Here is an 88,388-nt window from a genome sequence, read left to right on the forward strand (position 1 = left end):
GCAGCGTCGGCGGCACCGGCGGCGTGGGCGGCACCGGCGGCGTCGGCGGCACCGGCAGCGCTGGGGGCGTCGGCGGGGCCGGGGGTATCGGTGGGACCGGGGACACTGCGGGTGTCGGCGATATCGGCGGCGTGGGCTTGACCGGAGGTGTCGGCGACACCGGCGGCGTGGGCTTGACCGGGGGCGTCGGCGGCTGCGGCGTTGTCGGCGGCTGCGGAGGTTCCGACTGCGGCATCGGGACGTGCCACGGTTCCACTTCGTTCAGGAACGGACCCGGCATCTCGGACTCGTAGTCTTTCGGCGGGTGCGGAATATGCGAGCGCAGCGCCCAGTCCGGCGGCATCCAACGGGGACGCGCCGGAGCCGAGCCCGACGGGCCTTCGGGCGGCTCCGAATCACCGTCGGGGGCACCGCCCGACGACTCCTCGTCACCGGCGCGATGTACGCGAGTTCCGCCGGTCGACGAATCCTCGCCACCGTCACGCTCCCGGCGCGACGGCTCACCGTCACCGCGGGCCGTCGGCGAACCGGACTCGCCCTCCTGGGGAGAACGATGCGTGAATTGTTCCGAACGGAACTGGCGCACAGCGTCTTCCGCCCGGGCGAGCTCGGCTTCGGCATCGAACACACGCCGGGCCGCACGCTCAAACTCCGCAACCCGGTCCTGCCACGGCCCCTGCTCATCCACCCGCAACGTACGACCACGCAGTCCATCGAGCGCGTCGTCCAACGCATCCCGCGTCAGATCCTCGTCGTTCACCGGCAGCCCTCGGCGCGCATCCGCGAGATCGGCCTGCGCGTCCGCCAACTCCCGCTCCGCCGCCGCACGTTGCGCGGAGAGAACTTCCACATCGGCACGGGCGGCGCGCTGTACGAGGTCGGTGAGGGCAGCGAGGTCGTCGGCGCGCGCGACGACCTCGGCGCGCAGTGCGGCCTGCACTTCGGCGAGCTGCGCGGGAGTGAGTCGCTCGTTCTGGTCGAGCTTTCCGTCGCGGTAGACCTCGTAGACCTCGGCCCACCGTTGCGGGCCCGCGTCGGTCAGGTCCACGCCGACCAAGCGCGCGAAGTCCCGGCTGGCCCCGCGGTCTGGGCCGGGTGGGATGCCGGTGTCACCGTCCAGCATGCCGAGCCGGCCGGGGGCCTCGGTGAGGTGAACGACGTCGCCGATGACCTCCAGCAGGTGGCGAACCGCCTTGTCGTGCACGGGGAACTCGACATCGGAGACGCGGGGATCGAGCGCTCGGTCGCCGTGGGCCCGCGGATCGAACACATCGACCGCCGCGAGCGCGTCGGCGTAGTCCGTGAGGGCGTCGACCAGGTCGGGGTGCAGGTTCGGCCGATGCGACAGGTTGGCGATCACCTCGCCCAACCGGCCGACACCGGTGATGCGGACCGTTCCCGGCAAAGCGTCGAGGCGCCGGACCAGCCGATCGTTGGCGGCATCGATCGCGGCCGAGTCCATGCCGCGCAACAGCTTCGCGTATTTCACCAGCGCCTCGGCCCGCTGCTGCCGCAGGGCATTGCGGATATCCGGGTCCGCCATGGCCTCGGCGAGGCGGTGCGGTGTCAGGTCCGCGGCGTCCAGGCCGAGCCGGTGCGCCAGCACATTCCGCGCGTCACCGACCTCGTGATAGGTGTCGATGTCCCAGGCGGTGCGCGCGTAGTCGATGATCGCCTCGATCTGGCCCGCGCGAATGGCGTTCTCGTCGCGCAGCACCGCGAGCCGCCGGGCCAGCAGGTCCGGGGAGCTCAGCTCCGTTTCGGTGATGCCGAGGCGCTCGGCAAGGTCGGCGATGGCGGCGCCGATCTCCGCTCGCGACAACGGTTCCGGCGTCTCGTCCGTGACGGGCGGCGCGTCGGTGCCAACAGGAGCATCCGGCACGACGCGCCAGCCGTCGCCGTCGTTCACCACGGTGACGTCCAAGGCACGCCCATCGACCGCACCGGTGAAGTGACGCACCTGCGTCGCCCCGCCGTCGGCGAGCGCGATCCGGTCCGGCTGAACGTCGGTGACCAGATAGTGGACCTCGACGATGCCCTCGTCGACCGCCTCGGCGAGCCTCGGGTGCGCCGCGAGCGCATCGGCGATGACCCGGTCGTGGTTCAGTCTGCCGTCCACGACCACCAACCGCATCGGCCCACCGGGTTCGCCGGGGACCAGGCCGAGCCCGGTGCCGTCCTCCAGCAGCGCACCACCCCGCGCGAGCACCCAGTCCCGCCCGGCCATGTCGCCGATCAAGCCGGTGAGCTCGTCGGCCGCGGCGTCGGCCCGCAAGAACTCGTCGGCGTCGGCGAGGAAGGCGGCCAGGCCGCGGGCGTGCTCGCGGATCCGGTCCATCTCCTCGGCGAGCGCGTTCGCGAGCTGATGCACGTCGAGCGCGTGCAGATCGGTGCCGAGCAGCTGCGCCCACACTGCCCGCTCGTCCTTGATCTGGTCGCGACGCAGCGCGTTCTCGAAGAACGCGCGCAGGCCCTGGTCCTGGCCCGGCTGATCGCTGTCGTAGAGGTCGCCCCACTCGCGGCTCGGCTCACCGCCGTTGTTCACGCCCTGCCAGTCCAGCAGGGTCGGGTTGCCGCCGAAGGCCCGCACGACCTCACCGAGGAAGCGGTTCATCGGGTTGGCGTCGAAGAAGCCGACCTCGTCGCTGTACGGGATCCGCTCGTGCTCGGCGTTGTACCGCCGGGACGCCTCGGCGAGACCGGTGAGCGCGCCGATCCGGCGGACCTGCTGATACCGCAGCAGATCGACGGCCCGGCGGACGTTCTCGGGGGTGGGCTCACCGAGATCGACGCCAAGGACATCCGCCGCGTCCGCCAAGGCGTCGGCAAGTTCGTGCCGCCGCACCGTCGCCTCGGACAACTCGTGCAGCCAGTCCGCGAGTTCACCGGTGCTCGCGGACAGCTCCTCCCCGGGTCGCATGGACGGTTCCGGCGTGACGTCGGGCGTCTCGCCGTCGGTGGGTTCCGGCGTGGTCTCCGCTGCGGCGAGCGCATAGGCGGCGTCCTCGGCCTGTCGCTTCAGCTCCTCGAGTTCCACCCCGAGTTCGCGGCGCACCAGTTCCGGATCGGCCTCCTCCAACCAGTACCGGTACTCCTCGCCGTCGCGGGCGATGGGTGTGCCGTACTCGGCGGCCGGGCTCGCTACCCGGGAGGTCAGGCGCTTCAGGAACGGAACGAGTTCCCGCTTGCGCCACATGGTGACGGCTTCCTTGAGGATGCGGACCGGACTGAACTTCGTCTGCATCACTTCGTATTCGTCGCCGGGCGCGGGAGTCGGATCGTAGTGCTTGGTGAGCGGCAGCCCGGCTTCGTGGGCGAGCAGTGACTGGCCCGCGCTGTCGATGCCGGAGCCCGACGGGTACTTCGGGCTCTCGCCGACATACCCCGCCGTCAGCGCCTCCCACAGGCGACGCAGCCGCGACTTCGGCCGCTCCGGGCGCCGCGGTGCGGGCACGGTGGTGTCCGCCGGTTCGGGTGCGTCGAGACGGTCGGCCGCTTCGACCCGCCAGCCGCCGTTGTCGTCGGCGACCAGCCGCGCGGGCACGCGCTCGCCATCGACCTCGAGGGTGTAGCGGCGGGTCTCCCCCGGTTCGGGTGGTTCGGCGCCGGTCTGCCTGCGCGCCGCTTGGACGGCGTCGGCGAGATCGGCGATGGCTTGCGCGTCGCGGCGCACCGCACCACGGGCCCGCTCCACCGTCCCGACCGGATCGCGATCCAGATCGGCGGGATCGATGCGCAGCCGCCGTGCCCACGCGTCGCGGGTCTCCCGCATCTGCGCGCGCAAGTCCGGATGCTGCGTGCCACGCGCCCGCTCGGTGGCGGCCGCCAGCGCCTCGACCGTGCCCGCTTGCAGCAGGTTTCGGTAGCGCAGGTCGGCCATGGTCGCGCCGAGGTGTTCCGGGGACAGATCGGCATCGTCGAGTCCGAAGCGACGCGCGAGCCGGTCGCGGGTCCGGTCGATCGGTTCGGGGCGCGGGACGCGAGCGGACGGCTCCTGAACCTGCGTGTCTTCGGCAGGCCGAGCTCGGCTCACATCCGAGTGCGGCTCGGCCGCCCGCGTGGCCCGCGCGAGGGCATCCTCTAGCCGAACGACTTCCGCTTCGGCGTCGAAGACGCGGCGGGCGGCGCGCTCCAACTCCGCGACCCGGTCCTGCCACGGCCGCTGCTCATCCACCCGCAAGGTGCGGCCACGCAGGGCATCCAGCGCATCATCCAACGCATCCCGGGATAGATCCGCGTCGTCCACCGGGAGGCCGCGCCGAGCGTCCGCGAGATCGGCGCGAGCGTCGGCCAGCTCACGCGCCGCCGCGTCACGCTGCGCGGACAGCTGCTCTGCATCGGCCGCAGAACGGATCGAGGCCGCAGGGTCGGCCTGACGCACCGCGTCTTCGGCCCGCGCCAGGTGGTCCTCGGCATCGAATACCCGTCGCGCCGCATCCTCGAGCCGCGCGACCCGGTCCTGCCACGGCTGCTGCTCATCCACCCGCAACGTGCGGCCACGCAGACCGTCGAGCGCATCGTCCAACGCATCCCGGGTCAGGTCCGCGTCGTTGACCGGCAGGCCATGCCGAGCGTCCGCGAGTTCCGCTCGTGCGTCGGCCAATTCGCGGGCTGCCGCGTCCCGTTGCGCGGACAGGCGTGCCGGGTCGGCGGCGGCCGGACGCCCGGGAGGCGAGGCATCCGGGTTCGTTGGAGCGGCGGGCAATCGCGGGGGCCGCGGTTGCTCGATCGGCAAGCCCGCGCTGCGCAGGTCGTCCTGGACGGCACGCAGGCCGTCGTCGGGCGCCTCGGCCAGCCAGTACTGCTCGTGACCGTAACGTTCCTCGCTGGTGAGCGGTTCGAAATCGTCCGGGTAACGCATGCGCGGACCGTCGGCATCGGCGAGGAAGCCTCGGGCCCGCGCCATTTCGGCGAGTTCGGCCAAGGCGGCCAGCGGATCGCGCAGCGCGGTGAACCTCTCGTCGAGACCGAGTGCCTCGGCGAGCAGGCGAACATGTTCGGTCTCGGCCTCGGTGAGCGGTTCGGCTTCGCGCTGGTTCGGCCAATCGCGCTGTTCGCGAAGGAATGCGAGCACATCGCGGACCGGGTTGCCGGTGTGGCGCGCGCCTTCCGGACGGCTGTCGGCCGGTGGCTCGGCATTCGTCGGCGGCCCGGATGGCGGCTCCCCACCGGCACCCTCGGCCTGCGGATCGGCCGGGGCTGGCGGCCCGGTGTCCGGCTGCGCGCGTTCCAGGTCGGCGTCCGAACGCACCGGTCCGTCGGCCTTCGCAGCGCCCACACGCCAAACCGGCTCTTCACCAGCATCTTTCGGCAGCGGCCGCGCGACCCGAGTGGCCTGCGCACGGGCATCCTCGGCCCGAGCCGATTCGTCCTCGGCGTCGAACACGCGCCGCGCGGCACGCTCCAACTCCGCAACCCGCTCCTGCCACGCCGCCTGCTCATCCACCCGCATCGTGCGCCTACGCAGGGCATCGAGCGCGTCGTCCAACGCATCCCGCGTCAGATCCGCATCATTCACCGGCAAACCACGACGAGCATCCGCGAGATCGGCCTGCGCATCCGCCAACTCCCGCTCCGCCGCGTCACGTTCAGCCGACCGGGCTGTCGGATCGCCCGGCGTGCGCGTCGATCCGGCGCTCGGGCGATCGGCTCCATGCGAAATCGGTGCTGCGGCATTCGGAGTCGCCGCGGTGGATGTGCTGGGCGGGGTATTCGGATCGACCGGGGCGGCGGCGAATTCATCGAGTTCGCGCTCGAGGTCCGCGAGGCGGTCCATGGCGCGGCGATGGATGTCGTCCAGTTCGGTCACCAGACGCGCGTGCAGCTCGTCCAGTGCCTGGGCCTCCGGCGACGGGTGCACCACGTCGACCGGTCCGGCGGCGAGTCGGTCCAGCCGGGCGACGGCGGCGTCGAAGTGCCGATCGAGGTCCGCCGCGATCGCGTCGAGTTGGGCGAAGGTGTCACGAAGCAGTTCGTCGAATCGTTCGTCGGTGCGGCGGGCCGCGTCATCGAACCCCGCGCGGATGCGCTCCAACGCCGCCTCGGCCGAGGCCTCCGCTCCAGGGCGGACCGTGGGCGATTCGAGCGGCGTGAGTTCGCCGTCGGCCGGGACGCCTTGGTCGGGCCGTTCGGCGACCTCGGCTTCGATTTCGGCCAAGCGGTCGAGAGCGCGTTGCTCGATCCGGTCCAGCTCCGCACCCGCTCGGCGCAGCAGGTCGTCGAGTTGCTGGTCGATTCGGCGCTCGAGTTCGTCCAGTTCGGCGAGCGCCTGGTGCGCGTCGTCCCGCGCGGTGGCGGGATCGGTCGGCTGACGAGGCTCCGCACCGGGGTGTTCCGGTGCGCTCGGATCGGCTTGCTCGTCCTCCTGAGGGGCGGCGTTTCGCGGGTCGTCCGACGCACTTCGACCGGGTTCGTCCGGACGGGCAGTGGGCGACGCCTTCGCCGCGTCCGGCTCGCCCTCGGAACGGTCGGTCGGCGGCACGCCCCGCTCGCCGTCGCCCGAGTCGTCGGGCTCGTCGGGCTCGTCCGGCCGTGCTGGAGCGGGTGGGTCCTCCGGTGGTTTCTGCGCGCCGCCGTCGACGTCCGGTGCGGGAGTGTCCTCTTCCCGCGGACGCGACGGCTCGTCCTCGGCGGACGGACGACGATCGCCGCCGCGAGGTCCTTCCGCGGGGCCGGGGCCATGGGGCCGCGCGGGCGTCGCGCCCGATGCGGGAGGCAGATAGCCCGGGTTCGGCGGAAGCGGAGCAGGAGCGTACGGGATGCCCGCGCGCCAATCGGTCAACGGCGGGCGATCGGCGTCCCAGTGGTAGCCGAGCGCGATCGCGTGCGCGTTGGCCTGCTGCCAGCTCGCGCCGGGATTGTCGTCCAGGAATCGCGCCTCGGCGAGCATGTCGTGGAGCAGCACGAAATCCTGTGGCAGCGCAGCGCCGTCGATCAGGCGGCGCCAGGCCTCCGCGACATCGGCCAAGCGATCCATCCGCGTGTGCACGTACCGGCCGTGCGGATCGCTGTGGTCGCGTACCCGATGCTCGTCGACCATCAGGTGGTTCTTGATGCGCGCCAGTTCCTCGCGGGTGAACGCGGGAACGTCGTCGCGCATGTGCTCGGCGAGCGCCGTCGCGATCTGTTCGGGATCGCCACCGCCCGCGAGCAGTTCGCGGATGTCCTCCACCGTGTCGCGAATCGCCTCGGGGTCGTCGACGGCGAACCGGTCCGCCAGATCGCCCGCCACCCGGTCGACGTCGTCGTGGATGCGCCGCAGCTGCGCCTCGACGTCACCGAGCGGGTCGATGCCCGGCTGCCGCTGGACCAGCCGCGCGACCACGTCGACCACCTCGCGCGCCCGGGTTCCCCGCTCGGCGCGCCGATGCCGGTCCAGGCCGTCGGCGATCCGGTCGAGGTCGGTGTCGTCGGCGAGGAACCGCTCGTATTCCGCGTCGGCCCAATCCTGGACCCGCTGCCAGGCGGCGATGTCGCGGTCCCACTCGCGCCGCAGGCCCTCCGGAATCTCGACCCGGTCGCCCGGCGGCACATGGTCGGCGGTATCCCACGGCCGGTGCATCGGCTGGATGTTGCGCTGCGGCGGGGCGAACCATTCGTAGTTGCGGAACACCGTGCCGAACGGCGGCACACGCCGCAGCCACGGCCGCGCCTGTACCCATTCGCCGATCTCCGGATGACGCTGGATCCAGGCCTTCACCGCCGGATGCTTCGGCACCTGCGCCGCCATCAGCAGCAGGCGCACCACGTTGTACGAATCGCCGCCCCAGTGCTGGGTGAATATGTCGTTCTCGTCGACGCCCGAGGTGTCGTACCGCGAAGGAGCCTGCGGCATGTGCAGCGGGAGGGTGCTCTCCGGGATCATGCCCGGCGGGACGTCGTCGGTCGGCAGGGTGATGTCGTTGACGACGTCTTCCATCGCCCACCCGCTGACGCCGTCCGGCAGTTCCTTCGGCGAGTACTTCTTCGGCAGTTCGCCACGGTCGCGCCCGAATTCCCAGTCCGGCCGGGTCGGATCGACGCGGTGCCAGACTCCGTCGGCGTCGCGCCACGAGGTGATGTCCAAGCGGCGGCCGCCGATCCACCCGGTACTCAACCGTTCGATCTCGGGTGGGTCCGCGTCGTGGGTCCCCACGTTGTCCTCGCGGTCGGCGAGCACGTGACGGTAGTCGACCGTGGTCTCCGGACGCACGATCGCCTGTGCCACTTCGGAACTGCGGCGCAGGGCATCGGTCAGAGCGGCGTCGTGATCGGCGCGCGGCGCGGCCGGATCGGGGCGAGGACCGAACACGAGGATGCGTGGCCGCTCGCCCTCGATGATGCCGACCCGGTCGGTCACCATCCGGCCGCCCATGCGCTCGACGATGTCCCGGTACGCGCCCGCCACCCTGGCCATGTCGTCCTGGATGCGGCCGATCGCGTTGTGCGCGTCGTTCACCTCGCACGCGACGGCGTCGAACGCGGCGATGTCCCGGCGGCGAGCGGCGGCCTCCTCGTCGGAGAGCGTGCCGTCGGCGAGCCCGTCCCGCACCGCCGCGCGCAGATCCGCCACGGTCCGGTCCAGCCGCTCCGGCTCACAGGCCGCCTGATCGACTCGTCCGTCCTGGTCCAGCAGGCCCAGACGGGCAGCCAGGTCGTCGCGCTCGTGCCGCAGCGGCTGCACCTCGTGCAGCGCGTCGGCCCGCTGCTGGGCCAGCCGCTCCAGCGCGTCGATCACGTCCTGCGGCCGGGACCGTTCCGTGCCGACGCCTGCCGCGCGCAATTGATCGAGCCGCTGGTCCACCTGCTGGATCCGCTCGTCGAGCTGGTTGACCCGCTCGGCGGCCGCGGCGAGCTTCTCGATCGTCCGCCTGCGATGCTCGAGTTCCAGCGGCTCGGGCGCGACCCGATCGGTGTGCGGCGCTTCGTCGGGACCGCCGATGTCGTCGATCGTCCGGACGTTCGCGGCCTCGTACAGCCGCAACACGGTGGTCTCCAGTTGATCACCGCGCAGTGCCGACTCGTCCAGCACGACGTTGTCGTTCCACGACTCGCAGCGCGCGGCCCGGCCATCACGTTTGGCCCGCCAGAACTCGCGTTCGCGGGTCAGCGCCTGGCGCTGCTGGACGAGCCGGTCGTATTCGCCCAGCGGGGTGGTGGACAGTTCCAGCTCCGCGAGTTCCGCTTCGAGGCGGGCGGTTTCCGCATCCGCGTCGGCGAAATCCCGTGCGATCTGTTCCAGCTCATCGATCCGGGCGAGACGTTCTGACATCTCGTCGACCCGCATGGTCCGCCCACGCAGGTCCTCCAGCGTCCGGTCCAGGCCGTCGGGTCCGGGGCGCAGGGCCGCCCAGTCGTGCGCATTATCGATCGGCAGTCGTCCGGCCAGCTCGTCGCGCCGCGAGCGCAGTTCGTCGCGCCGGGCAAGTGCCTGCTCCAGTTCTGCCGCGCGTCTGTCGTATTCCGCCCGGGTCTCCGGTGTCATCCGGGCGCGCGGATCGTCATCGGCTCCGCCGGGGTGCGTTCGATCCGCGCCGGGCGAAGGTGTGCCCGCCTCCGGAGTGGCGGCGGACGGTGACGCGGGGTGAGGGCGTACCGACGACCCCGTGTCCGGTGTGCCCGCCTCCGGGGTGGCGGCGGACGGTGACGCGGAGTGGGGCCGTGCCGACGACCCCGCGGCCGGTGTGCCCGCATCGGCGTGTTGTTCGGTCCCGATGGGCGTGTAGAGCCTGCGCAACCACTGCGCCCGGTCCTCCGCCATCCTGGCGTTCCATTCCGCCTGTTGCGCGTGGAGTTCCGCCCATGGATCGTCCGGGTCGGCGTCGGCGGCGCGCCGCAACCGGTCCGCTTCCAAGCCCGCGGTCCAAGTCTCGTTTTCCGCCTGCTCCAGGCGCAGCCAGGCCGCGCGGTCGGCGGCCATGCGGGCGTTCCATTCCGCCTGTTCGGCGCGCAAGCGCGCCCAGCGGTCGCCCGGATTCGCGTCGGTCAGCTCACGCAGCCAAGCGGCGTGGTCGGCGGCCATGTCCGCTTCCCAGTCGGCCTGCTCGATCCGCATCCGGAAGTACCAGTCCGATGGCGGGCCGGGCTCGTCACCGGGGTTGTCTGCGAACAGAGTTGCGGTGGGCGGCTTTTCGGCACCGCCATCGCCCGCCGAGGGCTGCGCGGTTTCGGCGTCGTCGCCAGGGCCCGGCTCCGCGCTGACGGCGTTGTCGCCGGGACCGGGCTTCGCGGTTCGGGCCTCGCCGGAGCCAGGTTTCACAGTTTCGGCGTCGCCCCTGCCGGAGCCGGGCTTCACGGTATCGGCGTCACCCTCGCCGGAGCCGGGCTTCACCGCATCGGCGTCACCGGGCCCGGCCGAGACATCGGACCGTCGCCCGGCCGCCGCGTGCTGCGGCTCCCCGTCTGCGGTCGCGGCCACGCGCGGCGCGATCGGCACAACCCGGATGGCGCCGTCCGGGTCGACTCGCAGTTCGCGCGGCCGCGCGCCTTGCGCGAGCGCGTCCGCCACCTCCGAATACCGTGCGGCGACCTCGCCGAGGGTACGAGCGGGGTCCGTCCCGCCGAGGTTCACCACCAGCACCATCGGCGGCTCGCCCGCGAGAATGCCGACCCGATCGGTGATCGGCCGGGCATCGGCGCGCAGCAGGGCGTCGCGTTCCAAGGCGGTCGCTATCGCGCGGTCCATGCGCTCGACGCGTTCCTCGGCCCTGGCGAGCCGCTCCGGATCGTCCGCCGCGCGGGCGGCATCGCGTTCGCGCACGGCGGCGTGGTTCTCCGCGGCCAGCCGGTCCAGCACGGCCTGCCGCCGGTCCGCCTCGGCGCGGCGGCCCTCGTCGGGGTCGGGGGTGCGGGCTCGGTCGAATTGCGGCGGATGGTGCTCGGTCTCGCCCGCATCGATCGCGCCCGTGGCGTCGTCGCGCGAGCCGAACGGCAGCCGATCGGCCATGCGCCGCAACGCCCCACGGGGTTCGCGCCGGACCAGATCGGACCCGCCGTCGTCGAGCAAACGGGTGATTCGCTTGGCCAGCTTCTTCACGGTGCTGTCGGACATGCCGCGGAAGAGCCTGCCGAAGGCGTCGTCCAAACCGCCGTCGCCGGTCGGGGCGGGCACGCGCCACCCGCCATTTCCGTCGGCCTCCAGCACGATGCCGAACGAGTAATCGGCGATCCGGATGCTTCCCATCGTGGTCCGCGGCCACGACACGCCCGGTCCGCTGCCCGGCTCGGGCAGCGGCACCTGCCTGGTGGCCAGCCGGTGGGCCACCACCGCCGGGTGGGGTTCGCCGACGTCCGGTTCCGTCCGGAAGTTCGTCATGGCGTCGCTGCGCAGCGAACCTTTGTTCTGGCGGCCCTCGTAGGCCTCGTGCGCGTCCGCCTCCCGTTGGTCCTGCTTCGTGTGGAACATCTCGGGACCGAGCTGACGCAGCCACGCTTCGAAGCCGAGACCGATTCGGCCTGCCTCGCGATAGCGCAGGTAATGGGCCAGGAACTGTTGCATCGTCTCGTAGCGGTCGGGCGCGCGATACGGTCCCTCCGCCACCGCCGCCGGCAGCCAGCGGGTGCCGCCGTCCTCCGGCGAGACCGCGAGGTAGTCGAGGCGATGCGTTCCGCTCCACAGCACGTCGGCGTAGGCCGAATTCCGTACAGCCAATTCGCGCAACGCGTCGACGTGCCCACCCGGCTGGGCCGCGATGACGAGCCGATGCACGCCTCGCTCGTCCGTGAACAGCGCGATGCGCTCGGTCAGCCGGACGCCGGCGGGATCCCGGTCGAGCAGTGCGTTGACCGCGCGCCGGGCAGCCGCCGAGTCGTCGGCCTCGACGAGCGTGTTCCGCGCGGGCGCCGCCGGGTCGTCGGCCATCGGCCACGGCTGGTAGCGGCCGTGGTTGTCCGCGGCGGAGCGGGCGACTTCCATACCGATCTCGGCCTCGGGCAGGCCCACCTTGTCGACGTACTTGCGCAGCGCCGTCAGCCCGGCGTCCATCGCGCGACGCTCGGGCGGCACGCCGTCGTCGGCGTGTGACGCCTTGCGGTAGGCCCGGTCATAGGCCTGGGTGTAGGCGGTCTCGGCCGGGCCGACGGGCACGAAGCGTCCCGATTCCCGCAGAACGCGCAGGGTTTCGATGTCGACAGCGAAGTCACCGGTGCGCATCCGTCGCAATTCGGGCGAGTCCGCCTTGTGCGGGTCGGCGGCGTGTTCGAGGTCGGCGGCGGTGAATCCGTTGGCCCGGTCCCATTCCGCGGCGTAATGCCTGGCGTAGTCGACGCCGTCGATCAACGGTCCGCGCTCGACCAGTGCGGCGCGCACCTCGCGTACCGCCGCCCGGAACGCCGCGGCGTCGAGCATCGACGGCCGCACGGAGGAGTTGCCGCGATACGCCCGCGCGGCGATCTTGCGCGCCTTCTTGCGCGCCTCGTCGAATACCTCGCGCAGCCGGTCGTCGTGTTCGGCGGTGCGCGGCTCGTCGGCGGTACGGTCCCGCTCGCTCTGGTATCGCCTGCGTTCCTCGCGAACCCGGGTGAACTCGAAGGCCCTGGCGTGCGCTTCGGCCTGGCGGTCGAGCATCGTGCTGATGTACTCGTCGCGCGACAGCGTGAGCCTTTCCAGCGGTCCGTCGCCCGCCCGCGCCTGCTCGGCCATGGCGGCGGCGTGCACCCACGCTTCGGCGAGCTCGAGCGCCGACGAATTCTGATGCAGCACGATGCTGTCGGCGGAGGGCACGTAGCCACTGTCGGACCGCAGCAGCTGCCTGCCGTCGCGGGCGGCCGGTGCGTCGTCGAAGGTGAACCGGATGTCGACGCCGAGCCGGTCGACGACGCTCATGGCCCACCGGCCGATGGAATTGCCGTCGCCGCGCACCCGCTCGCCGCGCATGTTCCGGTAGCTGCGCAGGTTGTCGCCGTCCAGTTCACGCATCACGCGGTCGAGCCGGTCGGCCAGGTGGTCGCCCGGTAGCGGTTCTCCGGACGCGGGCCGCTCCGGTCGAGCGACAGCGTGGGGCGGGCTCGAAGTCCGTTCGCGCATCCAGTGGCCGTCGTCCTCGGACCAGACCGCGGAAGGATCGGTCTGCTCGCGCCGCAACCGCACCGTGCCGGAGTCGTCGACGTCCACCCAAACCCGATCGGCGACAACATCCTCCACCACAAGGGTGTGGCGCAATGACGTGTCGGGCGCCTCGTCGCCGGTCACCCGGGTGAAGCGGTCACCGGTCTCCGCGACGAACACCTTCGGCGGCCGTCCGGGCAGCCACGCCACCCGGTCGGTGAGCCAGCTGCCACCGGCCTCGCGAACCTGCCGGTCCATCAGGTCGTGCCCGACCCTCGTCGCGAGCTCGACGGCGACCTCGTCCCGCGCCGCCACCGCGCGCCCGCGATCGACGGCGAGTTCGCTCAGGACGCGCACCTGAGCGTCGAACGTGGCCAGCTGATCGTCGCCGAGTTCGCGCCGGTTGCGGACGAGGTCGCGCAGGTGGGCCAGCACATCCGTCCGGTCCTGCGCCAGCGCCCTGCGGTCGAGGACGTTGTGCTCGGGATCGAATCCGTCGAGTTTGCGGACCACTTCATCCCACACCGCGTCGATGTGGCCGATCTCCCTGGTGTGGGCCGCGTGCCTGCGGACGAGTTCCTGCGTCTCGCGCGCGGCCGCCGCGGTCGCCGGGCGGTATTCACCCGCGGAGGGCTCGTGTTGCTGGGCGGCGTCCCAGTCCCGGCCGTGCGTGCTGCGCGCGCTGGCGCTCTCCTCCTCCGACCACGGCGGGTCGAACAGGTCTCCGGCGAGCAACGCGTCGACACCCGCCGCTCGTCCCAGTTCGCGCAGCTGCTCGGCATCGAGGGCCGGGTCGTTCGCCCTGGCCACAGCCGCGTCGTAGGCGTCGAGGTACTGCTCACGCACCGCGCGCTGATAGTTCACCTCCACCGGCGCCAGCGCGGTCGGCCGGCCGGGATACCCGGCGTTCTCCAGCTCACGCAGGAATTCCGCCTGCCTGCCGGTGGCCACGGCATCGGCGCGCAATTGCGCCGCGACGTACTCCGCGCGCGTCATGCCCCGGATCCGGGACGGCGTGACCTCGACCTCCCCTGCGCGAATCGCTTCGGTCAGCGCGGCCAAGCGCACGAGTTCGCTCGCCAGCTCCACCTGTCCGCGGTCATGGGTGTCGAGCAGGATGTCCATCGTGCGGCGGTCGAAGGCGTCGGCCGCTCCGATCTCGTCGCCGAGGTCGGCGAACCGCACCCGGGCGCCCTCCGCGCGCAGCAGTTCCGCCGCCTCCCGCCCGACGGCGGATTGTTCGAGCAGCTGCCACACTTCGGCGGATTCGGTGTCGATCCGGGTCAGCTGCCACAGGTCTTCGCCGCGGACCTCGGTGGGCTCCGTCTGGTCCGCCGCTGGTTGCTGCTCGTTGTCGTCGGTCCGCTCGTGCGCTCCGGTGTCGTCCGGCGGCGATTGGGTGTCCGGCCCGGCGAACTCCGGCTCGGTGAATCGCGCTGTCGGCGCGGGATCCCCTGGCTCGACGCGTATTTCGGTGAAGCCGTACTCGGCGGCCAGCTCGCCGAGGAGGGTGTCGCGCAGCGTTTCCTCGGGCGTTCGGTAGAGGTCCGGGTCGGCTCCAGGGCCACCTTCCCGGTGCCACTCGCCCCGGATCTCGGTCACCAAGTGGCCGAGTTCGGACATCGCGCTGCGGAAAAGGCCCGCGCCGTCGCGCGGCCTGGTGGCGGGCTGTATCCGGACGCGCAGCACGCCCTCGCCGTCGACGGTGGCGTGGATGCCGCCTTCGCCGTCGGGGTAGAGCCAGGTGTTGCGTCTGTCGTATTCGCGGACCGCGGTGTGGTCGTCGCCGAGCGGAGTGGCGGCGTCGGGCGGCGGACCGGGGACGATGTCACGCGCGTGCTCGCGTACCCGCGCCAGCCGTTCCAACGCCAGGTCGTGCCAGTCGGTGCGGCCGTAGCGCTCGAACTGGGGCCGCAGCGCGGCGACGCGTTCGATGAGGATGTCGACGGCCTCGCGGGTCAGCCCGTTGTCGCGATAGCGCACGCCGCCGTCGGCGTCGCGGGTGAGGAATCCTTCGGCGAACGGGCTCACCGCGTCGCGGGCCTCGGCGCTGTTCTCGAAGGCGCGGCTGTGGTCGAGGCCGGACGGCTGACGGTCCGGCCCGGCGAGCCAGCCGAAGCGATCCCGGTCCGGCGGCCGGACCATGGTGTCGAGCAGACCGAGGGCGCGTCCGGCAATCGAATCGGCGTACCCGAGTTGGTGCGGATCGGCGAAGTCGCGGTGCCGGTTCCCAGCCGGTTCACCCGCCATCACCTGCTGGTAGATGACGGTGGGCTCGTGCAGCACCGACTCGGGCACCGGTGCGTCGACGGCCCGGCCGAGCACCCCGGTCAGCACCTCGGCGACGGCGTGCCGCGGATTGACGACGATCTTGCGGATCAGTTCGGTGCCGTTGCCGAACCTGACCAGCTCGACGCTCCTTGCGCTGTGCGCCGAATCGCCCTCGCGCAGTAGGGTCGAGCCGATTTCGCCGGAAACCAGCGCCTCCGCGACGACTTGGTCGAACGAGCGCGCGCCGTGCGCGGCGTCCCAGGCTTCGCCGTAGAAATCGGCGTAGGTCTGATCCGGGCCGACGGGCTCCGCGTCCATCAGCGGGCGCAGCGCCTCGAACGCGGCCTCGCGGGCCTTGTCCTGAAGATCCTCGGGCCAGGCGTTCGGCTCCGCCGCCCTGGCGGCCGCGTGCGCGGTGTCGTACGCCTCGGTATACACCCGCTCGAGTTCGGTCTCGGGGATGTCGTGCCCCGCCGCGCGCAGTTCGCCGACGGCGGCGAATTCCATGATGCGGGCCGCGGTCTCCAGGTCGAGCATCGCGCCGACGTACGCGCGGCGCGACGACTGCGTCCGCATCCGGGCGGCGTCGGGCAGGTCCGGCGCATGGGCCAGGTCGGCGAGGGTGCCGCCGCGCACCAGCGCGAGCAGCTGCCGGGTGTCGGTCAGGCCGGGGTCGAGAACCAATCGCCGCTGCGCCGGGTAGTAGCGATCCGGCGCGCCCGATTCGTACTCCACCCGCACCTTGTGCTCGGTCAGTGCCCGATCGATCTGCCTGCCGATCTCGGTCCTGGCCAGCTCCGCGCGCAGGCGGGCGGTCCGCTCGGCCGCCGCGGTCCCGGCCAGATCACGCGGCGCGACCTCGGCGACGTGATCGCTCGGCGCGGCCGGACCGGGCTCGTCCACGGAACGAACCAGCACACGGCCGAAGTCATCGATCTCCACCTCGAGGAACCGGCGGGCGACGTCGTCGCGGCCGAGCAGCGCGGCGGCGAACGGATGGCGCTCGGCTTCCCGCATGACCCGCTCGTGGTCACCGGCTTCCGCGGCGATCACCAACCGGTCCGGCTCGCCGGGCACATGAGCGACGTGATCGGTCAGCACCCGGGCGGCGTGCTCGCCGCGAACGGCCGCGCCGAGCACGCCGCGCGCGGCCAGTGCCGCGAGACTGTGCCGCTGTCCCTCGAGTCGGAAACGGGCCTGATCGCGCCGATCCGCCGCGTCGCTGAGGACACGCAGATCGTGCTGTCTGCGCAACAGATCGGGGTCGTGTTCCGACCGGGTGGCCGCGTCCTGCGCCTCGCGCAGCGCCCGCTCGATCTGCGACCGGGAGACATCACGGGTGCCGAACACCGCCTCGGCCCGGCGGGCGAACTCGGCGTCCGCCTCCCGCGCCCGCAGCCTGGCGTCCTGGCGGGTCAGCGCGCCCTGCCACAGTTCGTCCGCGGTGGTCGGGGAGAACGCATGATGCCTGCCCGCCTCCGCCGCGCCGCCGCGGCCGACATTGGCCTCGTCCCAGATGTTTCCGTAGTACTCGGCGTAGTCGCGCCCGTTGTTCCACTCGGTCCGGCCGAGCGGCTCGCGCAGCGCCGCGACGCCGAGATCGTGGGCCTCGGCGCTGTTGTCCCAGCGGCTGCGAGCGAACTCTCGATCGAAGGCTTCGCGATAGTGCTGCTCGAGCGGATGCTCCGGGATCTCGTAGCCGAGCCCACGCAACTCCGCCGCGAACCGGAAGTGCCTGCCGCTCGCGGCGGCCTCCTCCTCGACCATCGCGTCGACGAATTCCTCCCGCGACATCGCGCGGATGCGCTCCGGTGTGTTCGCCGTCGTGCGCTGGAGATGGCGTTGCGCGTGCAGCGATTCGTGCGCCAGCGCCAGCGCCTGCCGCACGTGCGAATTGCCCGCGGTGAAGGCCAGCGCCGACAATTCGCGACGCCGGAACTCGCCGGTGCGCCCGTCCGGCGCGCTGTCCTCGTAGCCGGTGCGGATCGGGCCGTTGTCCAGGCTCGCCAGGATCTGCTTGCCGTAATCGGTCTGCCGCAGCAGGTCGCGGACCTGATCGTCGTGGGTGTCGAGGACCAGGCGATCGTTCGTCGGCGCGTCGGCGGTGTGGCCGATCTCGCCCGGCCGCTGCGCGTGGTGCAGCAGCAGATCGTGCAGCGCGCGTACCGGTTTACTCGCCGGACCCAGATCACCGAAATGGTCGCGCAGAACGACTTCGGCGAAAGCTTCTGCCACCGCCTCGTGATCGTCGAGCAGACCGTCCTCGTCGAGACTGTAGCCACTGAGCTCCCGCAGCCACTGGCCGAAATCGCCGTCGGGGTCCGCGGCGGCCAGCTCGAGCAGATGCCGTTCCGCAAGCCTCCGCGCGGCGAGACCACCTGCGTGGTCGAGCACGTGACCGTATTCGTGCACCGCGACGGCGAAGACCGGCCGCCGCAGCGTCATCGGCTTCAGTTGGTCGTTGCCGACGGCGTTGTGCACCGCCGCACGGAAGGCCCGCGCGCTCGTCGCGTGCTCGTGGCTGAGGACGATCGCCCTGGTGAAGATTTTCCTGGTGACGTCGTCGATCTGACCGTCGGCCCACCCGAGCTCGCCCCGCCTCAGCTCGCCGATGCCGACACCGCGCAGGTCGACGTTCGGGAACAGCTGGTGCAACTCGACCATGGCTCTGGCGTATTCGCGCACGACCTCGGGATTCAGGCCGGGCCGGTCGAAGCCGAACACCTCGAACCCCGGATTGCCCGTGGCCTCGCGCAGCCGGTCCCGCAACAGCTCGCCGGTCTCGTGCGGATTCAGTTGCGACCACTCGTCCGCGGCCGGGGCGCCGAGCACCTCCGTGTCGGGCAGGTCCGCGGGGATGTCCTCCGGATGGGAACCGCGCGGGGACTCGTCCGCCATCCGGTCCCGATCGCCGTGCGGATCGGCGCCCGCGTCGCGTGGCGGTTGTTCGCCTTCCGGCGCGCTCGTCCTGCTCGGTGTGAGCCGATCGATGAACCGGCCGAACCTGCTGCGCGGCTTGCCGCGATCCGCCAAGTCGGTGGATCCGTCGGCGAGCAACTCGATGATCCTGGCGACCAGCTTTTTCCGATCGGGCGCGGCCAGACCCTGCAAATGCGTGGAAAGGACGTCGGATTCCGATCCGTTCGACAGCGGAGCGGGCACGCGCCAGCCGCCGTTGCCGTCAGGCTCCAGGTGGATGCTCAGCATCGTCGAGCCGACCCGGAAGATTTCCAGCTGGTGATGTGACGGGCGCGGGATGCCTGGATCGCTCGGCAGCGGGATCCTGCGGGTGTACAACCGGTGCGCGACCTCGGCCGGATGCGGCGGCGTCAACGGCGGGTCGGCGGCTGCCGCGGTGCGGTGTCCCGCCTCGTGGAAACCCTCGGTCAGCCTGCCAGGCACGCGGAAGCCCTGGTGGCGGGTACCGCGGGCCTGTTTTGCGTCTTCGGCGGTGTAGAACGCCTCGGAGCCGAGTTGTTTCAGCCACTCCTCGAACCCGAGGTGGGTCCGGCCCTCGGCCCGGTAGCGCAGATAGTGCGCCAGCATCTGGGTGAGCGCTTCGCCCCTGGTGGGGTGCCGGTACGGCCCCTCCGCCGCCGCGACGGTGATGTGGTGCATGGTCGGCAGGCCGCCCGCCCCGCGCACCGCCTCGCGGTAGTCGAGAGAGTGCGAACGGTCCCAGAGCACGTCGGCGAGTTCGGGGTGGCTCGCGGCCAGTTCGCGCAGGGCGTCGAGGTGCTGCCCGGGTTCGGCGACGACCACCAGACGCGGCCGCCTCCCCGGCTCGGAATCGGCCGGGTAGCGCGCGACGCGATCGGTGAGCCGTTCGGGATGCGGCTCGCTGTCGAATTCCTGGTCGAGAACGCGGCGGGCGAGGTCGGCGTCGTCGGCGCGCCCGATCTCGCGGGGCGCGTGGTCGTCGGCACGCTGGGTGATTTCGTCCTCGCGCGCCTTCGGATGGCCCCAGCGCGACTCGTCCTCGTTGCCCGCGGCGCGGACCACATCGAGGGCGATCTCGGCCCGGTCCAATCCGACCCGGCCGAGATAGCGCCGTACCGCCTCGCGGCCCGCCCGGTAGGCGGCCTCCTCCGGCGGCGGGGCCTCGGGGTTGCGGCGATGCGCCTTCTCCGCCTTGGGGTACGCCTTGTCGTAAGCCTCGGTGTACGCGCGTTCGGCTGGGCTGACCGGGACGTAATCGCCCAGATCGCGCAGCACGAGCAAGCTTTCGATCTCCAGCGCGACATGCGTCGCGCGCTCGGCGACCCTGGTGGCGGTGTCGCGCGCGGGTGCGCCGGTATCGGCGACGCGATCGGTCGGCGCGATGCCGTGCGCCCGGTCCCATGCCGCGCCGAAGTGGTCACCGTAGTTTCGCCAGTCGACCTGCGGCCCGAGGTGGTTGAGGTGCTCGCGCACCGCGCGCACACCGGCGCGGAAGGCGGCCCGGTGGTAGAGCGGGTAGGACCGGACGACGCCGGACTTCCAGTACGTCTTCTCGGCGTACTTCAGCGCGTCGTCGTATGCCTTGGCGTAGGCGCGTTCCAGGTCGTCGACACCGATCCGGTTCAGATCCGTCCTGCCGGTCTCGTCGGCGTTGCTCGCGTACATCAGCGCGTGCGCCTCGGCCATCCGGTCCAGCATCAGGTCGACGTACTCGTCACGGGAAAGGGCCAGCCGCGCCAGCGGTTCGCCCGCCGACTCGTGCACCTGCTCGGCCAGCCGCGCCGCCCGCACCAGTTCTGCGGCGTGCCGCTCGGCCCCGGAACCGGAATCCAGCACAACGGTATCGGTCACCGGGTCGTATCCCGCGGCCGGGCGCAGGTTGTATCGCCCGCTGTCCAGACGGACGATGTTCGCCTCGGATTCGGTGCTGAAGCGGATGTCGACGCCGAGCCGCTCGAGCATGGTCGCGGCCCATCTGCCCTGCGGGCTGCCGCTGAGTTCGACCAGTGCCCGGTTCAGCAGTGTGCCCGCGTGCTCGGTGATCGTCGGCTGGCGTATCCCCTCGCCCGCCCCGTTGCGGGGCGGATCGGTCGGCGTGTCCATCGCGTCGGTGGTGTCTCGAAGGACGCGCAGGTCACCGGATTCGTCGAGGTGTACCCGGATGTCGGTGGGGTCGCCTACGAGCCCGGACAGGTCCCGCCGCACGAGGTCGGTGATCTCGCCCCGGATGCGGGCCCGGTCCGCGGTCACCCGCGCGTGCTGTGCGGTCAACTCCGCGAGCAATCGCACGTACGCGGCGCCGTTCCAGATGTCGATGCGCTCGGACCGTTCCCGGAGCAGGTCGAAGATCTCCTGCCGCGTGGCCGGGATCTCGTCGTCCGAGAGGTTGAATCCGTCCTTCAGCCGCCGGAATGCGCGATCCCAGTCGGATTCGATGCGCGCCGACTCGCGCTTGGCCGCCGCCTCCGCCCGCTGGAGCCGTTCCAGTTCGCGGGCCGTCGCGAGATCGGATGGAGCGTATTCGGTCGTCCCTTCGGGTGCGCGCGAGCGCTGCGCGGCGTCCCACTCCTCGCCCGCCTCGTGCCTGCCGCTGATTCCCTTGCGTGGATCCTCCGGGTCGTCGAACCGCGAATCTGCCAGCACCTCGTCCACGGCGGCGGCGCGGCGTCGTGCCGGATCAGCGCTCGAATGCGGTTGCCGCTCGGGGGAGTCCAGATCGAGCACGTGACGCAGGTCCGCGTCGGAACGGGCAAGCACCTCCTCGAGATCGATGACCCGCAGCGCCGCCCGCTCCAGCTCCGACAACCGGTCCAGCCAGGCGCTCGCCTGGTCGATCCGGACCGTCCGGCCGTGCAACTGCTCCATGGTGTCGGCCAGCGCGGCGCGGGTGCTCAGTTCCCCGTCGCCCGCCAAGCCACGCGCCGCCTCCGCACGCAGAACACGCGCCGCGTCCACCGCCGCGGCCACGGCGTCACGCCGAGCGGCCAGCCGAGCCGCTTCCGCGTCCCGGATCGCCCGGTGCACCGGGTTGTCCACCGGAGACGAGCGATCCGGCGCATCGAAGACATCCAGGTAGGCCGATTCCAGCGCGCTGCGCTGCGCGGCATCGACCACATCGCGCACCGGGCCGCCGTACGGGTCGTAACCGGCCGCGCGCATCTCCCGGTGGAATTCGGCTTGGCGGCCGAGCGCCTCGGCCTCCACCCGGACCCGCGCGGCGACGTGATCGGCCCGGTTCAGCTCGCGGATGCGGGCCGGGCTCACCTCGAGCCTGCCCTCGGCGACCGCACCGGCCAGCTCCGCCGCCCGCACGACCGCCGCCGCCTGCGCCAGCTGGTCGCGGCCACGGGTGCCGATGAACACTTCCATCGTCCGCCCGTCGAACCCGTCCGGCTGCCCGGGACCGTCGCCGGGTTCCTCGAACCGGATGGCGGCACCGAGATCGCGCAGCCGGGTGAGCGCTTGCCTGCCGATCTCGCTGCGCGCCAGCACTTGCCGTACTTCCGCGGCGGCCACATCGATCGGGCGGTGGTGCCAGCCGTTCGGTTGTCCGTCGTCCGGGCGGACCAGCTCACGCGCGCCGATCTCGTCGCCACTGGCGTCGACCGGCTCGGTGCGGCCGATAGACGGCAGCTCGGTTTCGCGTCGCGGCTCGTGGCCGGGCTCGTCTACCCGAACGGCGTGCCGCTGAACAGTTTCCGGTGCGTCGACGGACTCGCGGCCGCCCCCGCCCGAATCGGTGCGGGAGATGAACCGCTCCAGCCGCAGCCCGTCCATGAACCGGCCGAGCCACCCACGACGGCCACCGCGGTCGACCGCTTCACGCAGCAGGCCGTAGGCCACGCGCGCGGGTTCGCCGGCCCGGGAGTAGCCCCGCGACTGCACTTCGGCGAACGCCTCGGCCAGCGCCTCCGCCGGATCGAGCAGTCCGGACTTGTCGAAGCTGTACCCGCTGAGATTGTCCTTCAGCCAAGCCAGGTAGCCCTCGGTGGTCGGTTCGCCCAGCTGCTTCGTCAGGTAGTGGTTCAGCAGTGCGGCGTCGAGCTTACGCCGGGCGTAGCCGCTGCTGCCGATGTCGAGGATGTGGCCGAACTCGTGTACCGCCATCGCATGGACGGGCCTGCGCGTGGCGCCCGAATGCAACCATCCGGATTCGACGCTCTGCTCGACGGCCTTGCGGAATTCCGTCGCGCTCGCCGCATAGCGTTCGTTGATCACGAGGTCGTCCGCGTACACCCGCCGGGTGGCGTGATCGATCAACTGCCCGGTTTCGGCGAAGACGCCCCGCGGCAGGTCGCCGACGACGATTCGGCGCAGACTCGCCCGCGGGTTCCGCTCGAACATCTCGACCATCGACCGGGCGTATTCCCGCAGCACCTCGCCGTTGAGGCCGGGCCGGTCGAAACCGGAGACCTCGAATTCGCCATTGCCCGTGATCCGGCGCAGCGTGTCGCGCAGCTTCTCCCCGACCTCCGCCGGACCCAGCCGCGACCACTCGTCGTCGAACGGCGCGCCGAGCAGCCGCGCGTCACCCTCCACCGCCTCGACCAGCCGGTCGTACAGCATCCGGACCGGCTCGGGCACATTGTCGCGGCCGTGGGTCACCACTCGGACCAACGCTTCGGCCAGCGCCTCCGACGAGTCGATTCCCTGCGACGTCAGGCTGTAGCCGCTGAGGTCGGCGCGCAACCACGCCATGAAGCCATCCATCGTCCGGTTGTCCGGGTGGGTGTCCATGTAGTGGTCGAGCAGCTGATCCTCGGCTCCGATCCGCGCGGCGTTGTCGCCCGCGTCTTCCAGCGCGTGCCCGAACTCGTGGACGGCGATCGAATACGCGGGCCTGCGCAGGACAGCCCGGTCGTACAGCCCGTCGCCGACCCGGTCGGTCATCGTCTGCCGCAGGTCTCGCGCGCTCGCGACATATTTCGGGCTCACCGTGATCGACTCGGTGTAGTTGTGCCCGTCCTCGTACCCGGACTTCGCCTCCGCGATCGCCTTGTCCGGCAGGTCGCCGATGCCGATGCGGCGGATATCGACCTGCGGGAAGCGGGAATGCAGGTCGACCATCGCGCGGGCGATCTCGCGCACCGCCTCCGGGTTGAGCCCGTCGCGGTCGAAGCCGAAGACCTCAAACCGTGGGTTGTCCGTCATTCGCCGAAGGTCGTCGCGCAGTTTCTCGCCGACCTCCGCCGGGCTCAGCGGCGACCACTCGTCATCGGTCGGCGCACCGAGCAGCGTCGCATCGGAATCATCCGTCCGCGCGGCGTTCTCGTCGTCGCCGAAGTCCGGAGCCGGTGCGCCGGACGGCTCGTCGTCACGCAGCCGCGACACCGTGTCCGCGCCCGGCGTGCCGTCGCCCGTCCGCTGCGGGTCCTCGCGCACGGCGGGCTCGGGATGCGCGTCCGCCGCGATGAACCTGGTCGCGCGCGCGTCGGGCAGCGTCCCCTGGATGAGGACCTGGGAGAACCCGTCCGGCAGATCGAAGATCGGCTTGAACTTCCAGGACGCGCCCTCCGGCGGCGCACCGGTGCGCCATTCCAGGATCACTCCGTCACCGTTGGTGAACGCCTCGGCCGCGCTACGGGTGCGCGACCACGACGTGGTGTCGCTCTCGGCGGCGCGACGCTGGGAGATGTGTTCCTCGGCGGACAGGTCCACGGTTCCGCGCGGCACCGCGCGACCCGAAACCGCCTCGTGGTACGCGGGATTGACCGATCCGTCGGGTAGCAGCCGAGGGATGCCGCGATACAGCGGCGTCCCGTCCTCGGGCAGATTGCCCTCGAACAGAACGTCCCCATGGCGGCCGAGCGAGTCGTCGGGAGCACGCGCCTGCGGCCCATCATGCGGAAGGTCGATGTGGTCGGCCTCGAGCGAGAGCGGCGCGTCGCTGTTCTCCGGCGGCTCGGCGGCCGACCGGGTCAGCAGGTCGTGCAGCGCTCGGGCGGGCGCGCAAGCCGAGTCGTCGCCACGCAGCACGTGCTCGGCGAACGCCTCGGGCAGCGCCTCTTCCGGCCGCAGGTTGCCGTCTCGGTCGAAGCTGTGGCCGCTGAGCTGGTGCAGCCAGTCCTCGAAACCGAGTTCGGGGTTTCGTGTGTCGTCGTCGAGATAGCGCTCGTAGAGGTATTCCTCGGCGCGATGGCGCGCGCTCTGCTGGCCGGCGTGGTCGAGCGCGTGCCCGTATTCGTGCGCGACGACGGCCAGGACCGGACGACGCAGCACGTCCGGGGAGAACCGGCCGTTGTCCACACCGATCCGCATGCGATCCCGGAACGTCTGCGCCCCGGTCGCATGGTCGTAACTGAGGACGATCGATTCGGTGAACATGCGCCCGGAGGCGTCCAGCCGTGGCTGCGCCATGCCGATCACCTCGGGCGGCAGCCCACCGATACCGACGCCGCGCAGGTCGGCGGCCGGGAACCGCTCGACCAGATCGACCATCGCCCTGGCGTATTCCCGCACCACCTCGGGGTTGAGACCGTCGAGGTCGAACCCGAATACCTCGAACTCGGGATTGTCCATCACGCCGCGCAGGTGCTCCCGCAGCCGCTCGCCGACCTCTTCCGGACTCAGATGCGACCACTCGTCCTCACCCGTGACGCCGAGCAGTTCCGCATCGCGGGCGGCCGCCGCGTCGCTGTCCTGGAGCGGAGGTGACGAATCGTCGGCGTCCCGCGCCGGGGTGTCGGCATGCGGCGCCTGGTCCGGTGCACCCGCCAGCGCGGGCGATGCGATGCCGCCGATGACATCGATCCGCACCAGCACGCCGTCGCGATGGAGATTGAACTCGCGTGAGGTGACGACGCCGTCCTTGGTGGCGTGCACCAAGTGGTATTCGATCGCCAGCGTCCCGTTTTCGTGCGCTTCCAGCAGTTGATCGCGCGCCCGCATCAACGCCCGCTCTTCAGGACTGCCCGGAACGACGCCGCGCGCCGCCCTCTCCTCGGGCGTCTCGGTCAGAATCCGCCGGAGGTTCTTGTCGATCGCGGCCGTCCGGCGCAGATACTCCGGCGAACCCTGTTGCGCCTCGGCGGCTTTGGAACCACCAAGGTCCCGGTGGACACCCTTGGCCTCGATCACCACCAGCTTCGGCGGCCGGCCGTCGGCACCGGGAACCAGCACCGCTATGTCGACGGTATCCGCGCCATCGATCGCGCCTTCGAACGGCGACAGCAGCACGGCGCCCGGATGCTTGTCCGCGTCGAGGGCGAACGCTCTGCCGCCCAGTTCGCCGAGCGTCTTCGACGCGTTCACCAGCAACGGGCCCAACCGGTTGAACTCCGCGGCATTGCGCTCCATCTCGCCGAGACGATCGAGCTTCGCCTGCTTCTGCTCGTCGGAGAGGTCGGACTCCAAGATCTCGATCTCGAGCTTCTCCACCCGTCCGGCGAGCTTCTCCTCGGCCAGATCGCTGATCTTCTCGATCCCGAACTCCGCAATGTGCCGCTTGACCGCGGCATTGGCCTTGTTGCGCTGCGTCTCCAGCCCCGCCCGCTCGGTGACCGTCTTCGCGATCCGGGCCGCGATCGCGTCGTCGATCACGGTGTACGGTTGCTTGTCGCCTGCGTCGGCCATGAACCGGTAGGGCCGGTTCGTCAGATGATCGGTGACGTATTCGTTGTTCAGCTCGTCGCGCAATCGGAAGCTGTCGTCGCGGTAGGTGCCAGGGTCGTCGTCCCGGTGATGCCACGTTCCGTCCGCGTCGCGATAGGAATCGGGCCGATCGCCGAACATGTGCAGCAGTCCGGCGGCGTCGCGGAACATGCCCGTGGGCACATGGTCGTCGCCGTGCTCGGACCGGTGCTCGGCGTCATCGGATTCACCGAGGAAGTCGGGCGTCTCGTCGAGGGCGGCCATGCGGTCGCGCGCGGGCCGCGTGCCGTCGCCGCCGGCATGGTCGCGGTCCAGCGGCGCGACCTTCCGGTCAGCCGGTTCCGACGCAGCGTCGGCGTCACGCGGCCGAGTCGCCGAATCCGAAGGCCGATTCGCTTCATCCACAGCGCTCGGAACACGGTCACCCGACGGAACACGCTCCGGGTCAGCTGTGTCCGAGTCGGTGCGCGACCGCGCCGAGTCTGTATCGGCATCGTCCAGCGGCGCGGCCTTCCGGTCACGCGGTTCCGACGCACCGTCGGCGTCACGCGGCCGAGTCGCCGAATCCGAAGGCCGATTCGCTTCATCCACAGCGCTGGGTTCACGGTCACCCGGCGGAATACGCGCCGGATCGGATGAATCAGCGTCGTCGCGCAACCGCGCCGGGTCCGCGGCCGGATCAGGTGAATTCGCCTCGTCGCGAGACCGCGCCGGATCCGTAACGGGATCAGGTGAATTCGCCTCGTCGCGAGACCGCGCCGGGTCCGTGGCCGGATCAGGTGAATCCGCTTCGCCGCGCGAGCGCGCCGGGTCCGGTGCCGGGTCCGACGGCGAACGCGGCGGTACCGGGGCATCGTCCGCGGGACGCCCACCGGCGACCCGCCACCAGGTGTCGGCGTTCTTGCGGAACTCGCGGGCATGCCATTCGGCCTGCCCCGCCTTGATCCGCAGCGAGCGTTTCGTCACGCCTTCCGGCAGATCCGCCTCATCGATGCGGTTCACCAGGTCACGCAGCTGCCGCGCCTGCTCGGCGGCCCGCCTGGAGTGCATATCCGCCATCTCCGCCCGCAGCCGCGCGCGGAACTGCTTCGGCGTCTCGCCGTCGCGCCGACCGCTGATCTCGCCGGCGGGACCATAGATCGGGCGTTCGTCGGCGGGTCGCACGCGCGGGTCCGATCCGCTCGGCGGCACCGTCTTTCCAGCACCGTCGAACAGGATCGCCGACACCGAGCGGAGGTCCGCGGGCACGTCCGGCGGGAATCCTTTGCGGCTCTCCGCTCCCGGATCGGACACCTCGATGCGGAACTCGCCGGTGTCCGGATGCATGCGCACGGTCAGGGTGTAGGCGTGCGCCCCCACCCCGTGCTCGTCGACGGGGCCGGCGTATTCGTCCACCACGAGGGCGCGCGGTCCACGACCTTCGGCGACATCGCGCGGATCCATCCCCGCGGCCATCCGCAGCAATTCGTCGGCGATGCCCTGGTGACGGGACTGTTCCTGGCCGCCGTCCGGGTAGTCCCACAGACGGCCGCCCGCTGCCTGCTCGATCTCGCGCAGGGACATGCCGCGCTCACCGACCGGTTCGTCCGGCGGCCGAATGGTGCCGCTGCCGGTCGCCTCCTGGAGTTCGGCCAAGGAGAGCCGGGCGCACTCCCCACGATTTCTCGGATGATCCTGCTGCGCGTCGGATTCGGAATCGTCGCGCGTGGTTTCGTCCGTGTCCCGGCGATCCTGCCCATCGGTGTCCGCACCCCGGCGACGAGCCGGGCCGTCGGTATCCCCACTCGGACGACGCGCCGGGCCATCCGTGTCCACACGGCGCACCGTCCTGGACTCACCCGCGTCACCGGCGAGCGGCAGCACGACCGGCTCAGTGGTTTCGGGTCTGCCGTCTTCGGATTCCGAGGCATCGCGGGAGCGCGCCGCCTCGCCCTCCGTCCGGTCGGCGCCTGCTCGGCGCGTCTCGCCTGCCGAGCGTGTCTCGCCGTCCTGGCGCGCCTCCCCCACCTGACGGGTCGCACCGGCCTCCCGCCTGGATTCGGCTCGCGGAGCCTCGGAGTCGGTCTTGCCCGCCCGCACCCCGGCCTCGTCGCGGCCGGAACCCACGGCGCGATCGGCGACACCGGCCCGGCCCCGGTCAGCGACCGCCCTGCTCTCGGAAGTGGCGGCCGGGGCGCGGGACTCGGAAGACGGCGCGGGTCGCGCATCGCTCGATCCGGGGGAAGCAGGCGACGCATGCGTAGCGCCCGGCGCGACACCGGTCGACGGCGGCGCGCCAGTTGTGCTCGGCCCGCCGTGCGGCGTCGCACCGGGACCGGTGAGCGGAACGCCCGCGACGGGTGTCGCGCCCGTCGGCGGAGTATCCGAGACCGACCGCGTCTCCGGGTTCCGCACACCGTCGACAGTGCCGTGCTGGGCGGCACCCGGGTCACTAGCTCTATCGTGCTGTCCTGCGGCAATATTCGGTTCCTCGGAACGTCCTGTCCCAGCGCCGCGCTCCTGCCTTCCTTCGTCGGCGAGCCCTGCGCCGGTGTCGGACGTCGACCGCTCGCCCGACGCGGACCGCTCCCCCGGCGCGGACTGCTCACCCGACGCACTCCGCTCACCAGAGGCAGACTGCTCACCCGACGCCGTGTGCTCACCCGACACAGAATGCTCACCCGCCGAGGGCTGCTCACTCGACGCGGCCCGCTCCCCGGACGCAGACTGCTCCCCGGACGCAGACTGCTCGCCAGGCGCACTCCGCTCACCAGACGCAGATTGCTCACCGGACGCCGCACGCTCACCAGACGCAGACTGCTCACCCGACGCCGCACGCTCCCCGGACGCAGACTGCTCACCCGACGCCGCACGCTCCCCCGACCCTGCCCGCTCCCCGGCCGCCCCCTGCTCCCCGTTCTGCGCCGTAGTGCCGGCCTCCCCATTCCGCCCAGCCTCGTTCGACCTCCCCCCATCGGCCCCCGCGCTCGCACCCCGATCTCCGGACACCCCGGCCCCGCGCGAAGTATCCGTACCGCCGGAGACATTGCCGTTCCCGGCCGCGGGCATCCCGGCGCGCGGAGCCCCGTTCCCCCCGGGCGTATTCGACGCGCCCGGAGCCAAACTGCCGTCCCCCGCACCGGGCGTCCCCGCGCCATCGGGCCGGTAGCCGACCCGCGGCCCGCCCACGTCGGCGAAGAGATTGTTCACCCGAGTTCCCAGATCGGGACGACTCATCGTGGTCGGCATCACCTTGTTCCACATCTGCGCGGAACCGACCTTCGCGGCGCTGGTCATCGCACCGTTGGACGCGCCCGCCGTGAACATGCGCCAGTCGACCGGCGTGTTCCCCAGGTTCTGCAGCGCCTTGTCCAACCCGTCCGTCGCCACGTCGAAGCCGAACTGCGTGGCGGTCGCACCGAGGAAGCCGGCACCGGCGCCAGCCAAACCCGCCGTGGTCCCGGTGATCGCGCCGTGCAGGAACGGATTGAACTCCGGGCCGAACTTCCGGGTCAGCGCATGGCCCAGCTTCTCACCCAGCGGCCCCGCCGCCGCGCCGCCCGCAGCGGAACTCACGGCGGTGACGACGACCTGCTCGACATTGATGTTCTTGCGGTGCCCCTGCTCGACCTGATAGGCCTGCACCCCGAGTTCCTGCATGGTGCCGAGGATCGTGTCGATCGCGACGTGCCGGAGCAGGAAGCTCACGAACCGGTTGGCCACGATCCGCCCCACCCGCTGGATCACCGCCTGCACCAAACGCTGGCCGATGATGCGAACCGCGATCCGGGTGGCCGCGATCGCCGCCGCGTCCACCGCGGGCTTGAACGGCCCGGACGCGAACGACGCCGCCAGTTCCGCCGCCAGCAACGCCAGCGACGACCAGTACATCAGCTTGCCGTATTCGATCTCGGTGCCGACGTCGTAAGCGGAGTCGCCGATCTCCTTGAAATAGTCGGCCAGCTTCGACAGCGTCTGGTCGTCCTGCGGATTGCCGCCGCTGAACGTCAGGAAGCTGTCGAAGGCTTTGACCATCTCCGTGTAGCCGTCGCCGGAGGGATAAGCGGTCATCGACGCGCTCTTGGCCGCCACGATGTCGGGGATGACCGAACGCAACTCCTCCGCGGCGGTCCGCCAGTCCCCACCCAGGCCCCACATCTGGTCTTCGTTGCCCTCGGGCCACTCCATGCCGACGATCGGCTCGAGGTATTTCAGCGCTGCGGGCAGCTCGATGGCCATGGGCGGCTACCTCGACGGGCCGGTGCGGCCACCGAGCTCACCAGCTGGAGTCGGTGACCGATCCACCACGATCGCGCTCTACGGTCTCGGTGAAGCGCATGCCGCTGCCGTCGGAGAACTCCCTGCGCTCCCGCGCGTTCGGCGGTGTCGTCGGGGCCGGGACCGGTTCCGGCGCGCGCAGGTCGGGCATGCCCTCCACCAAGTCGGACAGCTTCGGCATGCGCGCACGATGAGTGTCCAAAGGAGCCATCAGCTCTCGCGTCTTGCGGGCGACATCGGCACTGGCCTGCTGCGCGGCCTCGGTGACCGCCTTGGCGATCTCGGCGTGGCTGAGATCCTCGATATTCGGCCCGAACTGGGTGTCGATGACCGTGTTGTCGGCATTCACGACGACCGTCACCCGCTTGCCGCGCACCGTGGCCCGGCCGGTCAACTCCGCGCGCTCCTGCTGCAACCGCGCGATGATCCGCATCTGTTCCTGGACGCCGTCGAGGATGTCGGCCAGGTCCGCTTTGGCTTGCTCGTTCGTCATCGGTCGGAGAACCCCGGGGTCAGCGGATGCCGTCGCGGTTGCCGTGCTCCATGTCGCGCAGCAGATTCGCGGTCTTCGTCTGTCCCTTGCTGAAGTTCTCGAATGTGCCCGCCACGTTGCGGGCGCCCTTGATCAGGTTGTCCCTGGTCGTCGTGTAACCGCCGGAGCCGTCGGGGCCGTTGGCGAAGTTGCGGCCGATAGTATCGTTGCCCCAGCAGTTTCCGCGCGCGGCGATCGACGCGCTCAATCTGTCGATGATGCCGTTGATCCGGTCCTCGACGTGCCCTGTCTTCTGGGCCGCCTTGCGGAACAGATGCTCGTCGAATTCGACATTGTCCGCCATCGCGTCCGCTCCTCCACCCTCGCGTCCTTCCCACCCACGGTAACACCGGATGACTAATCCCCAGTGACGCCAATATGAACGGCGAATTCCTCGATGTTTGCGGGCAGGCTTCGCTCCAGGTCGAACACGGGTGAGCCCGTGAGATGCGCTCGGCGCCCCGAATTTACGGGGCAGGACGGCCGCTCACAGCTCCAGCATCACGGTGACCGGGCCGTCGTTCACCAGCTCGATGCGCATATGCGCGCCGAACCGCCCGGTCGCCACTGTCCCGCCGAGTTCGCGCAACGCCTGCGCGAAGTGCTCGACGAGGGGCTCGGCGACAGCGCCGGGCGCGGCCGCCGACCAGGACGGACGCCTGCCCTTCTTCGTGTCCGCGTACAGCGTGAACTGGCTGACCACCAGAATCGGCGCGCCCAGATCCGCGGCCGAGCGCTCCCCGTCGAGGATGCGCAGCCGCCACACCTTGTCGGCCAGTGCGCGCGCGGTCGCCTCCGAGTCGGAGTGCGTCACGCCCACCAGCGCGACCAGGCCGTGCGGGAGGCCGTCGGCCACCGGGTCGATCCGGCCGACGACCTGCTCGCCGACGGTGACCCGGGCCGAACTCACGCGCTGTAGAAGGGCTCGCACAACCGTCGATCATGCCTTCCGTCGCGGCGGCGGCGTCCGCGCGGGTCACCGGCCGCCGGACAACCCGGTCTGCCTGGCGGGATACAGGTGCGCGCGGGCGGCAAGCGTGACAAACTCGGTGCGCAGAAGATTGTGGTGCGCGGTTGCCGCGCGTTGGCGGAGGATCATGCTGGAAACGAGGAGCGCGATGGATCTGGACGCGATGGAGCGTCAGATCGCGGCGGATCGGTATGCGGCCCTCGACCGGACGGTCGAATCCGAATTGCGCTTGGCCACCTCTCTCGGCGAACTCGCCAAGGGGCTGATCGCCACCAAGAACAACAGCTCGACGCGCGACCGCACGCGGGAAGCGCTGGCGCCCGCCGAAGAGGCGGCGGCAATCCGCCTGCGCCTGCTGTCCAGGGGGCAAGTGCTCACCGCCCGCCTCGCCGGCGAGTTGAACGACGCGCTGCGCTCCTTCGAGCAGGCGGCGCGGCACAGCGGCCGCAGGGAACTGGCCACCACCACGATCCGGCGCGCCTGCGACGTCTACCGGCAAGTGGCGCGCGAGCACCCCGAGGTCGCGGGCCCGTGCGCCGACGGCCTGTCCAAGTGCGGTGTCTGGCTGGGCAGGCTGGATCAGGACGCCGCCGTGGCCGCGACCGAGGAGGCGGCCCGCATCCGCGCCTCCCTCGCCGCGGCGAACCCGGAGCTGTCCGGGAAGTACCTGGCCAGCCTGAGCACGCTGCTGCGCACGCTCATGGTCGGCCGGTCACGCAAGCAGGCCATCGCGATGTACCGGGAGCGGTACGCCGCGTTCACCTCCACCAGCATGTCGATCCGGCTGCGCGCCTGCGGCATCCAGGACCTGGATCTCACCCCCAAATCGCACCGGGCCCTGGTCGAATTGGGTTGCCGCACCCTGGAGGGAGCCGGACGGCTCACCCAGCAGCAGATCATGTTCAAATCCTCCGGCGACCTGTCGACCGTCGAGGAGATCAACTGGAAGCTCGCCCTGGTCGGCCTGCGCCCACTCGCGCCGGGCACCGAGCAGGATCAGCCGTCGACGCCCGTGCAGATCGGCTCCACCTTCGGCGCACTCAGCGTCTACCTGCCGGAACGGGACGCCATCGCCCAGGTGCGCGCCGCGATCATCGCGGCCTACGCCGTCGACGACGCCTATCCCCTCGACCGCGAGAGTTATCTCGGCACGCACGAGTCGAAGTTGACGATCCGCGAGCCGAAGCTGAACACCTCCGCCACCCTCGGCGACGACATCGTGCTGATCGACCAGCCCTACGGCGGCTGGGTGACGGTCATGAGCCTGAACTGGGAACTCACCCCGGTGGCGAAACATCCGCTGGCACTGCGCCTGTCCCAGGACTGGCCCGTCGCGGCGATCACGGTCACGGAGGACGTGGCCTACGAGTTGTGCTGGTACGAGCGCGGCGCGGCCACCCAGTACGCCGCGCTCGGCCGTCCGGCCGGGCAGGCTCCGCTCGACAAACCGCTCGCGCCATTGGATTTCGAGACGCTGGCCCTGTACAACCCCGATCGCGCGACGGAGAGCAAACTGCGCGCGGCCTTCGGCAACACGAAGGTCTTCGCCAACCTCACCTACCTGCCCGATTGCGGCCTGCGCCAGATCAGTGCCGACACGCCGTTGTCCGAGCACGGCGACCGCGTGCTGTTCTTCCGCACGACACCCTGAGTCCGCTGTGCCGCAACGATTTGCGGCAAGGTAGCCGCTCCCGTCAACGGCGGCGGTGAACAAAATACCCGGCGTTTCCACCCCGCATCTTCGCAGGTCATTTGACCAGGAAATACGTACGCCGAGTTGAACGGGGGGCCACGTCGCGTCTCCTGCCGGTCACCGCACGCACCGGTAACCAGCAGGCAAACGAACATCTCGAGAACTAATTGAACGGAATGTTTGATCCGCTCCATGGAGTGCTCTACTGAAACAACGCCCGCACGATGTACCGGATCACAGCACCGATGCCGCAGCGCCGTCCGGGCGGCTTGGAAAAAGTCACACGAAGCTACCCGAGGGCCCTATGGACCAACTGGCGTTGGCGGACACCCCGACCGCCCGATGCGCCTACTATCGACACACCTGCGACCTGCCCGCCGGAGTTCATCCGGAGATAGGCCGAATCGTCTTACGCGCCGGATTCGTCGGCGCGATCACGATGCCCGCCGCGTTGGGGCAGAAAGTGCGCGACGATCTCGTCCATCGCCGAATAGCGGTGGGCCCGATCATCTCTCACGTCCGGTCCAAACGATGGACCTTCCTCACCCGGCCCGACTTACCCGACGACGTGCGGCTGTTCGCCGAGCTGTTCCGCCTGAACGTTTCGATCGTGCCGAGCGGCGGCGAGATCGCCCTGCCGTCCCCCGCGGCCGCCGATGCCGACTACCGGCACTGGATCGTGCCTCCGGAGAACGGTTTCCGTCCCGCGGGCTCGTCCGTCGTGGACGCCGTACGGTCGTGCACGAGAACGGTCAGGCGATGACAACCGGAGCGGTTCTTCCGGCGAAACATCAAGTGCTGCAAGCCTGCCGAGGCGAAATGCACGAAAGCAACCCGCTGCTGCGCTGCGCGCACGAACTCACCACGTTGCACGAACGCAGGATGAGCGCGGCACACGACGCGCTCGACGAGATAGATGCGCTGCGCGCGAGCCTGATTCGCGACATCGACCGCTGGATCACCGTGCAGTTGCCCCCCGCCCACGGCGCGGCGCACGTGCACACCGAGACCGTCGGCGCGGTGATCGATCGCCTGGCCCAGTTCACCGCGAACGCCTATGCGGCGCTGGCCAGCGCTTCGGAATGGGATCTGTGGGACGCCTGGCAGCGCTTGGCCGAACTGGCCGTCGGTTACGACGACCTGGCCGCCGAGGTCTGCGCGGGCGTGCGGAGGCTGCCCGGCGCATCCTAGGTCCGTCGCGGCTCCCCATCCGTAGAGTTGAACGGATGGGGAGTCCGGACGACCACGACGAGAAGCTCGCCTTGCACGCCAGGAGAGCGAGTTCATTCGGCGCGCACGCCGAACACCGACCCGATTATCCGGCCGCGGCCATCCGCTGGGCGCTGGCCGCCGCCGCCCACCGGCACCCGCCGACCGTCCTCGACCTCGGTGCCGGAACCGGCAAGCTGACCGAGGGCCTGCTCGAAGCAGGCGCCACCGTGATCGCCGTCGAGCCGGACGAGCACATGCGCGATGAGTTGCACCGCCGGTTTCCGAGCGTCACCGCCCATGCCGGAGCGGCCGAAGCCATTCCGCTCGAAAAGGAATCGGTGGACGCTATCGTCGCCGGACAGGCTTTCCACTGGTTCGACTTGGACCGCGCCTATCCGGAGTTCATCAGGGTGCTGCGGCCCGGCGGCGTCCTCGCCGCCCTGTGGAACACCGACGACGCTTCCGTGGACTGGGTCGCCGGGCTGAAAAAGGTCGCCGGGTCCAGCGTGTCCATGGCTCCGCCGCCGAGCGGACGGGTGACGCTGCCCGACCACCGGATGTTCCACGAGCACGTGTTCGAACGGTCGACCTTCCCGCACCGGTATCGGCGCACCGCCGAGTCTCTGGCCGCGACCATCGGCACGCAATCGCACACACTGGTGATCTCCCCCGAAGAGCGGGCCGAGGTGCTCGGTCGGATCATGGCCTATCTGCGCGAGCGGCCGGAGACCGCCGAGGGTGAGTTCGATCTGCCCATCGTCACCTTGGCGCTGCGGACAATCCTGCGCCCCGCCGACTGAACGGCTACTTACGCATACGAAATAGCCAGGCCAGAGCGTCGCCCGCCCTGCCACGAAGCCCTCGAGGCAGGCGAAATCGCAGCGAACTGCGGAGTGCGCCAAGTCGATTCGAGTAGCGGCCTACTCACGTCAACCCTGCCTGCCCGGCCATACGCTGACGGCATCGTTCAAACAGTCCCGAACCCCAAGGAGAAGTAACCGTTCCACCCCGCACGGGCACCGACCGGGCCCACCGCTTCGGCTCGACGCCAAGGACGCGGGTGCAAGGAACGACGTCACCGATCCAGCGAACGCTGGGTATCGCCCGGTGGCGTGTCGGCGCATGGTGTCGGCGCGCGGAAACGCGGCGAGATCGACCAGGGCATCCTGGCGTCGGTGCGGCTCGTTTCCTCGCCGCGCAGTGTCACCGAACCGGACCATCCGACGGCCGTGCGCTACTCCGGACGCAACGTCAGGATCCGGGGTCCGTCCTCCGTGACGGCGACCGTGTGCTCCCAATGTGCCGCACGACTGCCGTCCACGGTGACCACGGTCCAGTCGTCGTCGAGCACCTTCGTCTGGGTGGTGCCGAGCGTGAGCATCGGCTCGATCGCGAGCACCGAGCCCACCACGAGCCTCGGTCCCTTACCCGGCTCCCCTTCGTTGGCGAGGAACGGATCGAGGTGCATCTCGCGCCCGATGGCATGCCCGCCATAGCCGTCGACGATGCCGTAGGCGCGCCCGTGCTCCTTCTCCGCCGCCCGGGTGCCGAGCTCGATGGCGTGGGAGACGTCGGTCAGCCGGTTGTCGGGCAGCATCGCCGCGATTCCGGCCTCCATCGACGACTTGGTCGCCTCGCTGAGCAACCGATCGGCCTCGATGATCGTGCCGACGCCGAAGGTCCAGGCCGAATCGCCGTGCCAACCGTCGAGAATCGCGCCACAGTCGATGGAGACCAGGTCACCCTCGGCGAGGATCTCCTCGGCCGTGGGGATCCCGTGCACCACACGGTCGTTCACCGATGCGCAGATGGAGGCGGGGAAGCCGTGGTAGCCCTTGAAGGAGGGCACCGCGCCCGCGTCCCGGATCACCTGCTCGGCGACCTCGTCCAGTTCCAGGGTGGACACCCCGGGCTTGGCGGCGGCGCGCACGGCCACCAGGGCGCGGCCGACGATAGCGCCTGCCGCCGCCATGGCATCGAGTTCGCCTGCCGTCCGGAACGGCACGACCTTCTTCTTGCGGTTGAAGACCATCCGGCCTCAGCGCTCCATCGTCGACCGGCTCAGTGACCCAGCGCGCGCAGCGCCCGCGCGTTGACGTCGTCGACCTCGCCGACGCCGTCCACCGAGACGACCAGGCCGTCGTAGTGGTCGAGCAGCGGCTCGGTCTCCTCGCGGTACACCCGGAGCCGGTTGCGGATCACGCTCTCGTTGTCGTCGGCGCGGCCGCGCGCGAGCATCCGCTCGACCACGGTGTCCTCGGGCACGACGAACCGCAGCACCGCGTCGAGCTTGGTGTTCATGTCCTTGAGGATCTTTTCCAGCGCGTCGGCCTGATCCACCGTGCGCGGGTATCCGTCCAGGACGAAGCCGTTGACGGCGTCGGGCTCGTTGACCCGCGCCTCCACCATCCGATTGGTCACGTCGCTCGGCACCAGGTCGCCCGCGTCCAGGTACTTCTGCGCCTCGCGGCCGAGCGGGGTCTGCTGGCTGATGTTCGCGCGGAACAGGTCCCCGGTGGAGATGTGCGGAACGCCCAGCTTCTCCGACAGCAGGACGGCCTGGGTGCCTTTACCGGCGCCCGGCGGACCGAGCAGTACAACTCTCACTTGAGGAACCCTTCGTAATTTCGATTCATCAGCTGGCTCTCGATCTGCTTCACGGTGTCCAAACCGACGCTCACCATGATCAGCACCGCGGTGCCGCCGAACGGGAGGTTCTGCGTACCGCCGGAGGCGCCGATGTCGAGGAACAGGTTCGGCAGCACCGCCACCAGACCGAGATAGATCGAGCCGGGCAGGGTGATGCGGCTCAGGACGAAGTTGAGGTAGTCGGCGGTCGGCTTGCCGGGACGGTAGCCCGGGATGAAGCCGCCGAACTTCTTCATCTCGTCGGCGCGCTCCTCCGGGTTGAAGGTGATCGCGACGTAGAAGTAGGTGAAGAACACGATCAAACTGAAGTAGATCGCGATGTACACCGGGTTGCCCGGATTCACCAGGTATTTCTGGATGATCTCCTGCCACCAGCTCGGATTCTGGTTGTTCTGCGACCCTGTCAGCTGCGCGATCAGGTTCGGCAGATACAGCAGCGACGAGGCGAAGATGACCGGGATGACACCCGCCTGGTTCACCTTCAGCGGCAGGTAGGTCGAGGAGCCGCCGTACATCTTCCGGCCGACCACGCGCTTGGCGTATTGGACCGGGATCCGGCGCTGGCCCTGCTCGACGAAGATCACGGCGGTGATGATCGCCAGCGCGGCGACGCACACCAGACCGAAGACCAGGCCGCCCCGGTTGTCCAGGATCGCCTTGCCCTCGCTCGGGATGCGGGCGGCGATGCCGGAGAAGATCAACAGGGACATGCCGTTGCCGATGCCGCGCTCGGTGATCTGCTCGCCGAACCACATCACCAGCGCCGCGCCCGCGGTCATCACGAGCACGATGATGATCATGCCGAAGATGCTGGTGTCGGCCAGGATGTCCTTCTGGCAGCCCTGCAGGAGCTGGCCACGAGCCGCCAGTGCGACCAGGCCGGTGGCCTGGAGAATCGCCAAGGCGATCGACAGGTATCTGGTGTACTGCGTCATCTTGGTCTGGCCGGATTGGCCTTCCTTGCGCAGTTCCTCGAACCGCGGGATGACGACGGTGAGCAGCTGGATGATGATGCTCGCGGTGATGTAGGGCATGATGCCGATCGCGAAGACCGACAGCTGCAGCAGCGCACCACCGGAGAACAGGTTGATCAGCTGGTAGATGCCGCCGGACTCACCGCCCGAGACCAGGTCGATGCACTCCTGGACCGCCTTGTAGTCGACGCCGGGGGACGGCAGCGAGGCACCGAGCCGGTACAACGCGATCAACCCCAGCGTGAAGAGAATCTTCCGCCGTAAGTCCGGAGTCCGGAAGGCCGATACGAAGGCGGAAAGCACTGATCCTCCTGGCGAACGACATGGTCATGACATGGATGTTCAGCGATGTCCCTGCTCGACACTGATGGGACGCCGAAAACCACGACGAGGCTTGGGCAGACAACAATTGAACTCTAACAGTGGCACCGGACGAGCTGCTCACTCGTCCGGCGCCGCTGTCATGCAGAGTACCGTCAGCCCAGCTCGGTGACGGTGCCACCGGCGGCGGTGATCTTCTCCTTCGCCGCGCCGGTGACCTTGTCCGCGGTCACCTGGACCGCGACGCCGATCTCACCATCGCCGAGGACCTTGACCAGCTGGTTCTTGCGAACCGCGCCGGCGGCAACCAGCTCGGCCTTGCCGACCTCGCCGCCCTCGGGGAACAGCTTCGCGATCTTGCCGACGTTCACGACCTGGTATTCCGTGCGGAACGGGTTCGTGAAGCCCTTGAGCTTGGGCAGCCGCATGTGAATCGGCATCTGCCCGCCCTCGAAGGCGGCCGGGACGTTCTTGCGCGCCTTGGTGCCCTTGGTACCACGGCCCGCGGTCTTGCCCTTGGAGCCCTCACCGCGACCCACGCGGATCTTCTCGGTCTTGGCGCCGGGAGCCGGACGCAGGTGATGCAACTTGATGGTCATGTCAGACCTCCTCAACGGTCACGAGGTGGCGCACGACATTGATCAGCCCGCGGTTCTGGGCGTTGTCCTCGCGGACCACGGTCTTGCGGATACCCCGCAGACCAAGGGTCCGAAGGCTGTCCCGCTGATTCTTCTTGGCGCCGATCGAGCTCTTGATCTGGGTCACCTTGAGATCTGCCATTACTTGACACCTCCGGCAGCCTGGGCGCGCGCACGCAGCATGCCCGCAGGGGCGACGTCCTCGAGCGGCAGGCCACGGCGGGCCGCGACCTCTTCCGGACGCTGCAACTGCTTGAGGGCGGTGACAGTCGCGTGCACGACGTTGATGGCGTTGTCGCTACCGAGCGACTTCGCCAGAATGTCGTGGATACCGGCGCATTCCAGCACGGCACGGGCCGCGCCACCCGCGATCACACCGGTACCGGGCGAAGCCGGACGCAGCATGACCACACCGGCGGCCGCCTCACCCTGAACCGGGTGCGTGATGGTGGAGCCGATCATCGGGACGCGGAAGAAGTTCTTGCGAGCCTCTTCGACGCCCTTCTGGATGGCCGCGGGAACTTCCTTGGCCTTGCCGTAGCCGACGCCGACCAGGCCGTTGCCGTCACCGACGATCACGAGGGCGGTGAAGCTGAAGCGCCGACCACCCTTCACGACCTTGGAGACGCGGTTGATCGCGACGACCCGCTCGAGCTGGTTCTTCTCCGCGGCGTTGTCGCGACGGTCGCCACCGCCCCGACGGTCGCCGCCACCGCGACGGTCGCCGCGGCCGCCCTCGGGGGCGCTGCCATTCTGTCCGGCGGGTCCGCTTCCGCCGTCACGCCTCTGACGTCCCGGCATCAGACGTTCCTTCCGTTCTTGTTGTCGATCATCAGAATTTCAACCCACCTTCGCGAGCGGCATCGGCCAGTGCGGCGATCCGGCCGTGGTAATCGTGCCCACCACGGTCGAACACGACGGCCTCGACACCGGCGGCCTTGGCACGCTCGGCCAGCAGGGCGCCGACCTTCTTGCTCTTGGCCGACTTGTCGCCGTCCACCGCGCGCACGTCGGCCTCGATGGTCGAAGCCGCGGCGATGGTCTTGCCGACCGAGTCGTCCACCAGCTGGGCGTGCAGGTGCCGCGAGGAGCGGTTGACCACCAGGCGCGGACGCTCGGTGGTGCCGACGACCTTCTTGCGCAGGCGGAAGTGACGGCGCGCCTTCGACAGGCGGCGCTGCGTCGACACGTCCTTGCCAAGGGGGATGCGCTTGGCCTTCTGGTTTTCGGTTTGCGCCATGATCACTTACCCGTCTTTCCGACCTTGCGGCGAACGACCTCGCCGGCGTAGCGGATGCCCTTGCCCTTGTACGGGTCGGGCTTGCGCAGGCCGTGGATGACCGCCGAAATCTGGCCGACCTTCTGCTTGTCGATCCCGGACACGGAGAACTTGGTGGGCGACTCCACCGCGAACGTGATGCCCTCGGGCGCCTCGATCGGCACCGGGTGGCTGTAGCCGAGGGCGAACTCGAGGTTCTGGCCCTTCAGCGCGACGCGGTAACCGACGCCGAAGATTTCCATCTTCTTCTCGTAGCCCTGGGTCACACCGACGATCATGTTCGACACGAGGGTGCGGGTCAGGCCGTGCAGCGCGCGGCTGCGGCGCTCGTCGTCCGGACGGGCGACCTCGAGCTGGCCGTCCTCGCCCTTGGCGACGGTGATCGGCTCGGCGACGGTGAGCGACAGGGTGCCCTTGGGCCCCTTCACCGAGACGTCCTGGCCGTCGATGGTGACATCCACGCCCGCAGGGACGGCGATGGGCTTCTTACCAATACGCGACATAGTCCTGCTCCCTTACCAGACGTAAGCGAGGACTTCGCCGCCCACGCCCTGCTTGGCCGCCTGCTTGTCGGTGAGCAGGCCGGAGGACGTGGAGATGATCGCCACGCCGAGGCCGCCGAGCACCTTGGGCAGGTTGGTGGATTTCGCGTACACGCGCAGACCGGGCTTGGAGACACGGCGCACGCCGGCGAGGCTGCGCTCACGGCTCGGGCCGTACTTGAGGTCGACGATGAGCGTCTTGCCCACCTGTGCGTCCTCGGTCCGGTAGTCGGCGATGTAACCCTCGCGCTTGAGGATCTCGGCGATGTTCGCCTTGAGCTTCGAGTGCGGAGCCTTCACCTGATCGTGGTACGCCGAGTTGGCGTTGCGCAGACGTGTCAGGAAGTCTGCGATCGGATCAGTCATGGTCATGGTTCGACCTAGACACCTTTCTCGCCGCGGTTCCCATGCAGCGCCGCCATGCACAGGGCATGCCGGCGGTGGGCCTACGACAATTCGGATGGTCCGGCCGACCCTTGCCGACCGGAGGAGGTTCGATCACCCGGGCGCACGCATGCGGACATGGAGGTGCCCAGGCAACCGCTCTAGTGTAGGCAAGGGGTTCACCGGGACAAAATCGGGGTCGGTGAGGGGGCCGCCGCACTGGACCCATGACCAGCGGAAACAGCCCGTGACCGGGCTAACATGGGCCTATGTCGAGCCCAGGCGTCGAACGACCCGACCTCCCGGAGTCCATGACCTGGGAGGAGCTCGAGCAGCTACCCGAGGAGATCGCCGGACAGATCGAGCTGCGCAACGGGCGCGTCATCTGGCGACAGCGGGGGCCTGCCGAACATCAAGCGTTCACGTTCGCGCTGACCAGCGCACTAAAGCGCTGCGCTCGCGATGGCATGGCCGAGCAGCCGCAAAGCTGGTGGCGTGTCGACTTCGAAACCAACGTCTTCTTCGGCAAGACCGGCAAGTCGGACTTCGCCACCCCCGACATCCTCGTCTACCGCCGCCTCGACACCCCCTATCAGGACATCCGCGCTGACGACGTGCTGCTTGTCGGCCGCATCAGTTCTCCGGCGAACATCGCAATCGATCCGCACGAGGAGCAGCGACGCTACGCCGATGGGGGGATCCCCTGGTATTGGGAGGTGACGCTCGCGCGTAAGAAGAGGGCCATCGCGACAGTCCGCGCGTACGCCCTGGAAACCGAACCCGGCGAGCTCCCACCCGGCGTACGCCCGCTCTACCCGACGAACTACCTGCTGGTCGGCGAATGGTCACCAAACGATTCCGACGCCATCACCATCGACTTCCCTTTCCCCATCCACATCCCCTGGTCGGAGTTGGAATTCTGACGCGCAGGTCGGTCGAGAAGGGAGAGCTGTGATGCCCCACAGTCGATGGAAGACGGGTAGAGACCAGGGACTGACCGAGCCCGAGGCCGTCAGCGAAGTGCGTCATGAAATCCGACTGGCCATGGAGCTGGCCGCCGCCGTATACAACCGTCGCACGGAGCTCGGCCTCACCCAAGCCGAACTCGCCGACCGGGCGGGACTGACGCAGGCGAAGATCTCCCGGATCGAGGGATCCGACGCCGTCCCCACCCTTCCGCTACTGACAAAGCTGGCACGAGCCCTGGACGCTTCGCTGAACATCGCCATCGACGCCGACGACGCGCGCGTCAGCTTCACACCGCACACCAGCGCGGCGTAGCGCTCGCTGCGGCTTCGCTTACGTCCGCGAGTGGCACACCACTGCGCCATCGGCCGAGTAAGGCTCTCGGTGGTGTGCCACTCGCGGCCTTGCGCAGGGGTGAGCGCTCTGCGAGGCGAGGGTGTTCACGGCTGCCCTGGACGAGAAGACCACGCGCGACCTGCTCCGCCGGGCAGCAAGGAGTTTCGACGGTGACCGCTGACGGCCAATTCACCCGCCGTTGAACGTCTTCCGTGCCTCGGATCGTTCCCGAGCGCCAGACGATCAGTAGTCCAACAGGCACCAACTCCATATCGAACGACGAGCCGTCCGTGATGACACTGGCGCCCTAACCACGCGGGCGCTCGAATCGGGAGAGCCGGTGCCCTCGTCGGCCGCAGGTCAACCGCCAGACTGCATCTTCCTCGACGGCACCGGGCGTGCCGGGTCCGATGTTCGAGTGTCACCCTCCGGGCTGGCAAGACGTCGTTCCAGAGCGGTGAAAGCACTGATCGCCTCAGGCGACTCGAAGGCCCTGTTGCGTCGCCCGACGGTGAGCTGGCGCAGGATTCCGGCTTCGGCCAGACGCTGTACGGCCGCGTTCGCGGCGGGAAAGCTACGCCCGGTCAGCGTCGCCGCCGTGGCGACGGTGAGGATCGGAGCTCCGACCAGTTTGCCGAGCAGCAGATCCAGCGCGGAGTTCGCCCGTACCGGCGCCACTCGATCTCGCCACGATCTCTGCAATTCAGCAGCTTTCATTTCGAAAGCGGTCGCATCCTGCGCCGCGCGAGTACAGGCGGCGGCGAAGCGCGCCACCCAGATGTTCAAGTCGTCGGTGGCCTGTTGGGAATCGGACTCACCGACGTACCGGAAGCGAGTCAGACCGTCGATATAACTGTCGCTCCACGTGGCGAGGATGAGCGAGACAGGCGCGACGACGCGTTCGGCCACGCCACGATGGCGCAGGATCAGATGGATCAATGCTCGACCGGTTCGGCCGTTGCCGTCGATGAAGGGGTGGATCGTCTCGAACTGTGCGTGGGCGATGGCAGCTTGCGCGACAGCGGGCAAATCGTCGCTATTACAAAACGCGATCAAGTCCTTCATCAGTTCGGGGACGAGCTCTGGGGGCGGCGGAACGAATGCGGCCGAGCAGGGATTGAAGGAGCTGCCGCCGATCCAGTTCTGCGCGTCTCGGAAACACCCGCCGTGCTGTGCGAGTCTGGTGCCGGTGAGCAGCCGCCGATGGATTTCGAGCAGGACATCCTCAGTGATCGGCTCACCACGGCCGACCGCACCCGCGGCCAGAGCCATAGCGTCGATATTCGCCAGAACCTCGGCTGCCGTCACGTCCGATGATTCGCCCTCGAGCTGGCGCGCCGCCTCGGCGCGCAGTAGCCGACGCGCGCCGACCACCAGCCCCTCGATCCGTGACGATGCGATGGCCTCGGCGCGCAGCAGCAACCGAGACAACGCTTCGGTCTCCACAAGTGCTAACGCCTCGGTATCGAGACGAGTGATCGCCACCTCCGCGTCGACCACGTCGGCGGCGGTCTCGCTGGTCAAGACGATGCGGCGACCAGCCAGCGAATCGGGCAGGTACACCTCGTATGTGCCAGAGCCACGGTCCCGTCGAGACAGGCCGCCACCATCCAGGTTGCCGGCCCACCGCCGTCGCGCAAACTTTGCCATGCCACCTCCTTATTAAAGGTTAACAGATAACCTTTAATAAGATCGGCACGCATGTAAGGTTCGCCGCGCGATGGCAGCGCCGGACGCCATCCAGGCCAACACCACTCCAGCCGGGTCGGCGGTAGCCTCTTCAATCTGCACATCGCAGACGCTGCACACCCGGCAGGTCACGCAGCCAGACATTATCGATGCTATGTCGACAGATGTAGAAATCCTGCCTCCGACAGCGTTCCACGCGTGCAGCATACGACCGACAGAATTCACCGGGCCAAGGACACGTCTCTGATCCGGATCGGATACACCTCTACAGCCAATTCGCCCGAAAGATCGACTCCACTGGTCGAGATTTTGATCACCCCGCCGCCTTCGATCGAAATACGGTTCACCTGTTCTCGGAAAATATCCACTACGAGCATCGAGTCCTGCAACCAGCGAACTCGCGCGGATCGCGCTATTACATCGTATGATAATTCCAGTTCATTCCTATCGTCGGAGTCTATACTCACCACAAAGGAAGCAGTAGCTCCGGGGATGGCTACACGATCGGCCCCGAAAGCCTCCAAGAACTCCGACTCTTCCGGCTCAATGAACTCATGATCGGCCACTACGCTGCTCCACCCTTCGGAATCACAGTTGTCAAGCGTAAGCCTTCCGGCGTCACTTGCCATGTTGTTTCAAACTTTAGAATACCGTTCGGACCGACGAACAGCGACTCCCGTACTTGGAAGTCTCCATAATCATTCGAGAAGGTTCTTGCGATATTACTGTCAGTGCGGACGACCTCGTCGAAATGACTATTGAGCAGTTCCCTTCCAGCCTGGTTGTCGAAAACTCCTACACGGTTCAATTGGGAGAGATTCTGCAACGATCTTGGAGAGTTGTGCGCGTCTTCTGCCGCCCTACCGAAGAGATACTCGTACTTCTTCTCGTCTACGATCGCCTTAGACGGTGGTTTAGGGGCACTGGTCACATCCCCGGCGCGTTTCCCGCGCAGTCGATCGCGCAGGTCGGTAACCACTTTCCTGGCCTTGACGACGGCGTCCTTCGCCTCCTGGCGGATCCCCGCGATCTGGAGGGCCTTGCGCGCACGCCAGGCGATGATGCCGTCTTTGATCTTCCCGGCCCATTTCCGCACCGAGTCGAGAGCCTTGGCGGCGGTGACCGCTCCCGCTCCGAAGCTGATCAGCGACAGGCCCACGGTGATCGCGGCGTCGATGGCGAGCTCCTGGACGAGGGAATTCAAGAAGCCCTTGATCTCGTCGCGGAGTTCCGTCAGCGCGTCCTTATATGCGAGGCAGGACTGGCTGATCTGGGTGCAGGCAGTGAGCAGTTGATCGATCGAACTCGCAAGAGATTTGAGGTCGTCTCGGATGTGGCCCGCGTCGTCGGCGGTGACGCTGTCGAACAGGCTCGCCGCGATCGTGATCTTGTCGCGGGCGTTCGTGTTCTGGTAGATCGTGCCGAGACGATCCCAGGCATCGGCGGCCTTGGCGAGTTTCCCGGTGTCACCGTCGGGAACGGGTATGCCGATGTGGCTGATGATATTGATGCCCTTGTCGACGATCCCTTGGCCAGGGCCACCAGCGGAAGCCGGGACCGAGAACGGGCCGAACACAGGCATTCCCGGGTCGGTCGGCCGGTCCGGCTGCGGTGCGCCCTTCATGGTGGCGTTGGCTTGCGCGTGCGTGAAGCCGATGTCGTTGAGGGCGCTGCCGTAGGCGTACAGCGTGGAGTGGACGTCCTGGAAGAATCCCACCGCTTCGTAGGCGGAGGTGTTGTACGAGCGTGCCCACTCCTGGCCGTTCTCGTCCACACCCGCCATCGATCCGCATTCGGCCAGCTCCGCGAAGATGTACAGAAAGCTGTCCCGCAGCGCGGATGCGGCGTCGAAGCAGTTGGTGGCCGCTTGGTAGTACGCCTTCGGATCGACAGCCAGAGCCGTCATACCCCGAGAATCCTCAATCCCTCGGCAACAGCGCCGGTATAGCCGTCGTGGGCGAGCTTCACGGCCTCCTCCAAAGCGGTGAGCCCTTCGGCGATGTCGGTGGCTCCTGCAAGCCACTCGTCATGCGCCTCGCGGTAGGCCGCCATCGCCGCACCGGCCGACGTGGCGTCGACCTCCTTGACTTTCTGGTCGATCGCCGTCAGCTGATCGGACAGCAACCCCGCGAAGCCGCGGATCCGGGCGGCCAAGTTTTCGAGCTTGTCGAGATCGACCGAGAACGCCTGTTCATCGGACATACGGTCCCCCCTCAGGGCAGATCGAGCGAGCTGACGCCCGCCGCGAATGATTGATCGGCGCCGCGCACGGTGTCCGCGGTGATTCCCAGCTTCTCCGCCAGCTCGAACAGCGCATCCCACACCTGCACCGCCCCTTGATGGAACTCTTCCCATCCGGCCGCGAAAGCGCCTGCGTTGCTACCGGTCCAGCTTCCCAGCATGTCCCGGACATCTGTCTCCAAGGCCGAATACCCGTCCCGGCACTGAGTGGCGACATCGAATGCCAAGCGCCCCAGAACTTCGACTGCATCGGCATCGACCGACAGCGATGGCTGCTCCCCGACCAACCCTCTGCCCCCTCTCCCACCGAACAGTCTTACCGACAAGGTACTCCGAGCATGGCAACGGGGAAAAGCGTTGCCCGACAGGACTGAACACGAGAACGGCGCTCACCCGGAAGCGGAACACCGAACAAACCACTGCCCCGAACTCGAGCGAGGGCACGGAACTCGTAGGAGTCGGTGCCCTCGCCCGAGATTCATGTATCGCACGGCTCTTACCCGAGAGGTAATCGACTTCATTATCAGGGCCCGAGATGATGATGCGGTATCCGAAGATTGGAGAAGACGATGCCCTACTTCGAATCGCACGACGGCACCACCCTGCACTACCAGGACTGGGGTTCCGGACAGCCGGTGCTCTTCCTGGCCGGTGGCTGGTTGAGCAGCACTTCGTGGGAGCTGCAAATGCTGCCGCTGTCCAAGCAGGGCCTGCGGTGCCTGTCGTATGACCGGCGTGGGCACGGCAAGTCGGACTGGGTCGGGCACGGGTACGACTACGACACGCTGGCCGCGGATCTGGCCGCATTCTTGGACCATCTCGATCTGCGCGAAGTCACCGTGATCGCGCATTCGATGGCGGGCGGTGAGATCGTCCGGTATCTGACCCGCTACGGCAGCGATCGGATCAGCCGGGTCGCGCTGGTATCGGTGACGATGCCGTATTTCGCGCAGGCCGAGGACAATCCGAACGGCGTGCCGAAGGCGGTCTTCGATGCGGTGGGCGCGGCTCGCGCGGCGGATCGGCCGCTGTGGATGGAGCAGAACGCGCAGGCATTCTTCGCGACGCATCTGGGCAACCAGGTGTCTTCGGCGCGAATCGCGTGGATGGTGCAGAAGTGCATGGACTGTTCACTTCTCGCCGCGGACGAGATCATGAACACGATCTACCACGCCGACTTCCGCGACGAGTTGCGCGCGCTCACTGTGCCCACGCTGGTCATCCACGGTGACGCCGACGCCTCGGCTCCCATCGACCTCTGCGGTCGGGTGATCAAGGATCTGATTCCCGGCAACACCTACAAGGAATACCCGGCGACCGGACACGGCATCATGATCTCGCACGCCACCCAGCTCAATGCCGACATCCTCGATTTCATCAAGGCATAAGGCCCGCATGATCATCAACGCGAGCGAGGGCACGGACTCGCATAGAGTCCGTGCCCTCTCGCTCAGGTGTTCAGTTGGTGACGCTCAGCAGAGCGTCAGCTCACCAAGAACTCTTGTGCACGCCGGGCAGTTCGCCACGGTGCGCCGTCTCGCGCAGGCACTCGCGGCACAGGCCGAACTTGCGGTAGACCGCGTGGCAGCGGGGCGCAGCGGGTGCGTGTCGTCAGGGAATCGTGAAGCGTTGAAGTCACTGGAGATCTAGCAGCCGTCAGAAACTTCCGGTCAGGTAGATCATCATCACGCTCAGCGCCAACACACCTACCGCAAATCCTACGGCCTCTGGCCGCGCACGCGGAAAGAGGAACCAGACAGCAGCCGAGATGGCAACAGCGACGAGCGGTGCCGTCCGATAGTCCCAAGGGAAGGGGACAAGATCGGTATCCGGGTCGGTGTACAAGAGCATGAACGGCCATGCCGCGCAGATCGAAGCCAGCAGTGTGACGACCCGCCCCAAAGATCGGCCGAACCGCCTGCCGCCCTCATTCTTTGATGACGACAAGCGACGTCCCATCGACGTTGTTGTAGTTCATATGGTTCGGATCGACAACCTGTGCCTCGTGCGCGTAGCGGATGCAGGTGTCGATGATCGCCTGACGGTTACCTTCCAACCGCAAGCCGACCTGCCGACCCGTGTGGTTGTTCCACTCGTCCATCTCTTTGGAGCCGTTCAAAGGACTGGGCTTATCCTTTTCATGGGCATCCGCCAGTCGCTTGGCGAAGTCGGCGTTCGCGGATTCCGTCGTCAATCCCTGCCAGATGCAATGCCGGGCGGCGTCTTGCCGGGTCGACTCGGGATCGCCAGGAAATGCCTTGGCGGATTCGTCCTGCGCGATCTGCTTGTCCCGCCGCTCCCGGGAATTATTGCAGTCCCGAGGGTTGTTCAGGCAGACCGATTTCTCGTTCTCGCCGAGGTCGCTCCAGCTGCCATATCCATCGTTGATGGGCTTGGCTTGCGGTTGCCCGGCTGGTGTCTGCTCGGACCCCGGCAGGTCGGCGAAAGCATCGGTGATCGCCCGAGTAGCGGCGGTGTCGGCGGCATCCGCTTGGTTGAGGGCCTCCTTGATCGCGGCAGTCCGGATTTCGGCGTCGGCCTCCAGCGCTCTCATGGCAGTCTGGAGCCGGTCGGGGTCGCTCACGGTCGCCAGCAGCGTTTGCTGCGTAGAGGCCGCGGGTGTGCAGGTTCCGTCTTCGGCGACCGTGTAGCCCTTCTCCTCGGCTATCCGCACAGCGGTGGCGACGGCTGCCTGTGCCGCAGCGAGTTCGGTAGCACCGGAGCGCGCCGCATCGGCGCCCAGCTCCAGCGCCTTTCGGAGCTTGCCGGTATCGGACTGGACGGCTTCGTATTCGCCGCGCATCGCATTGCCCGATTCGCCCTGCCAACTGTCGAGGGACTTGTCCACCGCACGATACTGGTTGTCCAACGCGCCGGCCAGCTCGTGGGCCTGCTGCGCCCATCGATCCGCCTGAGCGGTCAGTACGTCGGGGCGCAGGGCGAGGACCTGGGATTTCGTGAGCGCGTTCACGGCAGATCCAGCCCGGTATCCATGAATCCCGCAGCGCGAGCGCTGTCTTGGGTCAGGAACTGAGCGATCGCCGTATCGGTGGTGTCGCCAAGGGTCTGCATGTTCGCGGCAGCCCGCAACATCGCACCGTCGATCGCGGCGCGAGCGGTACCGCAGGCCCCGAGGACCCGGCTCGCGGCCAGCCCATCCGTGACGCCGTCAGCGAGCGAATTGGCCAGGCCGAGAGCGCTGAGCGTCGACGTCGTCGCCGCGAAGGTGTCGGCCAGCTGCCGGATATCGTCCGGATCGAAGTGGAACTGGTCGAGCGCACTCATATCGTCTCCCCCCTACCGCGCATGGCGTTTCGTGCGACCACTATAGGCAGCAGATCGGACATGTGCACTGCGATCACCCTTGCTAGTGCCGCCCCACCTCCCAGTCGCCCCAGTGATCGTCGAGCTCGTATCGATCGTCCTCGGCGCGATCGGATTCAGGGAACTGCGGTTCGAGCCAGGCTGGTATGGGCACGGGATCTTGGACCGTTTGGCTCGGACCGGTCCGCGCGTCGACGGCTTGCCGGTCATCCGGCAGAGAAAGAAAGTTCGGGCATAGAGAGTCACGACCGTCATCCGCACGATCCGCACGCGCCACCTCGACACGGCGTGGTGCCCTTCGCGGTGGAGGAGGCTCCGGGGTAGCGGTGAAGTAGAAGTCCTCGTCATCGGGCGAGTCGAACGGCTGGATGACGTGCGCCATGGATTCGTGCTGCGAGGCATCGCCTTTCAACGCGGAGCCGGAATCAGAAGCACCGCGGGCGCGAGAGGGCGAGTACGTGTCGCGCGCGGACCAGGCCCCGGTGTCCGCATCAGCACTGGTGTCGGAATACGAGTCCGAACGGACGTGATCTCCGGCAGCAGGGCGTAGATGCTCCTCGAGCGGGTGATGAGATTCGGCGGCACCGGCGGCAGGAGTCTCGTCGCCCTCCGGCGAAGACGCATCGTTGCCGCTGTCGCGAAGTTGCTCGACGGCCTCCCGTACAGCTGCCCCCGCCTGCGCGAACGCGACCTTGTGCAATTCCACTACGACATCGGCCAACTGGTACACCGTCAGCCGCGCCGCCGCGTCACCCAACTCGATGGAGTACAACACCCCGTTCGCCCCGACCACGACGGTGACAGAACCGTCCGAGGACGAAGCCGTCCCCCGCGAACGCGCCATGGCGTCTTGGAGCCGCTCGATTCGCTGCGTTTCCGAGCTCATGTGCTCCATCTCACCCCCCGGCTTTCCCGCTCCAGCTTACTTGCGACTGGAAAGATCGGAAATCGTCTGCGGAAAGCGTCCTTGTCGGCGCTGCGTTACTCTGGCGCGAGAACCGGCCGAGGTTGGAGAGGGGCGTCCTATGTCGAACGAACAGCGCCCACGTCCCGATGATGCACGCACGCTCGCGGGCGCTTTCGCCGCAGCGGGCCTTCTCGTCGCCGCCACCAGTCGTCCAACAGTGGACGACCTGGACGCCGCGTTGCCCGACACCACGGTACTGAAATCATGCGATACCGCAGCGCAACTCGTGGACCGAGTACTTCGGGAAACCGCGAATCGACTGCAACACTCGAGTGCGGCAACACTGCGTGCGGCCGAGTCCCGTGACCGCCGAGGAACACAACTACCCGACGTCGCACTCTGCTTCTGAGGTTGCCGGCCAGCCCCTTTCTCGAGTCGCCGCGACAACGCCGACGCGGTCATCGCAGCGGCCGCCGCCTGACAGACCCGCTCTGTTCGCCTTTGCCGCAGCAGTCGACCGCTCGCCGTGCCGCCCGTACCGTCCGCCGAGTCACCGGCTTGGTGGCCAGGCCGTACTTCCAGCGAAGGTCAGTCAACGGCGCGGCATATTCTTCGGCACCGGCCGTGCCGGATCTGAAGTGCATCCGACAAAGCACCCGGTGGAATCAGCGGTCGAAAGGCGCTGAGGGGGTGCCGGAAACATCAACGAAGTGCCGCCGAAATGCGAGCGAGGGCACGGACTCGCATGGAGTCCGTGCCCTCGTTCAGGTGTTCAGTTGGTGACGCTCAGCAGAGCGTCAGCTCACCAGGAGCTCTTGTGCACGCCCGGCAGCTCGCCGCGGTGCGCCATTTCGCGCAGGCACACGCGGCAGAGGCCGAACTTGCGGTAGACCGCGTGGGGGCGGGCGCAGCGCTGGCAGCGGGTGTAGGCGCGGACAGCGAACTTCGGCTTGGCGTTGGCCTTGTTGACCAGTGCTTTCTTAGCCATGTGCTCAGTTCTCCTTGAACGGGAAGCCGAGGTGCTTGAGCAGGGCACGGCCTTCTTCGTTGTTGGTCGCGGTGGTCACCACGGTGATGTCCATACCACGCGGGCGGTCGATCTTGTCGACGTCGATCTCGTGGAACATCGACTGCTCGCTCAGGCCGAACGTGTAGTTGCCGTTGCCGTCGAACTGCTTCGGCGACAGGCCGCGGAAGTCGCGGATACGCGGCAGCGCGATGGAGACCAGGCGGTCCAGGAACTCCCACATCCGGTCGCCGCGCAGGGTGACCTTGGCGCCGATCGGCATGCCCTCACGCAGCTTGAACTGCGCGATGGACTTGGTCGCCTTGCGGATCTGCGGCTTCTGACCGGTGATCAGGGCCAGGTCCTCGACGGCGCCGTTGATCAGCTTCGCGTCGCGGGCGGCGTCGCCGACACCCATGTTGACGACGACCTTCACCACGCCGGGGATCTGCATCACATTGGCGTAGCCGAATTCCTTGTTCAGCGCGTCCTTGATCTCTTCGCGGTAGCGCTGCTTCAGCCGGGGCTGCACTTTTTCCGTCGTGGTCATGTCAGATGTCCTTCCCGTTCTTACGGGAGATCCGGACCCGCTTGCCGCTCTCCTCGTCGGTCCGGTAGCCGACGCGGGCCGGCTTGCCGTCGGAGTCGACGACCATCACGTTGGAGACGTGGATGGGGGCTTCCTGGGTCACGATGCCGCCCGAGGAGGCGCCGCGCTGGTTGGCGGAGTTCGCGACGTGCTTCTTGATCCGGTTCACGCCCTCGACGAGAACCCGGTTCTCCTTCGGGTAGGCCTGGATGACCTTGCCCTTGGCACCCTTGTCCTTGCCCGAGATGACGAGCACGGTGTCGCCCTTGTGCACCTTCATGTCAGAGCACCTCCGGGGCCAGCGAGACGATCTTCATGAACTTCTTGTCGCGCAGCTCGCGGCCGACCGGGCCGAAGATGCGGGTGCCGCGCGGGTCGTTGTCCGCCTTGATGAGCACGGCCGCGTTCTCGTCGAAACGGATGTAGGAACCGTCCGGACGGCGGCGCTCCTTGGTGGTGCGCACGACAACGGCCTTGACGACGTCACCCCGCTTCACGTTGCCGCCGGGGATGGCGTCCTTCACGGTAGCGACGATGATGTCGCCGATACCGGCATAGCGACGCGACGAACCGCCGAGAACGCGGATGCAAAGGATCTCCTTCGCGCCCGTGTTGTCGGCGACGCGCAGTCGCGACTCCTGCTGAATCACTTCAGCGTCCTCCTTGACCTGGACGTATGTGCACGCCGGATTGCCGACCCGACGGGCATGGTCGGTTGCCCTCCGGACGCGCGCCTGCCAGCGGTTTTCTCGGTTCTGACCAGAAACGCGGAACCAACCTCTGGGGGTTCACTGCCGGATTGCGGGCACAGCTCCCGCAGGCAACCGGTCTAGTGTAGGGGAATCCGCAGGTCGTTCCCAAATCGGGGCCACACGTCGCTGCCCGTTTCCCCAATCCCGGCCGGTCCGGCGCGGCGCCGGTAGCCTCGTGTCCTGCAAGGCTGTCTTCGTACATCAGCGGCACCGCCGCGTCGGGGAGAGGATTCTCGTGACATCTACCGGTCGGCCAGCGAAGCTGGATCGTCGTGCCTTCCTGATCGCCCTCGGAGCCGTCCCGGCCGCCGCAGCGCTGGTCGCGTGCTCGGACGACACCGAACCCGCGAGCCGCACGCTCACCGGCGTCGATCTCAGCGGAGCGGACGAGGCGATCCGGCCTCAGGACGACCTGTACCGGCACGTCAACGGGAAGTGGCTGCGGGAGTACCAGCTGCCGCCGGACAAGGTCAGCTACGGCTCGGGCAGCGAGGCGGGCGAACGCACCGAGCAGCAGTTGCGGGAGATCATCGACGGCATCGAGGACCCGAAGCCCGGCTCGGAAGAACAGCAGATCAGGGATCTCTACGACGCCAGGGTGGACTGGGACGAGATCGAACGGCTCGGCATGACGCCGCTGGCGCCGCTGCTGGCGAAGATCGACGGCGCCGCCACCAAGCCGGAGTTGGCCAAGGTGATGGCCGAGCTGCCGATCAGCGGGCTGATCGGCATCAGCATCTCCGTCGACCGGAAGGATTCCAACGCGTACCTCCCGTGGGTCGGCCAGTCCGGCCTCGGACTCGGCGAGCAGTACTACCGGAAGCCGGAGTACGCGGAGGTGCTCACGCAATACCGGGTGTACCTCGAACGCATCGCGGCCGGCGCGGGCTTCCCCGATCCGGCGGGTATGGCTCAGCGGGTATTCGACCTGGAGAAGCGGATCGCTCCCGGGCACTGGGACAACGTCCGCACCCGTGACGTCGACGCGACCTACAACGTCTACAGCTGGGCGGACATGACCGCCCTCGCACCCGGGTTCGACTGGGACCCGTGGCTGGCCGGTAACACCGATCGTCCGCGTGAGCTGTTCGCGACCATGGTGGTGGGCCAACCGTCCTACCTCACGACGGCGGGACAGTTGTGGTCGGAAGTCGATATCGCCACATGGCGTGACTACCTGAAGCTCAGTGTGCTGCGGGAGTTCGCTCCCTACTTGCCCCGGGCCGTCAACGACGCGAATTTCGAGTTCAAGGGCAAGATCCTCAACGGGCAGGACGAGCGCCCGGAACGCTGGAAGTACGGCGTGAGCATCGTCGACGACAAGCTGGGCGAACAGCTCGGGAAACTGTATGTCGCCAAGCATTTTCCGCCGGAGGCCAAGGAGCGGGCCAAGGAAATGCTCGACGACGTGATCGCGGCCTACCGCGAGAACTTCACCAATTCGACCTGGATGTCCCCCGCCACCAGGGCCGCGTCGCTGGCGAAACTGGACAAGATCGATCCGAAGATCGGCTATCCGGACAAGTGGGTCGACTACTCGAAGCTGAAGATCACCAAGGGCAAGCTCATCGAATCGCTGCTCGCCATCAACGAATTCGAGACCAAACGCGCATTCGCCAAACTCGGCAAGCCGGTGGACAAGACCGAATGGGGCATGTCGCCGCAGACGGTGAACGCCTACTACTTGGCGACCTCCAATCAGATCGTCTTCCCCGCCGCCTACCTCCAGCCGCCGTTCTTCGACAAGGACGCCCTGCCCGCCGTCAACTACGGCGCGGTCGGGTCCACCATCGGGCACGAGATCGGCCACGGCTTCGACGACCAGGGCTCCAAGTACGACGGCGACGGCAATCGCCGCGACTGGTGGACGCCGGAGGACCGCGCCGCGTTCGACGCCAGGGCGAAACAACTGGTCGACCAGTACAACGCGCTCGTCCCGGAGGGCCTGGAGCCGAATCAGCACGTCAACGGCGAACTCACCGTCGGCGAGAACCTCGCCGATCTGCGCGGACTCCAGATCACCCTGGCCGCCTTCCGCATCGCCGAGAAGCGCAGGGGCATCGACAATCCCGACTACCGCACCATGTTCCTGTCCTGGGCCCGCAGCTGGCGCGAGAAGCAGACGAAGGAACTCACCGTCCGCTACCTCAGCGTTGATACCCACTCTCCCAACGAGTTCCGCTGCAACCAGGTCGTGCGCAATCTCGAGGAGTTCTACAAGACCTTCGACGTGAAGGAAGGCGACAAGTTGTACCTGCCGCCCGATCAGCGAGTGACCTTCTGAGCGCCTTCGAGCCCGCCCTTCACGGCGGGCTCGATTTCTATGCGGGACGGAGCAGACCGTCGATGAGCGCGTCGAGGCCGAGGTCGTAGGTGTCGCGGGCGGCGAGGGAGAGGTAGTCGGAGCCCAGGGCGGCGAGGCGCGGATAGGTCTCGGCGTCGAGTTCGGCGAAAACCTGCGCGCGGAAGGTGGGGCGGTCCTCCGCGGACCGGCGGGCGGATCGGGCGCGGACGATGAGGTCGCCCGCGGTGTAGTGCCAGATGACGCGGTACGCCTGGGCGGCGCGATCCAGCGGTAGGCCCCCCGCGACGAATCCGTCGACGATGGATTCGCTGACCCACAGCGCCGAGACGCCAAGAAGGTCGTCCGCGGCGAGGATTTCCACGATCCACGGCCGCGCGGCGAGCACGTCGCGCATGGCGCGCGCCGCGACGCGGACGCGCTCGCGGGGTTCCTCCGGCAGATCCGGCCAGACCACCTGGTCGGCGTACTCGTTGAGCAGGAGCCGCAGCAGGTCTTCCTTGTCCCGGACGTGGTGGTAGAGCGCCATCGGCGTGCAGCCGAGTTCGGTGGCGAGGCGGCGCATGGTCAGCTTCGCCACGCCATCGGCCTCGATCACCGAGTCGGCCGCCGCGAGGATCTCCGCCCGGGAGATACGCGCGGGTCGGCCGGTGCGCTGTGGCTGCGACGACGAGCTCGGCATGGGTCCATCTTCACTCATCCGCCGAAGTGGATGTGGACACGGGGCGGCTCACGCGGTTACTTTCTATACATGTATAAAAACTCTCGTGGGCGGCCCGCCCTCGCTCTGACGGCGGTGGCCGTCGCGCAGTTCATGGTCGCGTTGGACCTGGCGGTGGTGAATGTCGCGCTGCCTGCCATCCGAGCGGATCTGGGCTTCGCTCCGGTTGATCTGGCCTGGGTGGTGCACATCTACGCGCTGACCTTCGGCGGGTTCCTGCTGCTGGGCGGGAAGGCGTGCGACCTGTTCGGGCGGCGCAGGTTGCTCACCGCCGGACTCGTGGTGTTCGGCATCGCCTCCCTCGCGGGCGGATTCGCGCAGCAACCTTGGCAACTCGTCGCCGCGCGAGCGATCCAGGGGCTGGCCGCGGCGGCCGTGGCTCCCGCGACATTGGCCACGTTGACCACGACGTTTCCGGAAGGTCCCGGCCGGGTGCGAGCGCTCGGCGTGTGGAGCGCGGTGAACGCGGCGGGCGGCGCGATCGGCGTGCTGGTGGGCGGCCTGCTGACCGAGTACGCCAACTGGCGCTGGGTGATGCTGATCAACGTTCCGATCGTGGTGATCGCGTCGGTCGCGGCGGTGGCCGGTGTGGCGGCCGATCGAGCGAGCGGGCCGGCGCGGATCGACGTGCCGGGCGCTGTCCTCGGTACCGGCGGAATCGGTTTGCTGGTCGTGGGCGTGGTGCGGACCGAACACTACGGCTGGCTCTCCGCCGCCACGGCCGTAACCCTCGGTTCAGGGGTGGTGCTGCTCGCGGCTTTTCTCGCGGTGGAGGCCAGGACATCGACGCCTTTGGTTCGGCTCGGGCTGTTCGGCAACCGCTGGGCGGCGGGCGCGAATCTCTTCGTATTCTTCGCCGCGGCCGGGCAGTTCAGCGCGTTCTATTTCCTATCGCTGTATCAGCAGCAGGTGCTGGCCATGAGCGCGGGCGCGGCGGGCGCGGCCTTCGTGCCGTTCTCCCTCAGCGTCATCGTCGGCACGGTGGTGGCCACGCGGGTGGGCGGCCGGCGCTCCCCGAAAGCGGCGCTCGTTCTCGGCGGGGCGCTGACCACGGCCGGGATCGGCTGGTTCGCCTTCATCAGCGTCGACGGCAGCTTCGTCGCCGATGTGCTCGGCCCCTCGCTGCTGGGCGGCTTCGGTCTCGGGCTGTGCCTGGCTCCGGTGGCCGCCGCCGCGACCATGGGCGTCGCGCCCCAGGAAGCGGGGATAGCTTCCGGGGTCTTCAACAGCGCGCGGCAGCTCGGCGGGTGTGTCGGAGTGGCCACGCTGGCCACGGTCGCGGCGGCGCGCACCGGAAACAGCGCCGCGCCCGCGGCGCTGAACGACGGTTACGCACTCGCGCTGTGCTGCGCCGCGGGACTTTTCGCGGTGGCGAGCGTCGTCGCCGCGACGGTGCTGCCGAGGACAAGCCGTGTGAATCCCACGCCCGCGGCAGAACTGATGCGGCCGGAAGCCGAAATGTCCGCCGCGCACCCGTGACGAGCGAAATACCCCGGCCGCGAGCCAGAACGGATCGGATCGTCACCGAGCCGCACTTGATCAAGCGAAAGTTCCACCGAAGGAGAGGACCCATCATGAACCAGGCCCCGATCGACTTGTTCGGCCGCGCCATCCATTTCGGCCACGACGGCCACGTAGCGGCCGGTGAACGGCGGATGAGCACCGGTGACGGCGACTGGCAACTCGCGACGTTCCATGTCGAAACCGACGCCGACGTGCACGCCGATCATTGGGAAGTCCACCCGAGCGGCGACGAGGCGGTGTGCTGCCTGACCGGCGCGCTGCGCCTCTACCTGCGACCCGAGCGGCCCGGCGACGAGGAGTCGATGGTGCGCCTCACCGCGGGCACCGCATTCCTGGTCCCCCGCAACCGCTGGCACCGCATCGAACTGGACGAACCGTCCGACATCATGTCCATCGGCCTGCGCCACGAGACCCGCCAGGAGCCCGTCACCGCGCGGTGACCGCGCCGCCACGGTGCCCGCGTGTGCGTCGCGCGCGGGCACCGGGCTGGTCACCGTCGGTGTTCGATCGCGCTACCGGGGATACGGCACAGGTTGCGTATCCGCACAGCGGTCGGCCATCGCTACGGCCTTGGGCCATTCACGAGCCAATCGGATCAAGAACGCCAGATCCTCCGCGCGATCGCGTTTCTCGTCCTGCCCGGCATCAGGTACGTGGAACCCGGGCATCGGTGCGCTGCCGTCGCGCTTCGCTCGAACAGCCGACGCCACGCGAAGCGCGTAAGCGCGCACCTGATCTCTTGTCGCGCCGGGTGAGCCGATCCCCTCGGGCGCGTACTGCTTCAAATGCAGAATCGCGTCCCAGATCTCGACGGTCATCCGGTAGAGCTGTGAGGCGGGATCGCGCGGTGCGGAGGGATCGCCGAGCAAGACCACTTCCGGCACCGCGGTGGTCAGTTCGCGCCACAGCGGGCGCAACCGGCGACAGCGACGGCCCGTCCGATCCCATGCCGCCCGTGCCGCCAGCACGGTGCACAGCGGGATCGCGGTCAGCACCGTCACGACCGACAGCATGACGACGGAGACGACGGCAGCGACGGTCCCCGGCTCGCTCGGAGGCGTACCCGCGAGCGAACGGCCGAGCATGAACGACCACGAGAGCGACCAGTGGATCGAGAACATCAGCAGCAGCGCGTAGGTGAATTTCTCTCGTGCGGAGGAGCCGGCGACGCGCAGTTCCCGCACGCAGGCCCGGCCGAACAGAAAGCCCGCGACGGACGCCGGGATCGCCGACAAAGTCCAGACGATCTCGGTGTAGTCGATCCGGAACACCCTGTGCGCGACCGGCGCACCGCAGATCAGGCAAACGGCGACCGCGACCGCCGTCGCATCGTATCGGCGCTGACGCGCCGGTGCGCCTGCGGAATCGGCGCCGTCGAGCAGCCGGGCCAGCCCGTAGAAACTCGCGAGGGCGATCATGGCCAGTCCCAGATACAGGCACCGAGCGAAGTACGGATGATCGAGCGCGGGCACGATCGCGTACGCCGACACAGCGACCACGGTCCAGCTCCAGGTCCGGTTGATCAGCCGGTCGGTGCTGGTCTCGTTGACGACGAGCCACCGTCCGATCGTCATCAGCGCGGCGAAGACGACGACCGGTATCACCAATGCGGCCGGTACGGAGTTCATCGAGGCGACTGTAAGTCCTCGGGACGCGCCCGGCCACCGAGCGCCGGAGGCCGATCAGCGAACCGGCACCGTGACCGGCGTTCGCGCCCGCTTGTCCGCCTCGGCCAGCTCGGCCGCCTCGTCGTAGACGTACTTGTCGCCGAGGAACCACGACGCGGCCGCGGCCAGGAACATCATCACGGCCGCCGACACGAAGACGACGACCAATCCGGAATGGAACGGCCCGGTGAGCAGGTGCGGGAAGAACTCCTGCCCGATGAGGGTCTGCGCGTCGACTCCAGGCTTGCTCAGTTCACCCGACGGCCCGAGCAGCTCCTGGATCGGGTTGTACCCGAGGAACGCCGCGAACATGCTGGCCACGGGCGGCATTCCGGCCAGTTCCGCGGCGGCTCCGGCGGAAACGCCTTGCGCGCGCAGACCGGAGTCCAGCGCCGAGGGCAGGCTCGCCGCCAAGCCGACGACCATGAGGGAGAAGAAGATGCCCATCGACAGGGCGTTGCCGCCGTTGAAGAGGGTGCCGCGCATGCCGGAGGCGGCGCCGCGCTGGGCGGCGGGGACGCTGGACATGATGGCGGCGGTGTTCGGGGAGAAGAACAAGCCGCTTCCGATACCGTTGAGCAGGGTGATCAGCGCGAACAGCCAGTAGTCGAAGTCGACGGGGATGACCAGCAGCAGCAGGAAGGTCGCGCCGGCCAGCAAGGCTCCGCTGGTGGTGAAGGGCCGCGGACCGTAGCGATCGGACAGCCAGCCGGAAACCGGTCCGGCGGCGAGGAATCCGATGGTCAAAGGCAGCAGGTAGATACCGGCCCACAGCGGGGTGGACTCGAAGTCGTAGCCGTGCAGGGGGAGCCAGATGCCCTGCAACCAGATGATCAGCATGAACTGCATGCCGCCGCGTCCGATCGAGACCATCAGGTTGGCGAAGTTGCCGAGTCCGAAGGCGCGATTGCGGAACAGCCCGAGATGGAACATGGGATCGGGGACGCGCGTCTCCACCAGGCAGAACACCGCGAGCAGCGCGATCCCGCCGAGCACGGCGGACAGCACCCACGGGCTGGTCCAGCCGGTGGCGTGCCCGCCGTAGGGCTGGATGCCGTAGGTGATGCCGGTGAGCAGCGCGGTGAGCCCGAGACCGAAGGTGACGGTGCCGGCCCAGTCCACCTTGCCCGCGGAGCGGATGCCCACCTCGTGCAGCGAGCGATAGGACCAGACCGCGCCGAGGACGCCGATCGGAACGCTCACCCAGAACACCGCTCGCCAGTCCCATTCCGACAGCACGCCGCCGATGAGCAGGCCGAAGAACGAACCGGCCACCGCGGCGACCATGTTGATGCCGAGCGCGGTGCCGCGCTGGCGCGCCGGGAACGCGTCGGTGAGAATCGCCGAGGAGTTGGCCGTGAGCATCGCGCCGCCGATCCCTTGGATCACTCGCCAGACGATGATCCACATCGCGCCGGCGCCGCCGTGCCACGGATCGAAGGACAGGGCGACCGCCGACAGGGCGAACACCGTGAACCCGAGGTTGTAGACGCGCACCCGGCCGAAGATGTCACCGAGCCGTCCGAACATCACCACGAGCACGGCGGTGGCCAGCAGGTAGCCCATCAACATCCACAGCAGGTAGCCGACGTTGCCCGCTTCCAGCGGGTTGAGCCCGACGCCGCGGAAGATCGCGGGCAGCGAGATGAGCACGATCGAGGAATTGACCGCCGTGAGCAGCACGCCGAGCGTGGTGTTGGTCAGAACGATCCACTTGTACCGCGGATGGTCCCGGTCGTAGCGCATCCTGCGCCGGATGGTTCGGACGTCGCCCGGGTCGACTTCGGTGGATGGATTCGTCACGGCAGCCCCTCACCACATAGTTACCACCGCAAACTATATAGTTAGCCGATGTAACCATCAAACGCTGGGCGGCGGCGCGGCCACCGGCGTGCGAGATCCAGCAAGAAACGCAACCGATCGGCGTGGTCGGCGCCGCGAGCGGAAGGGCCGATCGGACCGTAGCGCTCGAGCCATGCGGCATAGGCGGCGCGGACCGCGCTGCGGCCGTCGTCGGCTGGGTGGCGGCCCGAGGCCGGTGTGTGATTCCGCAGCACCACCAGCGCGTCCTCGATCTCGACGCTCATCCGGTACAACCGCGAGGCGGACCCCGAATCGTGCGGGTGCAGAACCACTTCCGGAACCGCCGTGGTGAGATCTCGCCACAGTGGTCGCAGCCGCCTGCACGCGCGGGCGTCGCGATCCAGGCCCGCCCGCAGCACCAGCGCTTCCAGCAGCGGGATCGATACCAGGGCGGCGAGCACGCCGAACGCCACGATCGACGCCGCAGCCCATGCCGGTCCAGGGTCGCCCGGCACAGCGCCGGCGGCGACCTGGGTGATACCGCCTACCGTCGACACCGCGCAGTAGAGGCCGACCAGCAGCAACGCCGAGTAGGTCAGGCGCTCCCGGAGGGACGACGCGACCAGTCGCAGTTCCCGGATGCAGGCGCGCGCCAGCAGCAGGCCGACGAAGCCGATGAACACACCGGCCGCCGACCACAACAGCCCCTCCCAGTCCAGCACCGAGCCGAGGCCTGCGCCGAGCGCGTCGGCCACGGTGCAGCCCGCGGTGATCAGCGCGTACACCCCCGCAGCAGCGTTGTACCGCCGTTGCCGCGCGCCGACCGCGGCTGGACTCGCGCCGTCCAGCAATTTCGCCAGACCGTAGGCGTGGGACAAGGAAGCGGCTCCGATGCCCAGCAGCACCCGCTGCCCCAGTTGCTCACTTCCCACCGCCGCGGCGATCGAGTAGCCGGCCAGCGATGCCACGTTCCAGCTCAGCGCGCGATTGATCAACCGATCGGCCGGAGCGTCGTCGACCAGCCACCACCGCCCCGCGGTGACCAGTACCGCGAAGACGGAGACCACGACCGACACGGTCGGCGGCGTGGAATTCACCGGCGAACCCCGTACTAACAGGATTCGCGCAGCCGGGCACGGCACACGAGGAACCGGTCCGGTACGCCGTCCCGGGCCTGCGCACCGCTCACGGCGCGGACGGCGGGCCATTTGCGAGCGAGGTCGAGCAGCACGCTCAATTCCGAGCCGCGATCGACCGGTCCCGGCAGGCGCACGTCGACCGCGCCCGATGGCCCGCCCTCCGCCATTTTGACCCGGTAGGCGTGCGCCATCAGCACAGCGAGGTCGCGCTCGCCCGCGACGTGCGGCGGCACGTACGCCTTCAGATGCAGCACCGCGTCCCAGAGTTCGACCGACATGCGATACAGCCGCGAAGCCGAGTCCTGGTCGCGGTCCGAGTGGCCGTGTTCGAGCACGACTTCCGGCACCGCGGCGGTCAGGTCGCGCCACAACGGCCGCAACCGGCGGCAGCGCCTGCTCGCCCGGTCCCACCCGCAGCGCGCCATGATCACGTCGACCAGCCGCACGGTCAGCAGGCCGGTGGTGACCACGAAGCTGGCGAGCACCACCAGCACCCACCAGGCGCCCGGTTCGGTCGGCGACGTGCCCGTAGCGGTCCGGAACATCCCGACGACCGAACCCGCGAACCAATACACGGCGAGCACGAACAGCGTGCCGTACAGCAACCGTTCCCAGATCGACACGTCGTCGCGAAGAATCTCGAAAACGCAGGTGCGGGCGATCAAAAGGCCACAGATCGCCGTCGCGACCGAACTAGTGGTCCATACGACGGTGGGCCAGTGCAGCCAGTCGAGATGATCGTGCACCGGCAGCTCCACCAGCAGCGATACCGCGGCGACCGCCGCGACCGCGTCGTATCGCCGCTGCTCGCCTCGGGCCCGGTCGGGCTCGCGACCGGCCAGCACCATCGCGAACCCGATGGCGCTCGCGCCCGCCAGCAGACCGCAACCCATGAACAGCCGCTGCCCGAGCGCGGTCGCGCCCAGTCCGGCGCACACGCCGTTCGCCAGGAATCCGGACAGTTCCCACGTCCAGATGCGGTTGATCAAACGGTCGATCAAGGTCTGGCGCACCAACGCCCAGCGACCGACCGTGACCACCGCGGCGAACACACCGATCGACAGCAGCAGCGACGCGGGCACGGAATTCATCGCGACAGACAGTAATTCGCCGCGCCGCCGCGGCCAAGCCGGTCAGTGCCGGGCGGCGTCGCGGTAGCCGCGCACGGCGAGCAGTCCGAAGACCGCCGTCAAGCCCACCGACCACGCGATGACCTGCGACACGGGGGTGAGCAGCGGCCCGCCGAGGATGAACCCGCGCATCGCCTCGATCGCGCAGCTCATCGGCTGCCCGCGCACGATCGGCCGCAACCACTCGGGATAGTTCTCCACCGGGACGAAGCCGGAGTTGAAGAACATCGCCAAGAGCACGACGGCGGCGAAGATCTGGACCACCTTGTCGCCGACGCGGCTCACGCCGACCACGATCACCATCGGGGTGAAACCCGCGATGACGAGCGCGGGCACCAGCAGCGCGCCGAGCACCCCGGCGAGGCCGTTGTGGAACCGCAGCCCGAGCAGCACGCCGACGATCAGCACGATCGCGGTCGCGGCGAGCGCGCGCAGGCATTCGGCGAGCAACCGGCCGATCAGTCCGGCCGAGCGGTGCACCGGCAGCACCCAGAACCGGCGCAGGAGACCGCTTTCCCGCTCCCCGTAGAGCGACAGGCCCGTGCCCATCGCGCCGTACATCGCCCCGGCCACCGCGATCATCGGCACGAAACCGTAGATCGGCTCGGCGCCGCCGCCTGCCGGGGTGAGCGCCTTCCCGAGCACCAGCTTGTACATGAGCAGCAACAGGATCGGCAGCACGAGCGTGGTGGTCACCACCTCCTGCTGCCTGCTCCAGCGCCGCAGCAGCCGCCCGGTCTCCACCAGGCTCTGGTCGAGCAGTCCGATCATCGCCGCTTCCTCTCCACCCGGATCGACACCGCGATCGCCGCGACGAGCAGACCGGCGACCCAGACCGCGGCGATCGCCGAGGTGGCCCCGAAGCGTCCTTCCGACATCTCCCGCAGCGCGCCCGCCACCTGGGACACCGGCTGGTTGCGCACGAACGGCTGGATCCAGCCGGGGAAACTCTCCGCCGGAACGAAACCCGTTGACATCATCAGCAGCAGCAGTTGCGGTGCGAACAGCACGGTCGCGCCGAGTTCCGGATTGGCGGTCTCGGTGCCGAGCGCGTCCGCGCCGAGCACCAGCGCCGCGCCGAAGGCGAGCGTCAAGGCGAGGAAGGCGATGGCGCCTGGCACGCCGTGGAAGCGGAAACCGAACACCGTGCCGATGACCAGCGCGCCCGCCAACGCCGCGCACGCGCGCACGACGTTCGCCGAGATCCGGGCCGCGGGCGGCACCCAGGGCCGCACGGGCAGCGAGCGCAGCCTGGCGCCCATGCCGCCCGCCACCTCCCGTGCGGCGCGGTCACCGGCGAACATGGCGGTGAAGAACATCGCTTGCAAAGCGATGAGCGGCAGCAGGAATTGCGCGTAGTCCAGTCCGGACGCTTCCATGGAGCGGCGCAGCGGAACGTACACGCAGACGAAGAACGTCACCGGCGCGGTGCAGGCCAAGATCAGATCGCCCTCGCGCACCGCGGCGCGAATGCCGCGCTCGCTCAGCGCACTCCATTGCAGCAGCGGCGGAACCCGCAGCAGGGCGGTGGAATTCGACGCAGTCACGCCACGACCTCGGTGGGCTTGGTCAATTCGATGAAGACCTCGTCCAGCGACGGCCTGCGCAGTGCGATGTCGATCAGCTCGATCTCGGCTTCGTTGAGTCTGCGCAGGGCCTCGCCGAGCGTGACGGCGCCGTCCGGCGCGGGCAGCGAGACCCGGTCGGCCGATTCGGCGACGGTGAGTTCGCCGAGTCCGGTGAGCGCCGCCACCACGGCGGGCACCCGGCCCGCGTCGGCGGGAACCACCTCGCAGAAGCTGGTCCCGGTGCGCGCCTTGAGTTCGTCGGCGGTGCCCTCGGCGATGACCGTGCCTTTGTCGACGACGATGATGTTGTCGCTGAGCACGTCGGCTTCTTCGAGGTACTGCGTGGTCAGCAGGATCGTGACGCCCTGGTCTTTGAGCGAGCGCACCAGCGCCCACAGGCTCTGCCTGCTCACCGGGTCCAGACCGGTGGTCGGCTCGTCGAGGAACACCACCTGCGGTGGGCGCACCAGGCCGCAGGCGATGTCGATGCGCCGCCGCATACCGCCCGAGTACTGTCCGACGCGGCGATCGGCGGCGTCCTCGAGCTCGAACTGGGCGAGCAGTTCCTCGGCTCGCGTCCGCGCCTGTTTGCGGCGCAATCCCATCAGCCTGCCGAACAGCACGAGGTTCTCGCGGCCGGTGAGCATTTCGTCGAGCGCGGCGTACTGGCCGGTGAGCATGATGGATGCGCGCACCTGCTCGGCCTCGCGAACCACGTCGAAGCCGGCGACCGTCGCCCGGCCCGCGTCCGGTTTCACCAGCGTCGACAGCACCGACACGGTGGTGGTCTTGCCCGCGCCGTTGGGACCGAGCACCCCGAGCACGCTGCCCGCCGGCGCGCTGAAGCTGATCCCGCGCAGCGCTTTCACCTCGCCGAACGATTTCTCGACGGCTTCCACGACGATCGCCGGATCGGTGCGCGTTGTCGCGCCCCTGCTCGCCTCCACACCAGCCTCCGTTTCCGATTGCCCCGCAATACTTTGGTAAAGCTAACCTAAATCAACCGGTGGCGCGAGCCCTTGGACGCGGGGCCGGTGCGGCGGTCCGCATCGGCCCCGCGTCGCCATCAGCCGAGCAGGGTGACCACTTCGTCCAGCGACGCCCCGCCGAGGATCGCCGTGACCGGGAGTTCGCGCCGTAGCTCCGCTTCGATGCGCTTGCGCAGATCCAGCGCTTGCAGCGAGTCGAGGCCGAGCGCGACCAGCGGCATCGATCCGTCGATCGACTCCGAGGTGTCCATGCCCATCACCGCTCGCAGGGCGAACCGGACCCGTTCCGCGGTATCGGCGCCGCCGGGTTCGGGCACGTCTTCCGGCTCGGGCGCGAGTGCCGATTCGGGTTGCGGTGCGGCAACTTGCGTCTCCGGAACGACCGGATGCGGCAGCTCCGGCAATGGCTCGACCTCGAGGCTCGCGAACAGCGGACCGAAGCCGAAGATGGTGAAGATGTCCGCGATCCGCTCCCAATCGGCCGCCGCGACGATGACGTTCTCCGCCGCTGTCGTGATGCCCGCGGCGGTCGCGGCCCCCGGGTCCATCGGAGCCAGACCGGTTCCGCTGATCTTCGCCAGCGCCTCGGCCTGATCCGCTCCGACCTCGCGCCACAGGCCCCACTGCACCGACGAGCACGCGACGCCGCGACCGCGATACCGCGCCGCGGCGGCATCCAGCATGCGGTTGACGGCCGAATACAGCAGGTGACCTCGTCCGCCGATGGTCGCCGACAGTGACGAGCACACCACGATCCGGCCCGCCTCGCCGCGCGGCAGATGCCGCACCAGATGGTCGAGGGCGAGGATCTTCGGCGCGGCAGCCGCGCGCACGGCCTCCCGGCCGGATTCGGCCGCCGCGGCGTAATCGACCGCGGCGTGCACGATCAGATCGATGGGCGTGTCGCGATAGTCCGCGGCCAGCGCGGCCACGGCCGCCTCGTCGCGCACATCACAGGCCCGCACGACGATCTCGGCGGGACCCAGTTCGCCGATGCGCGCGATCCGCGCGCGCACCGCGGGCGATCCGCCCGACCGGCCGAGCAAGGTGATTCGTTTCGCGCCGGCGCGCACGAACTGCTCGCAGAAGTCCAAGCCGAGTTTGCCGGTGCCGCCGGTGATCAGCACCTCGGCGAGCCGGTCGTCGCGCAGCGGGTCGGGTGCGGAGTCGTCGGCGATCAGGCGTTTGGCGTAGACGCCGTCCTCGCGCAGGGCGAGCTCGGGCTCGCCCGCGGTGTGGATCGCGCCGATCGCCTGCCGGGCCAGCGCCGCAGCCGGTTGGCCCGCGGGCAGATCGAGGTGGCGGAAGTTCACGCCCAGATGCTCGGCGGCCAGGCAACGGAATCCCGCCTGGGCGGCAGCGCCGAACAGGTCGGGCGTGTCGGCGGCGAGTACCTGTTCGCCGCCGACGGTCACCAGCCAGGCATCGCCCACCCCGGTCAGGTCGGGCAGCCAACCGCTTGCGCCGGCGAACTCGGCCAGCGCCGTGACGGCGGAATCGCTCTCCCCGTCGCTCGGGGCGGGGGCGAGCACGAGGACGGTGTCGAAAGCCACGCTGCCGCCGTCGTGGTCGACGACCGTTACGCCGTGCCGCGCCGCGGCGGTGCGCAGTTCACCGGCCAGCTCCGCGCAGCGTCCGGTGGCGTCGACGATGGCCACCGTGCGTGGCGGCACCAGGGTGCGCGCGGGCAGTCGCACCCACGTCTCCCACACCCGGGCCGGGGGCGCGGTCGGCGCTTCCGCCGGCGGTCGCACGACACTCTCGGTCCGCTCGTACGGCGCCCAGAGGGGTTTCTCGTTCATCCGGGTGTTCGGGAAGTCGAGCAGCGGGAGCCGCACGCCTTCCTCCGAATCCACGCGCAGGGCAGACCAGTCGTATCCGGCGTCGTTGACCGCGACGGTCGCGAGGTTACGGGTGAAGTCCTCCAGCCCCTCGGCGGTGCGGCGCGAGGTGCCGATCACCTGGAAGTCGCGCTGGGTGGTCGCGGTGCCCAGGTTCTCCATCAGGGCGAGTACCAGCGCCGGATGCTCGGAGATCTCGATGAACGTGTCGACGCCGCTGTCCACACCGGCGGCGATGGCCAGATCGAACCGAACGCGGTTGCGCAGGTTCCAGTACCAGTAGTCACCGACCGGTAGGTCCGGGGTGATCGCGGCGCCCAGCGTGCCGCCGATGCACTCGATGTCGGTCGCGGCGAACTGCGCGCTGTCCAGCTTGTCCACCAGCGTGCTGTCGCAGAACTCGTCGCGGAACTCGCTGACCACCGAGGTGTGCGCCGGATAGGCGACGCGGATCTCCTTGGCGAATTTGCCCTGCTCGGTCAGTTCCGCGACCACCTCGCCGACCGTCGATCGATCCCCGCCGATCACGAGCACGTGCGCCGAATTGATCACCGACAGTTCGGCGAATCCGGAGTTGCGGGCCAGCAGCGCCTCGCACTCCTCTCGATTGATGCCGAGGACGGCCATCGAGAACACCCGGCCCTTGGTGCGTTCCTGCTCGCCGAGGGTGTCGACGAGGCCGCCGCGCAGCGTGACCACGCGCACCGCGTCGGCCAGCGGCATCACCCCGGAGACCACGGCCGCCGCGAGCTCGCCCTGGCTGTGGCCGATGGTCACGGCGGGGCGAACGCCGGCCGCCTGCCACATCGCGGCGAGCCCGAGCATCTGCATCAGCAGCGCGGGCTGCACGGTGCGCAGCACGTCGTCGGAGATGGAGTCGTCGAGCAGGTATTCCAGCGGGGAGAGCTGGAACAGCTCTCGGAACACCAGATCGCATTCCTCCACCGCCGCGCGGAATTCCGGCGACTTCTCGTAGTAGAGCTTGCCCATGCCCGCCCGCTGACTACCCTGACCGGGGAACACGAATCCGATCCTGCGCGCGCTCGCCGCGGCGCTGTTGCCGATCACGGCGGGATGCGGCTGACCCGCGACCACCGCGCGCAGCGCATCGATCAGTTCCGCGCGGTCGCGCACCATGGCCAGCGCCCGATGTCGTCGCGCCGATCTGGTCCGGAACAGCATGTCCGCCACTCGATCCGGCGTGACGCCTGGCCACCGATCCAAGTAGGCGAGGATCGCGGCGGCCTCGGCGCGCAACGACTCGACGCCGTGGGAGGACAGCAGGACGGGGATGCTGCCGTCCGGAAGCCGATGACTAGACATGGATCTCCTCCTCCAGCGCGGGCATGGCGATGACGGCGTGCGCATTGGTGCCCGCGACACCGAACGACGAGACCGCGCCGTAGCGGACGCCGTCGCGCGGAGCCCAGTCCGACAGCCGGTCGGCGAGCCGGAGCGAGGCGGCGTCCCAGTCCACCTCCGTGGTCGGCTCGTCGGCGAACCTGGTCGGCGCTATCCGGCCGTGCAGGCCGCTGAGCAGCACCTTGATCAAGCCGAGCATGCCCGAGGCGGCTTGCGCGTGACCGAGATTGGACTTCACCGAACCGAGCAGCGGCCCCGCGTCCGCACTCGCGCCGTAAACGTTCTGCAACGCGACCAGCTCGATGGGATCACCCACCGCGGTTCCGGTGCCGTGGCCCTCGATCATCCCGATGTACTCGGCCGGGATGCCCGCCGCCGCGACCGTCTTGCGGATCAGCCGCTCCTGCGCGGCACTGCTCGGCACCGCGATCGGCGCGCCCTTTCCGTTGTGGTTGACCCGGGTGGCCAGCACCCGGCCGTAGATCCGGTGCCCGAGTTCGCGCGCTCGCGACTCGCGCTCCAGCACAACCGCGCCCGCGCCCTCGCCCCACAGCGTTCCCTGGGCGTGCGCGGAGTACGGCTTGCACTGACCGTCCGGCGACAGCGCGTTCGCCCTGGCGAACTCGAAGAAGCCCGCCGCCGAGCCCATCACGCAGACACCGCCGGCCAGCGCCCATTCGCACTCGTCGGCGCGGATCGCATTGGCGGCCAAGTGCAGTGCGGACAGCGACGAGGCGCACGCGGTGTCCACGCTGATCGAAGGGCCGACCAACCCCAGCACATGCGAGATCCGGCCAGCCGTCGCACCCAGCGCGGCCCCGGTGGCCCGATAGCCGGTGTATTCGTTCGGCTCGTCGCCTCGGGGGCCGTACTCGGTATACGAAACGCCCATGAAGCAACCGGCTTCGGCGCCGGCGAGCGCGTCGGGATCGACGCCGGTGTTCTCCAGCGCCCGCCAGGCCACGCGCAGCGCGACCCGGTGCTGCGGGTCCATCGCCACCGCCTCGCGCGGGCTGATCCCGAAGAACGCCGGATCGAAATGCGCCGCGCCGGTCAGGAATCCGCCCGCGTCCGCGACCCGGCCCCACCCGTCGGTGCCCGCCATGCCCAGCAGTCGTTCCACCGGCCAACCACGGTCACGCGGGAACGGTCCGATCAGGTCGCGGGCCTGCGCCAGCGCCGTCCAGTAGTCGCCCAGCGTGTCGACGCCGCCTGGCGCTTCCACGGCCATCCCGACGATGACGATCGGATCGTCGTTGTTGTTCGCCGTCATCATGCCGCCGCTCGCTCGCCGGAGAGCACGTCCGTGATCGCCGGTACGTGATCGTGTAGATAGAAGTGGCCGCCGTCGAACATCGTGACGGTCAGGTCCTGTTCGGTGTGCGCGTCCCAGGCGAACAGATCGCCGATCCCGACGAACTCGTCCGCGCTGCCGCCCATCGAGTGGATGCGGGCGCGCACCGCCACGTCCTTGGGACAGGCGTAGGCGTCGAACGCGGCGTAGTCGGCCTTCAGCGCGGGCAGCGCCATGCGCATCAGATCCCGATTGGCCAAGGCGTCGGCGCCGGTGCCGCCGAGCGCGCCGACGTGGTCGAGCAGCGCCTCGTCCTCGGTGGGATGCGGCGGCATGTCGGCGACCTGCCACGGGGCCACCGCGCCGGAGACGCCGAGCAGCCGCACCGGAACGCCCGCCGCTTCGGCGAGCCGGGTGAATTCGAAAGCCACCATGGTGCCCATGCTGTGGCCGAAGACCGTGATCGGGACATCCCGCGGCAACGGCGAACGGAGGTATTCGTCGAAAGCCTCCGCGGCGATCTCCTGAATCGTCTCCTTGACCGGTTCGCCCGCCCGGTCCTGCCGCCCCGGGTACTGGAAGACCACGACGTCGAAATGCTCGCTGAGCGCCTTGGAGAACGGCCGATAGGTCGATGCGCCTCCGCCCGCGTGCGGGCAGATCAGCAGCGGCGGGTTGCCCGCGGCGCGGGGTTTGTGGAACTTCCGGATCCATCCGGGTGAACTGGCCATCATTTCCTCACTGCCACATCCGGCGCATCACCAACATCCCCAGGTCGGCGTCGTCGACGACCTCGGTGTCGCCGATGCGGCGGTCGGGGTCGGTCGCGATCGCGCGCAGGGTGTTGCTGAACGCGGTTTCGATGATTCGGGCGTCGTTGTCGTCGAAGGAGTCCTCGGCGTAGAACAGCGCGACCTGCAGCGGTTCGCCCGGGAACAGCAGGTCGGCGGGGAAGATCATGAGCAGCAACGCGTTGTCGGTGGCGCCGCGGCCCTCGAAGCCGGTCAGCTCGAGCCCGGCGCCGCCGAGCAGCCGCACCAGGTCCGCCCGCCCGGAGGGGTAGGACTGGAACACGAACATGCTGTCGAACAGCCTGCGCGCGCCCGCCGCGCGATTCGCCGAGGTGAGGCGGTACTGCTGGAACTCCATCAGTTCCCAGCGGCGCGATTGCATCTCGGTCAGTTGCGCCCGCCAGCTGCGGTCGGCGGGCAGTCGCACCGCGACCGGGACGGTGTTGACGAAGCAGCCGATGGCGCTGTCCACCTCGTCGAGGTCGGCGGGCCTGCCGGAGACCACCTCGCCGAAGACGGCCGCGTCGCCGCCGGTGACGAGTGCGAGCACGTTCGCCCAGGCCAGCTGGCACAGCACGCTCACGGTGGTGCCGGTCGCGGCGGCCAGCTCGGCGAGGCCGTCGGCCACCTCGTCCGGCACCGGGAAACGGTGCAGCACCGGCATCGAGCCGCCCGGCACCCGGTTCGGCGCGACCAGGCACGGTTGCGCGGCGGCCAGGTAGGCGTCCCACACCGCTTCGGTCCGCTGCTCGCGTTCCTCGGTCAGCCGCAGGAATCCCGCGAAAGTGGCCGGGTTGCCCTGCGGCTCCTGCGCGGCGCGGCCCGCGTAGGCGGCGAAGATCTCGCGCGGCAGCAGCTGGCCGGACCAGCCGTCGGTGAGGATGTGGTGCGAGGTGAGCACGAGCATGTGCTCGGCGTCGGGCAGGTGGACGACGGTCGCGCGCATCAGCGGCCCGCGGGACAGCTCGAACGCGCCCGCCTGGTCGGTGTCGAGGAAAGCGGTGAGGCGTTCGGCCGCATCGGCGTACGCGGTGTAGTCGACCTCGGCGACCGGGAAGTCCATCCGCTCCGCGATGACGGCGTACGGCTGACCGGCATGCGAGACCGACACCGCCATACGCAGATTGGGGTACCGGTTCAGCACCGTGTCCAGCGCGCCGGCCAGCCGCGGCACGTCGAGTTCACCGCGCACGGTGATGGTGGTCTGCACCGTGTAGGCATCGCGGCCCGCGGTGCTCAGCGCGGTGAAATACAGCCCGGCCTGCAACGGGGCGAGCGGGTACACATCGACGTAGCGGCCGTAGAGCGCGCGCCAGCGGTCCAGGTCCAGCTGCGTCACGTCGCTGGCGAGCACATCGCTCGGCGTGAGCCCGACATCGGGGTTGTCCCGCACGGCCGCTACCAGCTCGCGCAGCGCCGCCGTCCACAGCTCGGCGAACTCTCGCACCGCGTCCTCGGCCAGCGGACCGGACGGGAAACGGAACGAGGCGTGCAGCGCCGGTGTTTCGCCGTCGAGCACCGCGACGGTGTTGACGTCCAGCAAGGCAGGGGCCTGCATCGAGTCGTCGGCGTGGCCGCCCAGATACCCGAACTCCGGTGCGGCGGCCCAGTCGTCGAGCGCGTCGGTCCGCGCGGGAACCGCGAACCGGCCCATGTAGTTGAAACTCAGCTGCGGCGCGGGGTACTGCTCCAGCGCCTGCCTGCCCACCGGGCTGAGATCACGCAGCAGGCCCCATCCGATGCCGGAATCCGGCACGGCGAGCAACTGCTCCTTGACCGCTTTGACCGCGGCCACCATGTCCGGCTCCGCCGCGCCCGCCGCCACGTCGAGCGCGACCGGGTACGCGGTGGTGAACCAGCCGACGGTGTTGGCCAGATCCACTCCGGGGAACAGCGTTTCGACGCGGCCGTGCCGCTCCATGGTCAGCGAGACCGTCGCGGCGTCGTTGTTCCTGGCCCGCCGGAATCGGTGGGTCGCGACCGCGAGCGCCGCGACCTGGATGTCCAGGAAGTCGCAGCCGAAAGCCTGTGCGGCGGTGGTCATCAGGTAGTGCGTGTCGGCGGCCGCCAGCTCGGCGGTGACTTCGCGCACCGTCGCGACGGTGTCCACCGCGCCGTCGAACGCCCGGGCGCCGAGCAGCGGATCGGGATGCGCGGCGACGGCCTGCCACGCCGGGAGCTCGGCCACGATCGCATCCGAGTGCGCCAGCCGAACCAGGTTGGTGTTCCACGTCTGTACCGAAGTGCCTTCATCGGCCGCCGCGTCACCGGCCCACAGTTGACGCAGGTCGTCGGTGATGATCCGCCACGAGACGCCGTCCACCACCAAGTGGTGGGCGACGAGCAGCAGCCGCCCGGCACGACGATCCGCGCTGCGCACCCACGCCGCGCCCACCATGCGACCGGCGGCAGGGTCCAGTTCGGCGCTCAGCTTGCGCAGTTGCTCGCGCAGTGCGGGCTCGGCGTCCTGTTCCCACGCCGCATCGGCGATCTCGACTTCCGCCACCACCGGATAGACGATCGGTTCGCCCGGAGTGGGCACGTAGTACGCGGGCGCGCCTTCCGGGCCGGTCGCGATTCGCGCCCGCAGCAGCGGATGACGGTCGATGACGCCGTTGATCACGGCCTGGAGCCGCCGCGGCGAGCTGTCCGCCGGAGTGACCAGCGCGATCGCCTGGCTGTAGGCGGAGTGGCCGGCGCGCCGCTCGACGAGCAGTGTGGCGATCGGATTGAGCGGAATCCAGCCCGTGCCGTCGCCCACCTCGGTCAGCGCCGGGGCGGCGAGCGCGTCCAGCGGCTCGGTGGCGGCGGCGATCGCCGCGATGGTGCGCGCCTCGAACAGCGCGCTGGTCGTGATCAGCAGTCCGCGCTTCTTCAGCGCCGACGCCATCCGGATCGCGGTGATGGAGTCGCCGCCGAGCGCGAGGAAATCGTCCTCGGCCGCCAGGTCGGTGTGCTCGGCGATGCCCAGCACCTGCCGCATCGCCTCGGCCACCGCCAGTTCGGCGCCCGCGCGCAGCGCCCGGCCCTGCCCGGTGCTGCCGCCCAGGTCGGGCACCGGCAGCGCCTTCCGGTCGAGCTTTCCGTTCGCGGTCAGCGGCAGCGCCGCCAGTTTCACCAGGGCGGACGGGATCATGTAGTCGGGCAACCGCTCGGCCAGCTGCGCTTTGACGGCCTCGGTGTTCGCGGCGTCGGTACCCGCGGCGAGCGCCGATCCCGGCTCGGCCACGTAGTAGGCCACCAGCACCGTGTCCGTTTCGCGTTCGATCGCGACAGCGGCGGCCGAGGCGATGCCGGGCACCTGACGCAACACCGAGCCGACCTCGCCGAGTTCGATGCGGTGGCCGCGGATCTTGACCTGATCGTCGGCCCGGCCGAGGTATTCCAGGCTGCCGCTGGGATGCCAGCGCACGATGTCGCCGGTGCGGTACATCCGCGCGCCGCGCTCGTCGGCGAACGGGCAGGCGACGAAAGCGGCCGCGCTCAGGCCGGGCCTGCGGTGATAACCCTGCGCCAGCTGGATTCCGCCGAGGTAGAGCTCGCCGGTAACGCCGGGCGGCACCTGGCGCAGGTGCTCGTCGAGCACGTAGACGTTCGAATTCCATTCCGGCAGGCCGATCAACGCCGACCGGAACTCCTCCGGACGCGCCAGCGCGCCGGCGAAGTTCTCGTGGGTGAGGTCCATCGCGGCCTCGGTCGGGCCGTACAGACTCAGCACCGTGCCACCGAAGACCCGGCTCGTCTCCTCGACCAGCGGCGGCGGCACCGCCTCGCCGCCGAGGTAGACGAAACGCATCGAGCGAAGCCGGTCCGGATCCGGTCCGGCGTCGAGGAACGCGCGCACCACGCTCGGCACCAGCGACACCTGAGTGATCCCGTGCCGGTGGATGATCGCGGCCAGCGCCTCGACGTCGGCCTGCCACCAGTCCGGCGGCGGCAGCACTGTGGCCGAGCCGGTGCACAGCGCGTTCACCAGCTCGAACACCGAGACGTCGAAGCCGATCGGCGCCTTCTGCAGGATGCGCTCGGCCCCGAAACCGAGATAGTCGCGCATCCACTGCACGTGGTTGGCGACCGCGCGGTGATTGATCACCACGCCTTTCGGCCTGCCGGTGGTGCCCGAGGTGTAGAGCAGGTACGCGGCGTCCAGCGGGTGGATCGGGCGGGCGAGTTCGGCGGCGCGGATCGGGGCGTCGTCGTGGGTCGCGAGCGCGGCGAGGGTCTGCGGCGCGTCCAGGTCGATCACCGCGATGCCTTCGACGGACAGGGTCGCCGACGCGGCCAGCACCAGCAGGGCGGGCTCGGCGTCACCGAGCATGTACTCGATGCGATCGGCCGGATAGCTGGGGTCCACCGGGACATAGACGGCTCCGGCCCGCAGCACGGCGGCGAACACTACCGGCAGTCGCTCGCCGCGTTCGGCGTAGACGCCGACCCGGTCGCCGTTGCGGACGCCGTGCGCGAGCAGCAGCCTGGCGAATCGGTTGACCCGCGCGTCGAATTCGGCGTAGTTCAGTTCGATGTCGCCGAACACCACGGCGGTGCGGTCCGGATAGGTCGCGGCCGAATGCCGGATCATCGCGTCCACGGTGTCCCGCTCGATCGGCACGACATCGCCGCGCGACCAGGTCCGCACGGCGAGTTCGTCCGACGGGGTGAGCACCAGCAGCCGGTCGACCGGCACATCGATCGCGGCGGCGGCCAGCGTCCGGTCGATGTAGTCGTGCAGCCGCGCGATGGTGGCGGCGTCGAAGAGATCGGTGCGGTAGGTGATCTGCACGTCCACCCGGTCGGCGTGCATGAACGCCTCCACCGCGACGGGCAGCAGCGACGCGCCGTGATCGGCCAGCTGCCAGCTGGTGACCGCGCCGGGCAGCTGCGGGCCGTCGATCTTCTGGTGCAGGAACAGCACCATGGTGTCGAACAGCCGCGATCCGACGTTGCCCGTCGCCTTGTTCACCGCGCGGACGAGCGCTTCCTGCGGGAAGTGCTTGTGCAGGAACGCTTCGGTGGTCACCTCGCGCACATGCTCGATCAGGTCGCCGAACGTGGCCGGGCGGTCGCCGCCGCGCGCCCCGGTGAACCGCAGCGGCAGCATGTTGCTGAAGTTGCCGATCAGCGGCTCCATGCCGGGCTCTTCCCGGTTGGCGACCGTGGTGCCGACGACGATCTCGGTCTGCCCGGTCATCTGGCGCAGCGCGACGTAGTACGCGGCCAGGAACACCGCGAACGGCGTCGCCCCGGAACGGGCGCTCAACGCGCGGAGATTCGCGTCCGCGGTGGCGCCGAGCAGCCGGTCCAGCCGTGCGCCGCGCTCGGTGACGGTGACCGGCCTTCGGTTGTACGGCAGCTGGAGTTCCGGCACTTCCCCGTCGAAGCGCCCGGCCCAGAACGCTTCGTCGGCGGCGTGGTCCCGCTCGGCGAAACGATCCTGCTCCCATTCGGCGAAATCGGCGACCTGCAGGCGCGGCGGCTCCACCCGGATCGGACCGGCGAGCGCCTCCCGGTAGAACCGCTCCACGTCGCGCGACAACGCGGGCAGCGTCATGCCGTCCCAGGCGATGTGCTGGATCACCAGCACCACCGTCAGGGTGCGCGCGTCGGTGCGCGCGAACGTCAGCCGCATGGAGGACTCGCGGGACAGATCGAACGTCTCGTGCGCGGCCGCGGTGACCAGCGCGTCCAGTTCCGTGCGCGCCTGCGGGGCGGGCAATGCGGTGAGATCGACCTCACGCACCCGCGGCGGCAGGTCGTCGTGAATGAGCTGGTAGGGCTCACCCTGCTCGTCGTTGTGGTAGGTGGTGCGCAGCACCTCGTGGCGGCGCGCCAGCGCGAGGAACGCGCGGCGCAACGCGTCGTCGACCACCTCGCCCTCGAAAGTGAGCGCGAGACAGAGGTTGTAGGCGGTGCTGTCCGGGTTGATCTGCAGATGCGCCCACACATAGCGCTGCCCGAACGACAACGGCGCGCGGGCCGGGTCACGGCGCATCGGCACCGAGGGCGCCGCGGCAAGCCCCTCTTCCGCGAGCCGGGCCCGCATCGCTTCCTGTAGCTCTTCCAGCGATCGCATCTGCGTCAAACCAATCCTCGTGGGACAGAACCGAGCGGGTCGTCAGACCGCGGCGGGCTCGGGAACACTCACCTGCGCGAGTTCGAGCAGAATCCGGCTGACGCGCTCCAACCGAGCCGGATCCGTTTCCGCGGCGCGCAGTCCGGCGGCGATCCCGCGCACCGTCCTGCCCTCGAAGACGCCGGTGACGCCGAAGCCGGACACCGCGAGCAGACCGCGCACCTGGCCGGTGAACGTGGTCGCCAGAATCGAATTGCCGCCCGCGTCGAAGAAGTCGGTGGCGACACCGATCCGGTCCACGCCGAGCACCTGGGCGGCGATGAACTCGACCGCCGCCTCCACCTCGTCGGCGGGCGGCACATAGGTGATGCGCGCCGCCGCGTCGTCCGCCCCGAGCCTGCGCCGGATCGCGACGCGGTCCAGCTTGCCGTTGGCGGTCAGCGGAATATCGGCCAGCACCTCGATGACATCGGGAACCATATACGCGGGCAACAACTCCCGCAGGGCGGCGGCGATGCCGTCGGCGGTCACTTCGGCGTTCGCGCGCACCGCGGCGGCCAGCCTGCCCGCCTCGGTGAGCAGCGCGACCGCCTCGTCCACGCCGGGCAGCGCGGCCAGCGCCGACTCCACTTCGCCCAACTCGACGCGGTAGCCGCGGATCTTCACCTGGTGATCGGCGCGGCCGAGGAAATCGACCGTTCCGTCCGGCAAGTAGCGCGCCAGATCGCCGGTGCGGTACCAGCGCACGCCGTCGCGTTCCACGAACCGGTCGGCGGTGCGCTCCGGATCGCCACGGTAGCCGTCGGCGACGCTCGCCCCGCCGATCCACAGTTCGCCGGGCACCCAGTCGGGGCAGTCCTCGCCGCGCTCGTTGACGACGCGCAGCCGGACATCGGCCAAGGGGGTGCCGTAGGGCACGTTGTCCCATTCGGCGGGGAAGTCGTCGGTCACCTCGCACACCGTCGAATGGATCGCGGTCTCCGTGGTGCCGCCGAGCCCGGCGAAACGCAATCCGGGCACGGCTGCCCGCATCCGCTGGGCCAGTCGAGTTTTCACTCGGTCGCCGCCGGTCAGCACGACCCGCAGCGAGCGCAGCTGTTGCGGGCTCGCGGTGTCGGCCAGCATGGTGACCAGGCCGGGCGCGCAGTTCAGCACGGTCACGCCCGCTTCGGCGATCAAGGCCGCCCACGCCGCGGCGTCGCGCTCGGTGTCGGCGTCCAGGCAAGCCAGCGCGCCGCCGCGGGACAGGGGCGCGAAGATGTCGTAGACGGACAGATCGAAGCCGAGTGCGGACAGGCCGATGGTGCGGTCGTCCGCGCCGATGCCGAACCGGGTGTCGATGGCGTCGATGGTGTTCGCCGCCGCGCGGTGGCTCACTTCGACGCCCTTGGGCTCGCCGGTCGAGCCGGAAGTGAACAGCACATAGGCCACCGCGTCCGGATCGGTGTCGTGCGCGCGGTCCAGTCGTGGCCCGGCGAGCGCGTCGGCGAGCGTCAGCCCGGTGACGCCATCGGGCAGCTCGGCCGGAGCGTCCAGCAGCGCCACGGAAACCGCGCCGCGCCGCAGGATGCGATCGCGCCGCGCGCTCGGTTGATCGGTGCCGATCGGCAGGTAGGCGGCTCCCGCCGCGAGCACGCCGAGCACCGCGGGCAGCTGCCGGTGGCCCTTCGCCACGATGACGGCGACCGTGTCGCCGGGACGAACGCCCGCCTCGGTCAGCGCGTGCCCGACCGCGAGCGCCTGATCCGCCAGTTCGCCGTAGCTGCTCGTGCCCCCGTCGCGCCAGCACAGCGCGGTCCGCTCGGGATGGTCGCGCGCCGCGTCGAAGAACGCGCCGTGCAGGGTGCGCGCGCCGAGGTCGGCGTCGGTGTCGTTGGCCGCGTCCCGGACCGCCCGCTGGGCGGCGGGCAGCTCGATGCGCAGGTCCGCCGTCCAGTCGGCGTCCGGTTCGATCAGCGCGTCCAGCGTGCGGCGGAACCGTTCGAACATGGCCTCGGCCACGCCCTCCGGCAGCGCGTCCCTGCGGATGTCCCAGTTCACCAGCAGGCCACCGGACAACTCCGCCACCTGTGCGTCCAGGTCCACCTGCGGACCCTGCGACATGATCCACACCGGTTCGCCGAACACCCGGGTCACGCGCTCGGAGAACAGCTCACCGAGATCGAGACCCGAGGTGAACACCACCGACGGCGTCACGGGAGCGCCACGCTCGCGGCCGAGGTCGCGCAGTACGTCCAAACCCTCGTAGCCGGAGTGCGCCGCGCAGGTGTGCAATTCGCGCTGCAATCGCTTGGCCCGCGCCACCATCGACTCGGTCTCGCGCGCGTCCACGTCCACCAGCACCGAGTTGGTGAAATCGCCCACCACGCGGTCGATGTCGTCGTGTAGCGGTTCGCGGTTGAACAGCGGCAGGTTGAGCAGGAAGCGCTGCCGCGCCGACCAGCGCGCGATGGTCTCGCTGAACACGGTGGCCAGGGCGACCGCCGGCGTCACGCCGTTGCCGTGCGCGTTCGCGTGCAGTCGCGCCTTCGCCTCGGCGTCGAACCAGTGATGCAGCCGGATGCTGCGCGACGGGTCGGGCCGATCGTTCTCCGGCACCACCGGCAGCGACGGGATGTCGGGCAGGTCAGCGATCTTGTCCGCCCACCAGCGCGCGTCGGCCGAGTTGTCCGGCGCGGCGCGCTCTTTCGCGGCGAGGTACTCGCGGAAAGTGCAGCCGATGGGCGTCAGCGCGTCGTCGTCGGCCTCGTACAGCGCGGCCAGATCGTCGAGAATCCTGCGGTAGCTCTGGGCGTCCGCGGCGACCATGTCCACATCGAGGTGCAGCCGGTGCTTTCCGCCCGGCAGGACGGTGACCGCGATGTCGACCACCTGCCCCGCCGCGACGTCCATGCGCTGGTGACTCTTGTCCTGCCGGATCCGCTCCAGCTCGGCTTCGATCGCTCCGGTGTCGTGGCCGTCGCGCAGGTCGTTCGCGTGGAATACCGGCACCAGCGGCTCGGGCGGAATCCGCTGGGTGCCGCTGTCGGAGAACTGGGCTCGCAGCATGTCGTGCCTGCGCAACAGCCGCCCGACCGCCCGCCGCATCCGCTCGGCTTCCAGTCCGGCGCCGTCGAATTCGACGTACAGGTGCGCGGCGACGCCGCCGAGCCGCTGGTCCTGCCTGCGGCCGACCCAGTAGGCGTGCTGCATGGTGGCGAGCGGGAATTCGTCCGACTCCGAGGCGCTTTCGGTCACGGACGCCTGCGGCGCGGCCTCGGTCGCGGTTTCCCCGGCGCGGCTCGCCGCGAGCAGTTCCGCCCACGCGGCGATGGTCGGTTGCAGTGCCAGATGGGAGCTGCGCACGTCGTAGCCCTGCTTGCGCCACTTCGCGGCCAAATGCATCAGCTTCATCGAGTGCATGCCCAGACCGACGAGATCGTCGTCGTCACCGATGGTTTCCTGAGCCACTCCCAGGTCCGTCGCAACGATCTCGCGAACTTCCGCCTTGCCGAGCATCAGACTCCTCACCGCACCGAACACCGGCCTGCCTATTCAATAGGCAAGCCTTGCCTAACTTAAGGGATCCTAACCCATAGACCCCATCGTGCGGCAGAGTGTGGTTTGGCTAACCTCGGCATCGTTCCGGCTCCGGCATTCACCCGGCTACTCCCGGATCGGCGAGGACCGCCGTCCAGCGCGCCAAGCGCTTTTCGACCTCGGCCTCGCCGAACACCGCTGAGTTCACGTCGAATTGAGCGACCAGCACCGGCCCGTCCCCCCTCGGCACCACCGCTGTGGTGATGTCCACGGTGAAACGCAGCGGCAGATCCGGATGCGCCGCGATGCCGAACTCGGCGGTGAACTCCGCCAGCGGCGCGGGCGTCCATGGGCCGGAGCCGAATGGCAAGAGGTCGAACCGGCCCAGGTGGTTGAGGCGCAACTGTCCGCGCGCGTCGAGCGTGCGCTCCCGTACCGGGGCCGCGCCCGAGGCGGGAGTCCACGCCTCGGCCGCGGCGAGCGGCACGAGCACGGTCTCTTCGACGGTGAACCAGCCGACCTGCCTGGTGTCGTCGTCGGCGGGCCTGCCATGCGATTCCCTGGTCACCGCGATCCGCCCGGCGTCGTCGGCGCTGTCGGCGAAGCCGCGCGCACAGGCCAGCAGCAGGAAATCCTCCAGCGGCACATCGTTCTCCGCGGCCGAATCCAGCAGCCGAGCGGTCCGCCGCGCGTCCAGCTCGACCACCCGCTGCCACGCCTTGCCCGCTCGATCGACGGCGGGGTCGGTCAACCTGCCGCCCAGTGGCGTGCCCAGGATCGGCGGGGTCGCCGCCGGCGCGTGGATCGGCCCCGGCTCGGGCCTGGACTCGTTGACCGGCGGCTGCCCCTCGGCGAGCCTGCGCAGATCGTCACCCAGGATGAGCCAGGAGACCACGTCTACCGCGAGATGGTGGATCGACAACAGCAGCCGCTTGCCTTCCCGGCCGTTCAGCAACGTGGCGGCCATCATGCGGCCCGACTCGGGGTCGAGCCGGTCCACCGTCGCGGCCAGCCGGGCCGCCGCGGCGGCCGATTCGTCGTGGGCGATCTCGAACTGGGCTGCCACCTCGGCCGACTCGCCGACCACCAGCACGGGTGTCCGCTCCGCCGTCCGGTCCAGTCGGGAACGCAGCGTGGGATGCGCGGAGGCCAGCGCCTCCAGCCGGTCGACGATGTCGGCCGGTGTCGCGTCCACCGGCACCGTGAGCACCTGGCTCTGCGCCAGGTATCGATAGTCGCCGTAGGCGATGATCTCGTGCGCGAGAGCGGTCAGCGGGATGACCGTGCCCGCAGGCACCCGCGGCGCTTCCTCGGGCTGCTCCGCGCTCGACAGGATCGCCGCCAGCCTGCGCAGGTCCGTCGCCGCGAGCACGTCCGCGGCGCTCACCCGGAACCCTGCGCCGCGCAGGCGCGACACCAGATCGATGACGCCGATGCTGTCGATGCCGAGATCGAGCAGGCTGTCGTCGAGTCCGACGCCCGCGGTGGCGTCGCCCATCGCGGCGATCACCTCGAGCAGCGCGCGTTCGGTCTCGGTCGCGGGCGCACCGCCCCGCGTATCGCGCGCGGGCCGGGCCAGCAACGCCGTCGCCGCATGGACGTCGAGCTTGTCGTTGCGAGTCAACGGAATCCGGTCGACGTGCACGATCCGGCTGGGGACGAGGAATTGGGGCAGCCGCCGAGCGAGCTCGGTGCGGAGCTCCTCGACCGAACGATCCGCGACCACCAGCGCGCCGAGCCTGGTCCGGCCGTTCGCGACGAACGCCAGCGCCGCCGCCTGCTCGACGCCGCGCAGTTCCCGCAGCACCACGGTGGCCTCGTCCGGCTCGACCCGATAGCCGTTGATCTTGACCTGACTGTCGGCCCTGCCCTCGTACACCACGGTCGCCGCGTCGGTGCGCCGCACCAGATCGCCGGTGCGATACCGCCGTCCGCGCGGACCGGCGACGAACGCCGCGGCGGTGGTGCCAGGCCTGCCGAGATAGCCCAGCGCGAGCTGCGGTCCCGAAAGATACAGCTCCCCGTGACCGCCCGGCGGCACCGGGCGCAGCCGATGGTCGAGCACTTCGGCGGTCATGCCGTCGAACGGACGTCCGATGGTGGGCGCCTCGTGCTCGAGCACGTCGGCCATCAGCGCTTCCACCGTGGTCTCGGTGGGCCCGTAGAAGTTGATCACCCTGGTGCCGTCGAGCGCGCGCAGGCGCGCCCAGGTGTCGAGCGAGATGGCCTCGCCGCCGAGCGCCAGCACCCGCAACGGGCAGTGCTCGCGCCCGTCGCGCTCGGCGAAGAGCCCGGCGACGATCAGCCTGCTCAGCATCGACGGCGACGTGTCGAAGACATCGATGCGATGGCGTTCGATCGCCGCGACCACCTGCTCGGCGTCCGTGCGCACCTTGTCGCCGAGCAGGACGACGGTGTGCCCGCTCAGCAGGGCCACCGTCGGCTGCCACGCCGCGTCGAAGCCGGTGGACCAGCCGTGCCCGATGCGCAGCCGCCGTCCCGCCTCCGCCGCCACCGGCGCGAAGATGCGGCGCTCATGGTTCGCCCAGTGGTTGAGCAGCGCGCCGTGCGACACCACGACGCCTTTCGGCCTGCCGGTGGTGCCTGAGGTGAAGACGGCGTAGAACGGCGTGGCCGCGCACGGCCGCGGTCCCTCGGCGGGATGCCGCTCCCGGTCCTCCGGCACGTCCAGTTCGCCGTGGGGTCCCGTGATCGCATGCCGCACGTCGGCGCACTGCGCGAGCACATCGCCGAAGGCTCGATCGGCGAGTACGACTCGCGCCCCGGACGTTTCCAAGATGTAGGCGAGGCGATCCGCGGGGGTAGCCGGATCGACGTGCACGCACAGCGCGCCGATACTTCCGATCGCGAACGGCGCGTGCAGCACTCGGCGGTCCCGTGGCAACACGACGGCGACCGCGTCCCCTGCGCGCACCCCCGCGCTGCGCAAACCTTCGGCGAGTGTCGTGACGGCGGCGGCGAATTCGGTGAAAGTCTGTTCCCCGTCCTCGTCCACCACGGCGACCGCGGCACCCGCGCGCTCGGCCGCGGCGAACAACGCGTCCGACGCCGTCGGGTGTTCCGCCGCGCGCGGCACGGGCGCGACCAGGGCCGCGGGTTCGTCGTCCAGCAGGATGTCCACGTCGCACGCGCGGGTCGCGGTCACCATGCGCCGCACCACCTCGGCGAAACGCCGTGCCAGCCGGTCGGGTTCGAATCGGGACACCAGGTCGGGCCGGACTTCGACCCGCACGATCAGCTCACCGTGCTCGACCACCGGGACGACCGCGATCGGATAGTGGCTCGGCGAGTCGACCCGCCGCGGCAGCATCGTCGCGCCGCCCGCCATGGGCATCCGCTCCGTCACGGCGCCGAGCGGCGTGTTCTCGAAGACCAGCAGGGTGTCGAAGAGCTGCCCGATACCGGCTTGGCGGGTGATCTCGGCGATCCCCAGATACTCGTGTGCGCGCAGCAGCGCCACCTCGCGCTGCAGTCGCGCGCCGATCGCCGCGGGCGCGCGCTCGTCCGCGCGGACCCGGACCGGAATCGTGGTGACCAGCGCGCCGACCAGCCGGTCTGCGTTGGGCAACGAGGCGTCGCGGCCGGAGGTGGTCTGCCCGAAGACCACGTCGTCGCGGCCGGTCAGCCCGGAAAGCACCCGCGCCCAGGCCATTTGCAGCACGGTGTTCAGCGTCAGGCCGTTGCGCCGCGCCCAGCCGGTGACCGTCGCGGTGGACTCGCGATCCATGCGGGTCTCGCCCAGCACCGGGATATCGGCCTGGGCGGGCGGGGCCAGCATCGGCATGGGTGCCAGCCCGGCGAGCGCTTCGGTCCACACGCGAGCCGACTCCGCGGTATCGCGCGCGGCCAGCCACGCCGCGTGATCACGCAGCGGCGGCGCGGGCGGGAGGGTCGCACCGGCGTGCAGTGCGATCAGGTCGGCGAACAGCAGCGGGATCGACCAGCCGTCGACGACGATGTGATGCGCGGTGCAGATCAGCTCGTAGTCGCGCGCGCCGACCCGTGCCGCGGTCACCCGGAACAAGGGGCCGTTGTCCAGGTCGATGCGCTTGCGGCCCTCCGCCCAGTACAGCCGCATGGCGGCCGCGGCGGGATCGTCGGCGTCGCGCAGATCCACCTCCTGCCAGCCGATCCGGCCCGCCGAGGTGATCACGAGCACCGGATGCGGCAGGCCGTCGGTGACCACCGCGCCGCCCAGATGCGGATAGCGGGTCAGCAACTGATCGAATGCCGTACGCAGCGGCGCGATGTCGGCCAGGTTCTCGATCCGGACCGCGAAGGTGACCAGATACGGGTCCACCGGGCCGGACAGGGAACTGACCGAGTACAGACCGCGTTGCAGCGGAGAAAGCGCTACGACATCGAGGATTCGCGGTGCGCTCACGACGCGCCGAATCGCTTGCCGAGGGTGGCCAGCGCCGCGGGATCGAGGCCGGAAGCGGACATCGGCGCGACGGCGGCGGTTTGCGGCTGCGCCGGTGCCGCGTCGGTCAGCTGCGACGCCAGCTCCTGGATCGACGGATGCGCGAACACGGTTTGCACGTCCAGCGCGTACCCCTGCTCCCCGAGCTCGGTGACCAGGCGTAACGCGGCGATCGAGTCGCCGCCGAGTGCGAAGAACGTGTCGGCGCGGCCGATCTCGTCCTCGTCGTCGAACTCGAGCACCTTCCTGATCGCCGCCGCGATCAAGGTCTCCGCCTCGGTCTGCGGTGGGCCGCCGAGGCCAGGACCACCGAACCCGTCACCCGCTGCCGCGGGCGCGAACAGCGCGATCTCGGCCTGTTCGTCGCGGCCCTGCGCGAAAGCGGCACACAGCGCCTCCAGGTGGGCGGCGAACTCGCCCGCCGCCGCGAAGGCGGAAGTGAACTCGATCATCACGGTGGCGTCCTGCGCGCCGGTCACGACGTCGACGACCAGATCGACACCGTGCGGACGGCCGGACCGCCGCATCGTCTCCCGCACACCGAATTCGGCGGTCACGATGCCGGGGCGCTCGGCGCGCACTCCGAGCAGCGCTTGGAACAGCGCACCGGTCGTCACCGCCGCCGCGCCCTTCAGTTCGTGGGTGAGCCGCTCGATGCGGGCCGTCGCGTGGGCGCGGGCCTCGGCGAGGCGCTGTCCGGCGGCCGCCACCAGCTCGCGCGGACCCGCGGTCGGATCGAGGCGCAGCACAAGGTGATTGGCGAAATTGCCGAGACTGTGCTCGGTGTGATCGGTGCGGCCGGGATCGATGACGCCGACCAGGACGTCGTCACCTAGGCCCGCGTCCCGCAGCGCCCGTGCCAGCACCGCGGCGAACGCCGCCGTCGCGTCCTGGTCGCCGCGCAGCGCCGACAGCGTCGCGGCGGGAACCGTGAAGCTGTGCCGCGTGGGGCCGGTGGCATCGCCCGGCACCGGCGCGGCTCGCTCGGGCAGATCCGCGAGCCGTTCGGTCCAGTAGGCCAGTTCGGGCGCGTCCCGATTGGCCAGGGCGCGCAGCTGCGTGGCGACGTGCGCGCGGTACTGCGAGGTCGCGGGCTGCGCGGTGCCGAGTTCATAAGCCGCGAACAGCGCCTCGGTCAGCAGTTCGAGACTGCGGTCGTCGGCGGCCACCGGATGCACCGCGATCGAGACGACGGCGCGATCGCCCAGTTCGTAGCGGCGAATCCGGATCGGCAAGCCGCGCACCAGATCGAATCGGTGTTCGGCGTCGGCGTGCAGCGCGGGGCCGAGCGCGTCGGCGTCGGCATGGACCACCTCGACCACCGTGTCCGGCACCGGCAGCACACGCTGATACGGCATGCGCCGGTCGTCCGGGAAGACGCTGCGCAGAATCTCGTGCTCGGCCAGCAGCGCGGCCGCGGCCTGCTCGAAGGCGTCTCCGTCGAGTTCACCGGTGATCTCCAGCGCGACGAACAGATTGGCTGCGGGCACCCGGCGCAACCGTTCGGGCAGCAGCGCCGCCTGCTGTGCGAGCGACAGCGGCGTGCCCCGGTCACCGGTGGTGGCCCCGTTCACGGGCGAATCCGACATTGCGTTCCTTCCTTACTTACCGACGGCCGCGAACGTCGGGTCGAGCTTGTCGAGCACGTACGGCACCGACAGAGCCGTGGGCGTGTTGATGGCGCTGATGGTTGTCACGTCGACGAACGCGATGCCGTTGCTGCGCACCGACGGCAGTTCCGCGTATCCGGGCAGCTGCTTGAACTTCTCCGCGAACACCGGCATCGCGCCGCAGATCAGCAGGTCGGAGGTGAGGTCGCCGAGCCGCTCCGGGGACAGCGCCAACCGGCCGCCCGTCGGTGCCTCCTGCGCGATCTTCTGGGGGATGTCCATGCCGAGCCGGGTGAACAGCGCCGCCGAACCGTCCTTCGGGTCGGCGAGCACCATCAACTGGGCGGGGCCGGTCAGCATGCAGGTCAAGAAGGTCTTGCCGCGCAGCTTCGGATACTTGGCGCCGACCGCGTCGATCCGGCCCTCGACGTCCGAGACGACCTTGCTCGCCTCGGTTTCCCGGTGCAGCACCTTGCCGAGCGTGTTCACCTGATCAGCCCACCGGTCGACCTGCGCGCCCGGCGTCACCGGGCCGATGGTCGGAGCCAGCTTGGACAGCTTGTCGTACATCGCCTTGTCGACCATGAAGCCGGGCACCAGGATCAGGTCCGGTTCCAGCGCCGCGATCTGCTCGACGATATCGCCGCCCATGCTCAGCGCCTTGGCCTGCGCGAGCGAGTCCGGCGCCCACGGCGGCTTGGACTGCGCGCCGATGGAGATGTTGTCGGCGAAACCGACCGGCGTCACCCCGAGCGCGAGCGTGGCGTCGAGCCACTGGTTGCCGAGGGTGACCACGCGCTGCGGGGTGCCGGAAACCTCGGTCTCCCCCAGGCTGTGGGTGATCTTCACCGCGCCGGTGGCGCTGTCCTCGCCTGCGCTGGAGCCGCACGCCGCCAGCGAGCAGACCAGGCTCACCGCGAGCGCGGCCAGACCCATCCGGCCGAGCGTGCCCCGGCGCGGACGCCCCGTAATTCGGACCGTGTTCATTTCGTCAGCTCCTTGTCGAGATTCAGCCACCCGTCGGTGTCCCACCAGCCGCGATCACCGGTGCGGACCAGTCGGCCGCCCACCAGGTACGGGTCGGCGACCCATCGCGCCGTGTCGGCCGGTGCGCCGAGCCCGGCCCCGCCGACGTAGACATCGCCGATCACCCCGGGCGGCACCGGGCGGCGCGCCGCGTCGAGCACCAGCACCCGTCCACCCGGAATCGGGCGGACCCGGCCGCTGCCGTCCAGCGGTCCCCTGGCCACCGGCCCGGTGTATTCGGGCACGCCGTAGCAGGCGACCGCGACCGAATCCGCCGACATCGCCGCCAGCCGGGTGGACAGCGTCGCCGGCGCGTCGACGCCCGCCACGTCCCAGCGGCGGACGCTGGGCAGTTCCGGCAGTTCGTCCGCGAGCGCGACCGCGGTCACCGGCGCCAGCACCACGTGGGTCACCGCGTGCGCGGCGACGAGTTCGGCCAACGCGACCGGATCGACCCGTTGCGCCTCGGTGGCGACCAGCAGGCTCGCGCCGTCGGCGAGCG

53 protein-coding genes and 1 pseudogene are annotated in these 88,388 nt (G+C 69.4%); 10 read left to right on the plus strand and 44 right to left on the minus strand.

From position 1 onward, the window contains the following. The 4 genes from NB3_RS24215 to dtd all read right to left on the minus strand — a co-directional run. On the minus strand, positions 1-30,043 hold a 30,043-nt coding region (locus NB3_RS24215), incomplete at its 3' end, for a WXG100-like domain-containing protein (RefSeq protein ID WP_443093675.1). 37 nt (positions 30,044-30,080) lie between these two features. Next, positions 30,081-30,575: a YbaB/EbfC family nucleoid-associated protein gene (locus tag NB3_RS24220; RefSeq protein WP_067807879.1), complete on the minus strand. Its 495-nt coding sequence runs from the start codon at positions 30,573-30,575 to the stop codon at positions 30,081-30,083. A 19-nt stretch (positions 30,576-30,594) separates the two neighbouring features. Beyond that, a complete protein-coding gene (locus NB3_RS24225) occupies positions 30,595-30,918 on the minus strand; it encodes a hypothetical protein (protein ID WP_067807882.1) in 324 nt (107 codons plus the stop codon). Positions 30,919-31,101: 183 nt separating this feature from the next. Next, positions 31,102-31,545, minus strand: coding sequence for a D-aminoacyl-tRNA deacylase (gene dtd / locus NB3_RS24230; protein WP_067807887.1), 444 nt, complete (start codon positions 31,543-31,545; stop codon positions 31,102-31,104). A gap of 166 nt (positions 31,546-31,711) precedes the next feature. Between dtd and NB3_RS24235 the strand changes: the two genes are divergently transcribed. The 4 genes from NB3_RS24235 to NB3_RS24250 all read left to right on the plus strand — a co-directional run bounded on the left by NB3_RS24235 (position 31,712) and on the right by NB3_RS24250 (position 35,289). Then, a complete protein-coding gene (locus NB3_RS24235; RefSeq protein ID WP_244892057.1) occupies positions 31,712-33,235 on the plus strand; it encodes a hypothetical protein in 1,524 nt (507 codons plus the stop codon). A gap of 346 nt (positions 33,236-33,581) precedes the next feature. Next, positions 33,582-34,040, plus strand: a complete 459-nt coding sequence (locus NB3_RS24240; RefSeq protein WP_067807894.1) for a DNA-directed RNA polymerase subunit beta — start codon at positions 33,582-33,584, stop codon at positions 34,038-34,040. Continuing rightward, on the plus strand, positions 34,037-34,468 hold the full coding sequence (locus NB3_RS24245) for a DUF4254 domain-containing protein (protein WP_067807897.1): 432 nt from the start codon (positions 34,037-34,039) through the stop codon (positions 34,466-34,468). Before NB3_RS24240 ends, NB3_RS24245 begins: the two co-directional genes overlap by 4 nt. Positions 34,469-34,503: 35 nt before the next feature. Continuing rightward, the gene (locus tag NB3_RS24250) at positions 34,504-35,289 is read left to right on the plus strand and encodes a class I SAM-dependent methyltransferase (RefSeq protein ID WP_067807899.1); all 786 of its coding nucleotides are present in this window, start codon (positions 34,504-34,506) and stop codon (positions 35,287-35,289) included. Positions 35,290-35,723: 434 nt separating this feature from the next. Here NB3_RS24250 and map read toward each other — a convergent pair whose 3' ends face one another. From map to rpsH, 9 genes are all read right to left on the minus strand, one after another. Further along, positions 35,724-36,521 carry a type I methionyl aminopeptidase gene (gene map / locus NB3_RS24255; protein ID WP_067807902.1) on the minus strand — a complete coding sequence of 266 codons (798 nt, stop codon included), beginning with the start codon at positions 36,519-36,521 and terminating at the stop codon, positions 35,724-35,726. A gap of 29 nt (positions 36,522-36,550) precedes the next feature. After that, positions 36,551-37,096: an adenylate kinase gene (locus NB3_RS24260; protein WP_067807905.1), complete on the minus strand. Its 546-nt coding sequence runs from the start codon at positions 37,094-37,096 to the stop codon at positions 36,551-36,553. Next, positions 37,093-38,415, minus strand: a complete 1,323-nt coding sequence (gene secY / locus NB3_RS24265) for a preprotein translocase subunit SecY (protein ID WP_067807908.1) — start codon at positions 38,413-38,415, stop codon at positions 37,093-37,095. Before secY ends, NB3_RS24260 begins: the two co-directional genes overlap by 4 nt. Positions 38,416-38,588: 173 nt before the next feature. After that, positions 38,589-39,032 carry a 50S ribosomal protein L15 gene (rplO, locus tag NB3_RS24270; RefSeq protein ID WP_039795561.1) on the minus strand — a complete coding sequence of 148 codons (444 nt, stop codon included), beginning with the start codon at positions 39,030-39,032 and terminating at the stop codon, positions 38,589-38,591. Between the two features lies 1 nt (position 39,033). Beyond that, positions 39,034-39,213, minus strand: a complete 180-nt coding sequence (rpmD, locus tag NB3_RS24275) for a 50S ribosomal protein L30 (RefSeq protein ID WP_039795559.1) — start codon at positions 39,211-39,213, stop codon at positions 39,034-39,036. Next, a complete protein-coding gene (gene rpsE, locus NB3_RS24280; protein ID WP_039795557.1) occupies positions 39,213-39,872 on the minus strand; it encodes a 30S ribosomal protein S5 in 660 nt (219 codons plus the stop codon). The genes rpmD and rpsE overlap by 1 nt, the downstream gene beginning before the upstream one ends. A 31-nt stretch (positions 39,873-39,903) precedes the next feature. Continuing rightward, a complete protein-coding gene (rplR, locus tag NB3_RS24285) occupies positions 39,904-40,311 on the minus strand; it encodes a 50S ribosomal protein L18 (RefSeq protein ID WP_067807911.1) in 408 nt (135 codons plus the stop codon). A gap of 2 nt (positions 40,312-40,313) precedes the next feature. Beyond that, positions 40,314-40,853: a 50S ribosomal protein L6 gene (gene rplF / locus NB3_RS24290; protein WP_067807914.1), complete on the minus strand. Its 540-nt coding sequence runs from the start codon at positions 40,851-40,853 to the stop codon at positions 40,314-40,316. 12 nt (positions 40,854-40,865) lie between these two features. Continuing rightward, on the minus strand, positions 40,866-41,264 hold the full coding sequence (gene rpsH / locus NB3_RS24295; RefSeq protein WP_039795549.1) for a 30S ribosomal protein S8: 399 nt from the start codon (positions 41,262-41,264) through the stop codon (positions 40,866-40,868). A 323-nt stretch (positions 41,265-41,587) separates the two neighbouring features. Between rpsH and NB3_RS24300 the strand changes: the two genes are divergently transcribed. Both NB3_RS24300 and NB3_RS24305 read left to right on the plus strand, forming a co-directional pair. After that, positions 41,588-42,199 (plus strand): Uma2 family endonuclease, encoded by a 612-nt coding sequence (locus NB3_RS24300; protein WP_084823624.1) that lies wholly within the window; start codon positions 41,588-41,590, stop codon positions 42,197-42,199. A gap of 31 nt (positions 42,200-42,230) precedes the next feature. Beyond that, positions 42,231-42,557: a helix-turn-helix domain-containing protein gene (locus NB3_RS24305; RefSeq protein ID WP_067807919.1), complete on the plus strand. Its 327-nt coding sequence runs from the start codon at positions 42,231-42,233 to the stop codon at positions 42,555-42,557. A gap of 381 nt (positions 42,558-42,938) precedes the next feature. On the opposite strand, the gene NB3_RS24310 is transcribed toward NB3_RS24305, so the two are convergent. The 5 genes from NB3_RS24310 to NB3_RS24330 all read right to left on the minus strand — a co-directional run bounded on the left by NB3_RS24310 (position 42,939) and on the right by NB3_RS24330 (position 46,795). Beyond that, the gene (locus NB3_RS24310) at positions 42,939-44,228 is read right to left on the minus strand and encodes a Fic family protein (protein WP_067807922.1); all 1,290 of its coding nucleotides are present in this window, start codon (positions 44,226-44,228) and stop codon (positions 42,939-42,941) included. Positions 44,229-44,488: 260 nt separating this feature from the next. Then, on the minus strand, positions 44,489-44,833 hold the full coding sequence (locus tag NB3_RS24315) for a hypothetical protein (protein ID WP_067807924.1): 345 nt from the start codon (positions 44,831-44,833) through the stop codon (positions 44,489-44,491). After that, the gene (locus NB3_RS35945) at positions 44,833-46,173 is read right to left on the minus strand and encodes a WXG100-like domain-containing protein (protein ID WP_067807931.1); all 1,341 of its coding nucleotides are present in this window, start codon (positions 46,171-46,173) and stop codon (positions 44,833-44,835) included. The genes NB3_RS24315 and NB3_RS35945 overlap by 1 nt, the downstream gene beginning before the upstream one ends. Continuing rightward, positions 46,170-46,469, minus strand: coding sequence for a WXG100 family type VII secretion target (locus tag NB3_RS24325; protein ID WP_067807933.1), 300 nt, complete (start codon positions 46,467-46,469; stop codon positions 46,170-46,172). Before NB3_RS24325 ends, NB3_RS35945 begins: the two co-directional genes overlap by 4 nt. 11 nt (positions 46,470-46,480) lie before the next feature. Next, a complete protein-coding gene (locus tag NB3_RS24330) occupies positions 46,481-46,795 on the minus strand; it encodes a WXG100 family type VII secretion target (RefSeq protein ID WP_067807935.1) in 315 nt (104 codons plus the stop codon). Between the two features lie 282 nt (positions 46,796-47,077). Between NB3_RS24330 and NB3_RS24335 the strand changes: the two genes are divergently transcribed. Further along, the gene (locus tag NB3_RS24335) at positions 47,078-47,896 is read left to right on the plus strand and encodes an alpha/beta fold hydrolase (protein WP_067808001.1); all 819 of its coding nucleotides are present in this window, start codon (positions 47,078-47,080) and stop codon (positions 47,894-47,896) included. A gap of 100 nt (positions 47,897-47,996) precedes the next feature. Here the strand turns inward: NB3_RS24335 and rpsN are convergent. The 9 genes and pseudogenes from rpsN to rplN all read right to left on the minus strand — a co-directional run. Beyond that, a pseudogene (gene rpsN / locus NB3_RS34480) lies at positions 47,997-48,098 on the minus strand (type Z 30S ribosomal protein S14); the annotation flags it as partial. A 66-nt stretch (positions 48,099-48,164) separates the two neighbouring features. After that, on the minus strand, positions 48,165-48,467 hold the full coding sequence (locus NB3_RS35265; RefSeq protein WP_157111986.1) for a hypothetical protein: 303 nt from the start codon (positions 48,465-48,467) through the stop codon (positions 48,165-48,167). Next, positions 48,436-49,479 carry a WXG100 family type VII secretion target gene (locus NB3_RS24345; RefSeq protein ID WP_067807937.1) on the minus strand — a complete coding sequence of 348 codons (1,044 nt, stop codon included), beginning with the start codon at positions 49,477-49,479 and terminating at the stop codon, positions 48,436-48,438. The genes NB3_RS35265 and NB3_RS24345 overlap by 32 nt, the downstream gene beginning before the upstream one ends. After that, a complete protein-coding gene (locus tag NB3_RS24350; protein ID WP_067807939.1) occupies positions 49,476-49,793 on the minus strand; it encodes a hypothetical protein in 318 nt (105 codons plus the stop codon). The genes NB3_RS24345 and NB3_RS24350 overlap by 4 nt, the downstream gene beginning before the upstream one ends. Before the next feature lie 82 nt (positions 49,794-49,875). Beyond that, complete coding sequence (locus NB3_RS24355) at positions 49,876-50,718, minus strand: YbaB/EbfC family nucleoid-associated protein (protein WP_169810741.1); 843 nt, start codon at positions 50,716-50,718, stop codon at positions 49,876-49,878. Between the two features lie 823 nt (positions 50,719-51,541). Next, positions 51,542-51,727 (minus strand): type Z 30S ribosomal protein S14, encoded by a 186-nt coding sequence (locus tag NB3_RS24360; protein ID WP_067807946.1) that lies wholly within the window; start codon positions 51,725-51,727, stop codon positions 51,542-51,544. Positions 51,728-51,731: 4 nt separating this feature from the next. Beyond that, positions 51,732-52,295 (minus strand): 50S ribosomal protein L5, encoded by a 564-nt coding sequence (rplE, locus tag NB3_RS24365; protein ID WP_067807951.1) that lies wholly within the window; start codon positions 52,293-52,295, stop codon positions 51,732-51,734. Position 52,296: 1 nt separating this feature from the next. Then, positions 52,297-52,614 (minus strand): 50S ribosomal protein L24, encoded by a 318-nt coding sequence (gene rplX / locus NB3_RS24370; protein ID WP_039795507.1) that lies wholly within the window; start codon positions 52,612-52,614, stop codon positions 52,297-52,299. A gap of 1 nt (position 52,615) precedes the next feature. Next, positions 52,616-52,984, minus strand: coding sequence for a 50S ribosomal protein L14 (gene rplN, locus NB3_RS24375; protein ID WP_067807954.1), 369 nt, complete (start codon positions 52,982-52,984; stop codon positions 52,616-52,618). Between the two features lie 337 nt (positions 52,985-53,321). Here rplN and NB3_RS24380 point away from each other — a divergent pair, with 337 nt between their 5' ends. Next, positions 53,322-55,370, plus strand: coding sequence for a M13 family metallopeptidase (locus tag NB3_RS24380; protein ID WP_244892058.1), 2,049 nt, complete (start codon positions 53,322-53,324; stop codon positions 55,368-55,370). Positions 55,371-55,407: 37 nt separating this feature from the next. Here NB3_RS24380 and NB3_RS24385 read toward each other — a convergent pair whose 3' ends face one another. Continuing rightward, on the minus strand, positions 55,408-56,088 hold the full coding sequence (locus tag NB3_RS24385; protein ID WP_067807957.1) for a TetR/AcrR family transcriptional regulator: 681 nt from the start codon (positions 56,086-56,088) through the stop codon (positions 55,408-55,410). A gap of 51 nt (positions 56,089-56,139) precedes the next feature. On the opposite strand from NB3_RS24385, the gene NB3_RS24390 reads away from it, so the two are divergent. Both NB3_RS24390 and NB3_RS24395 read left to right on the plus strand, forming a co-directional pair. Beyond that, positions 56,140-57,588: an MFS transporter gene (locus tag NB3_RS24390; protein ID WP_067807960.1), complete on the plus strand. Its 1,449-nt coding sequence runs from the start codon at positions 56,140-56,142 to the stop codon at positions 57,586-57,588. 95 nt (positions 57,589-57,683) lie between these two features. Continuing rightward, a complete protein-coding gene (locus tag NB3_RS24395; protein WP_067807962.1) occupies positions 57,684-58,073 on the plus strand; it encodes a cupin domain-containing protein in 390 nt (129 codons plus the stop codon). 72 nt (positions 58,074-58,145) lie between these two features. On the opposite strand, the gene NB3_RS24400 is transcribed toward NB3_RS24395, so the two are convergent. The 16 genes from NB3_RS24400 to NB3_RS24475 form a co-directional block, all read right to left on the minus strand. Continuing rightward, entirely contained in the window at positions 58,146-59,261 is a 1,116-nt protein-coding gene (locus NB3_RS24400) for an MAB_1171c family putative transporter (RefSeq protein WP_067807967.1), read from the minus strand. A 54-nt stretch (positions 59,262-59,315) separates the two neighbouring features. Beyond that, positions 59,316-61,103 (minus strand): MFS transporter, encoded by a 1,788-nt coding sequence (locus tag NB3_RS24405; RefSeq protein WP_067807970.1) that lies wholly within the window; start codon positions 61,101-61,103, stop codon positions 59,316-59,318. A gap of 41 nt (positions 61,104-61,144) precedes the next feature. Next, entirely contained in the window at positions 61,145-62,200 is a 1,056-nt protein-coding gene (locus NB3_RS24410) for a DUF6545 domain-containing protein (RefSeq protein ID WP_067807973.1), read from the minus strand. A gap of 14 nt (positions 62,201-62,214) precedes the next feature. Further along, positions 62,215-63,333 (minus strand): DUF6545 domain-containing protein, encoded by a 1,119-nt coding sequence (locus NB3_RS24415; RefSeq protein ID WP_067807976.1) that lies wholly within the window; start codon positions 63,331-63,333, stop codon positions 62,215-62,217. A gap of 42 nt (positions 63,334-63,375) precedes the next feature. Then, on the minus strand, positions 63,376-64,143 hold the full coding sequence (locus NB3_RS24420) for an ABC transporter permease (protein ID WP_084823629.1): 768 nt from the start codon (positions 64,141-64,143) through the stop codon (positions 63,376-63,378). Next, the gene (locus NB3_RS24425) at positions 64,140-64,919 is read right to left on the minus strand and encodes an ABC transporter permease (protein ID WP_067807978.1); all 780 of its coding nucleotides are present in this window, start codon (positions 64,917-64,919) and stop codon (positions 64,140-64,142) included. The genes NB3_RS24420 and NB3_RS24425 overlap by 4 nt, the downstream gene beginning before the upstream one ends. Then, entirely contained in the window at positions 64,916-65,887 is a 972-nt protein-coding gene (locus tag NB3_RS24430; protein WP_067807981.1) for a daunorubicin/doxorubicin resistance ABC transporter ATP-binding protein DrrA, read from the minus strand. Before NB3_RS24430 ends, NB3_RS24425 begins: the two co-directional genes overlap by 4 nt. A 119-nt stretch (positions 65,888-66,006) precedes the next feature. Next, a complete protein-coding gene (gene nbtC / locus NB3_RS24435) occupies positions 66,007-69,093 on the minus strand; it encodes a nocobactin polyketide synthase NbtC (protein WP_067807985.1) in 3,087 nt (1,028 codons plus the stop codon). After that, a complete protein-coding gene (locus NB3_RS24440) occupies positions 69,086-70,405 on the minus strand; it encodes a beta-ketoacyl [acyl carrier protein] synthase domain-containing protein (RefSeq protein WP_067807988.1) in 1,320 nt (439 codons plus the stop codon). Before NB3_RS24440 ends, nbtC begins: the two co-directional genes overlap by 8 nt. Next, entirely contained in the window at positions 70,405-71,157 is a 753-nt protein-coding gene (locus NB3_RS24445; protein ID WP_067808006.1) for a thioesterase II family protein, read from the minus strand. The genes NB3_RS24440 and NB3_RS24445 overlap by 1 nt, the downstream gene beginning before the upstream one ends. A gap of 7 nt (positions 71,158-71,164) precedes the next feature. After that, complete coding sequence (locus NB3_RS24450) at positions 71,165-77,287, minus strand: non-ribosomal peptide synthetase (RefSeq protein WP_067807991.1); 6,123 nt, start codon at positions 77,285-77,287, stop codon at positions 71,165-71,167. A gap of 42 nt (positions 77,288-77,329) precedes the next feature. Further along, complete coding sequence (locus tag NB3_RS24455) at positions 77,330-80,785, minus strand: non-ribosomal peptide synthetase (protein ID WP_067807994.1); 3,456 nt, start codon at positions 80,783-80,785, stop codon at positions 77,330-77,332. 139 nt (positions 80,786-80,924) lie between these two features. Then, positions 80,925-85,211: an AMP-binding protein gene (locus NB3_RS24460; protein WP_244892059.1), complete on the minus strand. Its 4,287-nt coding sequence runs from the start codon at positions 85,209-85,211 to the stop codon at positions 80,925-80,927. After that, on the minus strand, positions 85,208-86,839 hold the full coding sequence (locus tag NB3_RS24465) for a condensation domain-containing protein (RefSeq protein ID WP_067807997.1): 1,632 nt from the start codon (positions 86,837-86,839) through the stop codon (positions 85,208-85,210). Before NB3_RS24465 ends, NB3_RS24460 begins: the two co-directional genes overlap by 4 nt. Before the next feature lie 12 nt (positions 86,840-86,851). After that, positions 86,852-87,847: an ABC transporter substrate-binding protein gene (locus NB3_RS24470; RefSeq protein ID WP_084823630.1), complete on the minus strand. Its 996-nt coding sequence runs from the start codon at positions 87,845-87,847 to the stop codon at positions 86,852-86,854. After that, a partial coding sequence (locus tag NB3_RS24475; protein ID WP_157111987.1) for an AMP-binding protein occupies positions 87,844-88,388 on the minus strand: 545 nt, incomplete at its 5' end. The genes NB3_RS24470 and NB3_RS24475, both read right to left, overlap by 4 nt.

The organism is Nocardia beijingensis NBRC 16342, assembly GCF_001612785.1.
Classification (GTDB): domain Bacteria; phylum Actinomycetota; class Actinomycetes; order Mycobacteriales; family Mycobacteriaceae; genus Nocardia; species Nocardia beijingensis.

Bases quoted from the DNA above. Each gene is read 5' to 3' on its own strand.
- NB3_RS24220 (WP_067807879.1), bottom strand. From the start codon at position 30,575: ATGACGAACGAGCAAGCCAAAGCGGACCTGGCCGACATCCTCGACGGC.
- NB3_RS24225 (WP_067807882.1), bottom strand. From the start codon at position 30,918: ATGGCGGACAATGTCGAATTCGACGAGCATCTGTTCCGCAAGGCGGCC.
- NB3_RS24235 (WP_244892057.1), top strand. From the start codon at position 31,712: ATGCTGGAAACGAGGAGCGCGATGGATCTGGACGCGATGGAGCGTCAG.
- NB3_RS24240 (WP_067807894.1), top strand. From the start codon at position 33,582: ATGGACCAACTGGCGTTGGCGGACACCCCGACCGCCCGATGCGCCTAC.
- NB3_RS24245 (WP_067807897.1), top strand. From the start codon at position 34,037: ATGACAACCGGAGCGGTTCTTCCGGCGAAACATCAAGTGCTGCAAGCC.
- NB3_RS24250 (WP_067807899.1), top strand. From the start codon at position 34,504: ATGGGGAGTCCGGACGACCACGACGAGAAGCTCGCCTTGCACGCCAGG.
- map (WP_067807902.1), bottom strand. From the start codon at position 36,521: ATGGTCTTCAACCGCAAGAAGAAGGTCGTGCCGTTCCGGACGGCAGGC.
- rplO (WP_039795561.1), bottom strand. From the start codon at position 39,032: ATGACCATCAAGTTGCATCACCTGCGTCCGGCTCCCGGCGCCAAGACC.
- rpmD (WP_039795559.1), bottom strand. From the start codon at position 39,213: ATGGCAGATCTCAAGGTGACCCAGATCAAGAGCTCGATCGGCGCCAAG.
- rpsE (WP_039795557.1), bottom strand. From the start codon at position 39,872: ATGCCGGGACGTCAGAGGCGTGACGGCGGAAGCGGACCCGCCGGACAG.
- rplR (WP_067807911.1), bottom strand. From the start codon at position 40,311: ATGGCGCAAACCGAAAACCAGAAGGCCAAGCGCATCCCCCTTGGCAAG.
- rplF (WP_067807914.1), bottom strand. From the start codon at position 40,853: ATGTCGCGTATTGGTAAGAAGCCCATCGCCGTCCCTGCGGGCGTGGAT.
- rpsH (WP_039795549.1), bottom strand. From the start codon at position 41,264: ATGACCATGACTGATCCGATCGCAGACTTCCTGACACGTCTGCGCAAC.
- NB3_RS24300 (WP_084823624.1), top strand. From the start codon at position 41,588: ATGACCTGGGAGGAGCTCGAGCAGCTACCCGAGGAGATCGCCGGACAG.
- NB3_RS24305 (WP_067807919.1), top strand. From the start codon at position 42,231: ATGCCCCACAGTCGATGGAAGACGGGTAGAGACCAGGGACTGACCGAG.
- NB3_RS24310 (WP_067807922.1), bottom strand. From the start codon at position 44,228: ATGGCAAAGTTTGCGCGACGGCGGTGGGCCGGCAACCTGGATGGTGGC.
- NB3_RS35945 (WP_067807931.1), bottom strand. From the start codon at position 46,173: ATGACGGCTCTGGCTGTCGATCCGAAGGCGTACTACCAAGCGGCCACC.
- NB3_RS24325 (WP_067807933.1), bottom strand. From the start codon at position 46,469: ATGTCCGATGAACAGGCGTTCTCGGTCGATCTCGACAAGCTCGAAAAC.
- NB3_RS24335 (WP_067808001.1), top strand. From the start codon at position 47,078: ATGCCCTACTTCGAATCGCACGACGGCACCACCCTGCACTACCAGGAC.
- NB3_RS35265 (WP_157111986.1), bottom strand. From the start codon at position 48,467: ATGGGACGTCGCTTGTCGTCATCAAAGAATGAGGGCGGCAGGCGGTTC.
- NB3_RS24350 (WP_067807939.1), bottom strand. From the start codon at position 49,793: ATGAGTGCGCTCGACCAGTTCCACTTCGATCCGGACGATATCCGGCAG.
- NB3_RS24355 (WP_169810741.1), bottom strand. From the start codon at position 50,718: ATGAGCTCGGAAACGCAGCGAATCGAGCGGCTCCAAGACGCCATGGCG.
- NB3_RS24360 (WP_067807946.1), bottom strand. From the start codon at position 51,727: ATGGCTAAGAAAGCACTGGTCAACAAGGCCAACGCCAAGCCGAAGTTC.
- rplE (WP_067807951.1), bottom strand. From the start codon at position 52,295: ATGACCACGACGGAAAAAGTGCAGCCCCGGCTGAAGCAGCGCTACCGC.
- rplX (WP_039795507.1), bottom strand. From the start codon at position 52,614: ATGAAGGTGCACAAGGGCGACACCGTGCTCGTCATCTCGGGCAAGGAC.
- NB3_RS24385 (WP_067807957.1), bottom strand. From the start codon at position 56,088: ATGAGTGAAGATGGACCCATGCCGAGCTCGTCGTCGCAGCCACAGCGC.
- NB3_RS24390 (WP_067807960.1), top strand. From the start codon at position 56,140: ATGTATAAAAACTCTCGTGGGCGGCCCGCCCTCGCTCTGACGGCGGTG.
- NB3_RS24395 (WP_067807962.1), top strand. From the start codon at position 57,684: ATGAACCAGGCCCCGATCGACTTGTTCGGCCGCGCCATCCATTTCGGC.
- NB3_RS24400 (WP_067807967.1), bottom strand. From the start codon at position 59,261: ATGAACTCCGTACCGGCCGCATTGGTGATACCGGTCGTCGTCTTCGCC.
- NB3_RS24415 (WP_067807976.1), bottom strand. From the start codon at position 63,333: ATGAATTCCGTGCCCGCGTCGCTGCTGCTGTCGATCGGTGTGTTCGCC.
- NB3_RS24420 (WP_084823629.1), bottom strand. From the start codon at position 64,143: ATGATCGGACTGCTCGACCAGAGCCTGGTGGAGACCGGGCGGCTGCTG.
- nbtC (WP_067807985.1), bottom strand. From the start codon at position 69,093: ATGTCTAGTCATCGGCTTCCGGACGGCAGCATCCCCGTCCTGCTGTCC.
- NB3_RS24440 (WP_067807988.1), bottom strand. From the start codon at position 70,405: ATGACGGCGAACAACAACGACGATCCGATCGTCATCGTCGGGATGGCC.
- NB3_RS24445 (WP_067808006.1), bottom strand. From the start codon at position 71,157: ATGGCCAGTTCACCCGGATGGATCCGGAAGTTCCACAAACCCCGCGCC.
- NB3_RS24450 (WP_067807991.1), bottom strand. From the start codon at position 77,287: ATGCGATCGCTGGAAGAGCTACAGGAAGCGATGCGGGCCCGGCTCGCG.
- NB3_RS24455 (WP_067807994.1), bottom strand. From the start codon at position 80,785: ATGCTCGGCAAGGCGGAAGTTCGCGAGATCGTTGCGACGGACCTGGGA.
- NB3_RS24465 (WP_067807997.1), bottom strand. From the start codon at position 86,839: ATGTCGGATTCGCCCGTGAACGGGGCCACCACCGGTGACCGGGGCACG.
- NB3_RS24470 (WP_084823630.1), bottom strand. From the start codon at position 87,847: ATGAACACGGTCCGAATTACGGGGCGTCCGCGCCGGGGCACGCTCGGC.